This is a genomic window from Paenibacillus sp. FSL R7-0302 (genome assembly GCF_038006885.1).
Classification (GTDB): domain Bacteria; phylum Bacillota; class Bacilli; order Paenibacillales; family Paenibacillaceae; genus Paenibacillus_AQ.
The window spans coordinates 5,187,048-5,301,308 of sequence record NZ_JBBOWB010000001.1 but is presented as its reverse complement, the minus strand read 5'-3'; the positions used below and the strand labels follow the sequence as shown (position 1 = coordinate 5,301,308).

The window sequence follows — 114,261 nt, the reverse complement described above, 5'->3', positions numbered from 1 at the left end:
GAGACGGTGCAGCTGGTCAATCAGATGAATCCGGTCTATATTCTGGCCAGCCAAGGCATCCGTGTCTACCCTCACACCGCACTCTACAATATCGCTCTACAGGAGCAGGTGATCCGGGCTGAGGATAACTTGCTTTTTCCGGCCTATTACCAGTCTAAGGACTACAGCGCTGACTTGCTCACCGATGCTCTGTCCGCATCACGCCACATCTATAAGGATATGCTTATGAATTCAATTGGAGGAAGGACTTGATAGAATGAACAAGCCTGTGTACCCGTTCCGGGAGATCGGGATAGGGCATTATCCCATGGGGAACACCCCGGTGTCGCCAGAGGACAGCGCACGGCTGCCGTCTCTGATGAACTTGAATCAAGCCGCGGCAAGCTCCAAGCTGGTCTATGTACATATTCCCTTCTGCGATTCCATCTGCCCGTTCTGCCCGTACCCCAAGGCGTTCAACGAGCAGGGAGCCCGCAAGGATTATCTGGCTGCGCTGTTCCGCGAGCTGGAGATGTACGGGATGACGCCGCAGATCCGCAATTGCTCGGTGGAAGCGCTATATATCGGCGGCGGGACGCCAAGCGTGCTGGACGAGGAAGAGATCACCGCATTATTCGAGCAGCTACAGGCTACACTTCCTATGCAGAGAGTTGAAGAGATTACGTTCGAGGGTAACCCTGCTTCCTTCACCGCCGCCAAGCTTAAGCTGCTCCATGCGCTTGGGGTGAACCGGATCAGTCTCGGGGTGCAGACGTTCAACGATGAGCTGGGCAGACGTCTCGGGCTGCTTCAGACCGGTGAGGATTCCCTGCGGAGTATTCAGGATTCCAGAGAGGCGGGCATTGCGAACGTCAGCCTGGACCTGATGTACAATCTGCCGGGCCAGACGATGGAGGAATGGCTTGCGGATCTGGCGAAGGTAGTGGAGCTGGAGATCGGTCATGTCACACTATTTCCGCTGAAGATCATTCCCGGCTTCGGTCTGGCGAAGCGCATTGCCAGCGGTGAGCTTCCGGCCTGCGGCGGAATTGAGCTGGAGCAGCAGATGTATATAGAGGCTTGCCGTTATCTGGAGTCGCAGGGCTATTCGGTGGAATCCACGTATGATTTCGTCCGGCCGGGAGGCCATCATGTGTATAGCCGCAAGCATTTCGACGATTACCTGGACCTGCTCTCTGTGGGGCTGGGGGCGTTCGGCGATGTGGGCGGCTATGCCTACCAGAATGTGAAATTACTCCCTGAATATGTGAAAAAGATTACATCCGGCGACCTCCCTATTGCTTTAGGCTACGAAGTGAAGGCAGAGGATCTGCCTAACCAGTTCCTGGCGATGGGCCTACGCCGTACAGCGGTTGACCGCCAGCAGTTCCGCCGCAAATTCGGAGTTTACCCGGAGGAGCATTTCCCCGAGCTGTTCGACAAGTTCGTGAAGGAAGGGCTGGTGGAGATCCGCGAGGACACGATTGCGCTCACGCGTTTCCACGGGTTGTTCTGGGGCAACAATGTATGTAAGGAGTTCTGCGAGGAGCAGATCAAGATGGCTTTTCCAAAATAATGGAGGGGTACTGAAATGAACAGTAAAGTGAGTAAAAATGTCTTCTACGGCGATCTTCAGGAGGCCGGGAAGTATGCGGAGCTGGAGCAGCGTCTGCTCGGCGAGTCGAATCTGCCGGGGCCGCGGGCGAATCTGGGGGCGGCTTCCACCTTCGCGGATGCTTTCGCGTCGGATTGGGTGGCCAGTGAAGCTTGGGAGCTGCTTGTGCAGTGGACGGGCAAGACAGAGGCGGAAGCTCCTACGGATGATCCCCGCGAGTTCCTGCCGTTCTGCGCGCTCCAGGCGATGGGCAGCTATTACCGCTATGCGGAGCCTGCCCGTCAGCAGATCATTCTGGAGCGTTGCCAGGCGGCGATGAACGATGCCCGCTGGCGGATGCGCGAGGCGGCAGCGATGGCGCTGCAGCGCATCGGGGAGCAGGACTTCGGTGTGCTCCGGGCATTGTTCGACGGCATGAAAAGCACGGCTAACGCGCTGGAGCAGCGGGCCTTCGTCGCTGCCCTGGCCCACCCGCCGATGCTGAAGGAGCAGGCCAATGTCCTGTATGCGCTGGAGCTGTCCGAGGAGATCCTGGACGCCATTGCCGCCGGACAGACCCGCTACGGCGCGGAAGAATTCCGCGTTCTCTCCAAGGGTCTGGAATACGCACTTAGCGTCTTCGTCGAGCGCGCCCCCGAGCAAGGCTTCAAGATGCTCGCCAAGTTCGCGGTAACCGACGACAAGCGCATGCAGAAGATCGTAAAATCCAACCTCGGCAAAGCCCGCCTGGCGAAGAAATTCAGCCAGGACGTGGAGCGCATTCAGGTGTTGATGAATGCTTGATGGGGGATCGGGGCTGTCTGCCCGCGCTTGAAGGGACGGGCTGCTCGCTGCTGCGTCTGGGGGGAGTGAGGCTGCCTACCAGGGCTTGGATGAGCGGGAGTCAGGTTGCTCGCTAGTGTGCCTGTGGTTTGCCTAGCAAGACTACCAGTTTTTACGCCTGGAAGCCTGCGACCCGCCTGGTCACCCGAGTCTGCTCCTCCGCGGACCTGAGAGCCGTTATTTTCAAAGAATGGTTACTTCTTTGCCGGTTTGCGGACTGTGGTGCGCTTATTGTCTCTCTGCGAGGCGTCATCAGGCAGAATATCCATCAATAACGGCCCTGTAGTCCGCGAATGCTGGAAAAGTTGGATTTTTCGCGGAATAAGGGCCTCTGAGTCCACTACGAAAGTGGGAGAGAGCACCATGCTGAGGGTCTAGTCAAGTAAAGGGAACAGAGATAGCCGGCCTGCATACTGAAGTATGCGGTCCGGCTTATTTGCAGTGTGTTGAAATACCCCGGCGGATACCGTGTGGAGACAATTTAGGATTATGCAGAATATGGCCGAAGAGGTACAATAGAAACAAAAAGCTGGTGCGAATGCCAAGCTCCCATGAAATCCCCGGGGGTTTCGCACCTCAGAATTTAACTTGAAAAGTCAAGGGTGGATAGATCCCTTTTCGAGAATGGAACAAAGGGATATATAGTGTATGAATACGGAAAAAGCATGGGTTATGCTGTTTTCCGCTGTCGCACTCTACGTGAGTGCGTGGATTGAAATGCACCAAAAAGGCCGACCGCTATGCGACCGACCAAGGGGATATTCAACCACTCCTATCCTGCTTTGTGTTGCCCGGAATTTTCCAATGCCGCAGCAAGCCGCGGCATGGCTATCCCTAACCTTTTCGCTTCCCGCACAACTTCATGTATCGCAAAACCGGCTTTACTATTGTTGTATTCCATGAAAAGCCGTGCTAGGCTGCCCTTCGCAAAAATCACCTTGTTAAACAGCGTGCCGAGAAGTGCGGGCGGAGTCTTTGTTAACAGTAGAGTGATCATATCCATTTTTGCGCCTCTTGCTTTCACTACTGGGATAATCTCCCTCATATTCCTGCCAACATTTGCGAAGGACTGGCTATCATTCATGAGTGCCGCAAAACTTCCCAGTCTCAACACCTCGGTCTCCATTGCCGCATTCATGGCGAAGTGATTCCAGAGCCAGCTTTGCATATCCTTGATCCAGTTAATTTTAAAATGGGCACTTTCAAATAGCGCTTTGACCAGGTTGTTAATAGGTTCAGTGCCTGCCCGTGGCTGTTCCAGAAACAGCATTTTTAAAAAGCCGCCTCTAAGCCTGTTGTCCTCAATGCCACCGCCGCCTCCCGGGAACCCAAAGACCACATTGTCCATAGACAGGGGGGAGATCGAAGAATTCAAATCCTGCCAAAGGTTATTGAAGATGAGGACAGGCGTGCCCCCAGCAGTAGTCGATATTAGTTGTGTTGCTGCCGGAAGCTGCTCCGTGTTGACACTCACAATAATGAGATCATAATTTGGTCGAATCTCTTCGTGTAATTTGACGTTCCAGCTTTCTTGGATGAGCTGCTTCCCTTTTCGTGCGTCCCACATTTCAAGCTCAATGCTGCTGCCTAAGGTTTCCTTTCTCCCTTTTCTAACGTAAAACTCCACTGTATGTCCTGCCTGTTCAAAAGCCCAAGCATATTGGGTCGATATGACACCTCTGCCGAAGAATAAAATTCGCATATTAGCCTCCTGAGCCTATATATTAATCCTTGTTGATAATCCAACAACGTGTTGTATAATTTATTGTATAGAAGCTCTATAGGACCATCAACCATCAGATTTTTAAGATCTGTCGTGTAATCGATGTACGGAAACTGGAGGCAAATAATGAAAAAGCAACCTGAACTTACGGATAAAACAAGGCAAACCTTTATCAATGTATTCTGTGATTTATATAGCCAGAAACCAATCGAAAAAATAACCATCCAAGAGATCGCTAAGCGATCAGGATATAACCGCAGTACCTTTTATCAATACTTTACGGATATCTATGAATTGTTGGACTGCGTGGAAGAGCGTGTCTTCAAATCCATTAAAGAGGAAATGGCAACCGGAGAGTTCTCTACACATTCTTTCCAAGACGCACTGCAATGCCTGGAAAATGCAGAGGAAATTTCAATACTGAAAGCCCTCTTGGGCGACTATGGTTCTGTTCATTTTATTGAACGGCTGAAAAGAGAAATTCCCTTGGAGAGATTGATTGTGGACCTTCCGGCAGATGAAGCTTTAGCACCGTATATCATTGAGTTTTACATATCCACACTAATGTCGATGTTTCGCCTTTGGATACGGAATGACAAAGATCTGTCGTCGGAAGAATTGGTCAAGCTGGTAGATACCCTGTTTACAAACGGAATTGGGACTACGGTGATTCCTTAATGTGTTAAGATACCGCTTATTCGAAACCGATACTGTTTAAGTTCGTTGTATAAGGAAAGGAGGTGTGGATGATGAACAATAAGTCTCTTTTAACCGGTACAGCTTTAGGCTTGTGTTTTGGCGTGGTATTTGGTGCAGCCCTCCATAGTATTCCACTTGGCATTGCTTTCGGGATTATCTTTGGGGTTGTCTTCTCCATGACGGTAAAACCTGAAGAAGGATGATTTTATGCTACGTGGGGCTATAACAGCCCCTTTTTTATGTATGCTTCTATATAGAGGATTTTTACTTAAAAGGGTGAAGCCTCCTCTGTGATAAGAAAGGGTAAAAAACGTAGAGGATGGGATGCCATGAAAGCGTTAAAATCGATGTACTATCAATTTATTAGGGAACCGCTGTGGTTTAAAGTGTTAATATCTTTGACTTTACTTGCTTCTATTCTCTTTAGCAGTTCAATGTTTTCGGATCATGTCTATTTTAATATTATTGCCAAGTTAGCGGCCGCAATCTTTTTTTGCTCATACGGAATCAAAATGCGCAGGAACCGTCAAATTTCTGTTATTTTCTTTGCGCTAACTGTTTTGAGTGTTATTCTGGCACTTATCCAGTTCTCACAACTAAACTAAATCAACAATTAAAACAATACCGAGAAGCCATTTCGTGACATGAATTCACAACTCTTGTCTTAATGGGGGTCCGCAATATGAATCTTAGGCCGATGAAATTCATTTCAGTTCTAATCTGTTTTGCATTGACGGTATGCGGATGTGCTGGCTTGAAAAGCAAGGGCACGGAGCATGTTACGGCAAGTGATTTCATTATTCCCTTGAACGTTAGCGAAATGTTGAAGCGTCCAGAGACTGGGGTTATTAAATATTTTCAAAACCGTCGTGAAGATTTTGAAATTCTAGGCAGTTATCTGTTAGAGAATGAAAAAGTGTTCCAGACTCGGCCTGTCATACTTCAACAAAATTATTCCATCGAGAACATCCAAGACCCTGAAATTCAAGAAATCGCTCAAACATTGTTTCAAGAAGGTATTGTAAAAAGGATATCCTCCTTAAATGATGCCCCTAGTAAAAGTATTGACTTTTTGTTTGATGCCGAAGACAACTTGTATCAACAAGGCATAACCTACCTCAGCCTACCAGAGATGGCCAAAGGGGATCCTTCGAAATTTAGCTATGTGAATGACTATAAGAATCTGGGCGGCGGCTGGTACTATTATGTCTTCCACTATGACAAACTTAAAAATGAAGATGAATTTCGGAATCTAGCTTGGGCCCAAATCTCAGAAAAGGAAAGAAGCACTTTAACCACGCAGAAAGAGAAAGCCATAGTGATCCTAGAGTCTGGAAAAAACGTTGGCTATTGGATTGATGACAGAAAGTCAGAGGTTGTTGTATCCGTTCAACTTGATACGGAAATGAACGGCCCACTGGGACCGATTACAATGTTTTTTGATCCAATGACCAAAGATTTGATCGGGGGCAATCTGCGTTTTTAATAGGCAAGAAATTAACTGTTCTGCTTGCAAAAGAAGAATGGCACTATTAAGACGTTATGGAGAGAAGATTGCGGTGGCGCACATCAGTTTTCGAAGATAAAGAGAGGACGATCAGAACATGAATGTGGAAGTGTATACGTTAAATGCGTTTACGAAAGGGGGGCGTGGCGGTAATCCAGCAGGCGTTGTCTTGGATAATGGCCTTTCTCTGGATGCTGCCGAAATGCAGCTCATAGCGAAGGAATTGGGCTTTTCGGAGACGGCTTTTATGGAAAAATCCCTGCTTGCGGATTACAAAATCCGCTATTTCACCCCTGCCAGCGAAGTTGATCTGTGCGGACACGCCACGATTGCTGCGTTTGGACTAATGCATTCGCTGGGTTTGTCAAAGGCAGGGACCTCCTATTCAATTGAAACCAAGGCAGGGATTCTGGAAGTCGATATTAGCTCCGAGGGTCTTGTTTATTTGTCACAGGCGTTACCACAATTTCTTGAAAAGATATCCTGTGAGGAAATCGCCCCATCTTTGGGGATGGAAGCCAGGGATCTGAAAACCGGGTTGCCCATCCAGATTGTTTCGACGGGACTGCGGGACATTATGATCCCGATCCGCAGCCGGAAGCTCTTGAATGAGGTTCAGCCAAATTTTGATGCCATAACCGCCATCAGCGAAAAATATGATGTAGTTGGATATCATCTGTTCACGCTGGATACTCCAGACGATGCTGCTGCGGAATGCCGGAATTTTGCGCCGCTGTACGATATTCCCGAGGAGAGCGCGACAGGAACATCCAACGGTGCTCTGCTCAGCTATTTGTACCAACATGGCCAACGATCCTTGCAGGAAGTAGAGAATGTCATGTTCAGGCAAGGATATTCGATGGATTGTCCTTCCGAAATCAGGGCAGGACTGCGCCTAAGCGAGAGCGGTGAAATCAATCAGGTTCGGGTTGGCGGTGCAGTGGCTGGCATTGAACGAAGACATATCATGATATAAGCGGAATCAAAAAGCCTGTTTGCAGCTACCCGGTCGTATAATTTTTCCATTTCAGGGCAAGATAAAACCGCAGGATTTTGATTTCTTTAATGAAGGAGAAGACTATGGTTGAAAAATACGGCCCTCAAATGAAAAATCATCAAATGTCCACATGGATTGATGAATTAAAACAGAAATTAAACCATATGGATGATGCCGAAATTGTTGAGCTCAGAATGGGTACCAGTGCCTCAGTCCATCTTTTATACATAAAAACGTTAATCGATCCAGAGCGTTTAAACGAGACGATTATTCAGCCACTTCATCGTTCTGCTTGCAATTCGCTTTCTTCATGCATAACCAATGCCAAAGTTTCGGAAGTTCTATCGATCGAAGATGCTGAGCAAAAAATAATGCAGGGATTTATTCTTCTAAACGATTCAGTCAACGATCAGTGGTTAGGCGTCCAACTGGAAAGCCCTCTTGGTCGGGCAGTTGAACCTTCCCAAACGGAAACTGTTATATATGGAGCGAAAGACAGCTTCAGTGAACAAATCGATAAAAACATTACAATGTTGCGCAGACGTTTGCCTATAACTACATTAAAAACGGAAAGCTTTACTATTGGTTCACTGAGTAAAACGAAAGTTGTGTTACTGTACATAGACGGATTAACAAATCCAGAATTTGTTTCCCTTGCAAGAAAGAAAATTGAAAGTGTGGATTTCGATCAATTTTTAGACTCCTCTCAGCTTGCAGCTTTTATTGAAGATCATAACCATACGGTCTTTCCGCAGTTTCTACAAACGGATCGGCCGGATGCCTGCGCCTATGCCTTAGGTGAGGGAAAGCTGACGCTATTGGTTTCCAATTCACCGTTTGCTTTAATTGCTCCCATTACTTTTTTTCATCTACTCCAATCTCCGGAAGACTACTTCCTTCGTTGGCCGGTAGCCAGTTTTTTACGTTTAATCCGGTACGGAAGTTTTATTGTTTCTTTGACGATGATTCCTTTTTATGTTGCGTTAACGACATTTCATTACCAAATGGTTCCGCTGCCGCTTCTTTACGTATTATTGGAATCGAGAGGCAAATTGCCCTTTACTCCGTTTGCGGAAGGATTATTCATGATCGTAACGCTGGAAATCATCAAAGAAGCAAGTTTGCGAATGCCGACCAAAACCAGTCAAACTTTAGGGGTTATCGGTGGTATCGTCATTGGACAAGCTGCTGTAGAAGCAGGCTTTGCAAGTAAAGTATTGATAGTGTTGATGGGTATATCCGCTATTGCTTTCTTTTTAGTTCCCAACTATCAAGTTACAAAATCCATGGTACTGATGCAAATTCTTCTTCTTGTCCTTGCATCGTTTCTGGGGTTGCCGGGAATCGTGATCGGGCTGATCGGGATTCTTGCACATCTCCATGCATTAACGTCATTAGGTCAACCTTATTTAGCACCGATCGCTCCTTTTTATGGAAAGGATTGGAATGACCTCTTTATCCGCGGCCCTTTAATTTGGATGAAAACGCGTCCGAAATATCTAAAACCACTACGGAAATGGCGACAGGAGATGAAGAAGTGAAGAGTTTATCCTTATATAATCGAACTTCCACTCCTGGCGGTATCTATTTCGTTCTATTAGTGAATCGCATGCAAATGCATTACTTTATTTTAATCATGCCGGTTTATTTGGTTCATTCGTATATGGTTTGGGGAATTGTCGCGATGGGGCTACTGTCCCAACTTAATTTGATGATGATGTCCAAATGGTTTACTTCCAGTTATGCAGCGAAAGGCTATCAAGGATTTTTACAGCTTTTCGGGAAACGGACGATTCAAGTTTTCGCAATACTTGGATTTTTGATAATATTGTTAAAAATTTCAGTCATCACACTGGGATACGTTGATATGCTCCAAAATTTTATTTTTCCATCTATGGATAAAAGGTGGCTGATCCTAATCATTCTTTTGATCAGCTTATATGTGGCTTCACATGGAATGGAGAATACATTGCGTTTTGTCGTCATCGCCTTTCTTTGCGGGGCTTGGATTTCAGTCCTGTTTATTCCTTTCTTCTTTCAATCGGATGCCAATTACCGCGATTTGTATCCTCTCATACCCACCGAATGGTCAGGACAATCATGGCAAGGTTTGTTGTTTATTTGGTCGGCATTTTCCGGTCCGGTATATTTGGCTTTTATGGTTCCATGGTTGAGCTCCAACCAAAAAATATCGAAATACCTGGTCATTGGAAACATGCTGTCGATCATGGAATATTTAGTATTGTTCGTTGCTTCGGTATTGTTTTACGGTTCGTACTACTTACGCAAGATCGATTTTCCGATAGGATATATGGGAAGCTACATTCAAACGAGCGGTTTAGAACGAATCGATTACATCCTTATCTCTTTCCATATGTTTAATTATGTGTTTGACATTTCAATTCTTCTGTTATGTTTTTATGGAGCCGGAAGAATCTTTATGAGAAAAATGAAAGAACGCACGACTTGGATCGGATTATTGTCGAGTTGGTTCGTCATTTTGATAAGCATCATCTTAATGGATCAATGGTTATGGCAAACGGTTCCGGGTCAAAAGATGTTACTGAACCTTCAAATCTGGATCGGCGCATGCATTTATTTACTTATTCCTACGATCCTTTTCACTACTGTCAAACGAAAGGAGAGTATGTAGGCATGGTTCCATACAAGCACTATGGTTTATTGGCGATTGTAAGCGTTATGTGGATGGCCGGCTGTTCTTCTCCATATGTCGAGAACAATAAGATTGAAGAGATTGCTCCGGTAGTTTTCTGGTCGGTTGACAAGGGGCCGGAAGGAAAGTTGAAAATCAGCACTTTAGTACCACCGCTCATCCAAGAAAAAAAACGTCTTCTCTCCAAGGAAGTCGATCTGTTAAAGCAGGGAGATCAGAAGTTTAATTTAATTTATTATCGGGAATTAAAGCAGGGGCAGCTGCGAATGTTAATAATTAATGAGGAGCTGGCAAAAAAAGGAGGCATTGAAAAGCTGATCAATACCATACTGGTTGATCCTGATATTTCAATGCGTGTCTATTTGTTGATTGTCAGAGGCGATTTTGATGAATACATAAAAAATCAATTGACGGAGCAAGAAAACCAAGATTATTTTCTTTATCGGATGTTAAAGCATTACGAGGAGCATAATCAAGGTGAAATGAGCATCGTCAATATTCATAAATTCATGAAGAAGGTATATTCCCCTTTTAAGGATCCGATCCTGCCGGTTTTTCATTCGGATAAGAACAATTTCAATTACATAGGAACAGCCATCTTCCAAAACGATAAAGAAGTAATGGTCATTCAAGACGTGGACGATAATATTTTTCAACTTCTGGATAACGATCATTTTCTAAAAGTCTTGGCCATTCCAAAGCTATCTATCAGTTTAGGACGGATTCGATCCAATGTTCGCATGAAACTATCGAGGGACTATTCATCCTTGTCTTTACATGTGAGCTTGAAAGGAAGAATTGAGGAGTACCAGGGAGAATTGAATATTCAAAGTGAGGAACAATTGGAACATTTAATTCATGAAACTGAGGTCTACCTTGAGGAACAAACGTCAGATTTATTAAAAAGAATGCAACGTTGGAAAGTCGATCCCTTAGAGGTCGGAACCCATTCGCTTAAGCCGTTTTCTAAAGAAATAACGGATGAGCAATGGTTGAAACATTGGGAAAACATGAGAATTAATGTTGACTACGACATCAAAGTACATCCTTTGATTAATGGAGCGGTTGATATGTTTCAAAACAAGTAAATCGTTCCGAGCCGCTTAAGAGCGCATGATAAATTATCGACGTTAATCGGTGAGGGATATTAAATCATTACACTGTAAAACGGATGAACGATCGGGATTGGGTTAATTGAACAGATTGTTATTGCTATCGGGGAACGAAAAAAGACAATACACGACTCGCCATTCGAGTTTTGAGCTGTCTTTCTTTTTGTTATTCAAAAAAAATTCCGGGAATCCGCTTAATCGAAAATCATCAGAGAATGTTAGAAAAAAGCTGGTCAAATCTCTTATTTTTTGCTCGTGATTCTTTGTTCGCAATTTTATTGAAAATATCTGCAAATTTGGGCTCGTAGTACTCCATTAATACCTGTTTAAGACTTTCATAATTTCTATAGAAGGCCATTCGGCTGACGCCGGCTGTTCTAACGAGTTCTGAAATCTTCAGCTCTGATATTCTATTCGTTCGCAATAGCTCCAGCAATGCAATAGTAATCCATTCTTTGGTGTCTTTTTTAATAATTTGTGCGTGATCCGTTGCTGCCATTACACTTACTGGAGAAGAAGTATCGTGTGCGGGTAACCCTTCGTGCGATGAGCAGAAAAGATGAAGTGAAAGCCATGATCATGACGGGCGGAGTGACAAATATGGAGGATTTGTCTTTTGTTCAAACGGATCTCGCTGAAAAAGCTGCCTGGGATTTCATTCAACACGAAGGGAAGGGTTTGGAATTTGCAACTGTAAATCCTGTGGGTGTGATGGGGCCGATTCTAGGCAACGATTATTCACATTCAAATGTAATTGTCCGCCAAATGCTAGAAGGCAAGCTGAAGGCTGTCCCCAAAATTTATTCTGATTATGTGGGTGTTCGAGATGTTGCAGAGCTGCATATTCTGGCAATGATTCGTCCTGAAGCAAGTGGCGGAAGAAGCAATTGTAGCCACAGGCAAAAGTAGGATGAAGGTTATCAAGGGACAGATGAAGGTATAAGTTATTGCGGGGACAATTTGCGTTTAACAACTGTCCCTTCTATGTTAGGTCGCCTGCACAGCTCCGACGTTTTGGCAATCCTGCATTCCTCTCACAAATGTCATTCTGGACATCATACCGTAGGTCTGACAAGATAATGAATAGGGTGTTTCCCAAAGATGTAATATGAAAAAAATCCACCCAAAGGAGGAGACGTTACTTAGCGTCACACACCAATCATGCGAGTCAATCGATTACTCTCCATGCTGCTGATCATCTCTGGTCAAGGTACGGTAACGGGCAAGGAGCTTGCTGAGCATTTCGAGGTATCCTTGCGGACGATCTACCGGGATATTGAGCAAATCAGCGAAGCCGGCATACCGGTTGCAGCGACCAGCGGCAAGGGCGGAGGATACTATATTATGGACAGCTATAATGTGAGCAATCTCTTTCTTAATGGGGATGAAGCTCATACGTTTGTAGCTGTAATGAAGAATTTACACGGCTTGTTTGGCCGAAACGAAGCTTTTAACGACATCCTGCTGAAGGTTGAACATACCTATAAGCGGGACTCCAATCAGGATAAACTGACTCTGGATTTGTCCCATTTCAGCATGGAGCAGGAGATTAAGGAGTACCTCGGGATCATAAGCGAGGCCATCACGGAGAATAGGCTGCTGGTGTTCGACTACATCAACAGGGATATGGAATACCTGGAGCGGACTGTCGAGCCGGGCTGGATTGACTTTCGTCACGGCCATTGGTATGTGGTCGGCTTCTGCCGGGTCAGAAACGACTACCGCAGATTTAAGCTCGTGCGGATCAGGCAATTGGAGCAGGGGCCGCCGTTTGAAAAAAGAGAGCTGTCGACAGAGCGGATCGCCGATGTCATTGAGCACAATTATTCGCAGGCGGGCATACAGGTTGTGTTGAGATTCACTTCGCGAATTGGCGCGCAGCTTTCCGAGTATTTTGAGAAAGAGAAGATTAGCCGGGGTGAAGATGGCTTCTATCTCGTTACGGATACATTTCCTCATGAGGAGGGTCTGCTGAAATTCATTCTAGGCTTCGGCAAGGAGTGCGAGCTGCTGGAGCCTCGTGTATTACGGGCGGAGCTGCAGCAATATATGCACAATATGCTTCTATCCTACAATGACTGACCCCCTGGTGTCAGTCATTGTGTTTTATAGTAGGGATATCGGCGGGACCCAATACATAACGCCGCTATAACTAGGTTAGGAGTGAACCGACTAGATGAAAGCCTGCATTTTGGATGAAGATGTCAATGAATGGGGTACGAAGGACGCGCGGACAGAACTGATACACAAGCTGCACAGATTGGAGGAAGAACAGTATATCCTACGAGAGGAAGAAAGCTTCCAAGACTTCACCGATCTGATGCTGAGGCATATTGGTGACCCGGAGCCAGAGCTTCGTGAGCATATCTATTCTACCTTTTACATATGGCTGAAGCGCGATAATAAGTTCACAGATGAGGAAATGCGGCATCTATTGACTATTCTGATGGACGACCGGCATTTGTTCTACCAGATAGGAAGCGACGGCGACCACAGCGTACTTACCAGGGCATTCGCGGTTCTGCCGATCGCTCTTATTATGCAACGGAACAGGATTCAACCATTCTTGACGCCAAAAGACTTCCAGCATCTAAAGCGCTCGCTGCTTCGCTACCACCAGGAGGAGAAGGACCTGCGCGGTTATCTGCCAGCCGAAGGCTGGGCTCATGCCGCAGCTCACGGGGCAGATGCTCTGGAGGAGCTGATCCGCTGTACGGAAAGCGATATTGCGGTGCAGCACGAGGTATTAGAGGCGGTTACAGGGATGCTGCATAACGGTGTCCGGATTTTTGACGAGGAGGAGGATGAACGCATGGCAAGTGTTGTGGACACGATGATCAGCGAAACGCTGCTTCCGCAGCAGGAGATTGCTGACTGGATTCATAGCTTGGCGCAGTGCACGGAATGGCACGATACACGCGCACAGAGAGTCGCCAGAGTGAACGGGAAAAATATTGTGCGCAGCCTGTACTTCAGAACGATTGCCCGGAATGACGGGGATAATCTTATTCTTACCAGCGCTATGCTGACGGCTGAAGCTAAATTAAACTCTTTTAACGAGGCAAATCCTACATATGGAGGTAACGAAGCATGAGTACTCACTACTATTTCAGTTGGTTTAATGATGTTTTGCCAGAGAAGCTGGTTGAGTGGCTGCAGGAGGATCTACAAGACAGACAATCGCTTGTTATGATTAGCGCTCAACCCTCTGATTATGAAGACGGGCAGATTAACTTTGAGGATATTTCTGAATGGACATGGTTAACTCAGGCTAATTTTATGTTTGATGAGAATCATTACATCGATTACCGCATGCAGAAGGAAGAAGCCCGGCAATGGATTCAGAACGCCTCGGTCATTTTTTTATGCGGGGGAGATCCGGTTCAGCAGCACGATTTTTTGGCGGAATACGAATTAACGAATGTGATTAGAAATAGCAGTGCCGTGATCTTGGGGGCCAGCGCCGGTTCGTTGAACATGTCTGCCAAATGGGTAACCTCGCATAATGCCGCTCATACCGTTGAAATAGATACCACTCAGGATGGGTTGGGCTTTGATCCGTTTGCCTATGAATCACACTCGCAACGCGACTATGCCTCGTTCGTTCAAGGCTACCTGTTCCCCTTATCGGAGGAGCTCGATGTATATGCGGCAGAGCAGGAGAGTGCAATGCGTGTAAAAGACGGCAAAATCGAAATCATGGGTCCGGTATATTATATATCCCGCTCGAAGATTCAGAAAATAAGCGTATGACCACGGAGTAGTAACCGATTGCGTTAATATATTGGTTCTTCCTATGAACATAATCGCTTTTATATATTAGACCAATAAGAGATAACGACATATGATGTGTTTATCATAACGAAGGGGAATGATCTGATGTCTATATATGATTTTCAGGTAACCAAGATTGGCGGGGAGACCATTGATTTATCGGTATACCTCGGAAAAGTACTCCTTATTGTAAACACAGCCAGTAAATGCAGTTATTCTCGCCAATTCGCTGATCTTCAGAAGCTTTATGACAATCATAGGGAGCAGGGCTTTGAAATCCTCGGTTTTCCTTGTAACCAATTTAATGAGAAAGAGCCGGGGAGCAACTCAGAAGTGCAGGAATACTGTACGGGCCACTTTGGAGTGACATTTCCGTTATTTGAGAAGGTGGAGGTTAGGGGGCAGAACCCGCATCCATTATTTGAGTTTTTAACGAATCAAGCGCCGTTTCAAGGTTTCGATACCCAGACTGTGAACGGTCAATGGATGCAGAATTTCCTGCAAGAAAAGTATCCTGACCTATACGCAGGGCATGGGATCAAGTGGAATTTCACAAAATTTCTGATCGGCCGGAACGGACAAGTACAGGGTAGATACGAAACACCGACGGAACCCTTTGAAATACAGCCAGCGATTGAAGCGTTGCTAGACTGAATGTTGCTCCTTACCTCGTAGGGTAGTATAATCTTCCAAATATGAAGAGTGAGGAGACTGAAAAATGACTGAACAAACAGTAGACAGTAGAATAGCAACATTAGGAATCGTTCTTCCCCATGCAAGCGAACCTGCAGCTAAATATGCAAACTTCGTAAAAGTAAACGGGTTATTGTATGTTTCAGGTAAGGGCCCTGCTGGAACGCCTAAAGGCAAGTTAGGTCAAGAGTATACAACGGCAGAAGGTTATCAGTTTGCACGGCAGACTGGGATTGAAATTTTGGCTGTACTAAAAGCAGCTTTAGGTACACTGGATAAAGTGAAACGAGTTGTTAAAATTCAGGGCTTTGTTAATGCCACAGCTAATTTTGAAGAACATCATAAAGTGTTAAATGGCTGTTCTGATCTTATGCTGGATGTTTTCGGAGAAAAAGGTATCCATGCACGTTCAGTCTTTGGAGCTGTTTCGGTTAGAGACAATCTTCCAATCATCATTGATTCAATATTTGAGGTTGAAGAATAAAGGAGAACACAGGAGGAAACCTTGGAATGGACTTTCGATTAAGACTTGATGGTGCGTTAGACGATATATATGAACCGCTGTGGCAGTTACGGATTCAGCTCACCAATGAAGAAAAAGCGCTGCTCCGAAGCAAAAAGGTGCGGCGTCTTCATTACATTCGGCATGGCGGCGCTTCTTTCATCAATACCCACCATACCTACAGCCGCTTACAGCATACGTTGGGTGTATTTGCGCTTACAGCGCATTTTGAGCCGGATAATCGTTCGTTGCGGGCAGCCGCATTACTGCATGATATCGGACATGCGCCTTTTAGTCATACGTTAGAATCCCTTCCAGGCGTGGATCATCATGAATGGACGCGGGAGGCCGTATTTTCACAGGAGATCGTTGACATCCTAGCCCGTGCGAATATTCGTACAACAGATATTATGGACTATATAGATGGTTCGAAGCGTAGCCTACTGAGGAACAAGGACGGAATTCTTCATGCAGATCACCTGGACTCCTGGATCAGAAGTGCATTTATCGGCGGTTATCTGACTATTTCGACTGATGAACTTTTAGAAGCGATGAGCTATAGAAATGAAAATCTCCAGTTCACACTCGAAGCTGGCAAGCAGGTCACCGGGCTCATATGGGAAGAAGCCCGCATGCACGCTTCCCCGGCGAATATCGGCATAAACGCGATCATGAGAAAATTGGCTGGCCGCTTAATACATAAGGATGAAATCGAAGCAGCGAAGCTGCCCATCATGACGGATACGCATATTGAGCAGTTGCTTTGTAGTGATCCAGACACAAGGGAAGAGTATGAGCGGTTGCTTATGGAATCATGGCGAATTCGCGTGTCGCGGGAAAAGCCTGCTTTTCCAGTGGAAACGGCAGTATTGAGTAAGCTCTATCTCGCAATGCCGCTCATCCAAGGTGTGTTGATCACCGAATATTCACAAGACTGCCTCGATACGATCAACCAACTTACAGAGCTGCTAGGCACCTACTACGTTTGGTGGGAGCTTTAATATGATAGAATCTGTTACACCCGTTTTCGAACTGTGCATCAAACCTTTCTCGAATAATCACACACTGGGCTCATGTGCATATAATTGATGATATGATTATTTGTATTTCTGGAGGTTTAGCTCATGCATAGGATGTATCCTTATCCGTATTGGTTTAGAGCACAATTCGTCCCCGTTTGGGCCACTACCACACAAGAAGCACTTGAATTAATGAGGAATGCCGTACAAGGCGAACGAAATGATGAACTTTTTTATGATCAACTCATCAAACTTGCTCCCAACCAAGATCAAGTTGACGTGATTACCTCTATTCGGAATGATGAAAGAGGACATAATCAAATGTTCCGACAAATGTATAAGGAATTAACAGGACATGAAGTAACAGGAGTTAGCAACGAAGCTCCGGAGAATGTTAATTCTTATATTGCCGGGTTGCAACAAGCCTTCCAAGGTGAATTATCTGCTGTGGAGAAATATCGAAAGATATGGTTCGGTCTTCCATACGGCATTTACAAGGATACTCTGTATGGCATTATTCTGGATGAGCAAAAACATGCGGCTAAATATAACAATCTCCTGATACAAAACTTAGCTGTAAATCAGTTGTGATCCTACGCACGAAGAGGCCTCTTCTCTCACAGGGAGTGGAGGGGCCTCTTTGCTCTGTTTATGCCCTATCTTCGGACTGCGCAACAATCGTTAAGACTCTTGTTGAAAAAACTTTACTAAGCTAACGGGAAACGTTAGTCCAACAACACAACTGCAGTCTATGACTTTATTTTCTCGTTCAGATCTGCCACCATTTAAAAAGCTGACTCTCCCTTCTGTTGCGCAGTATACGTCTAATGTTCACTGGCCGCATCTCGGGCAGAGTACATAAACTGAAATTCTCTCTCAGTTGAGCAGGAATACTTAAGTCGAAAAGATTTATCACCATAAATTGCACCTTTGTTCATTGATGAGAATGAGAGTTGACTGGGTTTGAGTTAATTCACGGAACGTATTGTATAGTATTACATTTGTATATTATAATGAACAAGAAGGAGGTGCTATTTATTGAATGCTATTCACATCAGGATAGGAAACAACCTGCAGCGTATTAGAAAGAATAGGCAGTTAAGCTTAGATAAGCTCGCTGATTTAACCAAGGTCAGTAAAGGTATGCTTCATCAAATTGAGCGGGGAGAAACGCAGCCCACAGTGACAACCGTGTGGAAAATTGCTACGGGACTCAATATTTCGTTCTCATCTCTGCTTAAAGAGGATGACGCAGTAGTATCCATTGCAACTCGAAAAGAAATTCCAGATTTAACAGAAGACAATGGAAAATGTAGAGTGTACTTACTGTTTCCGTTTGATCCACAGACACGTATTGAAACGTTTACGATTATTCTCAGCCCTACTTGTAACTATGTTTCATTCCCGCATAATGATGGAGTTCAAGAGTATATTACGGTTACCTCCGGAGTGTTCAGTCTACAGATCAAGGACGAAATATACGAATTACAAGAAGGCCAGGCTATAAAATTTACAGGCAATGTTGAACATCGTTATATCAATAAATCGGACGAAGATGTGACCATACAAGTGATTATGCATTATATGGATTCTTAATTGCATGTAATGATTAAGGAGGAATACACGTTGACAAGTCAACTTAAAGATAGTGCCCAGCAGGTTCAAAACAAACTATTGGAGCTGGGGTATGCAAATCAAGTTGTAGAACTGCCTGACAGTACACGAACTGCACAGGAAGCTGCCGATGCGATAGGCTGCGAGGTTGCGCATATAGCGAAGTCCATTATCTTTCGGCTCAAAAATGAAGATAAACCCTTATTGGTTATAGCAAGTGGAGTCAACCGGATTAACGAAAAACAAATTATCAGCCATCTGAATGACAAATTAGGGAAAGCTGACGCTGATTTTGTACGTGAACACACAGGATTTGTGATTGGAGGCGTACCGCCTTTAGGATATAAAGAGTCAATCCTCACTTTTATTGATGAAGACTTGTTACAATACAGAGAGATATGGGCTGCTGCCGGACATCCAAGAGCAGTGTTTCAATTAACACCCGAAGAATTAATTCAAATGACAAACGGACGAGTCATCTGTGTAAAATAAATTCATGTTTACCTTTCTGTCAGCTCGGTAACGGGGCTGTTAGTTCTGTGTGGCGAGTATGCCCCAGGCTCGGGCAGTGTAGAGGTTGGATTTGGTATTATTCCAGACATGCACAACAAGGGGATTGCTACTGAGTCGGTTGGGGCAGTTATAGAATGGGCCTTATCATCAAAAAAAGTCCAAAAAATTGTCGCTGAGTGCCTTATTGATAACATTCCATCTATCAGAGTTCTGGAGAAATTGAATTTTACACGAACCGGAGTAGCGAACGGAATGATTAACTGTAGCCTAATATTCAAACCATATTGCTCATGATATAATCCCAAAAAAGGGGGGATTGCGTTGAGCGGGTTCATAATCGTTATTCTTATTTTTATTATATTTTTTGGAGTATTCAGGAAAAAGGGGTGAGTCCGCTTGACCCTTCAAGCTGTATTTGTGGGAGATACCCGGGTGCGGTGATTGGCGGTGTGGGTTCAACCGATAGGCTTGCAGTCTTTGGATAAATACCGTCACCTGTGGTATGAGCAGGCAGCACCATATTACATTGCTAAGGACCTTCTGAATGCAGCAAAATGGTTGGTAGGCACAATAAAGCGGACCACGCCTGAGTAGGGCAGTGTTGTCCGCTTTGCTTCTCTACAGTTGTATGTTGGAGCGATTCTGAATCTCTAGCTACGCTGGATTATTGCATATTTTCCGGGTTGAACTCCTTTAGGCGGATCAAAGGCTTTTTCCTCTGAATTCCTTTTTTTGTGGTGAGATGTCCTTGTTCGTCCGTTCTTCTCTTAATAAATTGTCCGGTCAAATAATTAATATCATCCTCATCCGCCTGCTCCATGGTTACAGCACCTGTGAAATAGGTTCCGCTCGTGGAGCCAATCAAAAACCAGTCATGATCCTGATACCGAAATCTGTATTTGTTGTACCATCTCCAATTGCTGCCCCCATAATCGCTAACCAGGACAGAACCCCGGTCAATGGTCAGGCTATCAAAAGGATCGCCCCAGATGCCGCCCTCATCCGATTGCAAAATGACATTTTTGGCGATGATCGAGAGGGTGTACGTATTGTTTTTACTGCCAAAAGCGATTAAAAGGGATCGCGGAGATGCCTCGTCCTTACCTGCATCCTTCTCTATGACTGCCGCAACATCTGCGATTCCGTCTTTATTCAGATCTCCTTCAGCAATTGCCTTCTCATCCTGGAAAGGCTCTAAAATGTGCCAACCTGCCGGAATTAGTGCATTGATATTATCTGCTTTAGCAGCTGGCTTTGGGGTATGGGTTGACGCTGCTTTTGCTTCTGCAATTTGAATTTGAGAAGGATCATTATACCCCACTATGTAGCTTAAAAGTGCAACAATACCTACGGACCTTACTATTAGTTTTTTCATTGAGTCAGATTCACTTCCTCTTCATGTGTTTCTGCTTAGTACGTGTACCTACACTAGTATAGCGAATGGATTGATGAACATGTAACACCTTGCACACAACAAAAAAACTACAATATTGAGAGATTTATAGTTATGCAGAATTACTTTCGATGAATTAAAATAGAAAAGAGAGTCGGTGCGAATGCCAAGCTCCCATGAAATCCCCGGGGGTTTCGCACCTCAGAATTTGTCGAATTCCTGAAGGATTGAGAGTGCTAGTTGAATGTCAAGGTGTGATTCATACTCTTCTGATATAATATTAAGGGAAAAGAAGTGAAACGATGTGTGAAAGGCATTGGTTATACTCTTTTCCGCTGTCGCACTCTACATGAGTGCGTGGATTGAAATATAAGCATACTGTTTATTTGTCACTAAATTCGTGTCGCACTCTACATGAGTGCGTGGATTGAAATTCCAGCCAATGATATGTTTGCTGCTGTGCGAAACGTCGCACTCTACATGAGTGCGTGGATTGAAATTCGGCGAACGTTGTAGCCTCTATGCCATATGCGTCGTCGCACTCTACATGAGTGCGTGGATTGAAATCAGACAGATCGGCGTCCGCTACGCCCTTGCCATGTCGCACTCTACACGAGTGCGTGGATTGAAATATTTTGTACACGATACAGAAATATAGCGGCGTGTGTCGCACTCTACACGAGTGCGTGGATTGAAATCGCACGTAGTTGAATATCTGCGTCAGGGTCGTGGTCGCACTCTACACGAGTGCGTGGATTGAAATTTCAAGTGAATAGAGATGTAGGAATTATGACATAGTCGCACTCTACACGAGTGCGTGGATTGAAATTGTATGGTCTTGGCCCCGTTGATGCTATGCGCCTGTCGCACTCTACACGAGTGCGTGGATTGAAATTATAAAAGTGCGTCCAAAGTATTGACATATGCCGGTCGCACTCTACATGAGTGCGTGGATTGAAATTATGGGTAACACTCCTTTATCGAATGGCTCCTATGGGTCGCACTCTACACGAGTGCGTGAATTGTAGACCTAACGTGTGCCCGTACAACTCTATCGTCGCACTTTAGATAAGCTCTTCACGTCTGTTAAATATATCCCCTTTTTTAATGATAAAGGAGGCCCCCTACCTTGCAACGATACACCGTAATCAAAGCTCATACATCTACTTATCCTGATCCAATCATCCTGCAAAAAGGTCAAGAAGTTTGGTATGGCAGGGAGGATACTCAATTTCCTAATTGGATTTTTTGTAGATCAGTGTCCACTAGCAAAGAGGGATGGGTGCCTAAGCAGATTTTAACTTCTCCAGATAGCCATGATATTGCAAAAGTGATCGAAGATTATTCCGCTCATGAACTGACAGTTACTCAAGGAGATATACTGTGGGGGTTAAAGCACTTAAACGATTGGACTTACTGTAAAACGGATAATAACGAATACGGTTGGGTCCCAGCTTTTTGTTTATCTGACTTACACGAATCTGGTTAGCTCCATCTTATAAATAAAAGCACTGAATATCTGCGCAGCCGCAGGACTCAGTGCTTTTTTAATCCTATCCTATTCCTTCCGGCGTACCTCAAATAATTCGTTAGGGCTGACTTCAAAATAGAGGCATAGCTTCATGATTAATTCTGCTGATATTTTCTTTTTATCCATGTTGGTGTTATGCACTAATTCCATAATGGTTGTTCTTCGGTGTCCGATTTCATTGGACAATTTTAGTACTGAGATATTGTGTGCCTTTAAAATTTGGTCGAGTTTACAGTGCAGTGTGTATTTATCAAATTCCATGGGGACCTCCTAATAATAATGATTGCACTTTCATAGTGCATGATGTATATTATGGATATAGAAGTTGAACTTTAAACGTGCAGTTTTTGGAGGTAATCAAATGGAGGTTGCTCTATGTCCAAACGTCGCCCTCGCAAACTCAATACTCAAGCTATTCTGGACATATCCCGGAAAAACTTGGTGTGGCCAGAGCTAAATGGATTACCGGATACGATCCACTACTATCATTTGACTGATGCGCTGGGACGTAAATGGCAGACAATTGGTTGTCATGTTACGGATGCGATTAAGGTTTTTAAAATGGGAGCGTATCCACCCTGGACAATTATTATTGAAAAGGCACCTGATACGTCTGACCTAACAGCTCGAGAATTGGTAGCGATTCTTAACTGTGATGACAAAGCGTTAGTTAATGACATGCAAATTATTTTAAATACACCAGTAAGATGCAATCAGTTTATAAATACGATTGTTAACGTTAATCATTATAGCATTTTTACAGTGTTATATGATCTGAAAAATGAGTATCTACTAAATGATCCAATGCCTACTTCAGACTTTGAAACTATGTATAAAATAAACCCGATCGAAGCCTTATCCCGATTGTACTTGGAAAATGTAGATACATTGGATTATTGGGATTGGGTGCAAGCTGGAGGTATGGCTGAGTTTGCTGTTAATTTCAGATCCGAGAATCCTACGCTAAGTTTTATACAAGCTATCGAAAAGGCCGAACGGAGGAACAATGATCCATAGACTACTGAAGATTAGTAGTGAGCTAATTAGTTTGCAGAAATTAAGTGGTGGAGTAAGATAGGAGGGAGGGCTGGTGCGAATGCCAAGCTCCCATGAAATCCCCGGGAGACTCGCACCTCAGAATTTGTCGAAACTCTAACCTTGAGAGAGTGTACTTGGAAAGTCAAGAGTGGACTGTTACCTTTTCAAGAATAGAGTTTGGAGGAAGATAGTGAATTAATACGGAAAAAGCATAGGTTATGCTGTTTTCCGCTGTCGCACTCTATACGAGTGCGTGGATTGAAATCGCGTAGGAAATGTCGGAGGTTACTGCGGAGATGAGTCGCACTCTATACGAGTGCGTGGATTGAAATATACCAGAAAGGAGCTTAACCATGCAAAAGAAGAAGTCGCACTCTATACGAGTGCGTGGATTGAAATATCATGCGTGTGGAGTCAGCCAGTACCCATGCTTTAGTCGCACTCTATACGAGTGCGTGGATTGAAATTTGAACTAGCATTTAGCACCTCCTTATGGTTCTGTCGCACTCTATACGAGTGCGTGGATTGAAATATATCCATCGGGGTGATTGTCCCAAGAAATCAAGTCGCACTCTATACGAGTGCGTGGATTGAAATGTACACGGACGGTATTTTCCAAGACCACGCTGCGCATCGCACTCTATACGAGTGCGTGGATTGAAATACATCATATCCAGTCCAACCACCGTTTCCGGCATGTCGCACTCTATACGAGTGCGTGGATTGAAATCTCTTAAAGTCTGTTCTGCATGGTGGTATGAATGTCGCACTCTATACGAGTGCGTGGATTGAAATTCTTGATATAGAAAAACTCTGTAAAGTCGTTACGGTCGCACTCTATACGAGTGCGTGGATTGAAATCTTATGGAGTTCTTCGGAAAGTCGCAGAGGGTAAGTCGCACTCTATACGAGTGCGTGGATTGAAATACTCTGGACCTTAGTCGGGACGGAGATGTCCTGGGTCGCACTCTATACGAGTGCGTGGATTGAAATAAACCCGGGATAACGTGATTTCAATGTGTCAATGTCGCACTCTATACGAGTGCGTGGATTGAAATTACCCTGCGCAATATCCCACGCGCCGCTTACCGGTCGCACTCTATACGAGTGCGTGGATTGAAATGTGAGTAATACGTCCATAATGTTAACCGCGATGAAGTCGCACTCTATACGAGTGCGTGGATTGAAATTAGAGAGGTGGTAGGGTCGGTGCTGTAGTACGGGAGTGCACTCCATACGAGTGCATGGATTGAAATTGCGTACACTTTATATATGAGAGGCGAGTCCAGTTGCTACGACCCGTCCCCCTACCTAAAAAATCATCTGATAACGCTGATAATTCCTACAGATTTCTTCAAAGTCAGAGGAATGGAGCAGATGCCGGTGTAAGACGGTTGTTCCATCGGAGAATGACTCTACATAAGTAGAAGAGCTTGAATTGGGGCGCAGAGCAGGGATTTGATGAGTGTGAAGGATGCCTTCTTTTACAGCAAGAAATAGTAAGACGTCCTTACTGAAGTAAGAAATGGGTGGGGAAATCGGCGTACCCAGTTTAAGGGTTTTGTGTGCTTCCTGAACCATCCGATCCTTAATGTTCATTATACCGAGATCACTTGAGGCGATAGCTAGGTTTGACAACTGCGTAGGATAGTGTGAGAGCAAGGCGAAGCATAATGCTAGGACCGAGACTTCCCCTGCATTCTTATTGGTAACCATGGTTTGCGTTTCGCGGGTAAAGAAGCCTTGCTCATAGTATTGTTCAATCCAATCATCCGGATAATCCTCTGCCCCCAAACCCTTGTACATGTTAAAAAACCGTTGGGAGTGTTCATTCGGCGCTGCCAATCGAAATAACTCCATCAGCTTTTTGTCGCTGTAACCTAGCATAGGCAAGTAGTCATCCACCTCATCGACGATAAAGTAAGGTTTGGGAAGAGAAGCAATGTATGCGGATTTTCCCGAATGATGAGCATACTCGGCATGAACCCAGCCTGGGATAAGAACAAGATCATAGCGATTGAAGATGAAAGAGGAGGGGAGTACGTCTCTATGTTGATAGAAAAATTGAATATTCCCCGTATCCAAAATCAATATTTTTATTTGATTAGCTGTACGTACTAATTGTTCAAGGTCGCTGTAATTACCCATTCAAATGCTCCTTTAGTTCCTTTTGCACAGCGCTGTATTTCCCGGCCCATTTCTCCACCACGCGCAGATTCTCCTGGTACAACTCCACATCAGGGTGCGCCTCAATTTGTTCCCGTATAGCAACCATAATCGGGTTCAGATTAATAATTAGTGAGGGTTTCATTAAGGAATCATCCAGTGCATATTCATGAAAAATCGCTGACCACTCTTCCATTGACCAATGCTTATCAAAGTACAGTCTGATTTGTTGCTGGAGCGACTCATTCCGGTTTTTTTTGGCAATCTGATAGAGTTGAATCAGTACGGCCTTGTAGGGTGCCTTGAAGGATTTCATGCAATGGGCCGCATTAACCAGGAAATCATCATGCCTCAGGGAGAGATAGTAATCATACAAATCATGTCGTCCAAAAATCATCTGGCTGGCAAAATAATCGGCTTTTCGCTCATTTAAATCAAATTCAATCGTAATCTCGTAGTCCTCCAGATGGCTACCCATTTCCTCATGCTCCGTTAAATGATAAATTTCATGCCAGTAGATAAAGTATTGATACAGCCTGGGCTGCGCAGTGTTTATGACCGGGACGGTTAGACCACTAGAGAACTTTCGGATAGCGCCCCCCCAATTCTCATCCGGGATCGGGAGTTCAATCAAATTGTATTCTTTCAGGATTTCATAGGCCTGCTCTTCCAGGGGAAGGGATCTCCATTTGATTAGGCGTTTGTTAATATAAGCGATATGCTCCTCGACTTGCCGTTCAATCTTCAGATTAAGTTCCACCGTCTTATCTAAGTTATTGCTAGTAATCCGCACGTTCCAGCCCCCTCAACGTAAATATAATGAGTAAATATCCAAAATGTTATCCAAGCCATCTAAAAGCTCTCTAACCATCGGGTCCTTCGCTGAACCAGCACTATGATCGGAGTAAGCATAGGCCGGGGGAGCTGAAGAGAGGGGGGGGCGTGAGGTAATGAAGTAATCTTCTGGTAACGCAAAGGCGTGATTGATCTTTTCAATTTGCGAGTTGTATTGCTTAGGGCTGGGACTTTCACCTTTGATGATTTGGTCGATGGTTGGGCGGGAGATCCCTGTCTGTTTCGACAAAGAGAGTTTAGAGAACCCTTTCAGCCGCAAAAAGTTCAGCACATTCTTAGCAATTGTCTCCCGGTGCTCAAAATAATTGATGGTCATGTTATACACCTCACTTTGTGTAAGATACGTTGTATTATATTTTGTATTATAAAGGAATTGAAAAAGGTTGTAAAAATTATTTTTACAAAATGTAAATTTATGAAATAGTATTGGTGAGAAGCTGGAAAAATATACTGGGATATTGAAAAGAATAGGATGAGTGTAACTAAGCGGGAGCGAGTTGAAAGAATTATTATTTGGTAGAATATGAGATATGGAGTAATATGGAATGGAGAGCCGGTGCGAATGCCAAGCTCCCATGAAATCCCTGGGAGATTCGCATCTCGGAATTTATCGGAAGTTTATAAATATGAGGGTAGTCTTTAGAAGTCAAGGATGGTAGTATAATCTTTCCAAGAATAGAATTAGGGGAACAGTTAGTGAATTTATATGAGAAAAGCATGGGGTACGCTTTTTCCGTTGTCGCACTCTACATGAGTACGTGGATTGAAATATCGTGCATCCAATCCGGTTTCCATGGAGCCTTGGGTCGCGCTCTACGTGAGTGCATGGATTAACCGTAATACTCACACAAAAGAAGCTAGTTCCAGACTACTCTGGACTAGCTTCTTTTTTAATAATATTTAACCACAAGTTTCAATCCACGCATCCTTGGGGAGCGACTAAGCACTTTATTTATATTATATGGAGTACTTGCAGGATGCAATACATGGAGGATGGTATATTTCGGATCATATTGGATTTTTTTGTATACAAATCATCAGAGATAAGTTAAAATATAAACAATATTTAATTTTTAAACACAAGAAAGTTAATATGAGGTGATTAATGTACTACGCGCACAGTACAGATTCTGCAGATAAAAGTGAGTGGCAGCTATTATTGAATCATCTAACTGAAGTGGCCCAATTAACAGCTAAATTTGCTAGTCGATTTGGAATGGAGAAATGGGGTTACATAGCCGGATATCTTCATGATCTTGGGAAATATTCTGATGAATTTCAAAGTAGGCTTAAGGGATCAAGTAGAAGAGTGGATCATTCCACAGCAGGAGCAAGAGAAATCATTGAGGCTGGTTCTAATCAACGCTTGGCTGTAATCTTATCCTACATCATTGCTGGTCATCATAGCGGCTTGCCAGACTATGGGACAATTTCTGGAGCGGATTCTTGCCTTGCGCGCAGACTGGTAAAAGATTTGGATGATTATAGTGCAGCATTTCGTGAGATCAAAATTCCTGAACTGCCAACACAGTTTTCGTTGCAGCCGGGAATATCATCATCTTTTCAGTTGTCTTTTCTTACTCGAATGCTTTTTTCTTGCCTGGTCGATGCAGATACTTTGAACACAGAACGCTTCTTAAATCCGGATCAAGCGGATAAGAGAGGAGTGGTTGCCAATTTCCCTGTTTTACTTAAGCGCTTTCAGGATTTTATGGCGAAGCGATTCTCTAAACCTAGTAGTCAAATTGATTATTTGCGCACCGAAATATTCAATGAGTGTATGGGCATAGCCTCACAGCCCCGGGGCCTATTCTCATTAACCTTACCTACCGGCAGTGGTAAAACGTTGATCTCGCTGGGCTTTGCTTTGGGACATGCAGTGCAGCATAAGGAATTGGAGCGAATCATATACGCAATTCCTCATACCAACATAATCGAGCAAAACGCTGCTATTTTTGGTGATGTATTAGGGGAAGAGGTTGTGCTGGAGCATCATTCCAATGTTCACCATGACACGGATGAGTCGGAAGAATTATTAGAAGAAGAGAAGGAAGTGCGCAGGCTCCGTGATACGAGAAGGCTTTCTGAAGAGAATTGGGACATGCCTGTTATCGTGACGACAAATGTGCAGTTTTTTGAATCCCTGTTTTCTCACAAACGTTCCCAGACCCGCAAGCTGCATAATCTTACGAACAGCGTTATCGTGCTGGATGAGGCACAGATGATGAATGGAGCTTTTTTCAAACCTTGTATGTACGCACTGGAGGAGCTTGTTCGGAATTATGGGTGTACTGTGATTATGTGTACTGCAACACAACCGCCAGCTTCGGAAACATTGAATCACCCCCGTATGAAACAGCAAATTAATGTTAAGGAAATTGTGACTCACCCGGAATTACGCTTCAGACAATTTGAACGTGTAAAAGTATTCAGCCGTGGAATTGTAATTCTTGACGGCTTAGCTGAAGAATTGAATGGTCTGCGTCAGGCATTGTGTATTGTTAATACCCGTAAGACTGCCCGTGAGCTATTTAAGTCTTTGCAGCGACTACATTCCAAATCCGCTAATACACTTGAGGGATTGTATCACTTAAGTGCGAGAATGTGTCCTAGACACAGAATGGATATATTAAACGTGGTTCGTCAACGCCTTGAGTCTGATCAGCTTTGCCTCTTAATCAGTACGCAATTAATTGAAGCAGGAGTGGATGTAGATTTCCCGGAGGTTTACCGTGAGTTAGCTGGACTTGATTCAATTGCTCAGGCGGCTGGACGATGTAACCGGAATGGGAAATTGTCTCATGGAAAAGTACATGTTTTTGAACTGGAGCGGGGACTACCTGCGGGTTGGATGAGTTTAACGGGCAATATAGCTAGAACTATTCTTAAAGATAGTTTGGAGGAAGGGCTTGATCCGCTATCCGTCTCAGCAGTTGAGCGGTATTTTGCCGAACTTTCTTATTTTCAACACATCGGGAACAAAGACTCTACGGACGGCAAGGAGATTATTGCCAAGATTGAAAGAAACGGCAGACAGCTCGCCTTTCCTTTTGCTGAGATCGGCCGGGAATTCCGGATGATTGATGAGCAGATGGAGCCGGTCATCATTCCCTACAAGACTGAAGAGGAAATGCTTGTAGAGGATAATAACACTGCATTCTCGATTCTGCTTAAGCGTCTTCGCCATGCTCCTCAATTAAGTAGAGAGCTTGTGAGGAAACTTCAGCCTTATACGGTTCAACTATATGAACGGGAATATGAGGCTTTTAAGCAAGCGGGAGAACTTACAGAGATTAGCCCGGGCATCAGAATGCTAGAACGTCCTGAATTATGGTACAGCCAGCAGACGGGAGTCAAGCCTTACTCTGCTTAATGAGCAAGAAAGCTACCTTAATAGCTAACGGAGGTGAACATATGGGATACGGTATTAAGCTCCGTGTTTGGGGGGACTATGCATGTTTTACGCGCCCGGAAATGAAGGCTGAGCGAGTCAGTTATGATGTCATCACTCCTTCTGCAGCTCGAGGTATTCTCGAGAGCCTTCACTGGAAGCCGGCCATCCGGTGGGTGGTCGATCGTATTCATGTACTGAACGAAATTAAATTTGAATCCATTCGCCGCAATGAGACAGAATCTAAACTATCTGCTGCTATTGTTAAGTCAGCTATGAACGGCAAAACAAGCAATGTTCGTCAGAATGTGACGGAGGAACGGCAACAGCGGATGACCTTAATGCTAAAGCAGGTCGGATATATTATAGAGGCACACTTTGAGATGACCTCAAAAGCGGGAGCTATGGACACTCCACAAAAGCATTATAATATTTTTCTCCGCCGTGCGCGTTTAGGACAAGTGTTTCAACAACCTTACTTAGGTTGTCGGGAGTTTCCTGCCAATTTTCAATTAATTGAGAGCGGACAAGCCGCGCCTATTTCTTATTATGCCGGGGCTGGAGAACGAGATTTGCAGTGGATGCTCTGGGATCTCGATTACGAAGCTAGTATGGAGGCAAAATTTTTCCGTGCTGTAATGAATGCGGGAATTATTGACGTACCGGATTTGAGTAAAGGAGGGAAATAAGATGATCACCCAGTCTCTTTATGAGCGTTATCTAAAGCTCTCTCAAGATCCGGCTTCAGGTATGGCTCCACCTGGTTTCAGCACGGACAAGATCTCTTTTGTGCTGGAGCTTGCTACAGACGGCCGACCGCTGCGTATTTTGGATATCCGTGATAATCGTGGCAAAAGGCCTTTGTCCATTTCGATGGATGTACCGGAGCATGGAGCACGTTCAAGCGGGGTGAAGCCTTACTTTTTATCGGATAAAGCAGAATATATTTTTGGTCTGATTGAAAAAAACGGAGTTCTTTCCACATCGCTCAAGAAATTTGAGGCCAGCCGCGTGTTGCACCGTTCTCTGCTCGATGGTTGTGTTTCACCTGATGGCCTTGCAGTCTTGAATTTTTTTGAACGTTGGAATCCTGAAGAGCCTGAAGGTGATGAATTTTTTCAACTGAGTCTGAACAAAGCGCTATCTGGAACAGATAATAACTTTATCTTTAGGCTGCAAGGAAGCGATCCCTTCGTTCACCAGACAGCTGAAATGATAAGTATCTGGACTCATTCTCGAAGAGAAGACAAGGAGGGAGCCGTCTATGGAACCTGTCTCATCTCCGGTGAAGCGAACCGTCCCATTGCCCGTACTCATGAGATCAAGATCAAAGGGGTTGCAGATGCTCAATCCGTTGGAGCTAATTTGGTTTCTTTTAATTTTCCTGCACTCCTATCCTATGGTAAAGAACAAAGTTATAACGCACCAGTGAGCGAGGAAGCGGCAGCCGGATATGCTAAAGCATTAAACCATCTGCTTGCCTCTAGGGAGAATCGGCTGCGGGGCGTAGGTGATATGACAGTTGTCTTCTGGGCGGACCGTCAGCCAGGGCAAGGAAAGGAGTGGGCTGCTCAAGAGGAAATGTTCGGAAGTTTTTTTGATAACGAACCGGAGGAACAACTGGAGGAGGATTCTCAGGGTACTGAACAGCTAAAGGATATAATGCTTCGTGTTCGCAGCGGTATAGAAGTGTCAGAAGATATGTTGCCTGCTCCACAGGCACTGTTTACTGTACTGGGGCTATCGCCGAATGTTGCCCGTCTGGCTGTTCGTTATTTCTGGCAGGGTACTTTTGATTCTCTATTTGTACGATTGTCACAGCATTCCGCAGACATGGCTATGAGTCGTCCTGGGGACAAGTCTCCTGTGCTGCCAAGCCTTTATCGGGTTATGCGGGAAACGGTCCACGCAAATATGGATTCAGGCAAAATGAAAAAGGCAACCGCTGCAATGGCTGGTGCATGGTTTCGTTCTGTACTTCAAGGCAGCGCCTATCCATATTCAGTATTTGCAGCAATTATCGGTCGTATTAGGGTGGACGGAAGAATATCACCTTATGGTGAATCGGCGGGAAGTGCATGGGTTCGGGCATCAGTCATCAAGGCGTATTTGCAGCGTTATGCACGGATCAATAACAATGATGTGCTGAAAGGAGCACTGACGATGGAGCTTAACGAGAATAGTGAGACACAAACCGTAGCCTATAGACTTGGCAGATTATTCGCGGTTCTGGAACGGGCGCAGATCGAAGCCTCAGGGGGGTACGGCAAATTAAATACGACGATTAAAGATCGGTACTTTTCCTCTGCTTCTACTACCCCATTGGCGGTTTTTCCGAACCTAATCCGTTTGGCGCAGGCGCACATCTCTAATCCAAAGGCAAAGTTCGGAAAGTTTAGAGACCGGGATATCGGTGAGGTATTATCCGGCGTTCCTAAATTTCCAACCCATTTGAATCTTGAAGAGCAAGGCTTGTTTATTCTTGGATACTATCATCAGGCGCAGCATACTGCCAGTAAAATAAGCGGGACTGGCACTAATTCGGAAACGGATGCCCCTACTCCAAATAACAAGGATAAGAAAGGTGAGGATGAACAATGAGTACCCCTATTAACCGCCATGAGTTTACGATCTTTTTTGATGTTAAGAATGGCAATCCGAACGGAGATCCTGATGCTGGTAATATGCCGAGAATTGATCCGGAAACAGGGCATGGAATCGTAACAGATGTATGTCTTAAACGCAAAATCCGCAACTATGTAGAGGTAACAAAAAATGGGCAAGAAGGCCATAATATTTATGTGTCTGAGGGCGCGGTGCTCAATGAACAACATCGTCAAGCCTATCGGGCGTTGCGCGAAGAGGATACAGATAAATTGAAAGAGTTGAAACCTGCGGATAAAGCAGAAAGCTATAAACTTACCCGCTGGATGTGTGATAACTTTTTTGACGTTCGCACGTTTGGGGCGGTTATGACTACTAAGATTAACTGCGGACAGGTTCGTGGTCCTGTACAGTTTACTTTTGCAAGAAGTATTGACCCCGTATTCTCTCAAGAGCTAACCATAACCCGCCAGGCTGTTACTCAAGAGGGAACTGATAAGGAGCGGGAGATGGGGCGCAAGCATATCATCCCCTACGGACTTTATAGAATGGATGGTTACATCTCGGGGCATTTGGCTCAACAGACGAACTTTACTTCGGATGACCTGGAATTGTTGTGGGTTGCGATTGAGAACATGTTCGAATATGATCGCTCTGCCGCCCGTGGACAGATGGCACTTCGCAAATTGATTATTTTTGAACATAGTTCTGTCTTAGGTAATGCGCCTGCTCACAAGCTGTTTGAACGTATTCATGCTGAAAGTGTTCCTGAAGTGCCAGCGAGAGATTATAAGGATTACCATATCACTATTGATCGTTCCGAGTTGCCTGAAGGGGTAAATATGATTGAGAGATAGAATTATTGGACAAAGAGGGTCTCATGCTCAAGTGCTGCTGCTTGCGGGTCATTGGAGAAATGATCTGGATGAGCACCCTCTGTTCCTGCGGAAGTAGGTTTAGAAAATGTTAGTGCTGATCACTTATGATGTAAGTAAAACCACTAGCACAGGTCAAGGCAGGCTGCGTCGGGTAGCTAAGGTCTGCCAGAATTACGGGCAGCGTGTTCAGAGCTCAGTGTTCGAGTGCATAGTGGAAGCAGCGCAATTTACTGAGCTGAAGTTGAAACTGAAGGACTTTATTGATCAGAAGGAAGATAGTCTCAGATTCTATCAACTGGGAAAAAACTATAAAAACAAGGTTGAACATGTGGGGATTAAGGAATCCTTAGACCTTGAAGGCCCGTTGATCCTGTAGTGCGAATGTGAGGCTCACATGAAATCCCTGGGAGATTCGCACCACGGTTTTAGAAAATTAAGTTAATATATTGATGGGTTTATTAAATACATGAATTTTCATCTATAAGGAGGAGTTGTTTCCTTTTTTTGATGTAAAATCGCTGTCGCTCCTAGTGCAGGAGCGTGGATTGAAATTTGTTAATCAGCATCAAGACGAATTTATCGGCCATGTCGCTCCTCATGCAGGAACGTGGATTGAAATTGGTTGGTGAGCCCCCGGATCTGCTTTTGCAGTTGTCGCTCCTCGTGCAGGATCGTGGATTAAAATGCTGATACATACTGGGGTGACTTGAACTTTGACGGTCGCTCCTCATGCAGGAGTGTGGATTGAAATAAGTGGAGGGATCATCGGTTATGACCTCCAGTCCCTGTCGCTCCTCATGCAGGAGCGTGGATTGAAATAAAGCAGAGCAAGCAAAAAAGATCCAGCAACAAGTCGCTCCTCATACAGGAGCGTGGATTGGAATTTCTGCGGCCGGCATTAGCTTCTGATGATCGGCAGTCGCTCTTCAGGAAGGAGCGTAGATTGAATTACCGTCTCCAGAGCGGTATGAGAGCCTGTGCAAGTCGCTCCTCATACAGGAGTGTGGATTGAAATCGGATGAAGCCTGGCTTCGCGATCGCGCGCCGCTGTCGCTCCTCATGTTGGAGTGTGCATTATCACAGGCATGGTCTGTCCCCTCCATATGTACAAACATGAATTGAAATCGCACAAAGAATAATCACCCACATACCAACACCTGCCCCCGATATCCAACCCAACTTCTCCCCTAAACATCTCCCGTACATATCCCACAAGTGAGTATCCGACCCGGACCCTGGCATGTTAAAATAGGAGAAATGTGTACATCCTAGTGTGAATTTAATCGGGGGGCAACAGGTGAGAGCGTTGAGATTGAGAGATTACATGGGCCCTTCGGAGACTTCGGCGCACCGGCAGGCGAAGTGGGTCAAGCGGTTTCTGTATACGTACTGGCTGGTGATTGTTCTGCATTTTCTGGCCCAGCTTGGGTCTTTCATCTGCTTGCCGTATCCCATGGGGGCGCATGAATTCTATTATGAGGTGCTGCTGTATCCGACGCTGCTAATGAGTGCGGTGGTCGGGTTGACGCAGCTGGTGGATGTTGCGGCACCGAAGTATTCCTTCGTGCTGCTGTTTGTGGCGGGGACGATTATCGCGATGATGATTATTCACCTGAATATGGACATCCGGATTATCGGGGCGTTGATGCTGCTGCCGATTATGGCGTCGGCGATCTTTTTTCGGCTGGATCTGACCTTGTTTACGTCTGCCCTCCAGGGGGCCGCATTCTTCATTCTGTATCGCTGGGATTACTGGTTCAAGTATTATCTGACGGATTTCGATCTGATTGCGATCCCGCTCTTCCTGCTGGTCGGCACACTGGTCGCGGGGATTATTATCATTAACGGGCGTGAGCTGGCGAGCGATCTGGAAGCTACCTTAACGGCCAAGCAGGATCTGATGATCGAGAACGCGGTGATCCGCAAGCTGTCGAGCACCGATGCGTTGACGGGGCTGTATAACCATATTTCTTTTCACGAATTCTATGAAAAAGCGCTGGAATACGGCAGCCAGGGCGCCCCGTTCCATCTTGCGCTGGTGGATATCGATAATTTCAAGCAAATTAACGATAAATATGGACACCGTACGGGGGATCTGGTGCTGGCCCGGGTCGCGCAGATCATCAAGGACCATCTCTCTGCGGCAGACATTGCTGCCCGCTACGGCGGCGAGGAGTTTGCGGTATTGCTGTTCGAGAAGAGCTTCGAGGAGGCTTATGAGCTAATCGATTGGATACGTCACCGGCTGTCGGAGACGCTCCATGAAGAGATGGAGAACCGGGCGGTGACCGTCAGCATTGGCCTCAAGAGCTATGCCGAAGGCACCACCAAAGAAACGCTCTTCGAAGAAGTTGATAATCTCCTCTATACGGCCAAGCACTCCGGCAAAAATACTACGCTGACGCAGCGGAACGCTGTGTAGTCAAATTTGTCTCAACTGGTAACCTGCTTACGCTGCTGATGATTCATCCGCCGTCGGTAACACGCTTACTCCCTTGAAGCTTCACCCTCCGCTGCTTTTTTGCGTGCCCGGAACCGCCGCACCTTCATCAGATTCCCGCACAGCTTGTCATCGCAGTACCGCTTCGAGCGGTTGCGGGTATCGTCGTAATAGACCCAGAGACAGTCAGGATTCCCGCAAATACGGAAGCGAGAGGGCTCCTTCTCCAGCAGCGCAGCCGCAAAAGAGGCGGCAATCTCCGCCATAATCTGCCCCCAGTCCGCACGCTGCGGCTGGAGGGAGATCTCAGCGTCACCTGCGGGCGTCCAGACCACACGGCGCACAACCGGCCCGTTGCCCATGTACGTATTTAACTGCGCAATCAGTTCTGTAGACGTAGACTCTCCCGCGACCAGCCGCTGCAGCTCGTCCCACAACAAGCCGCGCAGTTCCTTCAGTTGCTCCAGCTCCTCCGGGAGGAGAGGGCCTGCCGCCGGCAGTTTCTGCTCCACCAGCCATTGCTCCAGCCACTCCGGTTCTTCGAGCCGGTCCTCGTCCTTGCTCCGGTCACTAGTCCGCCAATTCCGCCAATAGCTGTTCATGAAATCTACCCACAGCAAGCTTCATCTGTCCCTTCGCATGATCTTTCCCTTGATTGTAACAGTTAAAAATGAGTTATGCTAGTTACTTGATACACTCCGGCAAATATGTTAAAGTGCTCGTGTAACTGTTATTATGGTTGTTTAGTCGTTACCAAGTCATTGACACCCACAAATTACAGGAGGAATTCAAATGGAAAACAAAATCAGCGATGTTCTATTGGAGAATTGGGATTATGTAATGGATGTAGAGGATTGGCAACCGCCGCTGAGTGCTGCGCTTGAAGGTGTGAACAGTGAGCAGGCCCTCTGGAAGCCGGAGGGAGCGGCGGGCAATTCGATCTGGGAGAACGTTAACCATCTGACGTATTATAAGGAGCGTCTGCTGCGTAAGCTTAAGGGGATGGAGAAATTGCCTGATCTGGAGAGCAATGACGCCACGTTCACTGTAACAGGAAGCGGGGAAGAGGACTGGAAGCAGGCGGTAGACAAGCTGAAGTCCATTCATGCCTCACTGCGCGAGATTATTGTAGCTCTGGAGGAAGGCGCTTATGAATGGGGCGGCTCCGGGCATGCACCGGGCGAAGAGGTAATGAGCCTGATTCTGCATGATGCCTATCATACGGGACAAATTGTACTGGTCCGCAAGCTGCAAGGCTCCTGGCCAAGCACCCGCCGTTTCGATTAAGGCGACAGCTTTTACAAGAAGTCTGCGCCCTTACACCTCTGTTTCAGCTCCAAATCCCCGGGTTAATGGATGACATGCAAGTACAACCCGAGAGGAGAGATTGAAGATGGAGCCGAATTACAAGGATAGAAGCGTAGAGGTTGAACGGACAGAGGTGCAGCGGAAGTCGGATTCCAGTCTGGTCGCCTCCACTTTTATTAAATATGCAGCCTACATTATTATCACCTTCGGAGTTCTGTTTTTCTTGGTGAAATACGTATTCCCGATGTTCAAATAATCCGGCAGCCCCGTGCAGGCTTGGACGGATTCACGCCAAAAAGCCACGATACCTCTCAGGGGATCGCGGCTTTTTTGAATTCAACCGGTTATACGTTCTTCTGGATCATCTCGTGGGAATCGGCGGTATTCCGGTAAAAGAACCAGCATTCATTCAGCAGTCTAATCTGACGGCAGTCCTTCTTGAAGTAGGCCTTCATAAGCTGTTGGCGAAGCCATTGTGGCAAGGGTACCCCTCCTCTGCATGCTTCCTGTGTATAGATAGCATATGGGGGAATTCGCCCAAAGGTGCACGGTTAGTTTCAGATAGCCAAGCCGAATTTCACATGGACGTTCGGAAACGGAGTTACTGCACCCGTTCTTCTTCCTCTTCATACCATTGTTCAAGCTGGGCCTGGAGCGCCCGGATTTCGGTCAGTAGTGAGATCAGCGGGTAATGCTCCTCCTTAATGGAGGCAAAAGCCTGCTCCAGCCGGTTAATATACGCCAGCCCCGACTCCAGGTGATGCTCTTCGCGCAGCAGCTCCAGCGCCTCGCATTCGGCCACCGCCCGCGGTAGTCCGGGTACATTCTCGGCGGTCAGCTTGTCGATTTCTTTGTTCAGGCGAAGATTGAGGGCGCTTAGCTGGTAAGCATATTCCTCCGGCATCTCCACGAATAGCAGTTCCTGATCCTGCTGCATAATTACGTAACGCATTCTCGGCATCTTTCATTCTCCCTCCGAACTTGTCTTCCTTCTTGACAGTGTAGCCCATGGGCAAGTTACAATTCAAGTAGAGATCTGATTTCTTGAGGAGAGGACCGTGAAGGACCGTTATGACAAGTATGAGCAACGAAGAGCTGCAGCTGTGGATTGAGCAGGTGTCGCTGAACAGCTTCGGCGTGCCTTTCCGGCATACGGCGAGCTTTAACAGCAGACTTACGACAACCGGCGGACGGTATTTTACCAAGAGCCATAATATAGAGATTAACCCCCAGCAGCTGGCGATGTACGGACGGGAGGAGACGGAGCGAATCATCAAGCACGAGCTCTGCCACTACCACCTGCATCTGGCGAAGCGGGGGTACATGCACCGGGATGCCGATTTCAAAACACTGCTGGCCCGCGTCGGCGGCAGCCGGTATTGTCAGACCCTGCCGGGAGCCAAGGCCCGCAAGCCGCAGCCTTACCGGTATAAGCTGGTATGCATCACCTGTGCCACTGAATATCTGCGTAAGCGCCGGGCTGATCCCGGGCGGTACCGCTGCGGTAAATGCTCCGGCAAGCTGAAGCTAATTGCGCTAGAGGCGGGCGCGGGTCCGGCTACTTAATTTTTGATAACCAGACCTAGTAATCCGGCAAAAGAAGCCGCCTGCTCCGCAGAGATGATGCAGCCCTCCAGATCCTGGAGATCCACCAGAAGGCCGGTGAACTCGCAGTCGCTCAGGTCAACGCCCTTCAGCTTGCATCCGGCCAGCGTGGCCTGCTCCAGATTACATTCCGAGAAATACAGGTCTTTCAGGGTGGACTGGTAATAATCCGCGCTGACCAGCGAGCTGCACTCGAAGGAAGCCCCTTTGAAGTTGGCAAAACGGAACACCGCGAACTCTCCGATACATCCGGTAACCGATACATTTTGAAACCGCGCTCTGGTGAAGTCTGTACCGATCATGCGGCAATCCCTGAATTCGGTCCGGTGTATGAAGGCATCGCTGAAATCCACATTGGACAGGTCGCAATGATCGAAGATCACATCGGTAAGCTCGATGCGCTCCAGCGAGGATTCGGTGATGGTGACGTTTTTGAAAATGGTTTTATCGAAGGCTACCCGGGTAGCCTCCTGATATTCAATGAGCGCTCCTTCGATGAGACAGCGGCTGAATTCGTCTTTGGAAGCAAGGGTGTGAATGTCCTGTGGCGTAAGCAGCCCGGGATCTGGGATTCTGGGTGGTTCTATCTTGTTATTCATGTCGGCCTCCTTGGCATTTCTTATGCTTAATGCTATTTGATCTGGCCCATGTCCAGGTTGACCCGGTAATTGCCGTACTTCAGCAGTTCGTCCAAGAAAGCAGTCAGCGCGTCCTGATCCACAGTGCGTACCCGCATTAAGTAACAGCCTTCCCCGCTGATGCGGTACAGCTCGGTGACACTCTCATGGGTCTTCGCAAAAGCCTGAAAAGGCGGATGATCCTTATTGCTGCTGAGAAAAACCGTGATAAAAGCGTGGATGCTCTGACCCATCCGCAGCGGGTTATAACGGATGGTGTAGCCTTCAATGATGCCAAGCTCCCGCATTCTGCGGACACGTGCGCCTACCGCCTGGCCGGTCAGATGGACCATCGCCCCGATATCCTTATGGCTTAAGGTGGAATCATCGATCAGGAGCTGAAGGATGCGGTAATCGGTGTTGTCGATGAGATAAGGGGACATATTCGTGATTTCCTTTCCGGCTGAAAGCAGAACGTAAGAATCTCTTTCGCGGCACAATGTCTTCTGTTCTTGCGCTGATCTATACTTATTGTATCAGAATTTGATCTTAAGGAAGAGATCCGGGAAGAGGTGCATATGATGAAAATAAAGCTGATCCGCCACGCCACCCTATGGCTGGAATACGGCGGTGCGACGTTTCTGATCGATCCCATGCTGAGTGCGCAGGGTGTGAATCCGCCGATTATGAATTCGGGCGATGAACGCCGGAATCCCCTGGTACCCCTGCCTGGTCCGGTTCAGCAGTGGCTGGAGCCGGATGCTGTGCTGATTACACATCTTCATCAGGATCACTGGGATGCAGCAGCGGCAGAAGCGCTGTCCAAGGCACTGCCGGTGTATTGCCAGGAAGGTGATGGGGAGCGAATTGCTGCCCAGGGCTTTGGGCGTGTTACAGAAATTATGGATACCGGCTCTGTGTCCGTCGGCGGTGTGACCCTGACACGTACAGGCGGGCATCACGGGACAGGGGAGATAGGAGAATTAATGGGCAAGGTCTCCGGCTTCGTCTTCCGGGCGGAGGGCGAACCTGTGCTGTACCTGGCGGGAGATACCATCTGGTGCGAAGAGGTTCAGCAGGTGATAGCCGGGGAAGTGCCGGAGGTGATTATTGTCAACGCCGGAGGCGCCAGCTTCCTCAGCGGTGGCCCCATTACTATGAATGAACAGGATATTGTAGAGGTGTGTCATGCCGCTCCGTCCGCCTCCGTGATTGCTGTGCATATGGATACGATTAACCACTGCCATGTGACGAGGGAGCTATTGAAGCAACGCCTTGAACAGAAAGGCTTACTTAGCCGTGTGGCTGTTCCGCTGGACGGTGAGTGGATCTGATGATGTAAACGATCTCATAATCTCTCGCTACGCGCTTGACTAACCTGTAGAATCATGATAAATTAATCCTTGTTCATGTTAATGTTCCCTGATAGCTCAGTTGGTAGAGCACTCGACTGTTAATCGAGTTGTCACAGGTTCGAGTCCTGTTCGGGGAGCCATTACTTGGAGAGATACCCAAGTGGCTATAAGGGGACCCTCTGCTAAGGGGTTAGACTGCGTAAGCGGTGCGAGGGTTCGAATCCCTCTCTCTCCGTTCTGAAATACTTCATTGCCAGGGATGAGAAGCCTCAATGGTTCGTTGGAGCATAAGCTTCGTGAGGAACTCTTCGCAATCTCTCGCGTAGCGAGAGTATCCCTCTCTCTCCGTTCTTCAATTAACACATAAGGAGCTCATATTGAGCTCCTTTTTTGCGTTCACCCAGCGGGAGTAGCTGAATCTCTGGATGATACAATCTCCCTGTCTGATGTCGTAATTCCATATAATTGATGTCGCATTTATCTACTAAAAATCCTGCTTATTATGTGATACTTTATAGGTGATGTCAGAATAATGTATATGGAGGTGCAGGCGGGTGAGCATTAGGATTGGCAAGATTAGCTTTTGGCATGTACATGCCTGGGATTATACGAAGCAGGCCCAGGAGCATGGAGATACGGAAATTGCTGCGGTATGGGACGAGGATGCGGAGCGGGGCAGGAAGGCGGCAGAGAGCTTGAATGTCCCGTTCTATGATTCTTTGGATGACATGCTTGCCCGGAAGGATATAGATGCCGTGATTGTCGATGCGCCAACCCAGATGCACCGGGAGGTCATGATTGCGGCGGCCAGAGCAGGTAAGCATATCTTCACCGAAAAGGTTGTAGCTGCAACGCTGAGTGAGGTTAACGAAATCCTCTCAGAGGTCGAGACTCATAGAGTGAAGCTAACCGTGTCCCTGCCGCGGCTGAATGACGGTTATACGTTATCGGTTCAAGACATTCTAAGCCAGGGACTGCTAGGGGAGATTACGTATGTCAGAGTCCGCTTATCGCATAACGGTGCAACGGCCAACTGGCTTCCCGAGCATTTCTATAGCCTGGAGCAATGCCAGGGCGGGGCTTTGATTGATCTGGGATGTCATCCCATGTACCTGACCAGGCTGTTTCTGGGTCAAGAGGTGACCGGAGTAAGTGCGAGCTTCGGATATGTGACGGGCAAGGAAGTGGAAGACAACGCAGTAGCGACGCTCTATACCGATTCGGGAGCGATCGGTGTGGTGGAAGCCGGCTTCGTGAACAGCTACTCCCCGTTTACCATAGAAGTGCATGGAACGGAAGGAACTATACTCTATGGAACGCCTGAAGCGAAGCTGCTCGTCAGAAGTACTAAGGCGGCAGATCAAGGAGCTTCCTGGAACGATACGCCTGTGCTTGCTAACCGGGACAGCGCTTTCCAGCAGTGGGTCGCCCACATCCAGAACAACACACTTGCTTCTGACAATATTCAAGCGGCAACCGAGCTTACCCGATTAATGGAGGCGGCGAATCTCTCGGCGAAGGCAGGACGGGTGTTCCGGTTAGCCGAACTGAAATCTTAATCACTTATCCGGGTACAGAGCGCAGCTTAAGCAGGAGGTTAACATGAGCCCTTTTCCCTTCGAGATTATGTTTGAGAAGATGGATCTGCTGGAAAGACTGGATATTTCCATCCTGTGGGGACATTATGAAATTTCCGTTCTCCGGTTTCATTTGACCTCTTTTCCGCCGGGGAAGGTCATTGATTTCCATAACCATGCTGAATTTGAATTTCATTTCATCCCGCGGGGCAAGGGAACGGTCATTCTTGGGGATCAGCAGTATCCTTTATCGGAGGGAATGCTCTATTTGACCGGACCGGGAGTGATGCACCGTCAGGAAGCGGATGCGGAAGAGTCGATGGAGGAGTTATGTCTGCATGTCAACATTGCGGAGAAGCAGAGAGACGATGCAGACCCATGGGAGGTTGCGGAAGCAGAGGAATGCGTGGAGAAGCTGAGGAGGCTGCCGCTGATCCCTGCGCAGGATTATCACAGGGCGATGAAGTGTTTTCTGGAAGCCTATGAGGCCTGTGACGGCAAGCTTGCGGGATATTACACCTCTATCAAGCATCTCGTGATCAGTATCCTGCTGAAGGTAACCAGAGCATATGATGCAGGCGGGATGGGAGCTGCGGCACCCGTACGGGATATGGTGACCTACCGCTATCAATATGCCGTTCAATACATGGAAGCGAATTATTCAGCAGCCGTGACGCTGGAGAATGTTGCCGAGAAGCTGAATATCAGCCCTAGGCAGCTACAGCGGATATTTAAGCAGGTTGATCCGGATCACACCTTCAGCCGGATTCTTGAAGACATCCGGTTGCAGGCGGTGTGCAGCAAGCTTGAAGCCAGCAACCTGTCGATCGAACATATCGCGGAATCCGAGGGGTTCACCAATGCGACCTATCTGCATTCGGTATTCCGCAAGCGGCTGGGCATGACCCCGGCTGCCTACCGCAAGACCCGAAAAATACTTGAACAGTGAGGATGAGATGGCTATGAGCAAAGTGTATCGTGTTGGAGTTATCGGCTGTGGAGGTATTGCGAACGGGAAGCATCTGCCTGCCTTAAGCAGACAGGATAAGGTTGAAGTGGTGGCCTTTTGCGATATTATCAAGGAACGGGCTGAAGCGGCTGCTGAACAATACGGCAGTGCGGATGCGGCTGTCTATACGGATTACCAGGAATTATTGAAGGATGCTTCCATTGATATTGTTCATGTGCTTACTCCCAATGATGCGCATGCGGAAATATCCATTGCGGGCTTGGAAGCGGGCAAGCATGTGATGTGTGAGAAACCCATGGCCAAGACAGCGGCAGATGCCAAACGTATGGCTGAAGCAGCGAAACGTACAGGGAAGAAGCTGACCATAGGGTATGACAACCGGTTCCGGCAAGACAGCTTGTATCTGAAAAAAGTCTGTGAATCAGGCGAGCTCGGTCATATCTATTATGCGAAAGCACATGCTATCCGGCGCAGAGCAGTCCCTACCTGGGGGGTCTTCCTGGATGAGGAGAAGCAGGGGGGCGGCCCGCTGATTGATATTGGAACCCATGCGCTGGATCTGACACTCTGGATGATGGACAACTACAAACCGAAGGTTGTGCTGGGGACCAAATACCACGAGCTCTCTCAAAAAGAAGACGCTGCCAACGCCTGGGGGCCCTGGGACCCGAAGAAATTCACCGTGGAAGACTCTGCGTTCGGGATGATTGTAATGGAGAACGGCGCAACGATTACGCTGGAAGCAAGCTGGGCGCTGAATTCGCTTGACGTGGATGAAGCCAAGTGCAGCTTAAGCGGAACCGAAGCGGGTGCGGACATGAAAGATGGTCTCCAGATTAACGGGGAGAAGCACAGCAAGCTATACACGAATAAAATTGAGCTAGGTGCCGGGGGAGTAGCCTTCTATGACGGCAAAGAGGAGAAATCTACGGATATCGAATTAAGAAAGTGGATCGAAGCGATCGAACAGGATAAAGATCCGGTCGTCACTCCTGAACAGGCCTATGTAGTCTCCCGGATTCTGGAGGCCATCTATGAATCGGCCCAGACGGGTAAGGCGGTATATTTAGACTAGGCGATCATTGTCAGGTCAGATCTCAAATTTCGTAAAAGCTTCAAATGTTAAAAGAGCAGCGATTCTCTTATAGGAGAATTGCTGCTTTCTGTTTTTGGTCCCTTGATGTTTGGAGGGTTTCTTTTTTGTGTTAAAAAATCTGTTTTCGCATCCCGCTTAAACAGCGGAGCGTCCACCCAAGTGCTAACGTTGATCCTGCTCAAAAAAGCCAGCTGTATTGTATTTGCCGAATTTCCATTTACAATCTGACATCTAGCGTAGATCTTCTGTAGAAGAACCACGCTGCAATCACAAGCGTAACAGCCACTAGTATCCCAGACTCACCCGTCCAGAGATAGGCATTCTTCCCGCTGGTGAACCGGTCGAAAGCGTCCTGAATGATAGCATTCCATGAGGCGTGGAGCAGAACTGCCGGCCATAGGCTCCCCGTGCTTAAGCGCAATAGACTAATAATGATGTTGAATGAGCTGATGGTTACCATGAACAATACGACCGATAAGGCCAGAGAAGGGCCTGAATAGTAGCTGCCGATTAGAATCGCCGGGATATGCCACACGCCCCAGATCAGTCCGCTCATGAGAATAGGCTTCGGGACGCGGGCCTCTATGAGCCGGGTCAGCATGTAGCCTCTCCACCCTAATTCCTCGCCTGCACTGCTGATGATTCCCATCGCGGTCCCAATGGACATTTGAATAAGGATTGCCCCGGCCAGCGAACCGGCAACATTGCCGTTGTGGCCGGTATACTCTGCCAGTCCTGTGATCCAGGCGGTCCCGTAGGCCACCAGGCCAACCGCCACCGGCAACAACAAGATGAATGGAATCGTCCTGAGCGTGAGCCGTCCCCCGAATCTCAGGGAGATATCCGCGAAGCCCTCACGCAGCAGGATACGGGTTAGTATGGAGGAGATTCCGGGCGCCCACATCAGCAGCAAGCCATACACAGGCGTTACAGTAAGAGCCAGTATGTAACTAATAGCCGTAAGAGGAATGAGTAACAGGAAGAATACTAGCAAGCCTCTCCTGGCAGATTGGACGGTCTCCTTTTTTTCAATGGTGCTCATTTCAATTTCACTCCTTTGAATGTGTGTAATGCTTGGTAGAGTATAGCAACGAACGGAAATGCGAGGAACAATCTGGAGCCTAGCAGCCCCTTGGGACCTTGGCCCAGTCATCAATGAGACTGTAGATGTAGGGAGACTATTCTACCCTTCAGCCTGACCTCCACCTCCATACACTGCCGGTTCAATCCGTTACCCCTTTAATTAATTGAAGGAATGATGCTGTAAAGAGACAAATGTTATATTAATTCCGCAGGAAAAAAGTATTGTATAAGAAAAGGAAACAACTTCTAAAACGTTACTGCTTGAAAATCCTCTGTTTTTCTCCTGTTTTCTGCGCATTTTTCGTAAACCTACAATAACCTACTGAATCCTACATATATCATGTTATGTAATATAACACCAACTATTGAATTTTGTATTAATTCCCACAATTATTAGTGACGATTCTCTGACCATGTGTTAATATAAATGACATCATAATCCAAGAAAAGAGAAGCAGCACAGAGAAAGGGGTATACAAGATGAACATGGGGAGAAGGGGATGGCGATGGAGTACTTCATTCAGCAACTAATAAACGGAATATCCGTAGGCAGCATTTACGCTCTGATCGCCCTTGGTTACACAATGGTGTACGGTATCATCAAGCTGATTAATTTTGCGCATGGCGATGTATTCATGGTAGGGTCGTTCATCGGTCTGTACAGTGCCAAATACCTGGCGAATGCCGGATTGCCGCCTATCGTTGTACTGCTCTTGTCGCTGATGATCTCGATGACGATCAGTGCGCTGCTAGGTATCAGCATTGAACGTCTGGCGTATAAGCCGCTTCGTAAGTCCACACGGATCGCGGCGCTGATCACAGCCATTGGTGTATCCTTCCTGCTTGAATATACGGGGGTGCTGATCCTTGGGCCGCAGGCCAAGGGCTTCCCGGATATTATGGATAAGAAGCAGTATCACCTGTTTGGTTCCTCCATCCAGGTCGAATCCAATCAGATCATGATTCTGCTAACAACGATAATTCTTATGCTGGTGCTGCAATATATCGTCAGGTACACCCGCACGGGCAAAGCCATGCGGGCCGTATCCTTCGATGTTGAAGCGGCGCGGCTGATGGGCATCAACGTAGACCGCACCATTTCCGCCACCTTCGCCATCGGTTCGGCGCTTGCCGCTGCAGCGGGCGTGATTTTCGGCATGACGTACAATTCGGTTGATCCTCTCATGGGCGTAATGCCCGGGCTGAAGGCTTTTGTCGCGGCAGTGCTTGGAGGGATTGGCAGTATACCGGGTGCGCTTGTGGGCGGATTGCTGCTGGGAACCGTTGAGACAGAGATTTCTTCCCTCGGGTTCTCGTCCTGGCGTGACGGCGTAGCCTTTGCGGTACTGATTCTAATCCTTATCTTCAAACCATCCGGGCTGTTCGGCAAGAATGTCCGGGAGAAAGTGTAGGGGGAAGCTGCCGTGAAAAAGATAAATAAAAAGTTCTGGCTGGGCATTCTTATTGCCCTCGCGTTCTATGGAATCGTAAAAGTTCTTCTAACAACAGGAATACTTAGTGATGTGAATCAGTCTATGCTGCTGCTCATCGGAGTTAATATCATGCTGGCCGTGTCGCTGAACCTGATTACCGGAATTACCGGACAGTTCTCCATTGGTCATGCCGGATTCATGTCGGTGGGCGCGTATACCTCGGCGATTCTTACCCTTGACTACAATGTGCCGTTCATTCCGGCGATTCTTGCGGGCGGACTGCTGGCAGCGGTATTCGGTGTATTAATCGGGATGCCGACGCTCCGGCTTAACGGGGACTATCTGGCTATTGCGACGCTGGGCTTCGGTGAGATTATCCGCATTATTATGCTGAATACGGAATATGTCGGCGGAGCTTCAGGCCTTAGCGGCATTCCGGCCAAGACCACCTGGACCATGCTCTTCTTCTTCACTCTGCTCTCAGTCGTCCTGATTAATAACTTCATTAGATCTACTCACGGCCGGGCCTGTATTGCGATCCGCGAGAATGAGATTGCCGCTGAGGCGATGGGGATTAATACAACACGCTACAAAATCATCGCCTTCACCATCGGTGCGCTGTTTGCCGGTATGGCGGGCGGCCTGTCGGCCCATACGTTCTATGTTATTACGCCGGGGAGCTTCAACTTCCTGAAATCTTTTGAAATTATCGTTATGGTGGTGCTCGGGGGGCTGGGCAGTACGGCAGGCTCTATCGTGGGTGCGGTGTTCGTTACCCTGCTGTACACCTACTTACGTGAATTCCCGGAATGGCGCATGATTATCTACTCCATCGTGCTCATTCTGATGATGATCTTCCGTCCGAGCGGCCTGCTTGGCGTAAGCAAATTCTCATTCTTCAAGTTCAGCAAAAAGGAGGCAAAGGCAAATGACGCAATCGAGAGCAGCGGTACTCCTTGATGTGAAAGCGGCCAGCCGGGCCTTCGGCGGACTGAAGGCGGTCAGCGAGGTCTCCCTTCATATTGATAAAGGCGAGCTGATCGGCCTGATCGGACCCAACGGTGCCGGTAAAACGACACTGTTCAACCTGTTGACCGGAGTGTACCCGCCATCGTCGGGCAGCATTCTTTTGAATAATGAGTCTATCGGCGGGATGAAGCCCTACAAGATCAATCATAAAGGCGCTGCGCGTACGTTCCAGAACATCCGCCTGTTTACGGCTATGACCGTGCTGGAGAACGTTAAGATTGCCTTCCATCAGCATGCGAAGCACTCGTTGTTCTCTTCGATGCTACGTCTGCCGAAGCATTTCCAGGGCGAAGAGGAGATTACCCGGAAGGCGATGGATATTCTCAAAATCTTCAATTTGGCTGACCAGAGTGACGAGGTGGCGAGCAACCTGAGCTATGGGAATCAGCGGCGTCTGGAGATTGCCCGGGCGCTTGCGGCCGGACCCAAGCTGCTGCTGCTTGATGAGCCGGCCGCCGGGATGAACCCGAATGAGACGCGTGATCTGATGAATCTGATTGCCTGGATCCGGGAGGAATTCGACCTGACCATTCTGCTGATCGAGCATGATATGTCACTTGTTATGGGGGTCTGCAGCCGCATCTACGTTCTGGACCGCGGAATCCTTATCGCTGACGGAACGCCGGCGGAAATCCGCAACAATCCGAAGGTCATCGAAGCGTATCTGGGACAGGAGGCGTAGCGCCATGCTTACAGTACAGGGAATCAACGTATATTACGGAGCAATTCATGCCTTGAAGGATCTGAGCATCACCGTTAAGCAGGGGGAGATTGTGACCTTGATCGGTGCCAATGGCGCCGGCAAGTCTACGCTGCTTAAGACGCTCTCGGGGCTGCTGAAGCCGAAGACAGGAAGTATTGAATTCCTCAATAAATCGATAACGAATCAAAGTGTGCAGGCGATTGTCAAAGCAGGGCTGATCCATTGCCCCGAAGGACGGCGTGTATTCGCCAATATGTCCGTCGAGGAGAATCTCGAATTAGGCGCTTATCTGCAGGATGGAAGCAGCCTGGCTGCGGACTTCGAGCATGTCTACCGTACCTTCCCGCGTCTCCTGGAGCGCAAAAAGCAGCAAGCCGGAACGCTGTCAGGCGGGGAGCAGCAGATGCTGGCGATGGGGCGCGCTCTGATGGGCCACCCGAAGCTGCTGCTGCTGGATGAGCCGTCGATGGGGCTGGCGCCGCTGCTGGTCCAGGATATTTTCAAGATTATCAAGGAAGTCAACGATGCAGGAACCACTGTATTGCTGGTCGAGCAGAATGCGCACCAGGCGCTCAAAATCGCCGACCGTGCCTATGTACTGGAGACAGGCCGGGTCGTGCTTGAAGGGGATGCCAAGGAAATGGCCGATTCCGATGAGATCAAAATGGCTTATCTCGGGCACTAGCAGGCTATCCATACTACAGCAGCATCACAGAAACAACATATATAAACTAAATAATCAGGAGGCTGGGAGAAACTATGAAGAAAATTGGGGCCATTATCTTGTCAACAGTATTGACTGCGGTATTAGCATCCGGCTGCGGCAACAACACAGAGAACAGCGGTAACTCTGCAAGCGGCGGCAATACGGCCGGAGGCACCATCAAGATCGGGGCTGACCTTGAGCTCACAGGCGGTCAGGCTTCTTTCGGCGACTCCGCATCCAAGGGCGCGAAGCTGGCGGTTGACCAGATCAACGCCGCAGGCGGTGTACTCGGCAAGCAGCTGGAGCTGGTCGTTGCAGACAATGCATCGAAGTCTGAAGAAGCTACCCAGGCGGCACAGAAGCTGATCACCAATGACAAGGTCGTGACCATCATCGGCGCCTCCACTTCGACCAACACGCTGGGGATCGTTCCGGTAGCTACGGAGAAAAAGATTCCGCTTGTCTCGGTAGGAGCTACCAATCCGAAGGTTACTGTGGATGAGCGCAGCGGCAATGTGAATGAATTCGTGTTCCGCGCGGCGTTCATCGATCCGTTCCAGGGGGAGGTAATGGCTAACTTTGCACTTGATTCCCTGAAGGCTAAGACGGCTGTCATCTATACCGACACTTCGTCCGACTATTCCAAGGGTCTGCAGAAGTTCTTCGAAGAGACCTTCAAGGCCAAAGGCGGCGAAGTGCTGAGCCAGGAGTCCTATCAGCAGAAGGATTCGGACTTCAAAGCAGTTCTGACCCGGATCAAAGCAGCGAACCCGGATGTCATCTACCTGCCTGGTTATTATGAAGAAGTAGGTAAAATTGTGAAGCAGGCCCGTGAGATGGGCATCACCGTTCCGTTCCTCGGCGGCGATGGCTGGGATTCCCCGCAGCTGGCGGAAATCGCCGGTGCCAAAGCGCTGGAGAACACGTTCATGTCCAATCACTACTCACCTGAAGATACAGCTCCTGAAGTAACCAGCTTCGTAGACGCCTACAAGGCGGCTAACGGCGGAGCGGTTCCCGATGGTATGGCGGCCCTGGGCTATGATGCCTTGAAGCTGGTAGCTGATGCGATTACCCGTGCGGGTGAAGCTGATCCGGCCAAGATTACAGAAGCACTGGCAGCGACTAAGGATCTGCAGCTCGCTACAGGCAAAATCACCCTGAACGACAAGCATGACCCGGTCAAAGCCGCAGTTGTCCTGAAATTCGTGAACGGGAAGCAAACCTTCGAAACCAAGGTTAATCCTTAAGCTGCGAAATTGCATATACTGAGGTGAAGGGAACGGGGAGCCGGTCCGCAGGAGGCCAGGGAGCCTTTTGCCTCACCTTAACCGTGAAGAGGAAGGCCCCGAATGGGAGCCTTTCTTTTCGCATCTTACAGGGATACAATATTGACTATAATAGAACAACTTTGAGGGGGAATCGGCATGATTATTGGCGTACCCGCAGAAATCAAGAATAACGAGAACCGCGTCGCCATCACCCCGGCCGGGGTGGAAGCGCTCCGGAAGGCAGGTCATGAAGTGTATATTCAAGCTTCTGCTGGAGCGGGCAGCGGCATGGGTGACAAGGAGTACTCAGATAAAGGTGCAGTGATACTCGATACGGCTGCTGAGGTCTGGAGCAAGGCGGAGATAATTATCAAAGTGAAGGAGCCGCTGACGGAGGAGTACGGTTATTTCCGTAAAGGGCTGATCCTCTTCACCTATCTGCACTTGGCACCTGAAGCAGAACTGACCAAAGCACTGGTGGATAGCGGTGTGACCGCTGTGGGCTATGAGACGATTCAGCTTGAAGACGGCTCGCTGCCGCTGCTGATTCCGATGAGTGAGGTCGCCGGACGCATGGCGGTCCAGATCGGTGCCGGACTGCTGGAGAAGCCGCATGGCGGCAAAGGCGTTCTGCTGGGCGGTGTGCCTGGCGTGCAGCCGGGAGAGGTCGTCATTGTCGGCGGCGGCATCGTTGGCACCAATGCGGCCAAGATCGCGCTGGGCATGGGGGCGCGCGTCACCGTGCTTGATCTGAATGCGGGCCGTCTGCGCGCGCTGGATGATATTTTTGGCGGACGGCTGGTGACCGTGATGTCGGATTCCTATCATCTGGAGCAGGCTGTGCGCCGGGCGGATCTGCTGATCGGAGCGGTGCTGATTCCCGGTGCCCGTGCCCCGAAGCTGGTTACAGAGGACATGGTGAAGCAGATGGAGGAAGGCTCTGTTATCGTAGATGTTGCGATTGACCAGGGCGGGTCGATCGAGACCATTGACCGGATCACCACCCATGAGAACCCGACCTATGTGAAGCACGGCGTGGTCCATTACGCTGTAGCTAATATGCCCGGAGCGGTCGCCCGGACCTCGACACTGGCACTAACCAACGTGACGATCCCCTACGCGCTACAGATTGCCAATCTGGGCATCCGCGAGGCTGCGGTGAAGAACGCGGCGCTTGCGCGCGGCCTGAATGTGGTAGCTGGACAGGTGACCAATGCTGCGGTGGCGAAGAGTCTGGGGTATGAATATGCGGATGGAATTCAGGTGCTGGCTGATGGTGAGGAGAACTGATCTATATAAAATAATGAAAAGCAAAAAGAAGCGGAGGGGAAATTTGGAACTGTAGGAGCGGTAGCGACCGCCTTTGTGTTTGGATTTCTACCACGAGAGTGGTATTAATCAGGAAATCCAAACACAACAGCGGCCGGAAGTCCAAATATTCACCGCAGTGACGACCAAGCTTCGAGTTGAACTGATTTTTTTGAAAAAGGCTTGTCAAATCCACCAGCGTTTGATATACTCATTTTTGTTGTCACGAAGAAAAACTTAAAATTTGGCTCGTTGGTCAAGGGGTTAAGACACCTCCCTTTCACGGAGGTAACATGGGTTCGAATCCCATACGAGTCACCAACTTCTTCTATGGATTATGGGATGAGAATTCCCTGGGTTCGTTGAAGCATAGGCTTCGTAAGGAATACTTCGCAATCTCGTAACGGAGTGGAGAGTATCCCATACGAGTCACCAATATGCGGTAGTGGTGGAATGGCAGACACGCTATCTTGAGGGGGTAGTGGGTGTATACCCGTGGAGGTTCGAGTCCTCTCTACCGCATAACATGGAATGAGCAGAGACCTTTGATGATTCGAGGGTCTCTGTTTTTTTTGATATAGGAATTATAGTTTTCGTCTATGCGAAAACCCGAATACAATGGTGCTGCTGCGCCGAAGGATGGTTCCCCTGCCCCACAGCCAGTAACATTTATAGAGGAATCCTGCAAGAATTGCAACAATACTGATCCATAGAGACGGTCTATGCTGAAATCATGCACGAAATGCAACAAATCCAGTGCTAACTTGCTCTCTGCACCGGAAATTGTGCAAATAATGCAACATTGTGCTTCAGCCAGTCATAGATATAGAGGAATCCTGCAAAAAGTGCAACAATTCTCCATACAAGCGGCCGGTGAGAGAAGGCAGGCAGCCTGTATGGCACAATGCGTAACAGTATGCGATTTTAAATGAAGAGTGGAGTTCTATCGTATAATCCTATCAATCTTGGAGACAATACTAGTAAACGCCTTATTGGGAGGTAGTCTACGGTAATGAATTACTCTGAGATCTATGATCTTCACCTTCAATTGTTAAAAGCTTATTCTGCTCATAACAACGGAGAGTACTCGGCCTATCAAAGGGAGATCGATTACTACACGAATCAGCTGCGTTTGGCGGAAGATATGGTGCAGCGGATTTTTGTGCTGAACCAGTTAGTCAAGATTCGTGAGAAAGAGCGGGACGGTCTGATCAGTTGGTGCTCTGACACATATTTTAATCAAAAGCAAGATTATAGCGGCTCACAGGATGGAGTTATGGGATAACCCGCCTGTGAGTTTTTTTATTTTCCTGCCGAAGCGGCTCTCCGTCAGGGAAGCCTTTCCATTGACAGCGCCTCCATGTTCCGTTATACCTGCATATATATCAGGATTGGACAGGGACGGGGGATTTCTACAGTGAATTCATTAATTTCAGTCATGCTCGTAGATGATGAGCCGCTTGCACTAGAGCATGTGTACCACTCGGTTCCGTGGGAGGAGAACGGCTTCCGGGTGGTCGCCCAGGCAACCAGCGGGCGCATGGCACTGCGGAAATTCGAGGAGCTGCAGCCGCAGATTGTGATTACCGACATCTCCATGTCCCCTATGGACGGGCTGGAGCTGGGACGGCATGTCGTCCATCTTGCCCCGAGAACCCGGCTGATTTTTCTGACTGCTTACCGGGATTTCGACTATGCCCGGCAAGCGCTGGAGCTGCGAGCGGCCCATTATCTGCTTAAGCATGAGATCAGCCGTAACCGTCTGCTGGAACAGTTAAAGCTGCTGAAGGAAGGTCTGGCAGCGGAGGCCGCTGAGGAAGAAGGGCACGGACATGCGCTCCATATCCTGCTTAAGGATATGTTAGCAGGCAAGTATCAGGCTCCTGCAGGGAATCAGGAATCCCGGCTGCACCGTCTCGTGGCAGATTATCAGCAGGGTCAGCCCGGACTGCTGTATTTCGAGCTGGAGGCCGCATTGAAGCTGGACGGCAGCCGGAGTAATGCACGCAGTACCACTGCCCTGGTATGGAAGAATATCGAAGAAGAGATCCGCCGTCAGACAACGGACTTGGAGGAGCTTCAACTTCTGGAGATGGATGAAGGCGGATACATCGTGCTGCTGAAGTTAACCTCTTCCAGCAGTCTGCTGCTCCAGCATTATAACCTGCGGCAGCTCGCGGCCCAAGTTCTGCTCTGCCTGGAGTCTTATTATCGGGGCAACCTTCCCAGAGTGATCCTCTCTGCAGGCAATGGTGCAGAATTGCCAGACCGCCGATATGCGGCGATGAGACAGGCATATGATTTTTCCATATTTCTGCCGCCGGGCGGTGTATTTCTGCTGGAGCAGGCTGCTTCTGCCGGAGAAGCTACCGGTATTGCCCAAGAGGTCAGAGCATACATGCTATCCCCGGAACGCGGTCTGCTGGAACGGCTGAAGACCGGTCTGGACCACATCGCCACCCAGGCCTACTTGGGAGATTTGCGCGCCGTCATAGGTGAGATCAATGGTGCAAGCCGTAAGGACGGAAGCCCCAGCCCTGATCAAGTGCTGGGTACAGACGCGCGGCAAGTAGTTAACAGCTTGTACCGGATTCTCGAAGACTGCTTGCAGCAGCCGCAGAGTCCGAAGCGGTATTCCCGCTGGGTCAACAAAGCGATGGAGTATGTTGCCGGGAATTACGCTGATCCCGATCTGTCCCTGGAGACGGTCGCAGGCCATCTGCAGATCAGCAGCATCCATCTGCGGACAACCTTCAAGCGGGAGACCGGCCAGTCGCTGCTCGACTACACGACGGAATATCGGATCGGGCTGGCGAAGCAGCTCCTGCAGACCGGTGAGTACAAGATCTACGAGGTATCGGAGAAGGTAGGGTACAAAACGAGCCAATACTTCAGCCAGGTATTCAAAAAAACCACGGGTATACAGCCCAAGGATTTCCTGCAACAGAGGGGCAGGGAATAGCTATGCGAAAAATTAAGAATAAAATTCTCGGCAGCGTGATTCTGATCGTTACGCTGTCGGTAACGGCCATCAGTGCTCTGGCGTATGAGCAGTTCTCTTCGATTCTCGAAGCGCAGGCCCTGCGTGAAGATACCATCCATCTGGAGCAGACCACGAATCAGATGAACCACCTGATTGACGATGTGCAGAAATATGCCGCCAATATGGTCAACGATGAGCTGCTTCAGCAGTTTGCTGCAAGGTTGAAGTATTCCTCTACGTATGACGAGCTTAGTGCATACCGCGATGTGGTCACTCAGCTAACCAAATTCAATGTACTGCGGGACTATCTTGAAAGCTCGGCCATCGTCCGCTCGGACGGCAAGATTTTCTGGTCCTCCCTGTATATTGACCCGTATTTTGAACGGCTGCTGCAAGAGGATTGGTATCAGGATGCTTTGAAGAACAATACCAAAAGCGGGTTCACAGCCCCCCATATCATCCAGGACCCTGACAGCAAAAAAATCGTCAGCTTCTTTATCCGTTTTGATCCCCAGTATGGCGGAGTGCTGCTTCTGAATATTGATTATGCAGCTTTTGAGAGTCTGTTCCAGTACTTGGGCCAGTCCTTCGACCAGGTAGCCTGGATCGGCCCGGGTCAATCATTGCTCTATCAGCAAGGCACCGCTACAGAGCTGCCTGCCCACACGCTGAGCGCAGACAGCCCGGGCATTCAAGTTGTTAAGCATGATAAGGGGTATTATCTGGCCAGCGCTTTTGAGAAATCGGACTGGTCTGTCTCCACGTTTACCTCCAACGAACGGTTCTATGAATGGGTGGGTTATATTGTCCGCTACTGGGCCATCTTCCTCGCCTTGTGTCTGGTGCTCTGCTTCCTGTTGTTCCTTCCCATCATCTCGAATATTATCCGGCCGATCCTGCAGATGACCAAAGCGATGAAGCAGGTGTCTATGGGCAACTATAATGTTCAGCTCTCGTTCCGCAGCAATGATGAGCTGTCTGTGCTGAAGAATGGGTTTGAGACGATGCTTGGGGATATTGAGCGGCAGATGAGCGAAAGGGTAGAGCAGGAGCGCTGGAAGCGTAAAATGACGGCCGAGCTGCTGTTCGCCCAGATCAACCCCCATTTTATCTACAATACTCTAAATACGGTTGTGTATCTGGCCCGCAAAAAGAATTACCCGGCTATCGAAGAGATGGTTGAATCCTTCATTGGCATTCTGCATGATGCTGTCAATATCGGTGATACCAGTCTGTATATCACGGTGGAGCAGGAGATGAACATTATCAATCACTTCGTAACGATTCAGAAGTACCGGTATGCAGACCGGTTCGAGGTAGTCTGGAGCGTAGAAGAGGAAGCGAAGGGTGACTATATTCCGAAAAGCCTGATCCAACCGCTGGTGGAAAATGCTATTTTTCATGGATTCTCAGAGAAAGAGACTGTAGGCCATATAGAGATCATTATCCGCAAGCGCAGCGGAAGGCTGCTGGTCTCGGTCAGAGATGACGGCTGCGGCATGAGCCAGGAGAAGGCCCGGTCTATTATGAATGGAACCCTGCCGCCCGCACGCCTTCCTTCAGGGGCTATGAAGCAGATTGGATTATGGAATATCCGGGAACGAATCGAGTATTTGTACGGGCAGGAAGGCCGCCTCGTCATCCGGTCAAGTGAGCAGGGTGGCACCAAGGTGTCTGTTCTCCTGCCAATCCGGCAGCAACCGTCCGAGTGAAAAGTACTATCATTATTTATACAAAATCATCAGATCGTCTAATTGTTGGGTGATCCCTTCAAGCTTATAGTTCTACTATACAGACGGACGGAAGACATTACAGGAACCGCCCGCTGTCACAACAGATGCAAGGGGGATCTTAATTTGCACAATCTATTCAGTAAAAAAGCATCGGTTATAGCGCTTGTTCTAACGTTATGCTTCACCTTAGTGCTGGCCGGCTGCGGCAATGGCAACAACAACGCTTCCGGTGACTCCAGCGGCGCAAGCCCTGCAAACACCTCAAGCGATCCTGCGAATGCTTCCGGTAAATTGACCGTATGGGGCTGGGACAAGGCCTGGTTCGAAGGCACCGGAGCGAAGTTCAACGAGAAGTTCCCGAATATCAAGCTGGAATTCGTCGAAGTCTCGGCGGGGGATTATCTGAAAAAAATCCAGACCTCCATCGCTGCCGGCTCGGGACTGCCGGATATTATCTGGGGAGAAGCGGCCTTCCGCGGCGCTCTCTATGAACTTAACGTACTGCAAAGCTTGTCCGAAGAGCCCTACAATTTCGATACCTCCAATCTGCTCGACTTCGAGCTTCCGCTGCTGACGAACAGCAAGGGAGAGCTTGTCGGTCTGGAGCAATCCGGCTCGCCTGGAGCACTGGCTTACAAGCGTGATCTGGCTAAAGAATACTTCGGGACAGATGATCCTGATGCATTGACTGCAATGTTCCCTGATTGGGATACCTTCATTGCCAAGGGCAAAGAAGTCTATGAGAAGAGCGGCGGTAAGACATTCATGCTGGGAAGCCTGATGGATGCGTATACTATCCTCTCCAACCAGGGTACAACCGCAGTTGTAGATGGAACCAAGGTGAATACTCAAGAGCTGCTTAGGATCTTCACTCAGCTGCAGTCCATCCGCGACAATAACGCAGAGGGCAAGCTGGCAATGTGGTCACCCACCTGGAATGCTTCGTATTCGCAGGACAACGTAATCTTTTATCCGTCGGCGAACTGGTCGCCAGAATTCGTAATCAAGCCTAACGACAAGGCCAGTAATGGCCGCTGGGGTCTGATGGTGCCTCCGGAAGGCGGATATCCATACGGAGGTACTACTATCGGTATTTGGAAGGACAGCAAAAATAAAGATGCAGCCTGGGCGTATCTTAACTGGCTGTTAGGCACGGACGAAGGCGCTGAAGCCAACTTCGCCGTCTCCGATTACATTTTGCCGCTGAAATCCTTCTTCAAGGATACCTCCAAGCTGTCTTCCGGGGCAGATGAATATTTCGGCGGGCAGGATCTCGGCAAGTTCTGGGTAGAGAAGGTGTTCCCGAACATGAAGTCCAAAGCGGTGACCAAATACGACCAGGATATCTATAGCTCCTCTGAGCTGGTGCTGCAGGTTATGGCGCAGGATAACAGCTTCGATGCCAAGCAGGCCCTGGATAAGTGGGAAGAGCAGCTGAAGAAGAACCACCCTGAGCTGACATTTGAATAATGATGCAGAAATCTAAAGGAATCAGCAGTAAAAATAAATGGCCGTATCTGTTCATCACGCCTTATTTCTTATCCTACGCCGTACTGAGCTTGTTCCCAATCCTCTTCACTCTATATATCAGTCTTACGGACTGGGATTTGTACGGCAACCGGAATTTCATCGGATTCAGCAACTACACGCAGTTATTTTTCCATGATGCCTTCTTCTGGAAATCCCTGCTCAATGTCATGATCTTCATGGCGGTATACCTTCCGGCCCTTGTCCTTATGGGCATGCTGGTAGCCAGCCTCATCGAGAGCAAGCTGATCCGCCGCAAAACCTTGTTCCGGCTCAGCGTGTTCAGTGCCTATATGACAACTCCGGTCGCGGTCGGGATTATCTTCTCCCTGTTGTTCGACTGGCAGGGCGGATTCTTCAATAATATGCTGATGGAGCTGGGCCTCATTCAGGAGAAGATCAATTGGCTGGGCTCGGCCAGTTCCTCCCGCTGGGTAGTCATTCTAATGGTGTTCTGGAAAAACCTCGGGTATTTCGTCATGTTCTACACGGCGGGGATGGCCAGTATTGATACTTCCATCTATGAGGCCGCAGTCATTGACGGAGCCTCTTCCAAAGATGTGTTCACGCGCATTACGATTCCGCTGCTGAAGCCGATCAACCTGTTCCTGATTATTACCTCTATTATCAGCGGCTTGCAGCTTGTCGAAGAACCGATGCTGCTGTTCAGCGGCTGGGCTTCCGGCTCCAGTATGGTAGGAGGGCCTGACGGCTCCACCTTCACACCGATCTGGTACATGTTCGATGCTTCCTTCAACGGCAGTGCGTTCAAGTATGGTAAAGGGGCAGCGATCGCTTACGGCACCTTCCTGTTCATCGCCTTGTTCTCAGTAGTGGGCATGAAATGGATCAACAGGGGCGGTGACGACAAATGAGAGCGAAGAAATTTTTTACCGTATTGCTGCTTAGTCTGATCGCGATCGCGTTCCTGTTCCCGTTCTATATGATGATTGTGATGGGAACCTACTATTCCGAGGACCTGTTCAAGCAGCTTCCGATTCTGCCCAGCGGCTATCTGCTGGAGAATCTGCAGACGATCATGTCCGCCAGCTTCCTGCGGAATTATTGGAACAGCTTCTATGTTGCCGTGTTGTTCACCCTGGTGACGGTTGGGGTGGCCTCGATTACCGGGTTTGCTTTTGCTAAATATGAATTCAAGGGTAAAAATGCGCTGTACGGCTTCATTCTGCTGACGATGATGATTCCCGGACACCTGGGCCTGATTGCTTATGTCATGGAGATGAAGTGGTTCCACTTGAACAACACCCATGCGCCGCTGATTCTGGCCGGACTGAATAATGCCTTCGGCGTATTCTTCATGACCCAGTTCATCCGCTCCTCCGTTCCGACAGAGGTCATTGAGAGCGCGCGGATCGACGGCTGCTCGGAACCGGCTATTCTCACAAGAATTGTTATTCCGTTCCTCATGCCGGCCATCAGCACCCTGGGGCTGATCTCCTTCCTCGGGTCCTGGAACGGCTATCTGCTGCCGCTGGTCACGATCAACAAGCCGGAGCTGTACACGCTGCCGCTGGGCATTGCCAATCTGTCCACCGTCTTCCGCACGAATTATTCAGCCAGTATCTTGGGTCTGACCCTCGGTACGCTTCCGCTGATTATTCTCTTCCTGTTCGGCTCGAAGACCCTGGTCAGAGGACTTACCGGCGGAGCGGTCAAAGGTTGAACACAATGAATCGGTAATCAATTGGTAATCAATCGCAAATAACAGGAAAGAAACCTCTCTTGTGGTGAAATGGAGTACACTCAGCCATTTCACCGGAGAGGTTTTTTTGTGTATGAATAGAGTGCGCGGGAAAAGAAGGATTTTGCCAGGATAAGGTAGAATAACAGTAGCTACAAGAAGAATAATTGCCGGTCGGCCCACACATGGAGAACTGCTGCACCAACTGGAACTAAGATGGCGGCAGATTCAATAATTCAGCGACTTGACGGCGGTATCTGTCTGCCTTGCGTGTACCGTGAATCAGGTTGGACAGCCGATAGGGTGGGATGTCATGTAATTCACAGAATTTCTTCTGATCCAAGTGCAGTTCTGCCAGACGCTGCTTAATGGCCCAGCCGTAGGCAGTAATAGGGCGTTTGCTGTTCAGATTGCTCACCTCGTATCGACTATCCAGCCGGTATGATATAAAATAGGTAAAGATATAATAATAGTTAATTATATACTTTTTTACGTCATTTTTCAATAAAAAATAACGTTTTTACGTATTATATTTTTTGGGGAGGCAGTTGACTGATGCAATCCATCTATGAACGTATTGAACTATTGATTAAACGGCAAGGAATTACGAAGAAATCCTTCTGTGCACAGCTCGGAATCAGCACCGGCAATATGGGAGACTGGAAGCGTGGCAAATCTACGCCTGGCACACATAAGCTGATTGAGATTGCTGCATTTTTTCATGTGAGCTTAGATTGGCTGATCCTGGGCAAACAGCCCCAAACGATTCAGGAAAGCGGCGAGGATTATTTTTTTGGCCAAATGCGGCAATTGAATTGCCAAACCGAGGAATTGCTGCCGGAGGAAAAGAACTTTATTAAGGAATATCTGGCCTTCACCAAGTACCGCAAAGATCAGGACAAGGATCAGGATACGAAAGGCGAAAATTCTTAAGCGGGTATCTTTACTTTTGAGCGCAACCGATTTATAATATTGAATGTTGGCCTCAAACAATGCTTCAACGTTAGACACACCGCGCGGTAGTGGTGGAATGGCAGACACGCTATCTTGAGGGGGTAGTGGGTGTATACCCGTGGAGGTTCGAGTCCTCTCTACCGCATATTTTTCATAAAAGCTGAGATCCTTGATCATTCAAGGGTCTCGGCTTTTTTTGAACGCAAAAACACCCTTCGTACGGAACTAATCCGGGAAAGAAGGGTGTTTTTGTTGAATCCGCTCTAGCGCAGCAGCTTCTCGATATCCTCTTCAATCTGATCCGGTGTTGTCTGCGGGGCGAACCGCTTCAGCACACGGCCTTCCTGGTCCACCAGGAACTTGGTGAAGTTCCATTTAATACTCTTCGAGCCGAGTACTCCCGGTGCCTCTTTGGACAGATACTTGAACAGGGGATGGGCGTCGGCGCCTTTGACGTTGATTTTCTCATACATCGGGAAGGATACACCGTAATTGATCTCGCAGAACTCGGCAATATCCTCGCTCTCACCCGGCTCCTGTCCGGCAAACTGATTGCTGGGGAAGCCCAGAATCTCAAAACCGCGGTCTTTGAATTTATCGTACACTTCCTGGAGACCCTTATATTGCGGGGTGAGTCCGCACTTGCTGGCTGTATTCACGACGAGCAGAACCTTGCCTTTGTACTTGGAGAGTGATTCTTCCTGGCCCCGCAGGGTGTTGGCTTCAAAATCATGGACATTCATGAATGATTCCTCCCGAACATTGATTTATCACAATTTAATTGTACACTATTCACCGCCGGAAGCAAGTTTTAAAAGGTAATAATGTGCCTGATCGTTTCAAAAATGTGAGGTTGTTTAAGTTAAGGATAAGTGTTCTTACAAAATTTGTGTTAAAAAAGGAGAAGATTAAAGATGAGTACAGTGAAACTGAAACCCCTATATACTGCTACAGCCAAGGTTCGCGGAGGCCGTGAAGGTTCGGTGGAATCGTCCGACGGAGCGCTGAAGCATGATCTCAAAATTCCGAAGGAGCTTGGAGGTCCTGGCGGTGCAGGGACAAATCCGGAGCAGCTGTTCGCGGCAGGTTATGGTGCATGCTATGAGAGTGCCCTTGCTAATATTGCCCGTAAAGAAGGCGTAAAGCTGCAGGATGTCGAGATTACCTCGAATGTGCTGATCGGCAAGGACGAGAGCGACGGAGGCTTCAAGCTGGCCGTGAAGCTGGATGTGAAGCTGCCGGGTATTGAGCGCTCTGTGGCAGAGGATCTGGCTAAGAAAGCCCATGATTTCTGCCCGTACTCCAAGGCGACCCGCGGAAATATCGAGGTTGAACTGAACGTTCTGTAGAGATAGATAGCAATGTTCGATTGTATAGCATGCTTATCTGAAAGACCAGACATTGGATGTCTGGTCTTTCATTATGTTGAGCGCAGAACCACGGGTAGGAATGGACAAAGCTGGGAATAATGGCTAAATAGAGTCTGAGAAGGCCGGAAGTGTGGTAAATAGCGTGCAGGAGCCTGTACTTTGGTTGACATCACCCCGGAAATTCTTTAATATGTCTAAGTATCTGTTAATGTCGCGCGTGCTATTAACTACCAAAAATTTAAATAATGGGTGATGAGATGTCTTACAAACCGAGTATTACGAATGTGACCAAAGCCAGCAGCAATGATAAGGAAGGATTGTACGAGTTCATTATCAAGCTTGCTGACGGAACGGAGTGCCGCGCGTTCTACAACCGGTTTCCGGAATGGAAAATGACGAACATCAGCCGCCTGCTCAAGACTCCTTGTCCGGTATGCCGCAAAGATTTCATCTGCAAATGCATGGAATCCTTCACTGCTGATTTCGAAGAGCAAATGACCGGGGACGAATGGATCAACAAGGCTATTGCTGAATAATTAGACGAACGGACGTTGTAGGCGCGGGAGCTATCCCGCGTTTTTTGCTTTTTTTTCAAAAGGGGACAGGAATGTTACACTATGCTTAAGAGGAAGGGGGCGGTGATGTGGCTGAGGAGCGTGGGGAAATGCAGGGCCAATCTATTGTGCTGATCGATGGGGTCTGTCATCTGTGCCAGGGAATTGTCCGGTTCATTATTCCGCGTGATCCCAAGGCGCACTTCAAATTCGCCTCCTTGCAGAGTGAAGCGGCCCGGGAACTGCTTAAGGCAGGCGGTCTGCCTGAGCAGCAATTAGACACTGTGGTGCTGATCGAGGACGGCAAGTATTATACGAAATCGGCTGCAGTGCTGCGGATTGCCCGCAGACTCCGGTTCCCGTGGCCCGCCGCCTATGTGTTCATCCTGATTCCGGGGCCGCTGCGTAATGCTATGTATAGGATTGTAGCCAGGAACCGCTACCGCTGGTTCGGCCGGGATGAGCAGTGTCTGCTTCCGACGCCAGATATGAAGCGCAGATTTCTGTAGCTGGTAAGGGGAAGTCTGAGGAATTCTCTCAAATAGTGGTGAAAAAGTTATTGCCGACCTCTTATATATATGCTACTATAGCAGTAAATTACAGGAACAGTAACGGAAGCACCGTTCAATGACCGTATTCACGGTTATTGGCGGTGCTTTTTTGCTGTTCTTTTTCCCATGTATTTAAGAGAGGAGGAGGAGTTCATGACGGCAAGAATCGTGCTTGCAGTCCGGGAGAGCCAGTATATTGAACCGCTGCTTCATTACCTGCATCATAGCGAATATGGGGAGATGCTGCGGATTACGGCTTTCAGCAGACTGGACGCTTTTATGGAATTTATGACAGGTGACGAGCTGCCGGATGCGGTTGCCGGTGACCCGTCCTTCATTGAAGCCTGGCTGGTGGAAGGGAGAAGTACAGTTCCATGGGCAGTCTTAAGCGAAGGCGGAGAATTGCCGAATGGCCGGGATCTGGCGGGGGGAAGGCATATTGCCAAGTATCAGGCACTGCCGTCGCTGCTGGAAGCGATTCTCCAGTTGAGTGATCTGAAGCGGGTCCGGACAGCTGCTCTGCCTAAGGAAGCAACGCTGCTGCTCGGGATCGTCTCAGCCAGCGGCGGCAGCGGCAAAACCACGGTAGCGTTGAATATGGCGAAGCAGCTTGGAGCGCTGGGCCTGTCCGTATTCTATCTGAACCTGGAGAGTGTGGACAGCAGCGGCTTCATCCTGCGTATGCCGGGGAGTCATGTTCCCGGTCTGGAGCGGCTCTTGTATGAGCTTAAGGCCGGAGGGCCAGAGAATAAGGGGGGAAGAGGGCAGCCGAAATGGACTGATTATGTGTTCAGACATGACAATCTGCGGTGTGATGCCTTCCGGCCTGTGGAGAATTTCAAGGAGATGCTCCAGATGTCCCGACAGGACACGCTGGATCTACTGGAGGGGCTGGGCGGAGCCGGAAGCTATGATGTGATTATTGTAGACACCGGCGCTATTGAGGAAGAACGGGCCCAGGCTGTTCTGAACAGGTGCGGCATTCTGCTGTGGGTGCTGAAGAATGAACAGGCCGGTATCCGCAAGACCGAAAGCTGGCTGGATTATATTGCAAGTCCGCACTCCGACATGCAGCCGGAGCTGGTGAACAGGAGCCGATTCGTCATGAACGGCTGCACCGGAGCGGAGAATGAAGGGCCGCTATCCGCAGCACTCAGGCTGGATGCTGTACTTCCGTATATTCCATCCTGGGGGTTACAGCACTATGGAGAGCTCTGTCTAAGCTCTCCCCAATTCATCGACGGAATTCAGCAGCTCTCCAGAGCTATAGTAGAGCCTGAGTTGCCTGGGGTGTTCACCGGGATTCCTGTATGAATGAAGAGATGTTCCGCGCTCTGCGCAGCGACATCCGGGCAGGGCTGGATGTGACCTCGGTCATCGGGAATGATGAGCTGGCTGCTTATATCGAACGGATCATTCTGGAGCGGGAACAATTACGCCTCCTGACTGCTCAGGAGAAACACGAGCTGGTGAAGAAGCTGTTCGATTCCTTCCGGGGGCTGGATATTCTCCAGCCGCTGGTGGATAATCCGGCGATCACCGAGATTATGATCAACAGCCACGAGGAGATCTTTATTGAGGAAGAGGGGATGATCCGCAGGCTGCCGCTGGCTTTTGAATCGGGGAGTAGGCTGGAGGATATCATTCAGATTATTGTCTCCGGCGTCAACCGTGTGGTTAATGAATCCTCGCCGATTGTGGATGCGCGGCTGCAGGACGGCTCACGTGTCAATATCGTACTGCCGCCTGCGGCGCTGAAGGGCCCAGCCATGACCATCCGCAAATTTCCGGAGACACCGATGACGATGGCGGAGCTGGTGCGGCGTGAAGCGCTCTCGGAGGAAGCGGCTGAGCTGCTGCGGATTCTGGTTGCTGCCAAATACAATATTTTTATCAGCGGCGGTACTGGCTCGGGCAAAACAACCTTCCTGAATGCCCTGTCGCAGTTCATCCCGCCGCAGGAGCGTGTCATTACGGTGGAGGATTCGGCAGAGCTGCAGATCGTTACGGTTCCGAATCTGGTCTCCCTGGAGACCCGGAATGCTAACACAGAGGGGCGGGGTGAGATCACGATCCGTGATCTGATCCGCACTTCGCTGCGGATGCGCCCGAACCGTATTGTCGTCGGCGAGGTGCGGGGAGCGGAGTGTCTGGATATGCTTCAGGCGATGAACACCGGCCATGACGGGAGCTTGTCAACGGGGCATTCGAACAGTGCGCTGGACATGCTCAGCCGCCTGGAGACCATGGTGCTTAGCGCTGCTGATCTGCCGGTAACTGTCGTCCGTCAGCAGATCAGCTCAGCGATCAATATATTCGTGCATCTGTCGCGGCTGCGTGACCGTTCACGCCGGGTGATGGAGATCAGTGAAGTTGCTGGTATCCGCAGCGGTGAGGTCATCCTGAATCCTCTATATGAATTTCGGGAATCAGGCGAACAGGATGGCCGGGTGCAGGGGAGGCTTGAGGTGTGCGGCAACCCTCTTCTGCATACAGACAAGCTGCGGATGGCCGGAATCCTTGATTATCCGCTCAAGCAGTATGAGAGTAGAAGCTCTGCTGAGGAGGAGAATGTACCTTGAACGTCATGAAGAAGAGAGACCGGCATCCCCCTGTAAGGCAGAACAAAGGGTTCATGAAGAGGACACCGCCCGTGCTGCCGGTTAGCGCATCTCAAGGGGGAGAGCAGATACTGTTGCCGGATTATACCGTATACGAGTTGACCTCCCTGCAAAGAATGCTGGTCATTCTGGGTGCCGGAGTCCTGTTGTTCGGTATTGGTTACCTGTTCTATCACCGGCTGCTCCTGGCGGCACTGCTTGTCCCCGGAAGCGCCTATGGGCCGCGGCTGCTGCGCGAATATCTGCTGCAGCGCCGCCGGGCTGCGCTGAATCTGCAATTCAAGCAAATGCTATTCTCGCTCTCTTCGTCGCTCTCCGCCGGACGTTCGGTGGAGAATGCCTTCCGTGAGGCCGTGCAGGACCTGCGGATGCTTGACCCGGAGGGCGCAAGTGACATGATCTCCGAGCTGAATATTATCTGTGCCCGGATGGAGAACGGGGAGCCGATTGAAGATGCGCTCTATGAATTCAGCAAAAGAGCAGGAATGGAGGATGTGGAGCGCTTCGCAGATGTGTTCATGGTCTGCAAGCGTACCGGCGGGGATCTGGTTGAGATCGTACGCCGCACCTCATCCATCATCGGCGAGAAGCTGGATATCCAGCAGGATATAGCCGTCAGTATCGCCCAGAAGAAATTCGAGGCGAAGGCGCTGCTGGTCTCTCCGCTCATGATGGTGATGTTCATGAGTCTGAGCGCCGGAGACTATATGGAACCTATGTATACTGGTGCAGGAATAGCGGTGTCCACCCTGGCACTGATTGCACTATTCCTCTGTTACCTCTGGACCAACAAGATCATGGATATTCCGCTGTGAGGGAGGGTGAGTGAAGGGGATGTCATTGATCTGCGGTGCGATTCTGCTTCTGCTCGCAGCGGGCTGGCTCATTCTGAGGATGAGCTGCGGCAGCCGCTACGCTGCACTGCGGGAGCTACCCATGGAGGGCCTGCGGCTGCGGCGGCTGGGTGAGCCTCTATTGTTAGTGGTCGAGAAGGGAAGAATCGCCAGTTATCTCCCGTCCGTGATGTTCAGGATACAACGTTCGCTGCAGCGGATCTATGGTATGCGGTACAGTGCAGAACGTACCTTGCTGTTCATGGGGGAGATGCTTAGCTACAGCTGGCTGCTTGCCGCAGGCGGAAGTGCGCTGACAAGCTTTACGGGAGAGCAGGCGGGAATCATCCTCGGAGGGCTCTTGGCAGTTGCACTCCCGGTGGCGATGGTTAGCGATCTGCACAAAAAGGTACGTGTACGGGAGCAGAATATTATGCTGGAGCTTCCTGAGTTGCTGAACAGTATTGTTCTGCTTGTCGGCGCAGGTGAGACGGTTCAGCGGGCGATTATCCGCTGTGTGAACAGCCGTCATGGGGATAGCACCCATCCGCTCTACGCTGAATTAATGAAGATGACAGCTGAATGGGACGGCGGTTACTCCTTCCAGCAGGCGTTCGAGAACTTCAGTAAGCGCTGTGCTGTACAGGAGGTCTCCATCTTCACAACTACAGTGCTGCTTAATTACCGCAGAGGCGGGGCCGACTTTGTTCTGTCACTGCGGGATCTGTCACGGATGCTCTGGGAGAAGCGCAAGGCGATCAGCCGCACACGCGGCGAACAGGCATCGTCGAAGCTGGTTTTTCCGATGGTGGTTATCTTCTTGATTGTGATTGTGCTGGTGGGAACACCAGCGATTATGATGTTAAAAATGTAGGAGGTAGAGGTGTATGTTAACACAGATGGCAGAAGGAGCAAAAAGCTTTTGGAGAGATGAAGAGGGGCTGGGGACGCTGGAGATGATCCTGATCATTGCTGTCCTGATTGCGGTCGTTCTGGTATTCCGTGAGGAGATTGTGAAGGTGGTTAAGGATCTGATCGGTACTGCCGGAGATAAGAGCCAGGAAGTCTTTGAGTGATTCCGCTACGGGAGGATGAGGGGAGCTTCACTATCGAGGCTTCGCTTCTGCTGCCGATTCTTATGGGGATTACGATGGTGCTGCTGTTCTTCTCCCTGTACAGCTATCAGAAGTCGATGCTGCTGCAGATTGCCTCAGCTACTGCGGAGCGGGCTGCTTATAACTGGGAGAATAGTAACCGGGAGGTAAGCGGAGAATTCCAGACTGGAAATGTTGATCCGCTGTACTGGAGAATCGGTGAGGATGGACTGTTGGCTTCGCTATTTGGTTCAGGAGCAGACAATGGCAGTACGGCTATTACGCTGCCTGGTAATGCTGAGGAAGGAGGGCCCCTGCCGGTAGTGAAGCTGCGCCGGGCATCACAGATGGTGCCTGCCGGATTACAGGGAGAAATGAGCTATGTCTACGGATTGACTGGCCGCAGGATCAGTACGGAGCTGAAGAAAGTGCTACATCTGCCTGTTCTGGACAATCTGCTAGCCGATAGAGCCGCGCCTGAGGTATATGCCCGCTCCTATGTTACGGAGCCTGTTGAATTCATAAGAACGGTGGATCTCATGCGTTATTACGGGTCGAAGTTCAAACAGCATTCCTCCGCCGGTAAGGAGGGCAGCGGCATGGAGAAGAAGCAGGCAGCCCAGATGCTTGATAAGCTGCATTAAGGATGACTGGTGATGGAGCAGCTTGGGCCGGGCTGCTCAAGAATAAGGTTAAGGGGAAGTTCGGATGCGTATTTTCAGTCACAGCAGGTTCTTAAGCAAATCTCCTGGCCGGAGCCGCTGCTTGGATTACGGTGGTGATCCTATTAGCAGTAGTACATCCCAAGGAATAGGCAAATGGTCACCGGAATATATTGTCAGATGTCTTCGCTCAGCGGAAGGTTCGGTATCGGTCTTTCTTATTATGGTGCTGGCGTTTGTGTTTCTGTTTAATGCTGTGCTGATCGATTACGCACGGATTGCGGCGGTGAATGTGCAGGAGGAACGTCTGGCGAGAGCCGCTATACGCTCTGTAATGTCGGCATATGACATTGAGCTGCGCGAGAACTACGGCTTATTCGCCTTCGGCGGGGGGGACGGCAATCAGCTGCTGTCGAAGGTGCTTAACGACAATCTGTATGAGAGCGGACGGGGGGATGCCTTTAACCTGCTGCCCGTGATGGTGGATTCCTCTTCGCTGGACTGGAGCCGCCCGCTGGGCACCTATGAGGTCTTCCGGCGGCAGATTATAGAAGAGATGAAATACAAAGCGCCGGTTGATTTCGCCCTGGAGCTGGCAGGCAAGCTTAAGCCGTTATCGGCGGCGATGACTGAAGCTTCACGGACAACAGAGATACTGGGTGACTTGCAGCCCTTATATGATCAGCGTGAGGAAGCGCTGGATCTCATGCTGAAGAAGCGCAAGGAAGCTGCTGACAGTGCACAGAACCTGCAGAAGCTGCTGATGAATCCTCCGGGTGATATTATTCCGGCGCGTTCGCTTGCATCCTTGGCCGCAAGCTCCGATATCCCCGCGATGTACGGGGATTATGTGAACAAGTATTATGACGATTATTACCGTCCCCCCAAGACATGGCCAAAGTACACGGCAGTGCTATCACAGTATCAGGTTCAGATTGGCGAAATAACAGGCAAGATACCAGTAGTTCTGGCTGACTTCCAGGAGAGAAATGGCCGTCTTCTGGATGAAGCAGAGGCTGCACTGGAGCAGGTGAATGCGCTGAACCTGCAGATGAAGAGTGTCATTGATCAGGCGGAGGCGGATGCCAGCACTGCGGGGGATGATCCTGCCCATAACTGGGACATTCCGGACACGGCCGGAGAGCTTAGCTCAGAGCCTCTTAAGAAGCTGAGAGAAGAGGTGGAGGGACTTATCCTTCCTCCAGCTGAGCTTAGCGGGCTGGGGAATAACATCGGGGTACAGCGAAGTACGGCGCTTCCCTTGGAGCCGCTGGTCTCCGGTTTGCCCGCTATATTAAGCACAGCATCAGGGTTGTATGCCGACTATTCTCTTATGAGCGCAGGGGTTCTTAATGCTTCCAGAGCTGTTCACGGCTATATAAGCAGCTACGGGCAACACGGAACTGTTATAACGCAGGAAGCGGAACAGATTGAGAGCCGCCGCACTGCTGACAGCCAGCGCAAGCAGATAGAAGGGCAGGCCAAGAAGAAGCTTGGCGATGCCATGAAGCTGCTGGATCAGATCCGCGCGCTGGGAAGCAGCGCACAGGAAGCGATGGAGCAGTATGGTAGTCTGCGTCAATACTACCAGCAAAATGTGGCCTTTAACGAAGGTCTGGAACAGGAGCCGGGGGCTGCTGTGAATACTGGCGATCAATACGCTGCAGGCAAGTCGTCCATGAAAGATATGGACGGGATCTATGCAGAAGTGGGCAGTGTGCTGTCAGGAGCCAGAGACCGGCTATACCAGACGGAGTACTCTGCGATGTATTTCCGGCATTTCGATCTGTCTGCGCTAACCTCCTTGGCTTCCGGGTCTGGTGAAGGAATTGGTGAGCAGCTGGGAGAGCAGCTGAAGCCGCAGGCGCAAGAGCTGGAATATATTTTATACGGATTCTATAATCCTGCAGGCAACGTGGCAGCAGCTTATGGCGAGATCTTTGCTCTGCGGCTGGCTGTGCGGACGATGGAAGGCCTGATTGAGAAAGCCGGTATGGGGAATCCGCTTGTCGTCCTGGCCGCTGGACTGCTATACGGCATTGAGCAGGCTATCCAGGATATGATACAGCTCTGCACCAAGGGGGAGATTCCCTTATCCAAATACATGACCGCACAGCTCAGCTATCGTGACTATCTTCGGCTGTTCCTCCTGCTGCATGGGGGAGGGGAAGAACAGTTGTCCCGGATGCTTGCGCTGATCCGTCTGAATACCGGAATCAATCCGGTAGAGAAATATACATATGCCTCTGCCGGGATCACGATGGGGATGCAGCTTTGGTTTCTGCCGGGTGTAGTGAAGCTGGTGAATTACAGTGCCGGACTGCCAGGGGATGTACGGGGGAAAGTTTATTTCAGACAAGCAGCGGCTGACTTTTCTTACTGAGGGGGGAGGGTAGAATGAAGCGGTGGCTGAGGAAATCGCCAGATTCTAAGGATGAAGGCAGCATGGTTGTGGAGGCGGCACTGATTCTGCCTGTGTTCCTGCTATTTGTCCTGTTCCTCATCTTCATTATCCAAATGACCTTGTATTCAACAGCACTGCAGAGTACGGCTTCTGACACTGTCAAAATAATCTCAACCCATATATATCCTGCAGCTCTGGCCATGCAGCAGCAGGAGGGGGAAGGTGGGGAGGAAGCCGGAGAAGCAGGTGAGGCTGAGCACTCAGATGATGCGGACTCCTCCACCATCTGGAGCATACCGCGCCTGTCGATAACGGAATGGAGTGAGGATTACGTGGGGGAGCTTCCGCAGCCGATGGAATCCTGGGTCAAGGCTGTCATCCGGGAGGGAGAAGGGCCGCTGCAGAAGGTGCAGGCGGGAGCATCCGAGGCTGCGTTGGATCTGGTGCTTAAGCCGATGCTCCGGCCATATCTATCATCGGACTGGCTTGAATATAGCAGAATTCATGTATCTAATGTCACTGTACCTGATCTGAGGCAAGGAACACATCCGTATTTCGGTATGGTAGTCAGCTATGAGCTGCCCATGAGAGTCCCGTTCCTGAATGAAAAAATCGTGCTGGAGGCCAGCGCAGTTGAACGCTTATGGGTCGGCAACACCGATTCTACCGGGGAAGAAAACACGGCTGAACCTGCTGAGGAGGCCGGAACCATTGTGATCCTGGAGAAGCCTAATCCGGGAGTAGCGAATCACCAGGGCATCATCAAGGTGAAGGTGCCTCCCGGGTCATCGGCCAATCTGTCGATCTTTTACAAGAGCGGTCAGAGTACCGCCAAGTATCTGGGCTGGAAGCAGGCGGATGAGCACGGGTACATCGAATGGGAATGGAAGATCGGCGTGAATACTACGCCAGGCACCTGGCCTTTTGTGGTTAGTCTGGCTGATGGAGCTACACTTCAGGCGACTTTTGCAGTGGTGAACAAATAAAAGAGTAGAGAAAAGGGGAAGGCAGATGACGGAATGGGCGCTATGGGGCTGCCTGCCGTTCCTGACAGCGGCATTATTCACAGATATACGCTGGATGAGAATACCTAACTGGATTACACTGCCCGCGCTGATTGGCGGACTGCTCCTGCAGTTGATTATCAATGGCTGGCAGGGGCTGCTGTTTTCACTTTGCGGCAGCGGAGCAGGCTTCCTGCTCCTGCTGATTATGTATTTTACCGGGGCGGTGGGGGCTGGTGATGTGAAGCTCTTTGCGGCTATCGGTGCTTGGACGGGAGTGCTTTTCTCGCTTCAGGTCATTGTCTATTCGGTGCTCCTGGGGGCAGTCGTAGGCTGGATTATCATTCTCTACAAAAGGGAGACAGGGCGTAGGCTGCGCAGCATGATTAGCAGAACAGCCAGGTTACTGCTGCTCCGCAATATGAGTCTGGCCAAGGGCCGGGAGGGGGAGTTGCTCCGGTTTCCCTTTATGCTGGCCGTGTTCCCGGGCTTCATCTGTGCTTATATTTATTTCTGACTTGGAGCTTATCGTTGACGCTTAGGAGGTGAAGAGACTTGTATGGACTGGAACGGGATTTCATCCAGCAGGACGGAATAACGATGCTGCTGGGCAGATCCGGGGGGCTGAGCGCAGGAGAGCTGAATATGGTGCAGGCCCGGATGCTGATGACCAGCGGGATACCGCATCATTTACGCTTGCTGCTTAGAGAGATAGATCTGCAGGTCACACTGGAATACTCGGTGGCAAGACGTAAAATGCTGGGAGCCCTACTTAAGAGCGGGAAGCTGAGCATGACGGAATTCTTCGGGCTGATGCTGCAGATCGCTGCCGGGATGGAGGAGGGGCAGCTGTATATGTTGCGTACAGAGCAGTATGCGCTCCATGAGGACTTTATCTTTATCGAAGGTACGCTCAGCAGCGGCAAGGTCTTCCTGACCTATATTCCGCTGGAACTCACAGATCCCGCACCGAAGCCGGGAGAAGCCTTGAAATCGCTGATCATGGTCTTCATGGGAGCCATTCAGGAGTTATCGGGTGACGGGATACAGCGGCTGCTGCAATATTGCGGGGAAGAAGCTTTTAGCCCGGCTGGACTGAAAGGGCTGCTCGCGGAAATGCTGACGGAGGTTACACCCCATAAGGCCCATGCTGAAGGAGCGGAGCCTGCACATCTAAGTCCTATGGCTGGCCTAGGCACTTCTGCCGCTGTACCAGGAACGAGGATAGACTGGGCGCAGCCTACGGATCGCAGGCTGGAGGAACCGGGGAGGGAGAGGTCCGCGGCCGCAGCGTTCTCCCGTGTACATGGAGATAAGGAGGCGCAGCCATCCGGTTCGATGCTTAATCCCACGCCTTGGATGAGCGGGATGCCGCAACTGAAGCGTAAGGAGGGATTATCAAGAGTTCAGACAGCAATGGATGCAACAGTTGGACCTGTTCAGGCTGAGGACAAGCAGAGTCCTTACAGGACATATATATTGCTGGGGGCATTATTAGGTGATGCGTTACTATGGAAATTCCTCTATCTGAATGATCCCCGGACAGTTTGGCTGGCAGTATGTGCTGCGGGAACTCTAATACTTGCGGCTGTGTGCTGGCTGGTATGGAGTGGAAGGCTGGCTTGGGGCGAAGCTGAGGAAGAGATAGACACTCTGAAGGAGGGGGCAGAGGATTATAACAGTACAGTACGGAACCGTAAGCTGAGAAGTGATCTGGAGTGGGATTTCGGCAGAAATCCGGTAGATCGGCATCGTCCTCCTGCCCCGGTCTACACTCCTCAGCAACAAGAAGCAACTGTGGGAGTCAACGGCTTCACAGCTACACCGGCTGGCAGACAACAGGCTCCGCCGGGGATGGGGATGGCCGCCAGCAGTCCGCAGAAGAAGGAAGCGGCGATGGCTACAGCGCTGCTGACCCGGGAACCCGTTCAGGCTACAGGCAGCAGTCTTCCTCAGGCCGGAAGGACAGTACCTTATCTGGAAAGAAGCGACCCGGATGACGTTGGAGCTATTGAGAGAATTGAGCTGAACCGGCCCAGCTTCATTATTGGACGCTCCTCTGAAGTGGCCCAGTACATTGAGAAATCGGAGGGTGCTTCACGGGTTCATGCTGAAATCTCCAGAGCCTCAGGAGGATACATTCTGAAGGATCTGGATTCCAGGAACGGGACGCTGCTTGCAGGCGAAGCTATGGTTCCCTACAAAGAATACCCGCTGACCGAAGGCACCGTGTTCACCATTGTTAAGGGTACCTACACCTTTCGCACAGCTTAGCAGAGACAGATGGGATGAATAGAAGGGTGCGTTTCCAGCAGCCTACTGATTTTTCAGTTGCTCCAATGCAGGCTGTAGCGTGGGATAGTTGAAGGTGAAGCCGTGGTTAATTGCTTTGGAAGGAAGCACACGCTGGCCTTCCAGCAGAATCTCTGACAGCTCGCCAACAGCGGTTTTTAGCAGAAATGCCGGAATCGGGAACCAATGCGGACGATGGTAGACTTTGCCGATCATCCGTCCGAACTGTTCATTGGTGACCGGCTGTGGAGCGGTGGCATTAACGGGACCCTCAATCTCAGGCTGAAGGATGCAGAATTCGATTAGGCGCACAATGTCTGTAAGGTGAATCCAGGACATCCACTGCTTGCCGGTGCCGATTTTGCCGCCGAAGCCAAGCGAGTAAGGCAGCTTCATTTTGGGAAAAGCACCGCTCTCATTGCCAAGCACAATCCCTGTGCGCAGCTTGACCAGACGGATACCGGCATAGGCTTCATCTGCAGCCTCCTCCCAGGTCTTGACCACCTCGGAAGGGAAATCGATCACCCGGGTCTCGGAAGCTTCGGTATAGGTATCCTGCACAGATGTACCATAAATGGCGACGGCTGAGGACTGGACGATCACGTTTGGCTTATGCTGGAGTGAATTTAGCAGCTTCCCGGCAGCGGCAACGGTTTCAAGACGCGATTCAATAATCGCCTGCTTCCCCTTAGGGGTCCAGCGCTGGCTTAGCGATGCTCCGGCAAGATTAATCAGCGCATCTGCGCCTTCTGCCGCTTCAGGATGGGCTGCCAGGCTGTCCCAGGTGAGATAGCTAAGCCCCGGATGATCCAGCTTGTTCTCGGGGTTCTTGCGCCCGACACTGATGATCTGATGTCCGCTGTGCAGCCAATATCCGGTAAGCTCGCTGCCAATGAATCCGCTGCCTCCGCAAATGATATATTTCATAGGGCTTGCTCCTATTCTGGACGCCTGTAGCGGCGTGAGTAGATAAATTCATTTGACCAGGTGCTTGTAAGGCGCGTAGTCGATGCCGTTCTTCTCCAGGAAGGTGATCAGGAACCGGTTGTCACGCCGGGGCGTGGCAATAATGTACCCTTGGATACAGTGCTCACGGGTAACCTCCGTTGCATGGCTCTCTACAGCCAGCTTACCGATCTCGGCAGCGATAGAATGCTTGGCAATGTCGCGGAACGGGCTAGGCACCGGCTGTACAAGCTGGTCCAGAAAAGACTTCATCTCGTCGCTCCACAGCGGACGGCTGCGTTCCACCCAGTAGTTCTGCCAGTCCAGCTTGGATTTGCCGTCAGCCTTGGGCAGCACCTTCAGAAATTTGCGGAACATAAAATAGCCGCCGATACACATGCAGCCCAGCAGTAAAAAAGTCCAAAATGCGATGGAGTTCATAAACCAGTTGCTTGGAGACGTGGACAATAAGCTTGAGGGTAAATGGAAATGCATGAATACACCGCCTTTGACAATGATGATTGTCACTTTCCTTTTGCTCCTCTTGAGTATAGCGTATTTCCTTAGGTTTGCGAAGCGGAAGCGGCCTTTCGGGGCTTGCCTAGATTTATTCTCCCGATCACGGTAGAATAAGGGTTAATTCGTGAAGGAAAGAGGGAAATTAAGCATGCTGAAAATAGGTTCACATGTGTCCTGCGCGGACAAGGGTCTCCTGAGCGCGGCCAATGAAGCAAATGAGTACGGATCTACCTCGTTTATGATATATACGGGAGCGCCGCAAAATACGCGCCGGAAGCCGATTGAATCGATGTTTCCCGAGGAAGGCAAGCAGAAGATGCGGGAGAATGGCGTCGGAGAGATTGTGGTTCACGCCCCTTACATTATTAACCTGGGCTCCTATAAGGAGAATACCTACCAGCTGGCAGTAGATTTCCTGCAGGAGGAGATCCGCCGGACCCATGCGCTTGAGGTTAAGCATATCGTCCTGCATCCAGGTGCATTCACTGATAAGGATGCTGATTATGGCATCCAGCGCATTGCAGACGGCCTGAATGAGGTGCTGGGCGGTACGAATGAGACCGATGTGCATATCGCACTGGAGACGATGGCTGGTAAAGGCACAGAGATCGGCCGCACCTTCGAGGAGCTTGCCTCCATTATAGATAAGGTCGAATTTAATCAGCGGCTATCGATCTGTCTTGACACCTGTCACATTCATGATGCCGGATATGACATCGTGAACGATCTGGATGGGGTGCTGAAGAAGTTCGATGATACCATCGGCTTGGAGCGGCTCGGCGTGATCCATCTTAATGACAGCAAGAACCCGCGCGGAGCGGGCAAAGACCGTCATACACCCATTGGCTCCGGCTACATAGGGTTCGAGACGATCAACAATGTAGTCCAGCATGAAGCACTCGCAGGTCTGCCGTTTATTCTGGAGACACCCTGGATCGGTAAGGATGCCAAGAAGCTCCGCCCCATGTATGAAGTAGAAATCGCCCTGCTGCGCGGCAATGTTGCTGAACGCTTCGGAGCGGAATTCCTGCGGGAGCTGGAAGAGCTGCATGCCTTTTTTGCCAAGCAGGAGCTGGATTCCCGCCGTTATGTGCTGGATGTGTGGGAGCTGCTCAAGAATGACGCCAAGGCTAAGAAGGCAGATCCCCGTGAACCGCTGGAGCGTCTCTATGATCAAGTCATAGCTGCCGGACTATTCCCTCAGCTTAGTGAGGAAGCCGTTAATCACCGGCTGATCGCCTGGCTGGCAGGCAAACAGCTGCTCGTGAAGGCATAGACCCGCATAGATAACGCAAGCAGATGAGAGGATGAACCGAGAACTATGGAATTACATGTGAAGAGAGAGCATTCATCAGGCAGACCTTATCCGGAGCGGGCGCGTATGCTCATATCTTGTCCTGACGGACCTGGGATTGTAGCGGCGGTATCGCATTTTTTGTATCAGCATGGCGCGAACATCGTGCAGTCGGACCAATATACGATGGACCCGGACGGCGGAATGTTCTTCATGAGAGTAGAGTTTGATCTGCCTAAGCTGGATGAGCGGCTGGAAGAGGTACGTAACATCTTCGGCGGTGTTGCCGAACGCTTCAAGATGAACTGGCAGATTTTCAAGGTAAGCCATAAGAAGCGGCTGGCGATCTTCGTCTCCAAGGAGGACCATTGTCTGGTGGAGCTGCTCTGGCAGTGGCAGGCGGGTGACCTGGATGCAGATATCGCGCTTGTGGTCAGCAACCACACTGATATGCAGGGTTATGTGGAATCCTTCGGCATTCCGTTCCATCACATTCCGGTTACCGCAGAGACGAAGGCTGAAGCTGAAGCGCGTCAACTGGAGGTTATCGGTGAAGATATCGATGTCATTATACTGGCCCGGTACATGCAGATTATTTCCCCTTCATTCATCGAGCATTACCGGCACCGGATCATCAATATCCATCATTCGTTCCTGCCTGCCTTCGTCGGCGGTAAGCCGTACGCCCAGGCCTATCAGCGCGGAGTCAAGATCATCGGGGCGACTGCCCATTACGTGACCGAGGAGTTGGACGGCGGGCCGATTATCGAGCAGGACGTTCAGCGGGTCAGCCACAGCGATGATGTGAATGAGCTGAAGCGCATTGGACGTACCATTGAGCGGGTGGTTCTGGCCCGTGCCGTCAAATGGCATATTGAGGACAGAATCCTCGTGCATCACAATAAAACAGTAGTTTTTAATTAATCAGCTAATCTTGCCGTAACCATTACAACCACTCCGGTAAAAGTCAGCAACCCTGCGTAACGCAGGGGATATGGAACATCGTTCTGGCCTGGCTTTTACCGGCATTTATCTTCAGCGGGAGCTTCCCGCAGCCTCAGGCTTTACAACCTCACAAGGATAATCTAATACACTTCTCAACCACTAAGGTAAAAAAGCATTTTACCAGCATTTTGGACATAAGCGCCAAGATGTATTTTGCTATGTGCAGAAATCACATTCAAAGGGGGTAAAGGGCTTGTCAACAAAACGCGGACGTCTATTAAAACGCAATTATTTCTTCGCCGGACTTATCCTGCTCACCGGCTTCGGCGGACTGCTCGGCTATGATCTGTATTTCAAGCCTTATGTACTGTCACAGACCGTCGTCAAAATCAAGGTGGACGGCGGGGGCTTCCTGCCGAAGAACCATGAGCTGACAGCGGAGAATCTCTATCTGGATTCCGTACAGACCAAAGACATCCCGGCAGGGGTCGTCCGTAGTCTGGAGCAGGTGGAACAGAAGATTACGAATGTTAATCTGACGGATGGCAGCATTCTGACCGAGTCGCTGGTAGATGTAAGCGAGCTGGAGCCGCAGCAGGACGAGGGGATTTTCCCGATTCCCAAAGACGCGATCTATGCCATCAACGGTTCTCTCCGCAGCAGAGATAAGGTAGATATCTATCTGGTCGAAGGAGACTCACCCGCAAAAGAACGCAGAGGATACAGTCCGGCTGCATCCGCATCTGCATCTGTAACTGCTACTGGAGTAGGGCAGACCTCAGACGCTTCTTCGCTGCCGGAAGCAGAGGTTCCGCCGGAAATCCCTGCGCGCAAAGTATTCTTAAGCGGAGTGACTGTAAACTACGTGCGTACGGAAGATAACAACGATGTACTCGACTCGGAGAACGGCAATAACAATAACCGTTTTACTTCAACCGGGAAGGTGGCAGCCCCGGAGCTGAAGCTGAAGAAGAGCGACGGTGAGCTGCTGGGAGCTTATCTCGAGCAGGGCAAGAAGCTATGGATTGTCCGGGTGGAGTAGAAGAGCAGACAGAAAGGAGGAGGAATACACTTGAGAATATTCAGCCTGGGCATAGATCAGCTGACGATTAATGAGATTAAGCTGGCAGGCTTCACCGTTATTGCCCAAAGTGTGCTGCCGGAGCCTGAGCATGCCGGAGGGCATCTGTTAATGGTAACGAGCGAGCAGGTGCCGGTAGCAGAATTAAGAGAGCTGAGAGGGAGGTATCCGGACTCTTCAATTTTGTACATCTATCTGCAAAAGGGGGTGCGGGGTTACCAGGCCATACATATGCAGTGTGAGAGTCTGGGCATATTCTTCATGCCTCCGCGCTGCACCTCAGCGGCAATCATCGATAAGCTGCGCTATATGCTTGAAGATGAGCACAAGGAGAGCGGTAATCTGGTAGGCTTCTTCGGCTCGGGGCCAGGGATTGGCTGCACGAGTATTGCCAAGCTGTTCGCCAGGAGGATTGCCGCTTCAGGGCTGCGGGTGATTATGCTCGGTCTCGACCTGTACGATCCGGGCTATGACCGGAAGGCAGCGGTTAGTCTGGACAGGCTGCGGCCGCGAATTACCGGTAAAATGCTGCATGATGAGGACTTCAGCGCGCTGGTGAAGCAGGAAGGCTATGCCTATCTGCCCGGGAACTTCGATTATCTGAGCGCCCAGGATTATCAGGAGGAGGAAATCGAATATCTGCTGGCGAGAGCAAGTGAAAGTGCTGATGTGGTGATCGCGGATTTCGGTTCGATTCCCGAGAGTGCTGCGTGGTATGTGGGAATGCAAAAGTCGGTGCTGCGCATGATCGTTACACACCCGCGGCATGAACACAGGCTGCAGCCCCTGATGGAGCTGGCCGGACATATGGACCTGCATCCGCAGGACTTCCAGTGGATAATCAACCGCAGCAATGTGGAGGAGCTAACATCACCGAAGAGCCTGGCCCTGCGTTTTGGCAGCGAGCTTCTGCTGGAGCTTCCGTATTATCCATCTTTTCCAGAGGGCCTGCCACTGGGTAAAAAAGAGCTTCAGCAAGTGGACGATAAGGTCCACGCATTGCTTGTATCACTGGGCCTCGCCCAGGAAACCCGCAAGAAGGGGATATTTCAATGATGAACAACAAGGATGACAGCTTGCCGTTACAGCAGAGGCGGGTGCTGTCCGGATGGGCTCCGCTGGACCCTGAGCAGGGCAGGCGGCAGGAACAACAGGATGAGAGTTTACAGGCGGTGTCTGGACTCGCGGACGGAACGCAGAGCAGACGGCTATTCTCACTGAAGCAGAGCGTACTGCGTACCAGTAAGCCCGGCAAAGAGGACTTCTACAGCTTCCTGCACACCATGAAAAGTGAAATGAACTCCGGGCTGGAGCGTGAGGATGACGGCTATTTCGAACTGAATGCGAAGGCGCTGGTTGGTGATCCGCAGGCGGTCAGCTTTTTCATGAACGAGATTGAGAAATACCTGCGCCGGACCCCGTTTACCGGAAAAGTGCCGGAGGCTTACCGCACAGCCGCTGAAGCGCTGTTTCATGAATGGAAGGGCTTCGGCCCCGCCTACCGCTGGTTCACAGACCGTGCCTATAGCGAATCTACCGGACTGCAGATGATTGGGCGGCAAATATTTTATAACCATCAGGGGAGGTTTGTGGCGTATCCCTATGAAATGCCTTCGCTCGACCGGGTAGAGCAGCTAAAGCGCTCTCTCCTCAAAAGTGATCCAGGCAAGAAGCTGAACAAGGATAATCCTTCCGTTGAATTCAAAATGGATGATCCCCTCTGGCCCGGCCGGTTCATCCGTCTAGCCATCTGGGTCTCCCCGCGGGTCTGGGAGGGCTTCACTACCATCTCGCTGCGGCGGCAGGTCGTTGAATTTCTGGATCTGGATGATCAGGCCGGCACGGAATGTATTCCTGCGGAAGCGATTGATCTGATTCGTGCGCTTACCGGGACATTCCGCAACACGATTATCGCGGGTGCCGTAGGCTCGGGTAAAACCACTTTTGCCAATACGATTGTCGGCGAGCAGCTACTCGGCTCTTCCTCCTGTATGGGCGTCGTGATGATCGAGAAGCATCCGGAGTCGATTTTACCGTATCAGATCAAAGGCCACCGGATTATTCCCATTCAGGCGTCTAATGAAGAATTAATGGAGGTAGGAGTGGAATCACTGCGGCATGACCCGAACATTCTCTACATGACAGAAATGCGTTATAACGAGTGGGAATTCTATCTGTGGAGCGGGGAGAAGGGCTATGACGGCATTACGGGCACCTTTCATACCGTAGATTCAGAGGATATTCCTTATCAGGGAGCGTTCGCTGTATCCACGCGGATCGGCGGCAGCCTGAAAGGGCATTTAATCTCAGCGCTGAAATCCTGTGAGCTGGTGTTCATTCTGGAGAGTGTCCCGGATGGGAAGAAACGGCTTGCGCGGATCTCCGAGGTCTTTTATGAAGAGGCCAGTAATTCAGTCTTCGCCAATGATCTGATGCGCTGGGAACCGGAGCAGACGGGCTGGACCTATAATGACAAGCTGACCCAGGCGCTGATCGATAAGATGAAGAAGAAGAATGCCAGAGCGGCACGGATGCTGCTGCAGGAGCTTGGACATCTCGCTGCGCAGAAGCCGATGACTGACCCACTGAAGGAAAGTCTGAAGTCCAAAATCGTTTTGAACGAATGAGAGGAGGGAGCCTGTGGGGCTGCTGTTCTATATCATCCAGTTTGTGCTTCACCTGCTCGTTGCAGGCGGACTTTGGCTGCTGGTCAAGCCGCTGATTGAGCGGCATCTATGGCAGTGGGGTCAGAAGCTGGATCTGCGGATGAATCTACGAATGAGCTTGTTCGGCCACAAGGTCAGCAGCGCGAAGAGGAAAATGTGGCTGTACCGCCATCTGGATGATCTGCTGTATTTTGCCCATAAGCGATACGAGCCGGGCATCAGTGTGCTGCGCTTCGTCACCCGTTCGGGGATGCTGTTCCTCGGGGTATTCCTATCGAGTCTGCTGACTCTTAAAGAGCTGCCGGGGCAGATGAGCTTCAGCAATCCTTTTCTGGAAGGCATGGTGTTGAATGACGGCGCACCTGTGGCGAATGCCTGGCGGCTTCCGCTGTTCCTGGCGGTTCTATCGGCCTGTATTCCTTATCTGCGAATGAGATATACCTATGCCCAGCGCAAGGTGCGGGGGAGCTACGATCTGCTCGATGTGATCAAAATCGCCACCAAATTCACGCATTTGTCTGCGGATTCCATTTTGTCCAAGACCAGTGACTTGCTGCCGGTGGAGAATGTGTTGAAGACGCCCTTGAGGCTGCTGGGGGCAGCGTTCGCCGGCTATAGCAATGAGCGGGAGCTGAACGAGGAAGCCGGGCGTTTTGCCGGAGCGATTGGCACGACGTTTGCCGTAGAATTCGTTTCGGACCTGCTCTATTGCGAGAAGGAGGGCACCCGTTATCTCAAAAGCTCGCTCATGACGCTTAACCGCTCCATGGAGCTGCAACGGGAGACTATTCTGACGGTGAAGGCCAGCAGCCGGGATGCAATCAGCCTGGGACTGTACGGTAATCTGATAGTGCTGGTATCTTCTGTGGGAACGTTCATGTACATGCTGAAGCCGGATGTGTATTTCAAATTGCAGTTCGAGACAACGATTGGGCTTACATTTATGATGGTGATCCTGACGGGCCTATTCATCTCGTTCATGATCAGTACCATCCTCGCCAGACCCAGACTGGACTACCATTAAGGTGATGAATGATGGATAGATTACTACTTTTGATAGCTGTAACAGGTATTGTGTATCTTGCCTTACTGGTCTTTGTCAGCAGCAGCAGCCGTCAGGAACGGTACGTGCTCCGTCTGGGCCAGCAGTGGAAGGCTTTCGGGGAACGTGTGCACAATGAGCGGCTGCAGCAATTGCTGGGCCAGAGCGGACTCTCTATATCCGCAGCCAAAATCACCCTGTTCCGATATTCGGCGGCTTTCCTCTATCTGCTGGCCCAGGTAACGGGAGACTTCTTACGTTCAGAGTCAATGTCAATATACGATCCTCTGATTGCTCTGCTGATTCTCGTGATTACCAGTCCGCAGCGGGCGCTGCCGTTTGGCTGGCTGCTTAGCTGGCTGCATCAGAAGACACTGATCCAAAAAGACGGAGAGCTGATCTCCTTCATTCGTCTCTATGAGAACAACCGTCTGCGCAAGCGGGGGTATGTGGAATTTGGCGCCTTCTGCGCCGGTACGGCCAACCATTTCAGTTACATCCGCCAGGATCTGTATGAGCTTTCGGAGCGGGCAGTGGATGAGGGGACGGAGCGGGCCATTGAATGGTTTTGCAGTAAATTCCCGGAGAACCACATGTTTATCAACGATATTCGTTCGATTCTGCTTGCGACAGAAGGGATGGATGATGACCATGAAGCGGCGAAGTATCTGCAGGAGCAGGGCAAAATGATTACCAAAATCTCAAGTGACCAATATCTGAAGAAGTGGTCTTTTATCGGGGACATTTCCACGATCATCAATGTGATTCCGTCGATCGCCACCTTTCTGATGATTGTGTCGCTGGCGATGCAGTACATTATGCTGATCAAAGGGAATTTTAACGGCGTAGGGATGTTCCAATGATCAATATAGGCAGGCTGGCAGCAAGAAAATAAACGAAGTGAAATTTTTGTTATATTCAAGAATCATTTTAAAATATACAATCAAAAGGGAGATATTAACAATGAAAAAAGACGCTATTTCTACTGGTTTGTTTATCGCAATCGGGTTCCTGTGTGTGGCTATCGTAATTGCTGTATTGATTCCTGTAGTACGGGACGTAATCGATAAAGCAGATGACAATAGACCTGAAATCCCGAAGGTTAGTCTGGTTCAGCCCGCAGATTCCGTGGAAGCAGCTGTAACGTATACGATCGCCAGTCCTTTGGTGTAACAGAGATGAAGAAGGACTCGATTTCCGTCGCGCTGTTTCTGGCTATTGGCTTTGTGATTGCCGGGATTTTTATCGCTGGGGCTACAAGCATGATCGGCGGCAGCCAGGATGATATTATCACCCATGTCAAAGCTGTCGAGAAGTATTAAAAGGAGGCGCTGCGTTTGAAGGCAACCGTCCTCCGGGCCTTGTTCATGTGGCTGGTGTTATTTATTATCCTGCAGCCGATTTTTACGTACATCGATTATTTGCTCGACCTGCAGGTCAAAGCCAACACCTCGTATATCACGCAAAAGGCAGCAACAGAAGGGATGGTCACTGCCTCCATGAAGGCTGAGGTCATCTCTAACCTGAAGGCTGTAGGATTTCCCGAAGGCTCGATCAAAATAACCAGTGGAACAGAAGTGATCCTAGAGCGCAAACAGCGGATTGATGTGTATGTAACCGCACCGCGGGTGAACCTGTTCCCCTACAATTTCTCCGGCGTATCCCAGCCGACACAGTACTATGGACATGGCTCGATCATGAGTGAATATCTCGATTAATTAAGGGATGAAGCTAACCTATGGATTATATTATCAAGCTGGCCTTTGTCCTGTTGATCTTTATTTATTCCTGGTTTTTTCAGATTCAGAATCAGGAATGGGACCAGGTGCGCAGCATGCTTAAGGATGCCAATAATATGGCCGTCCATGACGCATCACAGGAGTTGAACGAAGCAGCGAGAGCCCAAGGCCGTCTGGTCATTGATCCCGCTGAGGCTTATGCCACCTTCCGCCATACCCTGCAGAGTAATCTGGGACTGGATGACGGCTTATCCCCCTTGGCGGGGAGCCGGCTTCAGGCTCAAGTGAAGATCGTCAAGTTCGACATCGTGGATGAATCTACGGGCGATACTTTTCCGCTGCTCTATGAGGACAGTACTTACGGTATCACCAAATACATACAGGGTCCTTCGGTCATTGCAGTGATTCAAACGCAGCATCCGGTGCTGATCTCCAGAAGCAAGGTTCAAGAGGCGATCACGGTACCGGCGGTTCAAGAGTATAAATTTAATATGTAAATCAGGATAATTGCGGCCTGTCCTTAGGCGAACCTTAGCAGGCCGCACAAACTACTAAAGGAGAGATTTACATGAAAAAGATAATGATGAAAGCAATCTTAGCAACAACACTGTTGGCGGGTTCTATTTTAGGTCAAGTGGGATCTGCACAGGCAACTGCCGCTGCAAAGCCAACTGCTCCGATTATGAGAGACAACCTTTCTAAGTACGGATTGGTGAAGGATGTGGAGCTGCCAGTTACGGTTACGGCCGGCGGGCTGAGCTATACGCTGGAGAAGATTATGATCTTTGATTCTAAGTCGAAGGATGCTCAGGTGTTGAGTAAAACGTATGGTTATAACTTAGGGAATGCTCAGTATTTTATTTGGACGAAGATCACTGTGGAAAATAAGAGTGGGAGTATGGTTCAACAAAACGTTAAGGATTTAAAAGACAAATGGCGTTTGAATTTCGGGGATTTGTCCAAAGGCGAAGCGTATACTAGTATGCCAGATAAAATGACAGATATCAAAAATAGCAAGCAATCTCTTTGGGATTGGAGTCTAAAATCGGGAGAAAAGCTCAGTACGTACCAAGCGTATTTGTACACTGGAAACTTTAATTATTTTAAGATCCGTGTAGATAACAGAAATAATTCTATCTCGAAATATATTGTGGAACCAAAAGGATATTAAACAATGAAAAAAAAAGTATGGATTACGACTTTTATCTTCTTCGCTTGCTTGGTACTCATGCCTACTATGATGTACTCTGCACAGACAGAAGGTACCAAGCAGGGCAGTGTAAGTTTACCGACTACTACTGGCTTAACGGGCTCGAATAACAGCGCTAAAACGTTCTATCTTGATCTTCCAAGTGGGGTCACTGGCCCGTCGATCAAGATGGGGACACTCAAATACAACGGAAATAATACTGTCGTAGGAACAATCATGGTCGAGAACGGAAAGATCAAGATTACACTGAAGGGGAATGTGAAGGATGAAATATTTCCAGTAACAGGAATGGACGGTGGTTTTGAAGATTCTTTTATATCTGTTCCCGGAAACTCCATCTGGCGCTATTCAGATGGCCGAAGATGGCAGATTAATGACTATAAAGAAGACAAGGGAATTAACGAAAGTTATAACGTCAATGCAGGGGATGCTTCTATACCCTCAGAGTATCCTCCAAAAAGGACTGTATCCACGAAGTCAGATCCTGTCAGTCCGAGCACGGCAACTTGGTATAGGAAAGATAAAACACAGGTTCCCTATAGTAGTATAGTTCAATCTAGCATCAAGCTTAATCCACAAGCTCTTAAAGGTGATAAAGGAGAAACTTCCATTAAAAATGGAAAGTTTATAATTAATTATTCAGTACCGTCTGAAAAAAGGAGACCAGAAGAAGTATCCGAAGGTTTTGGAAGAGGTGGTCATGCTCGAGGTTGGCTTTATTACGTAACTCTCCCGTACTACTTCGACGCTGAAGCCAAGGTCACATCCTACAGCTACGCCGGTTCGGTCACCTTCGATTATTCCCCACCTGACCAGGCTACGTTGAACGGAACGGCCACGCTAGAGAAGCCGAGTCCAAACCCAATCAAGCTGGAGGGCAGCAAGGTCGATGTGAAGATCAACGTTAAAGGCGAGTTACTGGGTTACACAAATTCCTCTAACATCGAGGAATGGGCATTTTATGCCCGTGAAAAGGAGGGATCAGCCAAGGCCGATATGAAGAAAGAATATGGAAAAATGCTCACCGCATCGAAAAGCTTTGACTTCCAGATCCCGGCCAGCCGGGTGACCGGTGACAGCTTCAAGCAGGATTACGCGCTGACAGTGATTATTCGGTTCAAGAATCCGGTGGTTACCAAGTCCGGTTCGATAACCTCCCTGGAACAGAAAATGGAAGTCTCGGCCGGGGTGTATAAGAAGGACAACCCCATTACCTACCCATCCATACCGGGCACACCGAGCAAGCCGGAAGGCAAGCCGCCTATTGCCCGCATCAGTGCACCCAAGTACGTCAAGGCTGGTTCAGACATGATGGTCTATGGGGGAGCTTCTTCCGACCCGGACGGTTACATCACCGACTATGCCTGGGGAACTCCTGGAGCAGAGGGCGGGATTGAAAATACAGCCAGAGGCTATGTATGGTACACACGGGATAAGGTTGGACAGACATTCCCCATAATGCTTACCGTTGTCGATAATGACGGGCTGATCGGGAGCACCAGCACCGAGGTAACGGTCATTGAGCCAACCCCATCCGCAAGTCTGGAGATTACCGGGGCGCTGAAGCAGAACCGTAAAACCACGCTCACCAATAGCAGCCAAAGCCCGAACCGGTTCCCGATCATTAAGTCCAAGACCCAGGTCACGATCAGCGCCGTCAGCGGCGGAACCAATGCAGACATCAAATACAGTGGTAGTCTGGCCGAGCTGGAGAGTAAGGATGTACTCTTCCGGAAGCCGGGCAAATACAAAGCGACCATTCACGTAGAGAATACAGCCGGTTATGGTGCAGATGGTGAAATCACGTTCGATATTGTACCCGATGAAGTACCAAGTGTGTATTTTGACATTCCCCAAAAAATGTATCGCGACTCGGAGAAGGGGAACAAAGCAATCCTACAAATTATGGACAGATCCTTCTCAACAGACAAGGATGACCTGAACCGGCGAATCTGGGAGTACCGTTATGACTCCAATAATGACGGGCGGTTTACCGATGAGAATTGGGAGATTTTCAATAATGGAAATGAGATTCATCCAAAACTGGAACTCAGCCAGGTGGGGAGATATGAGATCCGGTTGACAGTCTTTGAAGAGTTTGGCCAGCCGACCATCGAGGATTATGTGACGGAAGTTGATCGGCGCTCTGCAGACTCCTACACCGATCCGATTAAACAAGCACTGGTGGAGCGGACGATAGAGATCGATAACCGCGCGCCGGAAGTCGATTGGGACTTGTAAGGGGGAGACACGCAGACCATGAAGAGGATTCATTTTTTCAAGAGAAGCATCATTTTACTTATGACCTATCTGCTGCTGATTCCCGCACTTCCGCAGCCTGCAGTCGAAATGACAGGGGTGGTTAGTACAGTGCAGGCCGCAGAGGACAATTTCATTTATTACCGGGATATTGTTTTTGAAGCTGGGCGAGGGGGACATGCCAATCAACAAGATAGGGTTGTTATTGATTTCCCAGCTTTGAAGGTGACCAATCTTAAATTTAATAAAACGACCAAACGAATGACCTATGATATTGTTCCAGGATCCAACTTACATGTCACCTATACAACGGGAAGACCTGACGGTGGCGGATATACTGAGCCCATGGAAATCGAAATGTGTAGTTCCATTTATACCAAAGAGGCGTACCAGTATGAATTAAACAGAAATGCTTATGGTGATGATAATAACTGGAGCTGTAATGATCCTAGAACACCTGACTATTATGGTATGTATTATAACTGGTCAGCAGATTGGGGAAAGTTACACATCAATGCAGTAGCCTCTCCGGGATTTTACATGCCTGCAGTTCTCGATTTAGATATGTCCAACCTACGGAACTTAATGGCGAACACCTATCCTAATGAATATGCACAAGGATATAACTATTATCAGCCAAGTGATTATACTCCAGGACTGGATAAAGATCCAGAAATGTTCCGCATTCGAGTGTTGGCTTGGACAAAAACCTATTGGTGGTCGCCGTACATGACTAGAGTAGCTCAATTGATACCAAATTATGCCCCTAGCCTGTCGGTAGGAACGGCAAATGGAATTACCCTGGTTAATGCTCCGGGCCTCAGCGGAATCAACATAGAGGGGTATGTCAGCGATCCAGATAACGAGGACGTTACCGTCACGGCCGAGATCCCTGGTGTCTTCTACAAGAAGACGGCGGTCCCTCAGGCCAAGATGTCCAAACCATTCAATATCCCGCTGGATGTGCTTCAAGACTCGATCCCGCCGGGAACCTACACCATGAACATCACAGCCTCCGACCCATCGGGGATGACCGCGAAGGCTGCGCTTACGATCAATGTCAGACAGCAGATGAGGAACAAGTCCTTTGTCCTGGTCAATACCCCTGTAGAAACCAGAACGAAATTCTTTGACTCGGAATGGGACCCTAAACGGGAAGATCGGTACAGATTTGATCATGACCCCTACTTCTTTGACAATTCGATGGGGATCATTTGGGATTCCGGATTATGGCGAAGTTCATCCTACACGACCTTCCCGTATAGCGGTGCCTACGTGGCCACGTTCCAGGGTCGTGACAATCCCAAGGATGACGACCGGTTCGATGTGTACCGGAAATGGAGCCGGAATAACCTCTCTTCGATGACCTTCCATGTGCATCGCAAGCCGATTGCTTTGTTCAGTGCCAAGCTGTCAGGCGGATGGCTGCAGATCACGGACAGCTCCTACGATTTGGATCATGTCACCGCCTCTAATAAAGGGATCATGGACTGGCAATGGCAATATAAGAAGACGGAAGGGCAAGTCTGGACGGATGGATATCCGCCGGCACAGCTACCGACCAATGACCAATATGATATCCGGCTAAGAGTGCGGGACATCGATGGAGAGAACGGGGTTGGTGTCTGGAGTGACTGGTCACAGCAAACGGTGGGTGCGGCCGGCAATCTGCCGCCGGTAGCGCTGTTTACCGTAGAGCCCAACATTGTATCGTACCGCAAAGTTACCACCATCACTGATAAGTCCTTCGACCCGGATAATGATCCACTCGATGTGTATAACTGGACGGTGATCAAAGATGGCTGGCAGCAGGTATGGAGTCATTCGGGCGGTGCGGCGGTGCCGCCGAATATCGCTGCCTTTGGCGTGGGGACGTATCAGTTAACCCTTCAGGTCCATGATAACCGCGGGCTATGGTCGCAGCCCTACAGCCAAACGGTACAAGTCCTGAATCACCCGCCAGCAGCTGCCTTCAATATGCCGGTGGAAGTGTACCGGGATACGGTCATTACGATGGAGAATATGACACCAGGCCCGGATGAGGATGGGGATTGGCTAAGCTATGCCTGGAATGCCCGGATCAATAGCAGCCCGTACTATTATGCCGGAGGTAACCGAAACCAGGTGATGACCATCCGGGATCTGATCGCGCGTAGCGGCATTGCACCACAACAAGCTATTTCAGATGGCTGGGAAATGCGCCTGACAGCTTCAGACGGGTCGCTTTCCTCTAATGCGACACGGACGTTCAAAGTCCTCAACCATGTCCCTACGGCTGCCATCAACGGGCCAGGGGCGGTGTATCAGTTTGATACGAAGCAGTTCACATCATCTGATAATGATGGAGATCCATCGGATATCGCCAGTCTTCAATATTTTTGGAAGGTGACAGACAGCGACAGTACCACCAAATTATATAAGACGCCCAGCATCGAAATCAGCTTCCCGGAACCGGGGATATATACCCTGGAGCATTGGGCGGTGGACCAGATCGGAGCGAAGTCCAACATCGACACGCTAAAAGTGAATGTAATCAAAAACGAAGCCCCGTCCATGACAATTACTTCTCCTCCAGGTACAGTCGCGAGCCCAACGGTCCTGGATGCAGAAAAGCAGGGGGACCCGTTGATTCAGTGGACCTACTCCGATCCGGAGAATGATCCTCAGGAAAAGTACAGGATTGAATTTTTTACCAAAGAAGGGTTATTGGAGAAAACGGTAGAGAATACAGATGGCAGCGGATCAATCCGTCAGTATCAAGTGCCCAACCCAACATTCAATCGCTTCGAGTACTTCACTGTATTGGGGCGGGCGTATTCCAAAGGTTCCTGGTCCGAGGTGTCAAATGAGAAATCGTTCATCATCGACAATCCGCCCCAGCCGGGATTCACCCTCATTACGGATACCGGAAAGGATGCGGCGAAGGTACCGATCTACCGGACGGATGTGTTGAACATCCAAAGCACGGCAACAGATGCAGATATTCCGAAAGGAGACACCATTAGCCACCAGTATTTCTTGAAGCCGGCGGCTGGTGTAGAGGGGCTTGTGAGCACAGAAGGCGATTTTAACAAAAAGTTTACTACAAACGGTACCTTTACGTATCGGCAGCTGGTGACGGACTCCCTGGGACTGTTCAGAGAGCTGTCCCATAGCATTACCGTGTTGAACCGGTTGCCCAAGGTCTCAATTACCTATCCGACAAGTGACAGCCCCAACAAGCCTACCATTGCCAGCACGCTGACACCAATCATCAAGTGGGATTACCAGGATGAGGACGGGGATCAGCAGCAGCGCTTCCGGGTGCGGATAATAAATCTGGCCACAGGTGCGGTTAAGGTGCAGTCCGGTGACCAGGGTTCAAGTTCAAAACAATGGAAGGTACCGGATGGAGCCTTAGCAGAGTACGAAAAATATGCTGTAGAAGTTGAGGTCTTCGATGGATTTGATTGGAGTGTTGTGTCCGCAAGAAAGTACTTTATGGTTAACCTGCTTAGCATCAAGGGGGCTGTCCGTCATACAGAGGAGTGGAATGGCAACCGTCAGGCGTACAATATGAAGCAGAGCGGCTCGCCTGAAAGTCCGCGGGGGTATAGTGTCTATTGGGCTGGCGAGAAATTTGTGCTGCAGGGGACAGCTACCGGACTGCCGGATACCGTGCAAGTCACAATGACTGGAGGATACACGGCTGCGCTGAGTCCGACCGGGAGTGACAAGACCTTATGGACGGGTGAGCTGGCCGACCCATCGTTCGAACAGCTGCCGGATGGTCCGGTTACTTTTACCTTTACCGCAACCAATGAGTATCAGACCAAGGTGGATACAGTGGCGGTAACGATTCTCGGAGATTGGACAGAATATTATCAGAGCCATCGTGTAAAATAACGCGGGACGCAATCCTTAAGCCTTATGCGCTTGGTTTTACTTGGCATCAAGCGGGCGGAGGGTGATCGTTCAGACGATTCCCTCGGTCCGTTCTTCATGCAGCCGCAGTCTCGGAGCCGCAAAATCTGCCGGATTAGTAGCTTGGGGGTTATGTAGACTGGAACCTCGGAGGGCCGCAGAATGACTCCGGTGCATATAGTAGGAGAGTTTGCCGCTGAATATTTTGTGAGCGCATAGAGATAAAGCGAAATCCTCCGGAGTTACGAAGCAGGAGGGCTTGGCTACCGGATGAACAGTAGTTTCCTCCAATACAGAGGCGACGAACTGAGAGCAGAAAAAGGCGTTCTCCCGGTCAATCCGGACGTTTAGCAGTACACCGACCAGACCGAGCAGATGATATTTATAACGCTCCTGATTCTGCATCATGCCCTGGACATGATTGTACATGGTATTATATTCCTCTTCACTGACTCTGAGCTGGTATATGGCACAGTCTGCACTGCTGTAAAACGGGTGAATGAAGTTCTCATGGATAAGTCCGGCGATGAACGGATTGTACACTTTTTTCCGGCCGAAGCTGTAGACCTCACGCAGCTCACTGTCAAAGGCAATCGAGGCATGGTTCAGCTCTGCTTTGGTGAACCATTTAATAATTCCGCTGAAGGCCGTGCCTGTTCCGGTGAGCACAATATAAATATCTCTGTTTGCAGTCATCTTCTGAATTCCTTTCTGCTGGAAGTTATGGATAATCCGGCTAAAATTCCGTTGAGGTACCTCCATCTTACTGTATAAACCTGCTTTGTAAAACAAACTTTAGTCTTAATTAGAAACTAGACTTAAGGCTAAGTTTCTGGATTCCCCTCCGTATCTCCAAAAAGAACCTCCTGAAGCACCGTGAATCTGGCACATGCGTGCATAGACCCGGCAGAAGCCGCTAAATATAAGCTGCGGCAAAAACAATTGGAAATGCTTCCACTTCCGTGATACAATAATAGTCAAAATGACATTCTTGATTCGAGGAGGATTATTGTAATGACTGAACAAGCAAAAGATCAAGCCATTCATAAAGCAGAAAACTCAACGGTGGACAACCTGGCCATCACTACAATCCGTACACTTGCCATTGATGCCATTGAAAAGGCAAACTCCGGACATCCGGGTATGCCGATGGGCTCCGCACCTATGGGATACCAATTGTTCGCCAAGACGATGAATCATAACCCGGACCACCCGACTTGGGTCAACCGTGACCGCTTCGTGTTGTCTGCCGGACATGGCTCCATGCTCCTCTACAGCCTGCTGCACCTCAGCGGCTATGATCTGCCTATGGAAGAATTGAAGCAGTTCCGCCAATGGGGCAGCTTAACTCCGGGACATCCGGAAGTCGGCCACACGGCCGGTGTAGATGCAACAACCGGACCGCTTGGACAAGGTATCGGTATGGCTGTAGGTATGGCAATGGCTGAAGCGCAGCTGGGTGCCACTTACAATAAAGATGAACATAACGTGATTGACCATTATACGTACGCCATCTGCGGTGACGGTGATTTGATGGAAGGGATCTCTTCAGAGTCTGCTTCACTTGCCGGACACCTGAAGCTGGGCAAGCTGATTGTAATGTACGATTCGAATGATATCTCCCTGGACGGCAAGCTGAACCTTGCATTCTCCGAGAATGTTGCTAAGCGTTTTGAAGCTTACGGCTGGCAGGTTCTGCGCGTAGAAGACGGTAACGATCTTCCTGCACTGGCTAAGGCTCTTGAAGAGGCTCAAGCAGACAGCAGCAAGCCTACGCTGATCGAAGTGAAGACGGTCATCGGCTACGGCAGCCCGAACAAGCAAGGTAAAGGCGGCCACGGCGGTACCCACGGTTCCCCGCTGGGTGCTGATGAAACGAAGCTGACTAAGGAATACTACAAATGGGTATATGAAGAAGATTTCTATGTACCGGATGAAGTCCGTGCCAGCTTCGCTGAAGTGAAGGCCAAAGGAATCGCCGCTAACAAAGCATGGGATGAGAAATTTGCAGCCTACAAAAAAGCATACCCTGAGCTTGCTGCACAGCTCGAAACTGCACTGAACGGTGAGCTTCCTGCAGGCTGGGATGCTAATCTGCCATTCTACAAAGCAGAAGACAAAGCTGTATCTACCCGTGTGGCTTCCGGTAATGCACTGAACGGCTTGACTGGCAGTATCCCGCAACTGGTTGGGGGTTCTGCCGACCTGGAGAGCTCGACCATGACGCACTTGAACGGTCTGTCCCAATTCACCTCCGAATCCTATGACGGCCGTAATATCTACTTCGGCGTACGTGAATTCGGAATGGCTGCAGCTATGAACGGGATTGCACTTCACACCGGTCTTAAGGTATTCGGCGGTACGTTCTTCGTCTTCACAGATTACCTGCGCCCGGCTGTCCGTCTGGCTTCCATCATGAAGCTGCCGGTAACCTATGTGCTTACCCATGACAGTATCGCTGTCGGGGAAGACGGTCCTACCCATGAGCCGATTGAACAGCTTGCTTCCCTGCGTATCATTCCGGGTCTTACGGTCATTCGTCCGGCTGATGCCAACGAAACCTCTGCAGCTTGGGCATACGCTATGGAGAATACCGCCAATCCGGTAGCACTGGTCCTGACCCGTCAGAACCTGCCGATCCTGGCTGGAACCGTAGACGGTGTACGCGATAACATCAAACGCGGCGGGTATGTGGTCTCCGACTCCAAGAACGGCACTCCACAGGCACAGATCATTGCTACAGGCTCTGAAGTACAGCTGGCGGTTAAGGCTCAGGCTGCGCTTGCCGAAGAAGGCATTGATGTTCGTGTCATCAGCTTGCCGAGCTGGGATCTGTTCGAGAAGCAGGATAAAGCATACCGCGATTCCGTTATCCTGCCTGAAGTGAAAGCCCGTCTGGCTATCGAAATGGCGCAAACCTTCGGCTGGGAACGTTATACAGGCGATCAGGGCGACATTCTGGGAATCACTACCTTTGGCGCTTCCGCCCCTGGCGACACCGTAATCAGAGAATATGGCTTCACTGTAGAAAATGTAGTCAGCCGCGTAAAAGCGCTGCTATAATAGACGGATCTAACAAGTGTTGAACAAAGGGGAGAATAAGCATATGAGTCAGTTCACCAACGCGACAATTCAAAAAGCAGCCAATATTTATTACGACGGAAAAGTGACCAGCCGTACAGTTACACTGGAAGACGGCACTAAGGTGACACTCGGCATTATGCTGCCTGGCGTATACGAATTCGGCACCGATGGCCCCGAGACGATGGAAATTCTTTCCGGCAAGCTCAAGGTGCTGCTTCCCGGCACTGAAGTGTGGAAGGACATTGACGGAGCGGAAACCTTCCATGTTCCCGGCAACTCTAAATTTGCCCTGGAAGTATTCGCATTAACTGATTATTGCTGTTCTTACCCGATTGTGTAAAAGAAAGTGGCAGAAAAAAAGCACCCCTGGAAGATTCATGGTCCCGGGGTGCTTTTTTTTGTATTGTCAGCTTAGCTCCCCGTGCTTTTGTAATGCCTCACGCCTATGCGCCATACCAGCAGAGACGCTCCGAGGAAGGCAGCTCCGGAGGGAAGCGAGAGGAAGCCCAGCCAGTGGGGATAATCCCAGCCGCAGACAGTGGCCGCCGGATAGAAGCTGATGAACAGCATGGGGAGCAGGAAGCTGAACACAGATTTCAGGGCACGGGGCATATAGGTTTCCGGGCAGCGGGTAATCTGGTAGCTGGCGTTGGTAAGCAGAAAGATCCAGTCCAGCCCTTTAATCGTGAAAAAAGCAAGACCTGAGGTTAGCACGAACACTCCGCAGTACATCAGACAGCCTCCGGCCAGCGCCATCGCCAGAATGCCGAGTCTGCCGGGCGTCAAGGGAACGCCGAGCTGTCCCAGCGCCCAGCCCGCAGCACAGATCCCTGTAAACGGCCGGACCAGCCGGTGCAGATGGAATCTGGAAGCGGCGACCTGCACGAACAGGGACCGCGGGCGGAGCAGCAGCCGGTCGAAATCGCCGGAGCGCAGCAGATGCCACGGGAAATAATCAAAGCCGCGGCATACGCTCTCGGCAAGTCCGAAGGAAGCCACCGCCAGCGAGTACACCAGAATGATATGGGCGACGGTCCATTCGCCGATATTGCCAAAGCGGGAGAACAGCAGGACGGTGGCTATGGGATCGGAGACCACCACAGTAAGTACCTGAATCAGCATCAGCCACCAGCCCTTGTATTCCATGCCGGACAGGAGATGCATCCGCAAGTATTTGCAATAAATTTTACCTTCAGCAAGCATACGGTACTCTCACCCTCCCTGGACGATAATGCTGTGCAATCTGCGTTTCATGATCATCCGGCCCGCCAAGATAAAGATAAGGCTCCAGAGGAGCTGTAAGCCGATACCGGGCAGTGCGGCGGCAGGAGCTACGCTACCTATATATAGCTGCAGAGGGATGTCGGCGAATCCGCCAAACGGCTGCAGGTACAGGAAGGTCTGCATGAAATCAGGCCACAGCCGCAGGGGGAGGTAGGTGCCGGACAATATGCCGCTTAGCAGTAGAAGCATATAGGTCGGTCCGTCCCCCCAAGTGATATTCAGCCGGATCGCAGTTACAAGCATAGCGAAGGCCGAGCACAGCACAAACGCCATAACCGCCGACAGAAGGAAATAGAATAGTGCAGGCAATGAGGCGGGGCCCCCTAGGGCATATCCGGCAGGCATCAGTAGCCCGGCGAGTACGGTGGCCAGTCCCCTGATCCAACTGGTGCCGAGCTTGCCGGCCGAGCTTTTGACAAACCAGTGGGTGTATAGGTTCATGGGCCGGCACAGCTCGATACCGACGTCACCGTTGTTGATTTTGCCCATAATTTCGCTGTCGATGTTCATACTCTGGAGTACAAACAGCCCCTGAGCCAACCAAACATAGGATATGGCCTGAGGAAGGCTGAGTCCGTTATTGTTCCAGGAGCCATTGTCGCTGTATGTATAGAACACGGTGAACAGCACACATTCTATAAGCGCCCAGAACACACCGACCATCGTGCCAGATATGGCGGACACCCGGTACTGGAGCCCTTCTGCCATGCGGATTCGGAAGAGGGAGCTGCAGGCCCGCCATGTATTTCTAAAATTCATTGTGCACCTCCTGATAGGCTTAACCCAAAGCCAAGTCATTGTACATAGCCGCAATCATCGCATCCGTGTTCACTTTCTTGACGACCTCCGGCGCATATTTCTGCTGCAGACCTGAGAGCTGCCCGTCATAGAGCAGTTGGCCGTGCCCGATCACCATGACCCGCTGGCATAATGCCTCAATATCGTCCATATCGTGTGTGGTCAGCAGCATCGTAATCCCGTACTTACGGTTCTCTTCCTTCAGAAAATTGCGCAGCGCGAGCTTGGATACCGCATCAAGTCCGATGGTTGGCTCATCCAGAAAGAGAAGCTTCGGCCGGTGCAGCAGCGCTGCTACCAGCTCACAGCGCATCCGCTGTCCGAGCGAAAGCTGTCTCACCGGGGTCCTTAAGAGGGCTTCCACACCAAGTGTTGCCGATAACTCGGATAATCTTAAGCGGTAGTCGCCTGGAGGAATGGCATAAATATCCTTCAGCACGTCAAAAGAGTCTGCCACCGGAACATCCCACCATAACTGTGAGCGCTGGCCAAACACGACGCCGATCCGGGATACATGCTCTATGCGGTGCTTCCATGGAATCTTGCCCAAGATGGTGCATTCTCCGCTGTCGGGTGTCAGGATGCCGCTCATTACCTTGACGGAGGTGGATTTGCCGGCGCCGTTCGGGCCAATGTAACCTACCAGTTCACCCTCTTCAATATCAAAGCTGATGCCGCCGAGTGCGTCCACCTGGGTAACATTGCGCACGAACGCTCCTCTCAGCAGTCCCCATCTTCCTTCGGGCCGTTTGTACACCCTGAAGCTTTTGCGGATATCTCTCAGTCTAATTTGCATTTCAGTCGCCTCCTTCGCGCAGAAGATCATATCATCAGAGGAGGAGAGGGGGACAGCCGCGTCGGGCGCCTTGTTGATCCTTGCTGCCAGGCTGACAGGGGGAGAAGCATTTGTTTTCTTCATTTTCCATAAAAATGCTTGTTATGTTGACATTTCTGTGCTATATTAATTTTATAGTTAACGCAAGGAAATTGGGTGCTTTTTTGTATCCGTACCTCAAATACAACCTTTAATTACCGGTGATGACAATCGCCGGTATTTTTGCGTTTTCATTCCCCAATCTCCAATTAAGGCGGACTTGCCGCACAAGAAAAAGAGCGCAGCCGATATTGCCTGGCTGCGCTCTGCTTCTGCATTCTTTTATGTTCAGTTCAAAGGGGTTCTACTCTGTGTCCGCTGGACCGCCGCCGATCTTCCGGCCGATCCAGTCTTCGTAGGATTTGACCACAGCGGACAGATCCTCGTCGCCGAAGCCATGGTTGAAGCCTGCCTGGAACATGCTCTTGGCTACGCCGAGCATAGGGGAAGGGACGCCGGTGGAATCACTGAGCGAGGACGCCAGCTTGAGATCCTTGAGCATCAGGGCAAGGGAGAACTGGTTGCTGAAGTCGTTATCAATGATCTTCTGGCCCTTCAGCTCGGCCTGTTTGCTGCCTGCTGATCCGTTCTTCACCAGATCCAGGAACTTATCTGCGGGTACCCCGGACTTCACCGCAATGGAGAAGCCCTCGGCGAGCGCGACATTGTGAATGCCGACCATGGCATTGTGAGCCAGCTTGGCTACAGCGCCGCTGCCGTTAGCACCCATATGCAGCAGCAGACGGCCCATGGAGTCGAAGAGATCCCGGTGCTTCTCAATCACTTCGGCATGTCCGCCGACCATGAAGACCAGTGTGCCGTCGATAGCTGCCGGCTTGCTGCCGGTTACAGGGGCATCAAGGAAGCTGCCGCCCCGTGCTTCAACTTCAGCAGCGATCTCCTTGGCAAGGCCGGGGGAGATGGTGCTGGAATCGATTACGGTTGTTCCCGGCTGAAGGGTGGCGAGAATGCCATGATCTCCGTAGAAGACTTCACGGATCGAATCATCGTTGCTGATCATGGTAATAATAACATCCTTGCCTTCCGCTGCTGCCTGCGGTGTGGCGGCTGCCTTCGCACCTTCCTGTTCCAAAGGTTTGCATTTCTCTGCTGTACGGTTGTACACCGTAACCTCAAAGCCGCTTCGCAGCAGGTTCGACGCCATAGGTGCTCCCATTGTTCCGAGTCCGATAAAGCCGATGTGCTTCATTTCAATTCCACCTTTGCTTTCCTGAGATCATATTATATAGAAACTAAGTTTGCCTTCATTCTATCAGAAGGTTACGGCCTGTTCCACAGAACAGGTCTGCTTGTTAGCTTAGTAACCGCTTTCAGTTATTTTTCATAAACAGGGCTCCAAAGCCGGGGATATGCCTTAAGACCTTGCCAGTCAAGGCAAATTAAAGTATTCTAGATTATAATGTTGCAACACACGGTGTCAAATCTAAAGAGATAAACAGGAGGCTACCATTACCGATGTCCAAGAAGATTAATTTTGACTACACCAAAGCCCTTTCCTTCTTCAGCCAGACCGAGATCGACTACTTCGCCGCTCCGGTGAAGCTGGCCCACGAACAATTGCATAACAAGAGCGGAGCAGGCTCCGATTACCTGGGCTGGATTGATCTCCCTACAGCGTATGACAAGGAAGAGTTCGCCCGCATTCAGCAGGCCGCCAAGAAGATTCAGAGTGATTCCGAAGTGCTGATCGTAATTGGTATCGGCGGCTCTTATCTGGGGGCACGTGCAGCTATTGAGGCGCTGTCGCATTCCTTCTACAATAACCTGTCCAAGGACAAGCGCAAGACACCGGAGGTTTATTTTGCCGGTAATAACATCAGCTCTACCTACATCACGCATCTGCTTGATCTGGTAGAAGGCAAAGACTTCTCAGTGAACGTAATCTCCAAATCCGGTACAACTACCGAGCCGGCTATTGCCTTCCGTATCTTCCGTGCAGCACTGGAGAAGAAATACGGCAAGGAAGAAGCACGCAAACGGATCTACGCTACAACAGACAAGGAGAAGGGCGCACTCAAGAAGCTGGCTAACGAAGAAGGCTATGAGTCGTTCATCATCCCTGATGATGTAGGCGGACGTTATTCCGTACTGACACCGGTAGGCCTTCTGCCTATCGCCGTAGCGGGAATTAACATTGAAGAAATGATGCAAGGGGCCGCAGCCGCAGCCGATGAGTTCAACAACCCCGATGTGGCTACGAACCAGAGCTATCAATATGCTGCAGTACGTAACGCGCTCTACCGCAAAGGCAAAACAACGGAAATCCTCGTGAACTACGAGCCGTCCCTGCACTTTGTCTCTGAATGGTGGAAGCAGCTGTACGGCGAAAGCGAAGGCAAGGACTTCAAGGGAATCTATCCGTCTTCGGTGGACTTCTCGACTGACCTGCACTCCATGGGCCAATTCATTCAGGAGGGTAACCGCAACATCTTCGAGACGGTTATTCAAGTGGAGAAGGTACAGCACCATGTAACGATCGAGAATGATCCGGACGATCTGGACGGCCTCAACTTCCTGACTGGCCAGACGATGGACTTTGTGAACAAGAAGGCGTTCCAGGGAACTATGCTGGCGCATACCGACGGACAGGTGCCGAACCTGATCGTTACCATTCCTGACCAGACGCCGTATACTTTCGGCTATCTGGTGTACTTCTTCGAGAAGGCTTGCGGGATCAGCGGATACCTGCTGGGTGTGAATCCGTTCGACCAGCCGGGTGTTGAAGCCTACAAGAAGAACATGTTCGCACTGCTGGGCAAACCAGGCTACGAGAAAGAAAAGGCAGAGCTGGAAGCCAGACTTACCGAATAATCCCACTCTAGCCGCAGATCATTCATAGTAAGATAAGTCATCAGGGAGCAGTCCATAGGTAACCACTACCAGGGCTGCTCCTAATATATATCAAGTCATCACATGCAGAGTAAGGAATGGACAACAATGCTGGAACAATACCGGACGGTACGTACCCCCGGCTCGCGGGAGGTCGTAATCCGTAAATCACGCTTTATCGGTCATGTTATGCCGGTGGAGAACGAGGAAGAAGCTGTGCAATTTATCGATTCGATCAAGAAGCAGCACTGGAATGCTACGCATAACTGCTCTGCTTATATGATCGGAGAGAGGGATGAGATCCAGAGACAGTCGGATGACGGGGAACCGAGTGGAACGGCCGGGAAACCGATTTTGGAAGTAATCCGCAGCCAACAGGTGAAGAATGTCGCTATTGTAGTTACCCGTTATTTCGGAGGCATTATGCTGGGTGCAGGCGGGCTGATCCGGGCCTATACCGATGGCGCTGTACTGGCGCTTGCGGCCGGAGAGGTCATTACACGTGTGCTGAGGCGGGAGGTATTCGTGGAAATCGAGTACACTTGGCTGGGCAAGGTGGAGAATGCACTGCGGGGCCGGAATATTCAGACCGGAGAGACTTTGTTTACGGATAAAGTTACACTGCTGTGTCTTCCGCGCAATGATGAAGGTGACGCATTTATCGCATGGATAACCGATCTTACGGAGGGGCAATCCCTGATTACGGAAGGGCGGCGGCTTTACTACAGCGAAGGGGAATAGATTATGGCAAGAAGAGCAGTGGAACAGGAGTTGTCGAGAGAAAGAATTCTGGAGGCGGCGAGGCATCTTTTCATCACCAAAGGGTACCGTGCCATTTCGATGCGCAGCATTGGCCAGCACCTGGGTTACAGCCACGGCTCCCTATATTACCATTTCAAAGAGAAGGCCGAACTTTTCTACGCCATTGTAGTTGAGGATTTCAATCATGTGGCTTCGTTGCTGAATCAAGCTATGACCACTCCGCCTGAAGAGGGAATGACCCGGGTGGAGCAGCTGATTATGGAGTTCATCCGGTTCGGGCTGAACCATCCGTATCAGTATGAGATCATGTTCATGATCCGCGACGAAGAGTTGCTGGCTTATTGCCGGGCAGAACAGGGCCGATGTTTCGAGTTATTTGCAAGCATTGTCCGCCGTCATATGAAGGAAGAGGGATATGTATCTGAGGACTGGCAGAACGTGCCGTTGACCTTATTCTTATCTGCTCACGGATTCATTTCGTATTATATTCAGGATAAAGTGTTGTTCGAGGATGTGAAGCAAGCTGCCCTGACCCATGTCAAGGTATTAAGCCGCAGTTTATAAAAAGCTGTTTTTTTTAACAGCTCGTACTTTAGAGCGTTGCATTGGTATAACTTTGCATGGTGAAAGTGTTACAGGTACTATAAATTGTATAGAGAGCAGCTTCGCGGTTCATGCGTTGCTGCTCTTCTACAAGCGCAGGCAGTGCTATCCTTCCATAATTTTGAGGTGGCACTGGCGTTGCCTTGGACCATCGAACTCGCAAAAATAGATGCCCTGCCAGCGGCCCAGCAGAACAGCCCCTTCATGAATTATAAGGGTCTGCGAAGGACCGGCCGTAATGGATTTCAGGTGGGAAGCCGTATTGCCCTCCGCATGGCGGTATTTAGGATGCTCCCAAGGATAGACCTCATCCAGACGCATTAGCACATCACGCTTCACATCAGGATCGGCGTTCTCGTTAACCGCAATCCCTGCGGTGGTGTGCGGGCAATAGACAATCAGCAGTCCGTTAAGAACTCCGCTATTCTTCACATAAGCCTGAACCTCGCGGGTAATATCCCGCATTTCATCCCGTTTGCTGGTGGTGATCTCCATAGTATGCAGCATCATGAACAGCCCCTCTCTGGTTTGGATGCAACTAGTGCTACTTATACTTTAACCCAAAAACTAACAAAGTAATTGACGGCAGCAAGCGGTATTTGGTAAAGTAGGGATAACTTTAAACCAAGTATATTAATAGGAATAATCAAACCTTAAAGTCGAGTATACCGACCGGTTATCCGGAGGTGGGAGGTTGACCATTGAATTCGCTGATCAGGCACAAGGGCTGGACCTGGGGATTTAGATCAACAGTTGTACTGTATTTCGTCATTCTGATCGTACTGCCGATCCTCGGGGTCTATTACAATTCATTCTCATCCGGGCTGGGAAGCTTCACTGAAAGCGTGAGCGATCCGATTGCCTGGAAGTCGGTCCTGTTAACACTCAAGCTGGCGGTCATTGCGGCTCTTACTAATGTGCTGCTGGGCACGATGATCGCCTGGGTCCTTATCCGTTATAAGTTCCGGGGCAGGGCGCTGCTGAACAGCCTTGTCGATCTCCCCTTTGCCCTGCCTACTGCGGTGGGCGGACTGATGATTCTGCTGCTGCTGGGTCCGGGAAGCCTGATCGGGGGCCTTGCGGAATCACTGGGCTTCACAATTGTTTTTCACCAGCCTGCGATTGTGATTGCGATGGTCTTCGTCACATTCCCCTTCGTCATCCGGGCGGTGCAACCGCTGCTGGAGGAGCTGGACGCTTCGGAAGAAGAGGCGGCCTATACGATGGGGGCGAAGCCGAGCAGAGTCTTCCTCCAGGTCATCTTGCCGTCTATGGCACCTGGGATGATAGGCGGCGGGATGCTGGCCTTCTCGCGTGCGCTTGCTGAATTCGGTGCGGTTGTCCTCGTGGCAGGCAATATTCCGGGGCGCACGCTAGTGTCTTCTGTTTATATTTTCGGAGAGGTCGAAAGTGATAATCCGGCGGGAGCCGCTGCGGTGTCGATCATTCTGTTGACCTTATCCTTCCTGATCCTCTGGCTGATCAGCCTCATACAGATGCGGGGGAGAAGATCATGAGAAGATTGTGGATTGGACTGACCTACCTCGTGTTCTTCGTCCTGATCGCAGCTCCGCTTGGCAGGATGACAATGGGGGCCTTCAGCGAAGGCTGGAGCGGCTTCTGGAACGCCCTGACCCGGCCCGAGGCGCTACATGCGCTGCTGATGACCGGATACGTGGTGGTCGTTGTGACGCTGCTGAATACGCTGTTTGGGATCATGACGGCCCTGTATCTGGTACGGGCGAACTGGCTGGGCCAGCGCCTCAAAAGCCTGCTGAACAGCATCGTGGATCTGCCTTATGCGGTATCGCCGGTGATCGGCGGGCTGATGATCGTTCTGCTGCTCGGGCCGGACAGTGCGCTGGGTGCGTTGTTTGAGCAAATCGGAGTGAAGATTGTGTATGCTTTTCCGGGAATGGTGATTGCTACGCTGTTCGTGACGTTCCCGCTAATGGTGCGTGAGGTGATGCCGGTACTGCAAGAGATCGGGTCCCAGCAGGAAGAGGCCGCGTCCACACTCGGCGCATATGGCTGGACGACCTTCTGGAAGGTGACCTGGCCTTCTATCCGCTGGGCGGTCATCTATGGAGTGATTCTGACGGTGGCCCGCTCGCTGGGTGAGTTCGGTGCAGTGCTCGTCGTCTCAGGCAATATTATGAACCGGACCCAGACGGCTACCACACTGGTCTATCAGGATGTCGAGAATTTCAATGTTACGGCTGCGGGCGGGATAGCACTGGTGCTGGCCGCATTCTCCGCAGGACTGCTGCTGCTTATGGAATGGAGCAAGAGAAGAAAGGGAGGGCACTAATTATGCATGTAGAGGTCCGGGGACTCGATAAGCATTTTGGCGATTTTCATGCGGTGAAGGATGTCCATTTCGGCATTACCAAAGGCCATCTGATCGGGCTGCTCGGCCCAAGCGGCGGCGGCAAAACCTCGATCCTGCGGATGCTGGCGGGCCTTGAGACGCCGGACAGCGGCGAGATTATTTTCCACGGCAAGGCGGTGAACCATCTTCCGCCGCAGGAGCGTGAGATCGGCTTCGTCTTCCAGAATTATGCGCTGTTCAAGCATATGACGGTGTTCGAGAATATCGCCTTCGGTCTGAAAGTGAAGAAAGCCAGTAAGGCTGTCATCCGTGACCGTGTCACCGAGCTGGTGGAGCTTACCGGATTGAAGGGCTTCGAGAACCGGTATCCGCATCAGCTGTCCGGGGGGCAGCGCCAGCGGGTGGCTTTTGCCCGGGCGCTGGCCCCTGAGCCGCAGCTGCTGCTGCTGGATGAGCCGTTCGCTGCGATTGATGCGAAGATCCGCCAGGAGCTCCGTTCCTGGCTGCGGGAGCTGATCGAACGCGTCGGCATCACCTCGATCTTCGTCACCCACGATCAGGATGAGGCGATTGAAGTGGCGGATGAGATAATGATCATTAACCAGGGGCGGCTGGAGCAGAAGGGTACGCCTTGGGATATCTATAAAGAGCCGAAGACACCGTTCGTGGCAACCTTCATCGGGGAATCGACGCTGATCGAGAGTGCTTCCGAGCTGAAGGGCTTCGAGGATGCAGGCAGCGGTAAGCCGACCAAGGCGCTAATCCGTCCCGAGTACATTGAGGTAGGCCACCTGCATGAATTCAAAATGGCTTCGGCCACGGAGCAGGGTACGGTCAAGCATCTGCATTTTCGCGGAAGTGAATGGCTCGTGGAGGTTGAGATCAATGGACATAAGCTGGTCACCTACCGCTCTCTGGAGAAAGAAACGCTGACTCCGGGCCAGGAAATATCTGTGCTGGTACACCGCGCCTACCTGTTCAATGAGGAGCGGAGCTGGATTCAGGAGAATGGACTTAAGAAAGATCCGATGCCTGTATTTATCTAAAAAATAAATGATGTGGGATGTGTCGCCGGTATGAGGCTTATCAGAAGGAGCAGACAACTGCACGGATGGCTGACGGTCTTACTGCTGGCGGTGTTCGCCCTGACCGCTGCCGGCTGCGGGAATGAGCAGCCGGATGCAGGAGAGGCAGGTGCACCGCCGCAGGGAGATCTAACGCTTGTGGTGGGTGCCTACAGCGTGGTGAAGGATGCCATGGGCGAGATTCTCCCCAGGTTCGCGGAGAAGTGGAAGGCGGATACCGGTCAAACGATCGTATTCCAGCAGTCCTATGAGGCTTCCGGAACCCAGGCGCGGGCGATCGCCGGCGGCTTCGAGGCGGATGTCACGCTGCTTGCCATGGAAGGCGATGTCGGGAAGCTGGTCAAGGCCGGCCTTGTGGAGCAGGACTGGAAGCAGCGCGGCGGTGAGGCGGGCATGGTGACGCGTTCGGTTGTGGCCCTGGGAACGAGGGAGGGCAATCCGAAGGGAATTCATGATTTTGCCGATCTGGCGAAGCCGGGGGTGAAGGTGCTCTACCCTAATCCGAAGACCTCCGGCGGTGCCCAGTGGGACATCAACGCGATCTACGGGGCCGGCCTGAAGCGTTCTGAGGAGCAGGAGGGGGCGAAGAACCCTGCGGCGGCCAAGGCCTTCCTGGAGAGCATACACAGCAACGTCGAATCTCTGGATAAAAGCGGGCGGGCGTCCATGGCTGCCTTCGAGTACGGGGTGGGCGATGTGATCGTCACTTATGAGAATGAGCTGCTGGCGCGGATTGCAGAGGGTGTGAAGTATGAGGTGGTCATCCCGAAGAATACGATTCTGATCGAGAATCCTGCGGCTGTGGTGGATAAATACGCGGATAAGCATGGTACCCGTGCGGCCGCAGAAGCGCTGGTCGATTATCTGACAACCCCGCAGGCGCAGGAGATCTTCGCCAAGTTCGGCTTCCGTCCCGTGAACCAGCAGGTCTATGCGGCACATGAGAGCCAGTATCCGGTTCCTGCCGGCCTGTTCGATATCAGCTACCTTGGCGGCTGGGAGGAAGTCCGCACCACGTTATACTCCAAGCGGGGCATATGGTATCAGGTGCTGGCCGGGATCTAGGCGGGTAGATGAGGCGGAAGAGGATTAGAAGACACTTGCTAAGTGTGGAGTGCGAAGGATTAAGGGAGCTGTTCTCCGGCCGGATGAGGCTGAAGGACGGCTTTTTGCCGTTCTTATGGGCCGGTATGCAAAGGGCCGGCTGCTGTTCTATAATGAACTGATGACATATGCTGAGATATAGATGATGATGGAGGACAAACTTATGGATACATTAGTGTTCCTCGGAACAGGGGACGCCATGGGCGTACCCCGGGTCTACTGTGATTGTGAGACCTGTACGGAAGCAAGAACCACCGGGCGCAATAACCGCCTGCGTTCTTCTGTGCTTATAGATAACGGCAGCGGCTTCCTGGCGATTGACTGCGGACCGGACTGGCGGCGGCAGATGGAGCTGCAGGGGCACCGCACCATGAAGCATCTGCTCGTGACACATGCGCATTTCGATCATATCGGCGGGCTGCCGGAATGGGCAGACAGCTGCCGCTGGATGGGCTTCCGGGGAGAGCTGTACGCTCCGGCGGAGGTCATTCCCGTCATCCAGCGGCAATACCCGTGGCTTACCGGGCATATCGATATGATCCCTTGCGATGACGGCATTACGCTGGATGGCTGGCAGATTAGCACATGGCGGGTGAACCATGGCAAGAATGGTTACTCCTATGCCTACAGGCTGGAGAAGGAGGAATATGTCTGGGTGTACTGCCCGGACTCGATCTCTCTGACCACGGAGGAAACCAGGCAGATGCATGGAGCGGACCTGCTGGTGCTGGGAACCAGCTTTTATTACGAGGCAGCTGAGTTGTCTACCCGCTCTGTGTACGATATGACCGAAGCTGCCGACCTGCTGGAGACCGTTCAGCCGCGCCGTGCGGTCTACACACATATGTCGCATGATATCAATCTGGACAAGGATTATATTCTGCCGGAGAAGGTTACGCTGGCCGTTACGGGGATGAGGCTTCCGCTGTGCCGGGAGGAGATCTGAGCAGCATTGTAGTCCGGGACTTGTGTGTGTCACTTAGGGTATGTGCAATTTGAAGCAGTGAGTTCGATTCCCGGGAGGAGCTGGTTGTGATGATCAAAGGTTTCGGAGGAATTTTCTGGAGAACCGGAAATCTTGAAGCGGTGAAGAAATGGTACAGTGAGGCACTGAAGCTTGAAATTGACAGTTGGAACGGGACTGTAATCAGACCCGGGTCAGGCAATGAGACGATCTTGTCCTTCTTCACTGAGGATGATCCTTATTTCCCGGCAGAGCAACAGGTGATGTTGAATTTCCAGGTCCATGATCTGGACGAGGTTATCAAGCATCTGGAGCAGATAGGCGTACCGCTTGCCAAGAACAAAGAGAGCAGCGAATTCGGACAATTTGTTTGGATTACAGACCCTGACGGGCGGCTGGTTGAGCTTTGGGAGAAATAATGCCGAAATACGCTCCTCATAGAGCAGACAGGTTTGATTACTGCTGCTGTATGGGGAGTTTTTATTTGCTTTTCATTCCCAAGACCGATCCGGGAATCCGCCCTCCGCCGCTGGGTCCCTTGCCAGGGGGCTAGTAAACTATATGCATTGGAGCCGCAGAGAGTGGGCCCACTACGAGCCCGACTTCCAGTTTTATGTATATGATGCGTATTTTTCTTTATTTTCAAAAAGGGAAGGAGGTACTATACTATAACGATGCGTAGTGGATTAGAGGGAAAAACTGTTAGTGCGATAATCCAATTAATCGATCATCGTGGAGGTTTATGAATATGAGTAATGATTTTATCCCGATTATGCTGGATATTCCAGAGAGCTTTGAGACAGAGCGGCTGCTTGTCCGTGCTTTGCGGCCTGGAGACGGTAAGGAAATGAATGAAGCTATCCGGGAGAGTCTGGATGAGCTGAAGCCGTGGATGCCCTTTGCCCAGAGTATGCCGACTGTGGAGGAAACTGAGCAATACGTCCGTGAATCGCAAGTAGTCTATCTGAAGCGTACCACCCTGAACATGGAGATTTTCCGCCAGGAGGACGGCAGATTCGTGGGCAACATAGGTCTGCATCATGTGGATTGGGATTGCCGCCGATTCGAAATAGGCTACTGGATCAGAAGCTCATGCTCAGGCAATGGATACATTACGGAAGCGGTGAACGGAATTACAGATTTTGCAATTAGAGAACTTGGAGCAAGCCGGATTGAAATCCGTTGCTGCGCCCTTAACCGGAGAAGCGCCGCCGTAGCGGAGCGTGCTGGATTTACACTGGATGGCATTCTCCGCAAAAGCACCCGTGAGTCGGACGGGGAACTCCATGACTGCAAGGTATATGCCAAGGTACGGGGTGCGGAATTCTAAAGGGGAGCTGATGATGTGAAGAAGAAAGGTGCTTTTGCCAGATTAAGTACATATATGCTAAGACATAAGCTGATCTATGCTGTACTGCTCTTGGTGACGTTATTCAGTATTGTGCTGGATCTGACCATGGCCTGGTTCCTGGCCCGGATTACGGATGCGGCAGTCAGGCTGGATGTGGAGGCGTTCACGGGGCTGGCCTGGTTCGGGGCTATATTCTTGCTCGTTACCGGAATTGTTAACTACCTGAGTGCGTATCTCAAAACCAATGTATCGGCCAAAATCAGAAATGAGCTGCGTCAGGACATGATGGGGCATACGCTGGCCTTGCCGCAGTCTTATTTCGACCGCAATCATTCCGGTGATTTGTTGTCCCGGTTCACGAATGACAATCAATCGGTCGGAGAAGCCTGCGGGCAGGTGATGCTGGATCTGCTGCGCAACCCGCTGCTGGCGATAGCCTCCTTCGGTTATCTGCTCTATATTAACTGGCTGCTGGCGCTGATCTGCCTGTCCATCGGGCCGCTGCTGTTCCTGACCGGTAAAATCTTCGGCAATGCGATGCGCATCAACAGTGTGCGGGTGCAGGAAAGTATGAGCCGGACTACGGCTTTTCTGAACGATATTCTGGGCAGCAGCATGGTGTTCAAGGCATTCTCCATGGAGCGCAGGCTGCAGAAGCAATATGTTGGCTACAGTGAAGATATTGCCTCAGGAGAGAAAAAGAAAGCGAGAATCGAAGGGGCAACCGGAGCGATCTCCTCCTTGCTGGGGAATCTGACCTTCCTGCTGGCTCTGGTGATTGCCGGGTGGTTCGTGGCGAATGGACGGCTTGAGGTCGGGGCGATGATTGCCTTCATTCAGCTGATGAATTATCTGGTTGGGCCGTTCTCGTCTCTGCCGGGCCTGGTCGCTTCCATGCAGCAGTCGCTGGGTGCGGCGGAGCGGATCTTCGAGGTGATGGATGCGCCTGCTGAGGTTGAGGTGCTGCCTGAGGTCCGGGCGGATCTGCCGGGGTTCGGGGAGCTTCGGCTCGCAGAGGTGTCATTTAGCTATCCGGGCAGTGAGAAGCAGAGCCTTAACAAGGTCAGTCTGGAGCTAACATGCGGACAACAAATGGCCGTAGTAGGTCCGAGCGGCGGCGGGAAATCCACCTTGTTCAAGCTGCTGCTGGGCTTCTACCAGACGGATGCAGGTGAGGTTGCGATCAACGGCCGTCCGATCAGCGGAATACCGCTGGCAGAGCTTCGTAGCTACTTTGCCTATGTGCCTCAGGAGTCGGGCCTATATTCCGGGAGCATCCGGGACAATATCGAGAGCGGCAAGCCCGGTGCGTCAGACGAAGAGATTGTTGAGGCGCTGCGGCAGGCGAATGCGTACGAGTTCGTGACGGAGCTGCCGGAAGGTATACATACGGATATTGGCGAGCATGGCTCCCGGTTGTCCGGCGGTCAGAGGCAGCGGCTGTCCATTGCCAGAGCAATGCTTAAGGATGCGCCGATTCTGCTGCTGGATGAAGCTACGGCTGCCCTCGACAATGAGTCGGAGCGAATGGTCCAGCAGGCGATCCGTAAGCTGATGAAGGATAAGACAACGCTTGTGATCGCCCACCGGCTCTCAACCATACAGAATGCCGATGTCATCCTGGTAATGGAGAACGGGGAGATTGTGGAGCGGGGCGGACATGAGGAGCTGCTTGCCTCGGAGGGGCGGTACTCGGATCTGTATCATTCACAGCTTGAGCAGGAGAACACGGAGGAGCTGATTCCTACCGCTTCTTATTAGAGATCGTTCATGGCTTCAATCACCTGCTCGAAGGCTGTAAGTCTTCTGGATAAAAGCGTTTGTTGCGGACTACCCGGCTTAGCTTTGGCATAACTCTGTTTAACCGAGACGATTAATCCGTTAATCACTTCGCGGGCCTCCGCACAATCAGCGGGAGTATAGGAATGAGGTTTGAGCTGCCAGGCCTTGTCCAGAACGGCTAACCCGATGTTAACGGCACGGAGCCGTTTTGCGACAAGGGTAGTGCTGGCACCGCTCTGTGTCATTTGGGTTAATGCAGCTTCGAGCTTACGGATGGTTGATTGCATAGATTGCAGGGATTCCAGTTGTCCGGCAGGAGATACTTCTTGCATGGAGGATCATCCTTTCTGCTTAAAGAATAAATAGGGTGGCGTAGCCGCAGGTTCGATTTCAGAATCTCCGGGACGCCGCCCTTTTTGGTGTACAATACTCTGCAATGCTCCGAGCTTATGCTTCCTGGTTCACCCCAAGAATGAACTTATCAATGGCGTATTTCACGCCGTCCTCATTGTTGCTAAGTGTAACGAAATCAGCGATTTCCTTCAGCGCAGGAATGGCATTCGCCATTGCTACACCGAGACCCGCAGCTTCAAGCATCTCATGATCATTCCAGGAATCGCCGACAGCCATCGTCTCGGACAGCTCGCAGCCAAAGTGTGCAGCCAGGAATTCCAGGGCCAGACCCTTGGTGCCTTCATGATGCATAATCTCCAGGAAATGCGGCTTGGACTTCGTGATATGAACCGAATCGCCGAGCAGGCTGCGCAGGATCGGGGACAGCTCATCGAGGAAGTCGGGATCGTCGATAATGAGCATTTTTGGTGTTTTTTGCGGAACCAGCTTGGCTTCCCAGTCCGGCTCGATATAGTACTGCGTTCCGTTCAGCGTCGAATAGTCAATCAGCTTCTGGTTCTCTTCCCGGGCGTACAGCTTGTCGTCAATATAAGTCTGCAGGTGCAGGTTATGCTCAACACAATACTGGAAAAGCTTGCGCACCGCGTCCTGCGGCACATAACGCTCATACAGGACCTCTTCATCGAGCAGGTTCTTCACCAGCGCTCCCTGATAGGTAATGATTGGCACATTCAGTCCGGTCTGGCGGGCAATCGCCTGAGCGGAAGCATAAGCGCGTCCGGTAGCGAGGGTGACCACAACGCCTGCGGCTACAGCCTGCTCCAGCGCGGTCTGCGTGGCCGGGGTCACTTCCTTATCGTCGTTAATCAGGGTGTCGTCAATATCGATGGCAATCAATTTGTACATTTGGGTTCTCTCCTAAGCGTGGTTTGTAGTCCGGCTGTCCGCTGAATCCTCTATAGGAAGGGTAGCGGAAGCACGGCTCTCTGTCTGTAGCAATGGAACTTATTAACGTGAAGTCTGGCAAAAGGGTCCGCAGACTCCGGCTCAGCCCTCCGCCTGCGTCCCGGACGGCGCGGGGCTGAGCTCTGCCAGCAGCATAGCGGCCAGAATGCAGCCGCAGCCGAGCAACGCGGATACGCCCAGCGTCTCTCCGCCGAAGAGCAGGCCGGTGACGGCAGCGAACACCGGCTCCATGGCATAGATGATCGCCACCCGGGACGGGGTGGTGTACTTCTGGCAAGCCGTCTGAATCCAGAAGGCGAAGGCGCTGGTCGGGCCGATGGAGATCAGCATAGCAGAGAGCACCTCCGGCTGGCGGAGCAGCTCTCCGCTATGCAGCAGCGGGCCGCTTCCGTCCACAAGCAGGGAGGCGGCGATGCTGAGCAGGCCTACGAAGCCGAGCTGAAGCGCCGCCAGCGGCAGGGCCGGATAACGCGGTGCGTATCTGCCGGTATACGCGATCTGCAGCGCAAAAACCACGGCGCAGAGCAGAATCAGGCCATCGCCCTTATTCAGGGAGAAGGCAGAGCCGGTAAAGGTCAGCAGATACAAGCCCCCCGCTGCAAGCCCGGCGCTCACCCAGGTATATCTGGAGATGGCCGTCTTCAGCAGAGCCAGAGACAGGAACGGGACCAGCACCACCGACAGCCCGGTGATAAATCCCGTGTTGGAGGTGGTGGTGTACAGCAGCCCCACGGTCTGGAAGCCGTAGCCAAGGAACAGGAAGAGGCCCAGCAGCAGGGCATGCATCACCATGCGCAAGCTCAGCTTACGCCATTCCTGGCGGTAGAAGACAGCGGTAATCAAGGCCAGCAGCACGGCGGCACCTGTAAACCGGATGCTGTTAAAGGCAAGCGGCGGCAGCACCCGCACGGCAGACTGCACGATCAGAAACGTGCATCCCCACATCATCGCCACCAGTAGGAGACTTAGATCGGCGATTCGGGAGCGATTCACAGGGTTCATCCTTTCAGGGCCAGTTGAGTTGTCCAAATTGTATCCTAAAACAGGGGGCAGGACAAGCCGAAACTCTGCGGCATCCTTGGCCCCGTGGGCGTGAAGAGCCTGGAAACTACATATAAGCTGGACAAAAAAGGAAAGCCTTGGTATACTTCGGTAACCGCACACCTGTTCTTATTTCAAGACATCCAGAAGCATTTATACTTTCATCTAAGGAGCGGATTCACCATGATGGGCAAATCCCATTTAGTTATCAGCACCGGGGTTACCCTGTCCGCCATGAGCCTGCTAGGGCATGCTATTACCCTTCCGGCTGTTGCCGTCGCTGTGGTCAGCTCGCTGCTGCCCGATATCGACGAGCCGAATTCCATGCTGGTACGCAAGGCCGTGCCGGAGTTTTTGCTGCGTATTCTGCAGGTAGCACTGATCGGAGCGGGCATTTATCTTTATTTTGCCGGGATAGCGGAGCCGCCCTGGAATATCGCACTGGCGCTGCTGGTGGGCAGCGTATCCTTCCTGCCCACCAGCAGGCTGCGGCATCTGGTGATGCTGCTGATTGCGCTGGCTTTGTTTGCTTTTGCCGATGCCTATGATCCATGGAACTATATCGCCGCTTGTGTGCTGGTCGTAGCTTCCATAGTTCCTCACCGGGGAATCACGCATACGCTATATGCTGTTGCCGGATGGGGCGCGCTGCTGTACTTCGTCTCCCTTGACATGAATGACGGCGGCAGTCTGTGGATTGCCGGGAGCCTGTCCTACGGACTGCATCTCCTCGCCGACTCCCTGACCCAGCGCGGGATCACCCCGCTGCCTCCGATTCCCTTCAAGCTGCGGCTGAAGCTGATGAGCACCGGCACGAAGAAGGGCAACGCGGTGGAGAAAGTATGCGTGATGCTTACGCTGGCGCTGGTGTTGTATGTGTTCGTGCTTGTATAGCAGCGAACCCGGCAAGCATATGGAGACAAAGAACCCCACTAGCTCTGCGCAGGATGCAGCAGGTTAGCGGGGTTCTTTTTAAAATATAAAATTCGACTTGCTATGAAGCTATTCCTCAAGAAACACAAGTCCGATGAAATCCTCTGGCTCAATACGGCCGAAGTAATGCTTCAGATCGAGATCAGCCAGTGCCTGGCGGACCTCGGCTTCCTCATAACGCTTGCCGCGCAGCGCATTCTCCACATCTGCCACATCGCCGACGCCGAAGAAGTCGCCGTAGATTTTGATCTCCCGGATGACCGAATCTTCAATATCCATGCGGATATCCACGAGCCCTGCCGGGAATTTGCGGGTGTGCTTCACGTTGCTCTTCGGCGACAGACCGTAGTTCCAGTCCCAATTCTGGTAATGCTCCTTGGAGATTTCATTGATCCGCACCCAGTCGTCCATGGTCAGCTTGTACTGCGGAACCTCGGAGGCTTCCATGCCGAAGATTGAGCGCAGCAGGCCCTCACGGAATTGTTCAATCGTCATGTCAGGATTGCCCAGCAGCTCCTTGATATTGGCGACACGGCTGCGCACGGACTTGGTGCTCTTCGACTTGAACTTCTCGGGATTCACGTTCAGGGAAGCCTGGACATCATCC

At 50.2% G+C, this 114,261-nt stretch carries 118 protein-coding genes, 5 tRNA genes and 2 CRISPR repeat arrays (2 of these 125 running past the window's edge); of the genes, 96 read left to right on the top strand and 27 right to left on the bottom strand.

Annotation, left to right across the window (positions count from 1 at the left end; genetic code table 11):
- The 3 genes in view from MKY96_RS22910 to MKY96_RS22900 are tightly spaced (at most 15 nt apart) and all read left to right on the top strand, a layout consistent with a single transcriptional unit that may run on beyond the window.
- Positions 1 to 252, top strand: partial view of a B12-binding domain-containing radical SAM protein gene (locus MKY96_RS22910; RefSeq protein ID WP_340943542.1) — the end only. The gene continues 1,035 nt to the left of window position 1, outside the view; only the last 252 of its 1,287 coding nucleotides appear in the window; the start codon falls outside the window, past its left edge; its stop codon occupies positions 250 to 252.
- A 4-nt stretch (positions 253 to 256) separates the two neighbouring features.
- Positions 257 to 1,555: a radical SAM family heme chaperone HemW gene (hemW, locus tag MKY96_RS22905; RefSeq protein ID WP_340943540.1), complete on the top strand. Its 1,299-nt coding sequence runs from the start codon at positions 257 to 259 to the stop codon at positions 1,553 to 1,555.
- Positions 1,556 to 1,570: 15 nt separating this feature from the next.
- On the top strand, positions 1,571 to 2,377 hold the full coding sequence (locus MKY96_RS22900; RefSeq protein ID WP_340943537.1) for a hypothetical protein: 807 nt from the start codon (positions 1,571 to 1,573) through the stop codon (positions 2,375 to 2,377).
- An 811-nt stretch (positions 2,378 to 3,188) separates the two neighbouring features.
- Here the strand turns inward: MKY96_RS22900 and MKY96_RS22895 are convergent.
- Positions 3,189 to 4,118 carry a ketopantoate reductase family protein gene (locus MKY96_RS22895; RefSeq protein ID WP_340943534.1) on the bottom strand — a complete coding sequence of 310 codons (930 nt, stop codon included), beginning with the start codon at positions 4,116 to 4,118 and terminating at the stop codon, positions 3,189 to 3,191.
- A gap of 147 nt (positions 4,119 to 4,265) precedes the next feature.
- Between MKY96_RS22895 and MKY96_RS22890 the strand changes: the two genes are divergently transcribed.
- From MKY96_RS22890 to MKY96_RS22860, 7 genes are all read left to right on the top strand, one after another.
- On the top strand, positions 4,266 to 4,817 hold the full coding sequence (locus MKY96_RS22890) for a TetR/AcrR family transcriptional regulator (protein ID WP_340943532.1): 552 nt from the start codon (positions 4,266 to 4,268) through the stop codon (positions 4,815 to 4,817).
- Between the two features lie 68 nt (positions 4,818 to 4,885).
- Positions 4,886 to 5,041: a hypothetical protein gene (locus MKY96_RS22885; RefSeq protein WP_340943530.1), complete on the top strand. Its 156-nt coding sequence runs from the start codon at positions 4,886 to 4,888 to the stop codon at positions 5,039 to 5,041.
- Between the two features lie 479 nt (positions 5,042 to 5,520).
- Positions 5,521 to 6,324: a hypothetical protein gene (locus MKY96_RS22880; protein WP_340943529.1), complete on the top strand. Its 804-nt coding sequence runs from the start codon at positions 5,521 to 5,523 to the stop codon at positions 6,322 to 6,324.
- Positions 6,325 to 6,442: 118 nt separating this feature from the next.
- Positions 6,443 to 7,321, top strand: a complete 879-nt coding sequence (locus MKY96_RS22875) for a PhzF family phenazine biosynthesis protein (RefSeq protein ID WP_340943527.1) — start codon at positions 6,443 to 6,445, stop codon at positions 7,319 to 7,321.
- Positions 7,322 to 7,425: 104 nt separating this feature from the next.
- Positions 7,426 to 8,883 (top strand): spore germination protein, encoded by a 1,458-nt coding sequence (locus MKY96_RS22870; RefSeq protein ID WP_076079611.1) that lies wholly within the window; start codon positions 7,426 to 7,428, stop codon positions 8,881 to 8,883.
- On the top strand, positions 8,859 to 9,995 hold the full coding sequence (locus MKY96_RS22865) for a GerAB/ArcD/ProY family transporter (protein WP_340943525.1): 1,137 nt from the start codon (positions 8,859 to 8,861) through the stop codon (positions 9,993 to 9,995). Before MKY96_RS22870 ends, MKY96_RS22865 begins: the two co-directional genes overlap by 25 nt.
- A gap of 2 nt (positions 9,996 to 9,997) precedes the next feature.
- A complete protein-coding gene (locus MKY96_RS22860) occupies positions 9,998 to 11,104 on the top strand; it encodes a Ger(x)C family spore germination protein (RefSeq protein WP_340943524.1) in 1,107 nt (368 codons plus the stop codon).
- Positions 11,105 to 11,336: 232 nt separating this feature from the next.
- Here MKY96_RS22860 and MKY96_RS22855 read toward each other — a convergent pair whose 3' ends face one another.
- Entirely contained in the window at positions 11,337 to 11,627 is a 291-nt protein-coding gene (locus MKY96_RS22855) for a TetR/AcrR family transcriptional regulator (protein ID WP_340943522.1), read from the bottom strand.
- A 47-nt stretch (positions 11,628 to 11,674) separates the two neighbouring features.
- On the opposite strand from MKY96_RS22855, the gene MKY96_RS22850 reads away from it, so the two are divergent.
- The 11 genes from MKY96_RS22850 to MKY96_RS33995 all read left to right on the top strand — a co-directional run bounded on the left by MKY96_RS22850 (position 11,675) and on the right by MKY96_RS33995 (position 19,537).
- Complete coding sequence (locus MKY96_RS22850; RefSeq protein WP_340943520.1) at positions 11,675 to 12,037, top strand: hypothetical protein; 363 nt, start codon at positions 11,675 to 11,677, stop codon at positions 12,035 to 12,037.
- A 252-nt stretch (positions 12,038 to 12,289) separates the two neighbouring features.
- Positions 12,290 to 13,210 (top strand): helix-turn-helix transcriptional regulator, encoded by a 921-nt coding sequence (locus MKY96_RS22845; RefSeq protein WP_340943517.1) that lies wholly within the window; start codon positions 12,290 to 12,292, stop codon positions 13,208 to 13,210.
- Positions 13,211 to 13,304: 94 nt separating this feature from the next.
- Positions 13,305 to 14,222 carry a DUF2785 domain-containing protein gene (locus tag MKY96_RS22840; protein WP_340943514.1) on the top strand — a complete coding sequence of 306 codons (918 nt, stop codon included), beginning with the start codon at positions 13,305 to 13,307 and terminating at the stop codon, positions 14,220 to 14,222.
- Positions 14,219 to 14,881 carry a Type 1 glutamine amidotransferase-like domain-containing protein gene (locus tag MKY96_RS22835; RefSeq protein WP_340943512.1) on the top strand — a complete coding sequence of 221 codons (663 nt, stop codon included), beginning with the start codon at positions 14,219 to 14,221 and terminating at the stop codon, positions 14,879 to 14,881. The genes MKY96_RS22840 and MKY96_RS22835 overlap by 4 nt, the downstream gene beginning before the upstream one ends.
- Before the next feature lie 126 nt (positions 14,882 to 15,007).
- Positions 15,008 to 15,556, top strand: a complete 549-nt coding sequence (locus MKY96_RS22830) for a glutathione peroxidase (protein ID WP_340943510.1) — start codon at positions 15,008 to 15,010, stop codon at positions 15,554 to 15,556.
- A gap of 64 nt (positions 15,557 to 15,620) precedes the next feature.
- Entirely contained in the window at positions 15,621 to 16,079 is a 459-nt protein-coding gene (locus tag MKY96_RS22825; RefSeq protein ID WP_340943508.1) for a RidA family protein, read from the top strand.
- A gap of 26 nt (positions 16,080 to 16,105) precedes the next feature.
- Positions 16,106 to 17,098 carry an HD domain-containing protein gene (locus tag MKY96_RS22820; RefSeq protein ID WP_340943507.1) on the top strand — a complete coding sequence of 331 codons (993 nt, stop codon included), beginning with the start codon at positions 16,106 to 16,108 and terminating at the stop codon, positions 17,096 to 17,098.
- Between the two features lie 123 nt (positions 17,099 to 17,221).
- On the top strand, positions 17,222 to 17,707 hold the full coding sequence (locus MKY96_RS22815) for a ferritin-like domain-containing protein (RefSeq protein ID WP_340943505.1): 486 nt from the start codon (positions 17,222 to 17,224) through the stop codon (positions 17,705 to 17,707).
- A 447-nt stretch (positions 17,708 to 18,154) separates the two neighbouring features.
- The gene (locus tag MKY96_RS22810) at positions 18,155 to 18,712 is read left to right on the top strand and encodes a helix-turn-helix domain-containing protein (protein WP_340943503.1); all 558 of its coding nucleotides are present in this window, start codon (positions 18,155 to 18,157) and stop codon (positions 18,710 to 18,712) included.
- A gap of 30 nt (positions 18,713 to 18,742) precedes the next feature.
- On the top strand, positions 18,743 to 19,222 hold the full coding sequence (locus tag MKY96_RS22805) for a YbaK/EbsC family protein (protein ID WP_340943502.1): 480 nt from the start codon (positions 18,743 to 18,745) through the stop codon (positions 19,220 to 19,222).
- Positions 19,223 to 19,537, top strand: a complete 315-nt coding sequence (locus MKY96_RS33995; RefSeq protein WP_445671496.1) for a GNAT family N-acetyltransferase — start codon at positions 19,223 to 19,225, stop codon at positions 19,535 to 19,537.
- A 370-nt stretch (positions 19,538 to 19,907) separates the two neighbouring features.
- Here MKY96_RS33995 and MKY96_RS22800 read toward each other — a convergent pair whose 3' ends face one another.
- Complete coding sequence (locus MKY96_RS22800) at positions 19,908 to 20,618, bottom strand: hypothetical protein (protein ID WP_340943501.1); 711 nt, start codon at positions 20,616 to 20,618, stop codon at positions 19,908 to 19,910.
- A 355-nt stretch (positions 20,619 to 20,973) separates the two neighbouring features.
- Positions 20,974 to 21,666: a CRISPR direct-repeat array (repeat unit 33 nt; unit sequence GTCGCACTCTACACGAGTGCGTGGATTGAAATT).
- 99 nt (positions 21,667 to 21,765) lie between these two features.
- Here MKY96_RS22800 and MKY96_RS22795 point away from each other — a divergent pair.
- Positions 21,766 to 22,125, top strand: coding sequence for an SH3 domain-containing protein (locus MKY96_RS22795; protein WP_340943500.1), 360 nt, complete (start codon positions 21,766 to 21,768; stop codon positions 22,123 to 22,125).
- Between the two features lie 69 nt (positions 22,126 to 22,194).
- On the opposite strand, the gene MKY96_RS22790 is transcribed toward MKY96_RS22795, so the two are convergent.
- Entirely contained in the window at positions 22,195 to 22,428 is a 234-nt protein-coding gene (locus MKY96_RS22790; protein ID WP_340943498.1) for a helix-turn-helix domain-containing protein, read from the bottom strand.
- A gap of 114 nt (positions 22,429 to 22,542) precedes the next feature.
- Between MKY96_RS22790 and MKY96_RS22785 the strand changes: the two genes are divergently transcribed.
- Positions 22,543 to 23,184, top strand: a complete 642-nt coding sequence (locus MKY96_RS22785; protein WP_340943497.1) for a hypothetical protein — start codon at positions 22,543 to 22,545, stop codon at positions 23,182 to 23,184.
- A 254-nt stretch (positions 23,185 to 23,438) separates the two neighbouring features.
- Positions 23,439 to 24,461: direct repeats of the CRISPR family, unit length 32 nt; unit sequence GTCGCACTCTATACGAGTGCGTGGATTGAAAT.
- Between the two features lie 55 nt (positions 24,462 to 24,516).
- Here MKY96_RS22785 and MKY96_RS22780 read toward each other — a convergent pair.
- Genes MKY96_RS22780 through MKY96_RS22770 form a run of 3 tightly spaced genes read right to left on the bottom strand, consistent with a single transcriptional unit; the run spans position 24,517 to position 26,542 of the window.
- A complete protein-coding gene (locus MKY96_RS22780) occupies positions 24,517 to 25,353 on the bottom strand; it encodes a hypothetical protein (RefSeq protein ID WP_340943495.1) in 837 nt (278 codons plus the stop codon).
- Positions 25,346 to 26,164 (bottom strand): ImmA/IrrE family metallo-endopeptidase, encoded by an 819-nt coding sequence (locus MKY96_RS22775; protein ID WP_340943494.1) that lies wholly within the window; start codon positions 26,162 to 26,164, stop codon positions 25,346 to 25,348. Before MKY96_RS22775 ends, MKY96_RS22780 begins: the two co-directional genes overlap by 8 nt.
- Positions 26,165 to 26,176: 12 nt before the next feature.
- Entirely contained in the window at positions 26,177 to 26,542 is a 366-nt protein-coding gene (locus MKY96_RS22770) for an XRE family transcriptional regulator (RefSeq protein WP_340943493.1), read from the bottom strand.
- 789 nt (positions 26,543 to 27,331) lie between these two features.
- Here MKY96_RS22770 and cas3 point away from each other — a divergent pair.
- The 6 genes from cas3 to MKY96_RS22740 all read left to right on the top strand — a co-directional run bounded on the left by cas3 (position 27,332) and on the right by MKY96_RS22740 (position 35,521).
- A complete protein-coding gene (gene cas3, locus MKY96_RS22765) occupies positions 27,332 to 29,599 on the top strand; it encodes a CRISPR-associated helicase Cas3' (RefSeq protein WP_340943492.1) in 2,268 nt (755 codons plus the stop codon).
- On the top strand, positions 29,599 to 30,306 hold the full coding sequence (gene cas5c, locus MKY96_RS22760; RefSeq protein ID WP_340943491.1) for a type I-C CRISPR-associated protein Cas5c: 708 nt from the start codon (positions 29,599 to 29,601) through the stop codon (positions 30,304 to 30,306). The genes cas3 and cas5c overlap by 1 nt, the downstream gene beginning before the upstream one ends.
- Before the next feature lies 1 nt (position 30,307).
- Positions 30,308 to 32,218, top strand: a complete 1,911-nt coding sequence (cas8c, locus tag MKY96_RS22755; protein WP_340943490.1) for a type I-C CRISPR-associated protein Cas8c/Csd1 — start codon at positions 30,308 to 30,310, stop codon at positions 32,216 to 32,218.
- A complete protein-coding gene (gene cas7c / locus MKY96_RS22750; RefSeq protein ID WP_340943488.1) occupies positions 32,215 to 33,078 on the top strand; it encodes a type I-C CRISPR-associated protein Cas7/Csd2 in 864 nt (287 codons plus the stop codon). The genes cas8c and cas7c overlap by 4 nt, the downstream gene beginning before the upstream one ends.
- A 106-nt stretch (positions 33,079 to 33,184) precedes the next feature.
- Positions 33,185 to 33,475, top strand: a complete 291-nt coding sequence (gene cas2, locus MKY96_RS22745; protein ID WP_340943485.1) for a CRISPR-associated endonuclease Cas2 — start codon at positions 33,185 to 33,187, stop codon at positions 33,473 to 33,475.
- Positions 33,476 to 34,411: 936 nt separating this feature from the next.
- Positions 34,412 to 35,521 carry a GGDEF domain-containing protein gene (locus MKY96_RS22740; protein WP_340943484.1) on the top strand — a complete coding sequence of 370 codons (1,110 nt, stop codon included), beginning with the start codon at positions 34,412 to 34,414 and terminating at the stop codon, positions 35,519 to 35,521.
- A 65-nt stretch (positions 35,522 to 35,586) separates the two neighbouring features.
- Here the strand turns inward: MKY96_RS22740 and MKY96_RS22735 are convergent, their stop codons facing one another.
- The gene (locus MKY96_RS22735; RefSeq protein ID WP_340943482.1) at positions 35,587 to 36,159 is read right to left on the bottom strand and encodes a CGNR zinc finger domain-containing protein; all 573 of its coding nucleotides are present in this window, start codon (positions 36,157 to 36,159) and stop codon (positions 35,587 to 35,589) included.
- 172 nt (positions 36,160 to 36,331) lie between these two features.
- Between MKY96_RS22735 and MKY96_RS22730 the strand changes: the two genes are divergently transcribed.
- Both MKY96_RS22730 and MKY96_RS22725 read left to right on the top strand, forming a co-directional pair.
- Positions 36,332 to 36,826, top strand: coding sequence for a DinB family protein (locus tag MKY96_RS22730; RefSeq protein WP_339254173.1), 495 nt, complete (start codon positions 36,332 to 36,334; stop codon positions 36,824 to 36,826).
- 106 nt (positions 36,827 to 36,932) lie between these two features.
- Positions 36,933 to 37,103 (top strand): hypothetical protein, encoded by a 171-nt coding sequence (locus MKY96_RS22725; RefSeq protein ID WP_340943479.1) that lies wholly within the window; start codon positions 36,933 to 36,935, stop codon positions 37,101 to 37,103.
- An 88-nt stretch (positions 37,104 to 37,191) separates the two neighbouring features.
- Here MKY96_RS22725 and cmpA read toward each other — a convergent pair whose 3' ends face one another.
- Together cmpA and MKY96_RS22715 are read right to left on the bottom strand one after the other, a co-directional pair.
- Positions 37,192 to 37,329: a cortex morphogenetic protein CmpA gene (gene cmpA / locus MKY96_RS22720; RefSeq protein WP_143803736.1), complete on the bottom strand. Its 138-nt coding sequence runs from the start codon at positions 37,327 to 37,329 to the stop codon at positions 37,192 to 37,194.
- 119 nt (positions 37,330 to 37,448) lie between these two features.
- Positions 37,449 to 37,808 (bottom strand): hypothetical protein, encoded by a 360-nt coding sequence (locus MKY96_RS22715; protein WP_036697237.1) that lies wholly within the window; start codon positions 37,806 to 37,808, stop codon positions 37,449 to 37,451.
- Between the two features lie 119 nt (positions 37,809 to 37,927).
- Between MKY96_RS22715 and MKY96_RS22710 the strand changes: the two genes are divergently transcribed.
- Entirely contained in the window at positions 37,928 to 38,413 is a 486-nt protein-coding gene (locus MKY96_RS22710) for a SprT family protein (RefSeq protein WP_340944730.1), read from the top strand.
- Here MKY96_RS22710 and MKY96_RS22705 read toward each other — a convergent pair.
- On the bottom strand, positions 38,410 to 39,051 hold the full coding sequence (locus MKY96_RS22705) for a pentapeptide repeat-containing protein (protein ID WP_340943475.1): 642 nt from the start codon (positions 39,049 to 39,051) through the stop codon (positions 38,410 to 38,412). The genes MKY96_RS22710 and MKY96_RS22705 overlap by 4 nt on opposite strands.
- Before the next feature lie 32 nt (positions 39,052 to 39,083).
- Positions 39,084 to 39,512, bottom strand: a complete 429-nt coding sequence (locus tag MKY96_RS22700; RefSeq protein WP_340943472.1) for an Lrp/AsnC family transcriptional regulator — start codon at positions 39,510 to 39,512, stop codon at positions 39,084 to 39,086.
- A 138-nt stretch (positions 39,513 to 39,650) separates the two neighbouring features.
- On the opposite strand from MKY96_RS22700, the gene MKY96_RS22695 reads away from it, so the two are divergent.
- From MKY96_RS22695 to MKY96_RS22670, 6 genes are all read left to right on the top strand, one after another.
- Positions 39,651 to 40,403, top strand: coding sequence for an MBL fold metallo-hydrolase (locus tag MKY96_RS22695; RefSeq protein WP_340944728.1), 753 nt, complete (start codon positions 39,651 to 39,653; stop codon positions 40,401 to 40,403).
- 85 nt (positions 40,404 to 40,488) lie between these two features.
- A tRNA-Asn gene (locus tag MKY96_RS22690) sits at positions 40,489 to 40,564 on the top strand.
- Between the two features lie 6 nt (positions 40,565 to 40,570).
- Positions 40,571 to 40,659: transfer RNA gene (locus tag MKY96_RS22685), tRNA-Ser, on the top strand.
- Between the two features lie 319 nt (positions 40,660 to 40,978).
- Positions 40,979 to 41,983 (top strand): Gfo/Idh/MocA family protein, encoded by a 1,005-nt coding sequence (locus tag MKY96_RS22680; RefSeq protein WP_340943470.1) that lies wholly within the window; start codon positions 40,979 to 40,981, stop codon positions 41,981 to 41,983.
- 43 nt (positions 41,984 to 42,026) lie between these two features.
- On the top strand, positions 42,027 to 42,950 hold the full coding sequence (locus MKY96_RS22675) for an AraC family transcriptional regulator (RefSeq protein ID WP_340943468.1): 924 nt from the start codon (positions 42,027 to 42,029) through the stop codon (positions 42,948 to 42,950).
- A gap of 13 nt (positions 42,951 to 42,963) precedes the next feature.
- The gene (locus MKY96_RS22670; protein ID WP_340943465.1) at positions 42,964 to 44,046 is read left to right on the top strand and encodes a Gfo/Idh/MocA family protein; all 1,083 of its coding nucleotides are present in this window, start codon (positions 42,964 to 42,966) and stop codon (positions 44,044 to 44,046) included.
- A 238-nt stretch (positions 44,047 to 44,284) separates the two neighbouring features.
- On the opposite strand, the gene MKY96_RS22665 is transcribed toward MKY96_RS22670, so the two are convergent.
- Positions 44,285 to 45,109 (bottom strand): CPBP family intramembrane glutamic endopeptidase, encoded by an 825-nt coding sequence (locus MKY96_RS22665; RefSeq protein ID WP_340943462.1) that lies wholly within the window; start codon positions 45,107 to 45,109, stop codon positions 44,285 to 44,287.
- 547 nt (positions 45,110 to 45,656) lie between these two features.
- Between MKY96_RS22665 and MKY96_RS22660 the strand changes: the two genes are divergently transcribed.
- From MKY96_RS22660 to MKY96_RS22595, 14 genes are all read left to right on the top strand, one after another.
- On the top strand, positions 45,657 to 46,562 hold the full coding sequence (locus MKY96_RS22660) for a branched-chain amino acid ABC transporter permease (protein ID WP_036723345.1): 906 nt from the start codon (positions 45,657 to 45,659) through the stop codon (positions 46,560 to 46,562).
- 12 nt (positions 46,563 to 46,574) lie between these two features.
- Entirely contained in the window at positions 46,575 to 47,543 is a 969-nt protein-coding gene (locus MKY96_RS22655; RefSeq protein ID WP_340943461.1) for a branched-chain amino acid ABC transporter permease, read from the top strand.
- Positions 47,512 to 48,294 carry an ABC transporter ATP-binding protein gene (locus tag MKY96_RS22650; protein ID WP_339222793.1) on the top strand — a complete coding sequence of 261 codons (783 nt, stop codon included), beginning with the start codon at positions 47,512 to 47,514 and terminating at the stop codon, positions 48,292 to 48,294. The genes MKY96_RS22655 and MKY96_RS22650 overlap by 32 nt, the downstream gene beginning before the upstream one ends.
- A gap of 4 nt (positions 48,295 to 48,298) precedes the next feature.
- Positions 48,299 to 49,000 carry an ABC transporter ATP-binding protein gene (locus tag MKY96_RS22645; protein ID WP_340943459.1) on the top strand — a complete coding sequence of 234 codons (702 nt, stop codon included), beginning with the start codon at positions 48,299 to 48,301 and terminating at the stop codon, positions 48,998 to 49,000.
- A 74-nt stretch (positions 49,001 to 49,074) separates the two neighbouring features.
- Positions 49,075 to 50,271 (top strand): ABC transporter substrate-binding protein, encoded by a 1,197-nt coding sequence (locus tag MKY96_RS22640; protein ID WP_340943458.1) that lies wholly within the window; start codon positions 49,075 to 49,077, stop codon positions 50,269 to 50,271.
- 177 nt (positions 50,272 to 50,448) lie between these two features.
- Positions 50,449 to 51,582: an alanine dehydrogenase gene (ald, locus tag MKY96_RS22635; RefSeq protein ID WP_340943457.1), complete on the top strand. Its 1,134-nt coding sequence runs from the start codon at positions 50,449 to 50,451 to the stop codon at positions 51,580 to 51,582.
- A gap of 264 nt (positions 51,583 to 51,846) precedes the next feature.
- Positions 51,847 to 51,921, top strand: a tRNA-Glu gene (locus MKY96_RS22630).
- Between the two features lie 118 nt (positions 51,922 to 52,039).
- Positions 52,040 to 52,122, top strand: a tRNA-Leu gene (locus MKY96_RS22625).
- Between the two features lie 490 nt (positions 52,123 to 52,612).
- The gene (locus MKY96_RS22620) at positions 52,613 to 52,885 is read left to right on the top strand and encodes a hypothetical protein (protein ID WP_340943456.1); all 273 of its coding nucleotides are present in this window, start codon (positions 52,613 to 52,615) and stop codon (positions 52,883 to 52,885) included.
- A gap of 132 nt (positions 52,886 to 53,017) precedes the next feature.
- On the top strand, positions 53,018 to 54,562 hold the full coding sequence (locus tag MKY96_RS22615; protein WP_340943453.1) for a response regulator: 1,545 nt from the start codon (positions 53,018 to 53,020) through the stop codon (positions 54,560 to 54,562).
- A 2-nt stretch (positions 54,563 to 54,564) separates the two neighbouring features.
- Positions 54,565 to 56,295 (top strand): cache domain-containing sensor histidine kinase, encoded by a 1,731-nt coding sequence (locus MKY96_RS22610; protein ID WP_340943452.1) that lies wholly within the window; start codon positions 54,565 to 54,567, stop codon positions 56,293 to 56,295.
- Between the two features lie 144 nt (positions 56,296 to 56,439).
- Positions 56,440 to 57,786, top strand: a complete 1,347-nt coding sequence (locus tag MKY96_RS22605; RefSeq protein ID WP_340943449.1) for an ABC transporter substrate-binding protein — start codon at positions 56,440 to 56,442, stop codon at positions 57,784 to 57,786.
- A gap of 2 nt (positions 57,787 to 57,788) precedes the next feature.
- Positions 57,789 to 58,718 carry a carbohydrate ABC transporter permease gene (locus MKY96_RS22600; protein ID WP_340943447.1) on the top strand — a complete coding sequence of 310 codons (930 nt, stop codon included), beginning with the start codon at positions 57,789 to 57,791 and terminating at the stop codon, positions 58,716 to 58,718.
- Complete coding sequence (locus tag MKY96_RS22595; protein WP_340943444.1) at positions 58,715 to 59,527, top strand: carbohydrate ABC transporter permease; 813 nt, start codon at positions 58,715 to 58,717, stop codon at positions 59,525 to 59,527. The genes MKY96_RS22600 and MKY96_RS22595 overlap by 4 nt, the downstream gene beginning before the upstream one ends.
- 229 nt (positions 59,528 to 59,756) lie before the next feature.
- Here MKY96_RS22595 and MKY96_RS22590 read toward each other — a convergent pair whose 3' ends face one another.
- Positions 59,757 to 59,954, bottom strand: a complete 198-nt coding sequence (locus MKY96_RS22590) for a hypothetical protein (protein ID WP_036697411.1) — start codon at positions 59,952 to 59,954, stop codon at positions 59,757 to 59,759.
- Positions 59,955 to 60,100: 146 nt separating this feature from the next.
- Between MKY96_RS22590 and MKY96_RS22585 the strand changes: the two genes are divergently transcribed.
- On the top strand, positions 60,101 to 60,478 hold the full coding sequence (locus MKY96_RS22585) for a helix-turn-helix domain-containing protein (protein ID WP_209876496.1): 378 nt from the start codon (positions 60,101 to 60,103) through the stop codon (positions 60,476 to 60,478).
- An 83-nt stretch (positions 60,479 to 60,561) separates the two neighbouring features.
- A tRNA-Leu gene (locus tag MKY96_RS22580) sits at positions 60,562 to 60,644 on the top strand.
- A gap of 118 nt (positions 60,645 to 60,762) precedes the next feature.
- On the opposite strand, the gene MKY96_RS22575 is transcribed toward MKY96_RS22580, so the two are convergent.
- On the bottom strand, positions 60,763 to 61,242 hold the full coding sequence (locus tag MKY96_RS22575) for a glutathione peroxidase (protein WP_036727508.1): 480 nt from the start codon (positions 61,240 to 61,242) through the stop codon (positions 60,763 to 60,765).
- 186 nt (positions 61,243 to 61,428) lie between these two features.
- Between MKY96_RS22575 and MKY96_RS22570 the strand changes: the two genes are divergently transcribed.
- The 13 genes from MKY96_RS22570 (at position 61,429) to MKY96_RS22510 (ending at position 73,866) form a co-directional block, all read left to right on the top strand.
- On the top strand, positions 61,429 to 61,848 hold the full coding sequence (locus tag MKY96_RS22570) for an organic hydroperoxide resistance protein (RefSeq protein ID WP_076082511.1): 420 nt from the start codon (positions 61,429 to 61,431) through the stop codon (positions 61,846 to 61,848).
- A gap of 278 nt (positions 61,849 to 62,126) precedes the next feature.
- The gene (locus MKY96_RS22565; RefSeq protein WP_036727511.1) at positions 62,127 to 62,405 is read left to right on the top strand and encodes a hypothetical protein; all 279 of its coding nucleotides are present in this window, start codon (positions 62,127 to 62,129) and stop codon (positions 62,403 to 62,405) included.
- Between the two features lie 128 nt (positions 62,406 to 62,533).
- On the top strand, positions 62,534 to 62,932 hold the full coding sequence (locus tag MKY96_RS22560; protein ID WP_340757860.1) for a thiol-disulfide oxidoreductase DCC family protein: 399 nt from the start codon (positions 62,534 to 62,536) through the stop codon (positions 62,930 to 62,932).
- Between the two features lie 195 nt (positions 62,933 to 63,127).
- The gene (locus MKY96_RS22555) at positions 63,128 to 64,288 is read left to right on the top strand and encodes a hypothetical protein (protein WP_340943440.1); all 1,161 of its coding nucleotides are present in this window, start codon (positions 63,128 to 63,130) and stop codon (positions 64,286 to 64,288) included.
- Positions 64,285 to 65,556 carry a CpaF family protein gene (locus MKY96_RS22550; protein ID WP_340943438.1) on the top strand — a complete coding sequence of 424 codons (1,272 nt, stop codon included), beginning with the start codon at positions 64,285 to 64,287 and terminating at the stop codon, positions 65,554 to 65,556. The genes MKY96_RS22555 and MKY96_RS22550 overlap by 4 nt, the downstream gene beginning before the upstream one ends.
- Positions 65,557 to 65,609: 53 nt before the next feature.
- Positions 65,610 to 66,410, top strand: a complete 801-nt coding sequence (locus MKY96_RS22545; protein ID WP_340944726.1) for a type II secretion system F family protein — start codon at positions 65,610 to 65,612, stop codon at positions 66,408 to 66,410.
- A 19-nt stretch (positions 66,411 to 66,429) separates the two neighbouring features.
- On the top strand, positions 66,430 to 67,302 hold the full coding sequence (locus MKY96_RS22540) for a type II secretion system F family protein (protein ID WP_340944723.1): 873 nt from the start codon (positions 66,430 to 66,432) through the stop codon (positions 67,300 to 67,302).
- A gap of 13 nt (positions 67,303 to 67,315) precedes the next feature.
- Positions 67,316 to 67,504: a Flp1 family type IVb pilin gene (locus tag MKY96_RS22535; RefSeq protein ID WP_340943436.1), complete on the top strand. Its 189-nt coding sequence runs from the start codon at positions 67,316 to 67,318 to the stop codon at positions 67,502 to 67,504.
- The gene (locus MKY96_RS22530) at positions 67,501 to 68,166 is read left to right on the top strand and encodes a TadE/TadG family type IV pilus assembly protein (protein WP_340943434.1); all 666 of its coding nucleotides are present in this window, start codon (positions 67,501 to 67,503) and stop codon (positions 68,164 to 68,166) included. Before MKY96_RS22535 ends, MKY96_RS22530 begins: the two co-directional genes overlap by 4 nt.
- 241 nt (positions 68,167 to 68,407) lie before the next feature.
- Positions 68,408 to 70,567, top strand: a complete 2,160-nt coding sequence (locus MKY96_RS22525) for a hypothetical protein (RefSeq protein WP_340943433.1) — start codon at positions 68,408 to 68,410, stop codon at positions 70,565 to 70,567.
- A gap of 14 nt (positions 70,568 to 70,581) precedes the next feature.
- Positions 70,582 to 71,574, top strand: a complete 993-nt coding sequence (locus tag MKY96_RS22520) for a TadE/TadG family type IV pilus assembly protein (RefSeq protein ID WP_340943431.1) — start codon at positions 70,582 to 70,584, stop codon at positions 71,572 to 71,574.
- Between the two features lie 25 nt (positions 71,575 to 71,599).
- Positions 71,600 to 72,109 (top strand): A24 family peptidase, encoded by a 510-nt coding sequence (locus MKY96_RS22515; protein ID WP_340943430.1) that lies wholly within the window; start codon positions 71,600 to 71,602, stop codon positions 72,107 to 72,109.
- Between the two features lie 38 nt (positions 72,110 to 72,147).
- The gene (locus MKY96_RS22510; RefSeq protein ID WP_340943429.1) at positions 72,148 to 73,866 is read left to right on the top strand and encodes a DUF6382 domain-containing protein; all 1,719 of its coding nucleotides are present in this window, start codon (positions 72,148 to 72,150) and stop codon (positions 73,864 to 73,866) included.
- Between the two features lie 42 nt (positions 73,867 to 73,908).
- On the opposite strand, the gene MKY96_RS22505 is transcribed toward MKY96_RS22510, so the two are convergent.
- Both MKY96_RS22505 and MKY96_RS22500 read right to left on the bottom strand, forming a co-directional pair.
- Positions 73,909 to 74,811, bottom strand: coding sequence for a TIGR01777 family oxidoreductase (locus MKY96_RS22505; protein ID WP_340943428.1), 903 nt, complete (start codon positions 74,809 to 74,811; stop codon positions 73,909 to 73,911).
- 48 nt (positions 74,812 to 74,859) lie between these two features.
- Positions 74,860 to 75,324, bottom strand: a complete 465-nt coding sequence (locus MKY96_RS22500) for a DUF2621 family protein (RefSeq protein ID WP_036727891.1) — start codon at positions 75,322 to 75,324, stop codon at positions 74,860 to 74,862.
- A gap of 172 nt (positions 75,325 to 75,496) precedes the next feature.
- On the opposite strand from MKY96_RS22500, the gene MKY96_RS22495 reads away from it, so the two are divergent.
- From MKY96_RS22495 to MKY96_RS22430, 14 genes are all read left to right on the top strand, one after another.
- A complete protein-coding gene (locus MKY96_RS22495; RefSeq protein ID WP_340943427.1) occupies positions 75,497 to 76,624 on the top strand; it encodes a deoxyribonuclease IV in 1,128 nt (375 codons plus the stop codon).
- A 45-nt stretch (positions 76,625 to 76,669) separates the two neighbouring features.
- Positions 76,670 to 77,566: a formyltetrahydrofolate deformylase gene (purU, locus tag MKY96_RS22490; RefSeq protein ID WP_340943426.1), complete on the top strand. Its 897-nt coding sequence runs from the start codon at positions 76,670 to 76,672 to the stop codon at positions 77,564 to 77,566.
- A 274-nt stretch (positions 77,567 to 77,840) separates the two neighbouring features.
- Positions 77,841 to 78,629, top strand: coding sequence for an SAF domain-containing protein (locus tag MKY96_RS22485; RefSeq protein WP_340943424.1), 789 nt, complete (start codon positions 77,841 to 77,843; stop codon positions 78,627 to 78,629).
- A gap of 30 nt (positions 78,630 to 78,659) precedes the next feature.
- Positions 78,660 to 79,724, top strand: coding sequence for a hypothetical protein (locus MKY96_RS22480; RefSeq protein WP_340943422.1), 1,065 nt, complete (start codon positions 78,660 to 78,662; stop codon positions 79,722 to 79,724).
- On the top strand, positions 79,721 to 81,295 hold the full coding sequence (locus tag MKY96_RS22475) for an ATPase, T2SS/T4P/T4SS family (protein ID WP_340943420.1): 1,575 nt from the start codon (positions 79,721 to 79,723) through the stop codon (positions 81,293 to 81,295). Before MKY96_RS22480 ends, MKY96_RS22475 begins: the two co-directional genes overlap by 4 nt.
- Positions 81,296 to 81,308: 13 nt before the next feature.
- Positions 81,309 to 82,358 (top strand): hypothetical protein, encoded by a 1,050-nt coding sequence (locus MKY96_RS22470; RefSeq protein ID WP_340943418.1) that lies wholly within the window; start codon positions 81,309 to 81,311, stop codon positions 82,356 to 82,358.
- An 11-nt stretch (positions 82,359 to 82,369) separates the two neighbouring features.
- A complete protein-coding gene (locus MKY96_RS22465) occupies positions 82,370 to 83,239 on the top strand; it encodes a hypothetical protein (protein ID WP_340943416.1) in 870 nt (289 codons plus the stop codon).
- Between the two features lie 100 nt (positions 83,240 to 83,339).
- Entirely contained in the window at positions 83,340 to 83,549 is a 210-nt protein-coding gene (locus MKY96_RS22460; RefSeq protein ID WP_340943413.1) for a hypothetical protein, read from the top strand.
- 5 nt (positions 83,550 to 83,554) lie between these two features.
- Entirely contained in the window at positions 83,555 to 83,698 is a 144-nt protein-coding gene (locus MKY96_RS22455) for a hypothetical protein (RefSeq protein WP_340826409.1), read from the top strand.
- 15 nt (positions 83,699 to 83,713) lie between these two features.
- Entirely contained in the window at positions 83,714 to 84,094 is a 381-nt protein-coding gene (locus MKY96_RS22450; RefSeq protein ID WP_339254249.1) for a hypothetical protein, read from the top strand.
- Positions 84,095 to 84,114: 20 nt separating this feature from the next.
- Positions 84,115 to 84,612 carry a hypothetical protein gene (locus MKY96_RS22445; RefSeq protein ID WP_339313072.1) on the top strand — a complete coding sequence of 166 codons (498 nt, stop codon included), beginning with the start codon at positions 84,115 to 84,117 and terminating at the stop codon, positions 84,610 to 84,612.
- Between the two features lie 71 nt (positions 84,613 to 84,683).
- Positions 84,684 to 85,286 (top strand): hypothetical protein, encoded by a 603-nt coding sequence (locus MKY96_RS22440; protein WP_340943411.1) that lies wholly within the window; start codon positions 84,684 to 84,686, stop codon positions 85,284 to 85,286.
- A 3-nt stretch (positions 85,287 to 85,289) separates the two neighbouring features.
- A complete protein-coding gene (locus MKY96_RS22435) occupies positions 85,290 to 87,566 on the top strand; it encodes a hypothetical protein (RefSeq protein ID WP_340943409.1) in 2,277 nt (758 codons plus the stop codon).
- A 747-nt stretch (positions 87,567 to 88,313) separates the two neighbouring features.
- Positions 88,314 to 91,469, top strand: a complete 3,156-nt coding sequence (locus tag MKY96_RS22430; RefSeq protein WP_340943407.1) for a hypothetical protein — start codon at positions 88,314 to 88,316, stop codon at positions 91,467 to 91,469.
- A gap of 69 nt (positions 91,470 to 91,538) precedes the next feature.
- Here the strand turns inward: MKY96_RS22430 and MKY96_RS22425 are convergent, their stop codons facing one another.
- A complete protein-coding gene (locus MKY96_RS22425) occupies positions 91,539 to 92,183 on the bottom strand; it encodes a hypothetical protein (RefSeq protein WP_340943404.1) in 645 nt (214 codons plus the stop codon).
- A gap of 318 nt (positions 92,184 to 92,501) precedes the next feature.
- Here MKY96_RS22425 and tkt point away from each other — a divergent pair, with 318 nt between their 5' ends.
- Together tkt and ppnP are read left to right on the top strand one after the other, a co-directional pair.
- Positions 92,502 to 94,550 (top strand): transketolase, encoded by a 2,049-nt coding sequence (tkt, locus tag MKY96_RS22420; RefSeq protein WP_340943402.1) that lies wholly within the window; start codon positions 92,502 to 92,504, stop codon positions 94,548 to 94,550.
- A 43-nt stretch (positions 94,551 to 94,593) separates the two neighbouring features.
- Positions 94,594 to 94,911 (top strand): pyrimidine/purine nucleoside phosphorylase, encoded by a 318-nt coding sequence (ppnP, locus tag MKY96_RS22415; RefSeq protein WP_036727552.1) that lies wholly within the window; start codon positions 94,594 to 94,596, stop codon positions 94,909 to 94,911.
- Positions 94,912 to 94,982: 71 nt separating this feature from the next.
- On the opposite strand, the gene MKY96_RS22410 is transcribed toward ppnP, so the two are convergent.
- The 4 genes from MKY96_RS22410 to MKY96_RS22395 all read right to left on the bottom strand — a co-directional run bounded on the left by MKY96_RS22410 (position 94,983) and on the right by MKY96_RS22395 (position 98,743).
- Positions 94,983 to 95,735, bottom strand: a complete 753-nt coding sequence (locus MKY96_RS22410) for an ABC transporter permease (protein ID WP_340944721.1) — start codon at positions 95,733 to 95,735, stop codon at positions 94,983 to 94,985.
- 48 nt (positions 95,736 to 95,783) lie between these two features.
- Positions 95,784 to 96,614 (bottom strand): ABC transporter permease, encoded by an 831-nt coding sequence (locus MKY96_RS22405; RefSeq protein ID WP_340943400.1) that lies wholly within the window; start codon positions 96,612 to 96,614, stop codon positions 95,784 to 95,786.
- Positions 96,615 to 96,633: 19 nt separating this feature from the next.
- Positions 96,634 to 97,449, bottom strand: coding sequence for an ABC transporter ATP-binding protein (locus tag MKY96_RS22400; RefSeq protein ID WP_340943397.1), 816 nt, complete (start codon positions 97,447 to 97,449; stop codon positions 96,634 to 96,636).
- Positions 97,450 to 97,831: 382 nt separating this feature from the next.
- Positions 97,832 to 98,743: an NAD(P)-dependent oxidoreductase gene (locus MKY96_RS22395; protein ID WP_340944718.1), complete on the bottom strand. Its 912-nt coding sequence runs from the start codon at positions 98,741 to 98,743 to the stop codon at positions 97,832 to 97,834.
- A 260-nt stretch (positions 98,744 to 99,003) separates the two neighbouring features.
- On the opposite strand from MKY96_RS22395, the gene MKY96_RS22390 reads away from it, so the two are divergent.
- The 3 genes from MKY96_RS22390 (at position 99,004) to MKY96_RS22380 (ending at position 101,703) form a co-directional block, all read left to right on the top strand.
- On the top strand, positions 99,004 to 100,359 hold the full coding sequence (locus tag MKY96_RS22390; protein WP_036700477.1) for a glucose-6-phosphate isomerase: 1,356 nt from the start codon (positions 99,004 to 99,006) through the stop codon (positions 100,357 to 100,359).
- Between the two features lie 126 nt (positions 100,360 to 100,485).
- Positions 100,486 to 101,118 (top strand): YigZ family protein, encoded by a 633-nt coding sequence (locus MKY96_RS22385; RefSeq protein ID WP_340943395.1) that lies wholly within the window; start codon positions 100,486 to 100,488, stop codon positions 101,116 to 101,118.
- 3 nt (positions 101,119 to 101,121) lie between these two features.
- Positions 101,122 to 101,703 (top strand): TetR/AcrR family transcriptional regulator, encoded by a 582-nt coding sequence (locus tag MKY96_RS22380; protein WP_340943394.1) that lies wholly within the window; start codon positions 101,122 to 101,124, stop codon positions 101,701 to 101,703.
- 144 nt (positions 101,704 to 101,847) lie between these two features.
- Here the strand turns inward: MKY96_RS22380 and MKY96_RS22375 are convergent, their stop codons facing one another.
- Complete coding sequence (locus MKY96_RS22375) at positions 101,848 to 102,249, bottom strand: secondary thiamine-phosphate synthase enzyme YjbQ (RefSeq protein ID WP_340944716.1); 402 nt, start codon at positions 102,247 to 102,249, stop codon at positions 101,848 to 101,850.
- Positions 102,250 to 102,443: 194 nt separating this feature from the next.
- On the opposite strand from MKY96_RS22375, the gene cysT reads away from it, so the two are divergent.
- From cysT to MKY96_RS22330, 9 genes are all read left to right on the top strand, one after another.
- Entirely contained in the window at positions 102,444 to 103,259 is an 816-nt protein-coding gene (gene cysT / locus MKY96_RS22370; protein WP_340943392.1) for a sulfate ABC transporter permease subunit CysT, read from the top strand.
- Positions 103,256 to 104,053, top strand: a complete 798-nt coding sequence (locus MKY96_RS22365) for a sulfate ABC transporter permease subunit (RefSeq protein WP_340943391.1) — start codon at positions 103,256 to 103,258, stop codon at positions 104,051 to 104,053. Before cysT ends, MKY96_RS22365 begins: the two co-directional genes overlap by 4 nt.
- Before the next feature lie 2 nt (positions 104,054 to 104,055).
- Positions 104,056 to 105,120, top strand: a complete 1,065-nt coding sequence (locus MKY96_RS22360) for a sulfate/molybdate ABC transporter ATP-binding protein (protein ID WP_340943390.1) — start codon at positions 104,056 to 104,058, stop codon at positions 105,118 to 105,120.
- A 30-nt stretch (positions 105,121 to 105,150) separates the two neighbouring features.
- Complete coding sequence (locus tag MKY96_RS22355; RefSeq protein ID WP_340943388.1) at positions 105,151 to 106,224, top strand: sulfate ABC transporter substrate-binding protein; 1,074 nt, start codon at positions 105,151 to 105,153, stop codon at positions 106,222 to 106,224.
- 49 nt (positions 106,225 to 106,273) lie between these two features.
- The gene (locus MKY96_RS22350) at positions 106,274 to 106,405 is read left to right on the top strand and encodes a hypothetical protein (RefSeq protein WP_340943387.1); all 132 of its coding nucleotides are present in this window, start codon (positions 106,274 to 106,276) and stop codon (positions 106,403 to 106,405) included.
- 21 nt (positions 106,406 to 106,426) lie between these two features.
- Positions 106,427 to 107,209, top strand: coding sequence for an MBL fold metallo-hydrolase (locus tag MKY96_RS22345; protein ID WP_340943384.1), 783 nt, complete (start codon positions 106,427 to 106,429; stop codon positions 107,207 to 107,209).
- Positions 107,210 to 107,298: 89 nt separating this feature from the next.
- Entirely contained in the window at positions 107,299 to 107,646 is a 348-nt protein-coding gene (locus MKY96_RS22340) for a VOC family protein (RefSeq protein WP_340944715.1), read from the top strand.
- 329 nt (positions 107,647 to 107,975) lie between these two features.
- On the top strand, positions 107,976 to 108,557 hold the full coding sequence (locus MKY96_RS22335) for a GNAT family N-acetyltransferase (RefSeq protein ID WP_340943382.1): 582 nt from the start codon (positions 107,976 to 107,978) through the stop codon (positions 108,555 to 108,557).
- 15 nt (positions 108,558 to 108,572) lie between these two features.
- On the top strand, positions 108,573 to 110,339 hold the full coding sequence (locus MKY96_RS22330) for an ABC transporter ATP-binding protein (RefSeq protein WP_340943381.1): 1,767 nt from the start codon (positions 108,573 to 108,575) through the stop codon (positions 110,337 to 110,339).
- On the opposite strand, the gene MKY96_RS22325 is transcribed toward MKY96_RS22330, so the two are convergent.
- From MKY96_RS22325 to MKY96_RS22315, 3 genes are all read right to left on the bottom strand, one after another.
- The gene (locus MKY96_RS22325) at positions 110,336 to 110,692 is read right to left on the bottom strand and encodes a hypothetical protein (protein ID WP_340943380.1); all 357 of its coding nucleotides are present in this window, start codon (positions 110,690 to 110,692) and stop codon (positions 110,336 to 110,338) included. The two genes, MKY96_RS22330 and MKY96_RS22325, sit on opposite strands and share 4 nt — an antisense overlap.
- Before the next feature lie 115 nt (positions 110,693 to 110,807).
- Positions 110,808 to 111,620, bottom strand: coding sequence for a Cof-type HAD-IIB family hydrolase (locus MKY96_RS22320; RefSeq protein ID WP_340943379.1), 813 nt, complete (start codon positions 111,618 to 111,620; stop codon positions 110,808 to 110,810).
- A gap of 141 nt (positions 111,621 to 111,761) precedes the next feature.
- Positions 111,762 to 112,673 carry a DMT family transporter gene (locus MKY96_RS22315; RefSeq protein WP_340943378.1) on the bottom strand — a complete coding sequence of 304 codons (912 nt, stop codon included), beginning with the start codon at positions 112,671 to 112,673 and terminating at the stop codon, positions 111,762 to 111,764.
- Positions 112,674 to 112,904: 231 nt separating this feature from the next.
- Between MKY96_RS22315 and MKY96_RS22310 the strand changes: the two genes are divergently transcribed.
- Positions 112,905 to 113,615 (top strand): metal-dependent hydrolase, encoded by a 711-nt coding sequence (locus MKY96_RS22310; RefSeq protein WP_340944713.1) that lies wholly within the window; start codon positions 112,905 to 112,907, stop codon positions 113,613 to 113,615.
- Between the two features lie 108 nt (positions 113,616 to 113,723).
- On the opposite strand, the gene MKY96_RS22305 is transcribed toward MKY96_RS22310, so the two are convergent.
- Positions 113,724 to 114,261 carry the 3' portion of a lipoate--protein ligase gene (locus tag MKY96_RS22305; protein WP_340943377.1) on the bottom strand. It continues 467 nt past the right edge of the window, so the window shows 538 of its 1,005 coding nt (coding positions 468-1,005); the start codon falls outside the window, past its right edge; the stop codon is at positions 113,724 to 113,726.

Excerpts from the sequence above, each read along its gene's own strand:
- MKY96_RS22355 (WP_340943388.1), top strand. The coding sequence starts at position 105,151 with ATGAGGCTTATCAGAAGGAGCAGACAACTGCACGGATGGCTGACGGTC.
- MKY96_RS22505 (WP_340943428.1), bottom strand. The coding sequence starts at position 74,811 with ATGAAATATATCATTTGCGGAGGCAGCGGATTCATTGGCAGCGAGCTT.
- MKY96_RS22875 (WP_340943527.1), top strand. The coding sequence starts at position 6,443 with ATGAATGTGGAAGTGTATACGTTAAATGCGTTTACGAAAGGGGGGCGT.
- cas2 (WP_340943485.1), top strand. The coding sequence starts at position 33,185 with ATGTTAGTGCTGATCACTTATGATGTAAGTAAAACCACTAGCACAGGT.
- MKY96_RS22465 (WP_340943416.1), top strand. The coding sequence starts at position 82,370 with ATGGATAGATTACTACTTTTGATAGCTGTAACAGGTATTGTGTATCTT.
- cas3 (WP_340943492.1), top strand. The coding sequence starts at position 27,332 with ATGTACTACGCGCACAGTACAGATTCTGCAGATAAAAGTGAGTGGCAG.
- MKY96_RS22425 (WP_340943404.1), bottom strand. The coding sequence starts at position 92,183 with ATGACTGCAAACAGAGATATTTATATTGTGCTCACCGGAACAGGCACG.
- MKY96_RS22495 (WP_340943427.1), top strand. The coding sequence starts at position 75,497 with ATGCTGAAAATAGGTTCACATGTGTCCTGCGCGGACAAGGGTCTCCTG.
- MKY96_RS22460 (WP_340943413.1), top strand. The coding sequence starts at position 83,340 with ATGAAAAAAGACGCTATTTCTACTGGTTTGTTTATCGCAATCGGGTTC.
- MKY96_RS22365 (WP_340943391.1), top strand. The coding sequence starts at position 103,256 with ATGAGAAGATTGTGGATTGGACTGACCTACCTCGTGTTCTTCGTCCTG.
- MKY96_RS22475 (WP_340943420.1), top strand. The coding sequence starts at position 79,721 with ATGATGAACAACAAGGATGACAGCTTGCCGTTACAGCAGAGGCGGGTG.
- MKY96_RS22550 (WP_340943438.1), top strand. The coding sequence starts at position 64,285 with ATGAATGAAGAGATGTTCCGCGCTCTGCGCAGCGACATCCGGGCAGGG.
- MKY96_RS22610 (WP_340943452.1), top strand. The coding sequence starts at position 54,565 with ATGCGAAAAATTAAGAATAAAATTCTCGGCAGCGTGATTCTGATCGTT.
- MKY96_RS22780 (WP_340943495.1), bottom strand. The coding sequence starts at position 25,353 with ATGGGTAATTACAGCGACCTTGAACAATTAGTACGTACAGCTAATCAA.
- tkt (WP_340943402.1), top strand. The coding sequence starts at position 92,502 with ATGACTGAACAAGCAAAAGATCAAGCCATTCATAAAGCAGAAAACTCA.
- MKY96_RS22850 (WP_340943520.1), top strand. The coding sequence starts at position 11,675 with ATGAGCAGAAAAGATGAAGTGAAAGCCATGATCATGACGGGCGGAGTG.
- cas5c (WP_340943491.1), top strand. The coding sequence starts at position 29,599 with ATGAGCAAGAAAGCTACCTTAATAGCTAACGGAGGTGAACATATGGGA.
- MKY96_RS22325 (WP_340943380.1), bottom strand. The coding sequence starts at position 110,692 with ATGCAAGAAGTATCTCCTGCCGGACAACTGGAATCCCTGCAATCTATG.
- MKY96_RS22575 (WP_036727508.1), bottom strand. The coding sequence starts at position 61,242 with ATGAATGTCCATGATTTTGAAGCCAACACCCTGCGGGGCCAGGAAGAA.
- MKY96_RS22340 (WP_340944715.1), top strand. The coding sequence starts at position 107,299 with ATGATCAAAGGTTTCGGAGGAATTTTCTGGAGAACCGGAAATCTTGAA.
- MKY96_RS22405 (WP_340943400.1), bottom strand. The coding sequence starts at position 96,614 with ATGAATTTTAGAAATACATGGCGGGCCTGCAGCTCCCTCTTCCGAATC.
- MKY96_RS22865 (WP_340943525.1), top strand. The coding sequence starts at position 8,859 with ATGGCGACAGGAGATGAAGAAGTGAAGAGTTTATCCTTATATAATCGA.
- MKY96_RS22380 (WP_340943394.1), top strand. The coding sequence starts at position 101,122 with ATGGCAAGAAGAGCAGTGGAACAGGAGTTGTCGAGAGAAAGAATTCTG.
- MKY96_RS22440 (WP_340943411.1), top strand. The coding sequence starts at position 84,684 with ATGAAAAAGATAATGATGAAAGCAATCTTAGCAACAACACTGTTGGCG.
- MKY96_RS22390 (WP_036700477.1), top strand. The coding sequence starts at position 99,004 with ATGTCCAAGAAGATTAATTTTGACTACACCAAAGCCCTTTCCTTCTTC.
- MKY96_RS22705 (WP_340943475.1), bottom strand. The coding sequence starts at position 39,051 with ATGAATAACAAGATAGAACCACCCAGAATCCCAGATCCCGGGCTGCTT.
- MKY96_RS22870 (WP_076079611.1), top strand. The coding sequence starts at position 7,426 with ATGGTTGAAAAATACGGCCCTCAAATGAAAAATCATCAAATGTCCACA.
- MKY96_RS22695 (WP_340944728.1), top strand. The coding sequence starts at position 39,651 with ATGAAAATAAAGCTGATCCGCCACGCCACCCTATGGCTGGAATACGGC.
- MKY96_RS22660 (WP_036723345.1), top strand. The coding sequence starts at position 45,657 with ATGGAGTACTTCATTCAGCAACTAATAAACGGAATATCCGTAGGCAGC.
- MKY96_RS22790 (WP_340943498.1), bottom strand. The coding sequence starts at position 22,428 with ATGGAATTTGATAAATACACACTGCACTGTAAACTCGACCAAATTTTA.
- MKY96_RS22585 (WP_209876496.1), top strand. The coding sequence starts at position 60,101 with ATGCAATCCATCTATGAACGTATTGAACTATTGATTAAACGGCAAGGA.
- MKY96_RS22375 (WP_340944716.1), bottom strand. The coding sequence starts at position 102,249 with ATGCTGCATACTATGGAGATCACCACCAGCAAACGGGATGAAATGCGG.
- MKY96_RS22840 (WP_340943514.1), top strand. The coding sequence starts at position 13,305 with ATGAAAGCCTGCATTTTGGATGAAGATGTCAATGAATGGGGTACGAAG.
- MKY96_RS22310 (WP_340944713.1), top strand. The coding sequence starts at position 112,905 with ATGATGGGCAAATCCCATTTAGTTATCAGCACCGGGGTTACCCTGTCC.
- MKY96_RS22900 (WP_340943537.1), top strand. The coding sequence starts at position 1,571 with ATGAACAGTAAAGTGAGTAAAAATGTCTTCTACGGCGATCTTCAGGAG.
- MKY96_RS22860 (WP_340943524.1), top strand. The coding sequence starts at position 9,998 with ATGGTTCCATACAAGCACTATGGTTTATTGGCGATTGTAAGCGTTATG.
- MKY96_RS22320 (WP_340943379.1), bottom strand. The coding sequence starts at position 111,620 with ATGTACAAATTGATTGCCATCGATATTGACGACACCCTGATTAACGAC.
- MKY96_RS22540 (WP_340944723.1), top strand. The coding sequence starts at position 66,430 with ATGTCATTGATCTGCGGTGCGATTCTGCTTCTGCTCGCAGCGGGCTGG.
- MKY96_RS22435 (WP_340943409.1), top strand. The coding sequence starts at position 85,290 with ATGAAAAAAAAAGTATGGATTACGACTTTTATCTTCTTCGCTTGCTTG.
- MKY96_RS22360 (WP_340943390.1), top strand. The coding sequence starts at position 104,056 with ATGCATGTAGAGGTCCGGGGACTCGATAAGCATTTTGGCGATTTTCAT.
- MKY96_RS22785 (WP_340943497.1), top strand. The coding sequence starts at position 22,543 with ATGTCCAAACGTCGCCCTCGCAAACTCAATACTCAAGCTATTCTGGAC.
- MKY96_RS22520 (WP_340943431.1), top strand. The coding sequence starts at position 70,582 with ATGAAGCGGTGGCTGAGGAAATCGCCAGATTCTAAGGATGAAGGCAGC.
- MKY96_RS22620 (WP_340943456.1), top strand. The coding sequence starts at position 52,613 with ATGAATTACTCTGAGATCTATGATCTTCACCTTCAATTGTTAAAAGCT.
- MKY96_RS22515 (WP_340943430.1), top strand. The coding sequence starts at position 71,600 with ATGACGGAATGGGCGCTATGGGGCTGCCTGCCGTTCCTGACAGCGGCA.
- ald (WP_340943457.1), top strand. The coding sequence starts at position 50,449 with ATGATTATTGGCGTACCCGCAGAAATCAAGAATAACGAGAACCGCGTC.
- MKY96_RS22825 (WP_340943508.1), top strand. The coding sequence starts at position 15,621 with ATGACTGAACAAACAGTAGACAGTAGAATAGCAACATTAGGAATCGTT.
- MKY96_RS22600 (WP_340943447.1), top strand. The coding sequence starts at position 57,789 with ATGCAGAAATCTAAAGGAATCAGCAGTAAAAATAAATGGCCGTATCTG.
- MKY96_RS22845 (WP_340943517.1), top strand. The coding sequence starts at position 12,290 with ATGCGAGTCAATCGATTACTCTCCATGCTGCTGATCATCTCTGGTCAA.
- MKY96_RS22800 (WP_340943501.1), bottom strand. The coding sequence starts at position 20,618 with ATGAAAAAACTAATAGTAAGGTCCGTAGGTATTGTTGCACTTTTAAGC.
- hemW (WP_340943540.1), top strand. The coding sequence starts at position 257 with ATGAACAAGCCTGTGTACCCGTTCCGGGAGATCGGGATAGGGCATTAT.
- MKY96_RS22650 (WP_339222793.1), top strand. The coding sequence starts at position 47,512 with ATGACGCAATCGAGAGCAGCGGTACTCCTTGATGTGAAAGCGGCCAGC.
- MKY96_RS22560 (WP_340757860.1), top strand. The coding sequence starts at position 62,534 with ATGCAGGGCCAATCTATTGTGCTGATCGATGGGGTCTGTCATCTGTGC.
- MKY96_RS22445 (WP_339313072.1), top strand. The coding sequence starts at position 84,115 with ATGGATTATATTATCAAGCTGGCCTTTGTCCTGTTGATCTTTATTTAT.
- MKY96_RS22710 (WP_340944730.1), top strand. The coding sequence starts at position 37,928 with ATGAGCAACGAAGAGCTGCAGCTGTGGATTGAGCAGGTGTCGCTGAAC.
- purU (WP_340943426.1), top strand. The coding sequence starts at position 76,670 with ATGGAATTACATGTGAAGAGAGAGCATTCATCAGGCAGACCTTATCCG.
- MKY96_RS22565 (WP_036727511.1), top strand. The coding sequence starts at position 62,127 with ATGTCTTACAAACCGAGTATTACGAATGTGACCAAAGCCAGCAGCAAT.
- MKY96_RS22500 (WP_036727891.1), bottom strand. The coding sequence starts at position 75,324 with ATGCATTTCCATTTACCCTCAAGCTTATTGTCCACGTCTCCAAGCAAC.
- MKY96_RS22730 (WP_339254173.1), top strand. The coding sequence starts at position 36,332 with ATGGAAAACAAAATCAGCGATGTTCTATTGGAGAATTGGGATTATGTA.
- MKY96_RS22645 (WP_340943459.1), top strand. The coding sequence starts at position 48,299 with ATGCTTACAGTACAGGGAATCAACGTATATTACGGAGCAATTCATGCC.
- MKY96_RS22725 (WP_340943479.1), top strand. The coding sequence starts at position 36,933 with ATGGAGCCGAATTACAAGGATAGAAGCGTAGAGGTTGAACGGACAGAG.
- MKY96_RS22880 (WP_340943529.1), top strand. The coding sequence starts at position 5,521 with ATGAATCTTAGGCCGATGAAATTCATTTCAGTTCTAATCTGTTTTGCA.
- MKY96_RS22890 (WP_340943532.1), top strand. The coding sequence starts at position 4,266 with ATGAAAAAGCAACCTGAACTTACGGATAAAACAAGGCAAACCTTTATC.
- MKY96_RS22410 (WP_340944721.1), bottom strand. The coding sequence starts at position 95,735 with ATGCATCTCCTGTCCGGCATGGAATACAAGGGCTGGTGGCTGATGCTG.
- MKY96_RS22400 (WP_340943397.1), bottom strand. The coding sequence starts at position 97,449 with ATGCAAATTAGACTGAGAGATATCCGCAAAAGCTTCAGGGTGTACAAA.
- MKY96_RS22430 (WP_340943407.1), top strand. The coding sequence starts at position 88,314 with ATGACTAGAGTAGCTCAATTGATACCAAATTATGCCCCTAGCCTGTCG.
- MKY96_RS22640 (WP_340943458.1), top strand. The coding sequence starts at position 49,075 with ATGAAGAAAATTGGGGCCATTATCTTGTCAACAGTATTGACTGCGGTA.
- MKY96_RS22335 (WP_340943382.1), top strand. The coding sequence starts at position 107,976 with ATGAGTAATGATTTTATCCCGATTATGCTGGATATTCCAGAGAGCTTT.
- MKY96_RS22535 (WP_340943436.1), top strand. The coding sequence starts at position 67,316 with ATGTTAACACAGATGGCAGAAGGAGCAAAAAGCTTTTGGAGAGATGAA.
- MKY96_RS22855 (WP_340943522.1), bottom strand. The coding sequence starts at position 11,627 with ATGGCAGCAACGGATCACGCACAAATTATTAAAAAAGACACCAAAGAA.
- ppnP (WP_036727552.1), top strand. The coding sequence starts at position 94,594 with ATGAGTCAGTTCACCAACGCGACAATTCAAAAAGCAGCCAATATTTAT.
- MKY96_RS22715 (WP_036697237.1), bottom strand. The coding sequence starts at position 37,808 with ATGCCGAGAATGCGTTACGTAATTATGCAGCAGGATCAGGAACTGCTA.
- MKY96_RS22830 (WP_340943510.1), top strand. The coding sequence starts at position 15,008 with ATGTCTATATATGATTTTCAGGTAACCAAGATTGGCGGGGAGACCATT.
- MKY96_RS22525 (WP_340943433.1), top strand. The coding sequence starts at position 68,408 with ATGGTGCTGGCGTTTGTGTTTCTGTTTAATGCTGTGCTGATCGATTAC.
- MKY96_RS22555 (WP_340943440.1), top strand. The coding sequence starts at position 63,128 with ATGACGGCAAGAATCGTGCTTGCAGTCCGGGAGAGCCAGTATATTGAA.
- MKY96_RS22835 (WP_340943512.1), top strand. The coding sequence starts at position 14,219 with ATGAGTACTCACTACTATTTCAGTTGGTTTAATGATGTTTTGCCAGAG.
- MKY96_RS22815 (WP_340943505.1), top strand. The coding sequence starts at position 17,222 with ATGCATAGGATGTATCCTTATCCGTATTGGTTTAGAGCACAATTCGTC.
- MKY96_RS22670 (WP_340943465.1), top strand. The coding sequence starts at position 42,964 with ATGAGCAAAGTGTATCGTGTTGGAGTTATCGGCTGTGGAGGTATTGCG.
- MKY96_RS22895 (WP_340943534.1), bottom strand. The coding sequence starts at position 4,118 with ATGCGAATTTTATTCTTCGGCAGAGGTGTCATATCGACCCAATATGCT.
- MKY96_RS22455 (WP_340826409.1), top strand. The coding sequence starts at position 83,555 with ATGAAGAAGGACTCGATTTCCGTCGCGCTGTTTCTGGCTATTGGCTTT.
- MKY96_RS22345 (WP_340943384.1), top strand. The coding sequence starts at position 106,427 with ATGGATACATTAGTGTTCCTCGGAACAGGGGACGCCATGGGCGTACCC.
- cas7c (WP_340943488.1), top strand. The coding sequence starts at position 32,215 with ATGAGTACCCCTATTAACCGCCATGAGTTTACGATCTTTTTTGATGTT.
- MKY96_RS22700 (WP_340943472.1), bottom strand. The coding sequence starts at position 39,512 with ATGTCCCCTTATCTCATCGACAACACCGATTACCGCATCCTTCAGCTC.
- MKY96_RS22820 (WP_340943507.1), top strand. The coding sequence starts at position 16,106 with ATGGACTTTCGATTAAGACTTGATGGTGCGTTAGACGATATATATGAA.
- MKY96_RS22545 (WP_340944726.1), top strand. The coding sequence starts at position 65,610 with ATGAAGAGGACACCGCCCGTGCTGCCGGTTAGCGCATCTCAAGGGGGA.
- MKY96_RS22665 (WP_340943462.1), bottom strand. The coding sequence starts at position 45,109 with ATGAGCACCATTGAAAAAAAGGAGACCGTCCAATCTGCCAGGAGAGGC.
- MKY96_RS22595 (WP_340943444.1), top strand. The coding sequence starts at position 58,715 with ATGAGAGCGAAGAAATTTTTTACCGTATTGCTGCTTAGTCTGATCGCG.
- MKY96_RS22885 (WP_340943530.1), top strand. The coding sequence starts at position 4,886 with ATGATGAACAATAAGTCTCTTTTAACCGGTACAGCTTTAGGCTTGTGT.
- MKY96_RS22675 (WP_340943468.1), top strand. The coding sequence starts at position 42,027 with ATGAGCCCTTTTCCCTTCGAGATTATGTTTGAGAAGATGGATCTGCTG.
- cas8c (WP_340943490.1), top strand. The coding sequence starts at position 30,308 with ATGATCACCCAGTCTCTTTATGAGCGTTATCTAAAGCTCTCTCAAGAT.
- MKY96_RS22385 (WP_340943395.1), top strand. The coding sequence starts at position 100,486 with ATGCTGGAACAATACCGGACGGTACGTACCCCCGGCTCGCGGGAGGTC.
- MKY96_RS22770 (WP_340943493.1), bottom strand. The coding sequence starts at position 26,542 with ATGACCATCAATTATTTTGAGCACCGGGAGACAATTGCTAAGAATGTG.